Source organism: Pseudomonas sp. R9.37 (assembly GCF_963878885.1).
In the GTDB taxonomy this organism is placed as follows: Bacteria; Pseudomonadota; Gammaproteobacteria; order Pseudomonadales; family Pseudomonadaceae; genus Aquipseudomonas.
The window spans coordinates 1-115,343 of sequence record NZ_CAWNZA010000011.1 but is presented as its reverse complement, the minus strand read 5'-3'; the positions used below and the strand labels follow the sequence as shown (position 1 = coordinate 115,343).

General features: G+C 60.8%; 101 protein-coding genes and 1 tRNA gene. 44 read left to right on the top strand and 58 right to left on the bottom strand.

Annotation, left to right across the window (positions count from 1 at the left end; translation table 11 throughout):
• Positions 1-19: 19 nt before the first annotated feature.
• Positions 20-697, bottom strand: a complete 678-nt coding sequence (locus AACU78_RS07175) for an anti-sigma factor (RefSeq protein WP_106575578.1) — start codon at positions 695-697, stop codon at positions 20-22.
• Positions 694-1,320 (bottom strand): sigma-70 family RNA polymerase sigma factor, encoded by a 627-nt coding sequence (locus AACU78_RS07170; RefSeq protein WP_106575577.1) that lies wholly within the window; start codon positions 1,318-1,320, stop codon positions 694-696. Before AACU78_RS07170 ends, AACU78_RS07175 begins: the two co-directional genes overlap by 4 nt.
• Positions 1,321-1,471: 151 nt before the next feature.
• Here AACU78_RS07170 and AACU78_RS07165 point away from each other — a divergent pair, with 151 nt between their 5' ends.
• Positions 1,472-2,044 carry a DUF2780 domain-containing protein gene (locus tag AACU78_RS07165; RefSeq protein WP_106575576.1) on the top strand — a complete coding sequence of 191 codons (573 nt, stop codon included), beginning with the start codon at positions 1,472-1,474 and terminating at the stop codon, positions 2,042-2,044.
• On the opposite strand, the gene AACU78_RS07160 is transcribed toward AACU78_RS07165, so the two are convergent.
• Positions 2,041-2,928, bottom strand: coding sequence for an acyltransferase (locus tag AACU78_RS07160; RefSeq protein WP_106575575.1), 888 nt, complete (start codon positions 2,926-2,928; stop codon positions 2,041-2,043). The two genes, AACU78_RS07165 and AACU78_RS07160, sit on opposite strands and share 4 nt — an antisense overlap.
• Before the next feature lie 170 nt (positions 2,929-3,098).
• On the opposite strand from AACU78_RS07160, the gene rloA2 reads away from it, so the two are divergent.
• From rloA2 to creD, 4 genes are read left to right on the top strand one after another with little or no spacing between them, the layout of a single operon-like run.
• Complete coding sequence (gene rloA2, locus AACU78_RS07155) at positions 3,099-3,614, top strand: retropepsin-like aspartic peptidase RloA2 (protein WP_106575574.1); 516 nt, start codon at positions 3,099-3,101, stop codon at positions 3,612-3,614.
• A gap of 9 nt (positions 3,615-3,623) precedes the next feature.
• Positions 3,624-4,292 (top strand): two-component system response regulator CreB, encoded by a 669-nt coding sequence (gene creB, locus AACU78_RS07150; RefSeq protein ID WP_106575573.1) that lies wholly within the window; start codon positions 3,624-3,626, stop codon positions 4,290-4,292.
• On the top strand, positions 4,292-5,731 hold the full coding sequence (creC, locus tag AACU78_RS07145) for a two-component system sensor histidine kinase CreC (protein WP_106575572.1): 1,440 nt from the start codon (positions 4,292-4,294) through the stop codon (positions 5,729-5,731). The genes creB and creC overlap by 1 nt, the downstream gene beginning before the upstream one ends.
• Positions 5,732-5,782: 51 nt before the next feature.
• Complete coding sequence (gene creD, locus AACU78_RS07140) at positions 5,783-7,144, top strand: cell envelope integrity protein CreD (RefSeq protein WP_106575571.1); 1,362 nt, start codon at positions 5,783-5,785, stop codon at positions 7,142-7,144.
• Positions 7,145-7,331: 187 nt separating this feature from the next.
• On the opposite strand, the gene AACU78_RS07135 is transcribed toward creD, so the two are convergent.
• The 9 genes from AACU78_RS07135 to AACU78_RS07095 form a co-directional block, all read right to left on the bottom strand.
• Positions 7,332-7,961 carry a glutathione S-transferase gene (locus tag AACU78_RS07135; protein ID WP_106575570.1) on the bottom strand — a complete coding sequence of 210 codons (630 nt, stop codon included), beginning with the start codon at positions 7,959-7,961 and terminating at the stop codon, positions 7,332-7,334.
• A 158-nt stretch (positions 7,962-8,119) separates the two neighbouring features.
• Positions 8,120-8,302, bottom strand: a complete 183-nt coding sequence (locus AACU78_RS07130; protein ID WP_106575569.1) for a hypothetical protein — start codon at positions 8,300-8,302, stop codon at positions 8,120-8,122.
• On the bottom strand, positions 8,299-9,402 hold the full coding sequence (locus tag AACU78_RS07125; protein ID WP_106575568.1) for a PepSY-associated TM helix domain-containing protein: 1,104 nt from the start codon (positions 9,400-9,402) through the stop codon (positions 8,299-8,301). The genes AACU78_RS07130 and AACU78_RS07125 overlap by 4 nt, the downstream gene beginning before the upstream one ends.
• Before the next feature lie 62 nt (positions 9,403-9,464).
• Positions 9,465-11,894 (bottom strand): TonB-dependent siderophore receptor, encoded by a 2,430-nt coding sequence (locus AACU78_RS07120; RefSeq protein ID WP_106575567.1) that lies wholly within the window; start codon positions 11,892-11,894, stop codon positions 9,465-9,467.
• A gap of 146 nt (positions 11,895-12,040) precedes the next feature.
• Positions 12,041-14,866: an acyltransferase domain-containing protein gene (locus AACU78_RS07115; RefSeq protein WP_106575566.1), complete on the bottom strand. Its 2,826-nt coding sequence runs from the start codon at positions 14,864-14,866 to the stop codon at positions 12,041-12,043.
• Between the two features lie 140 nt (positions 14,867-15,006).
• Positions 15,007-16,002: a FecR domain-containing protein gene (locus tag AACU78_RS07110; RefSeq protein ID WP_106575565.1), complete on the bottom strand. Its 996-nt coding sequence runs from the start codon at positions 16,000-16,002 to the stop codon at positions 15,007-15,009.
• Positions 15,999-16,517 carry an RNA polymerase sigma factor gene (locus AACU78_RS07105; RefSeq protein ID WP_106575564.1) on the bottom strand — a complete coding sequence of 173 codons (519 nt, stop codon included), beginning with the start codon at positions 16,515-16,517 and terminating at the stop codon, positions 15,999-16,001. Before AACU78_RS07105 ends, AACU78_RS07110 begins: the two co-directional genes overlap by 4 nt.
• Positions 16,518-16,617: 100 nt before the next feature.
• Positions 16,618-17,325, bottom strand: a complete 708-nt coding sequence (locus AACU78_RS07100; RefSeq protein WP_106575563.1) for a 3'-5' exonuclease — start codon at positions 17,323-17,325, stop codon at positions 16,618-16,620.
• A complete protein-coding gene (locus tag AACU78_RS07095) occupies positions 17,322-19,256 on the bottom strand; it encodes a putative nucleotidyltransferase substrate binding domain-containing protein (protein ID WP_106575562.1) in 1,935 nt (644 codons plus the stop codon). The genes AACU78_RS07100 and AACU78_RS07095 overlap by 4 nt, the downstream gene beginning before the upstream one ends.
• A gap of 246 nt (positions 19,257-19,502) precedes the next feature.
• Between AACU78_RS07095 and AACU78_RS07090 the strand changes: the two genes are divergently transcribed.
• Positions 19,503-19,949, top strand: a complete 447-nt coding sequence (locus AACU78_RS07090) for a response regulator (protein WP_106575561.1) — start codon at positions 19,503-19,505, stop codon at positions 19,947-19,949.
• A gap of 131 nt (positions 19,950-20,080) precedes the next feature.
• Positions 20,081-20,449 carry a hypothetical protein gene (locus tag AACU78_RS07085; RefSeq protein WP_106575560.1) on the top strand — a complete coding sequence of 123 codons (369 nt, stop codon included), beginning with the start codon at positions 20,081-20,083 and terminating at the stop codon, positions 20,447-20,449.
• Between the two features lie 61 nt (positions 20,450-20,510).
• On the opposite strand, the gene AACU78_RS07080 is transcribed toward AACU78_RS07085, so the two are convergent.
• Positions 20,511-22,688, bottom strand: a complete 2,178-nt coding sequence (locus tag AACU78_RS07080) for a malate synthase G (RefSeq protein WP_106575559.1) — start codon at positions 22,686-22,688, stop codon at positions 20,511-20,513.
• A 388-nt stretch (positions 22,689-23,076) separates the two neighbouring features.
• Between AACU78_RS07080 and AACU78_RS07075 the strand changes: the two genes are divergently transcribed.
• Positions 23,077-23,589 carry a glycine cleavage system protein R gene (locus tag AACU78_RS07075; protein WP_106575558.1) on the top strand — a complete coding sequence of 171 codons (513 nt, stop codon included), beginning with the start codon at positions 23,077-23,079 and terminating at the stop codon, positions 23,587-23,589.
• Between the two features lie 226 nt (positions 23,590-23,815).
• Here AACU78_RS07075 and rarD read toward each other — a convergent pair whose 3' ends face one another.
• The 5 genes from rarD to AACU78_RS07050 all read right to left on the bottom strand — a co-directional run bounded on the left by rarD (position 23,816) and on the right by AACU78_RS07050 (position 29,518).
• Positions 23,816-24,700 (bottom strand): EamA family transporter RarD, encoded by an 885-nt coding sequence (gene rarD / locus AACU78_RS07070; RefSeq protein WP_106575557.1) that lies wholly within the window; start codon positions 24,698-24,700, stop codon positions 23,816-23,818.
• Positions 24,701-24,828: 128 nt separating this feature from the next.
• A complete protein-coding gene (locus tag AACU78_RS07065) occupies positions 24,829-25,803 on the bottom strand; it encodes a serine/threonine protein kinase (RefSeq protein WP_106575556.1) in 975 nt (324 codons plus the stop codon).
• A 177-nt stretch (positions 25,804-25,980) separates the two neighbouring features.
• Entirely contained in the window at positions 25,981-27,879 is a 1,899-nt protein-coding gene (locus AACU78_RS07060) for a PhoX family protein (protein WP_106575555.1), read from the bottom strand.
• Positions 27,880-27,958: 79 nt separating this feature from the next.
• Positions 27,959-28,723, bottom strand: coding sequence for a TOBE domain-containing protein (locus AACU78_RS07055; RefSeq protein ID WP_106575554.1), 765 nt, complete (start codon positions 28,721-28,723; stop codon positions 27,959-27,961).
• 57 nt (positions 28,724-28,780) lie between these two features.
• The gene (locus AACU78_RS07050) at positions 28,781-29,518 is read right to left on the bottom strand and encodes a ComF family protein (RefSeq protein ID WP_106575553.1); all 738 of its coding nucleotides are present in this window, start codon (positions 29,516-29,518) and stop codon (positions 28,781-28,783) included.
• Between the two features lie 92 nt (positions 29,519-29,610).
• Here AACU78_RS07050 and bioB point away from each other — a divergent pair, with 92 nt between their 5' ends.
• From bioB to AACU78_RS07015, 7 genes are all read left to right on the top strand, one after another.
• A complete protein-coding gene (bioB, locus tag AACU78_RS07045) occupies positions 29,611-30,666 on the top strand; it encodes a biotin synthase BioB (protein WP_106575552.1) in 1,056 nt (351 codons plus the stop codon).
• Between the two features lie 157 nt (positions 30,667-30,823).
• Entirely contained in the window at positions 30,824-32,005 is a 1,182-nt protein-coding gene (gene bioF / locus AACU78_RS07040) for an 8-amino-7-oxononanoate synthase (protein ID WP_106575551.1), read from the top strand.
• Entirely contained in the window at positions 31,998-32,729 is a 732-nt protein-coding gene (locus AACU78_RS07035) for an alpha/beta fold hydrolase (RefSeq protein ID WP_106575550.1), read from the top strand. Before bioF ends, AACU78_RS07035 begins: the two co-directional genes overlap by 8 nt.
• Entirely contained in the window at positions 32,722-33,534 is an 813-nt protein-coding gene (gene bioC, locus AACU78_RS07030; protein ID WP_106575549.1) for a malonyl-ACP O-methyltransferase BioC, read from the top strand. The genes AACU78_RS07035 and bioC overlap by 8 nt, the downstream gene beginning before the upstream one ends.
• On the top strand, positions 33,531-34,211 hold the full coding sequence (gene bioD / locus AACU78_RS07025; RefSeq protein WP_106575548.1) for a dethiobiotin synthase: 681 nt from the start codon (positions 33,531-33,533) through the stop codon (positions 34,209-34,211). The genes bioC and bioD overlap by 4 nt, the downstream gene beginning before the upstream one ends.
• A 106-nt stretch (positions 34,212-34,317) precedes the next feature.
• Positions 34,318-34,599, top strand: coding sequence for a pyrroloquinoline quinone biosynthesis protein PqqE (locus AACU78_RS07020; protein WP_106575547.1), 282 nt, complete (start codon positions 34,318-34,320; stop codon positions 34,597-34,599).
• A 351-nt stretch (positions 34,600-34,950) separates the two neighbouring features.
• A complete protein-coding gene (locus AACU78_RS07015; RefSeq protein WP_106575546.1) occupies positions 34,951-36,756 on the top strand; it encodes a phenylacyl-CoA dehydrogenase in 1,806 nt (601 codons plus the stop codon).
• A 76-nt stretch (positions 36,757-36,832) separates the two neighbouring features.
• On the opposite strand, the gene AACU78_RS07010 is transcribed toward AACU78_RS07015, so the two are convergent.
• Positions 36,833-38,428: a hypothetical protein gene (locus AACU78_RS07010; protein WP_106575545.1), complete on the bottom strand. Its 1,596-nt coding sequence runs from the start codon at positions 38,426-38,428 to the stop codon at positions 36,833-36,835.
• A gap of 318 nt (positions 38,429-38,746) precedes the next feature.
• On the opposite strand from AACU78_RS07010, the gene AACU78_RS07005 reads away from it, so the two are divergent.
• From AACU78_RS07005 to AACU78_RS06995, 3 genes are all read left to right on the top strand, one after another.
• Positions 38,747-40,036 (top strand): GGDEF domain-containing protein, encoded by a 1,290-nt coding sequence (locus AACU78_RS07005; protein WP_106575544.1) that lies wholly within the window; start codon positions 38,747-38,749, stop codon positions 40,034-40,036.
• A 90-nt stretch (positions 40,037-40,126) separates the two neighbouring features.
• Entirely contained in the window at positions 40,127-41,896 is a 1,770-nt protein-coding gene (locus tag AACU78_RS07000; RefSeq protein WP_106575543.1) for an acyl-CoA dehydrogenase C-terminal domain-containing protein, read from the top strand.
• 260 nt (positions 41,897-42,156) lie between these two features.
• On the top strand, positions 42,157-43,935 hold the full coding sequence (locus AACU78_RS06995) for an acyl-CoA dehydrogenase C-terminal domain-containing protein (RefSeq protein ID WP_106575542.1): 1,779 nt from the start codon (positions 42,157-42,159) through the stop codon (positions 43,933-43,935).
• Between the two features lie 226 nt (positions 43,936-44,161).
• Here the strand turns inward: AACU78_RS06995 and AACU78_RS06990 are convergent, their stop codons facing one another.
• Positions 44,162-45,061, bottom strand: a complete 900-nt coding sequence (locus AACU78_RS06990) for a LysR family transcriptional regulator (RefSeq protein WP_106575541.1) — start codon at positions 45,059-45,061, stop codon at positions 44,162-44,164.
• 209 nt (positions 45,062-45,270) lie between these two features.
• On the opposite strand from AACU78_RS06990, the gene AACU78_RS06985 reads away from it, so the two are divergent.
• Both AACU78_RS06985 and AACU78_RS06980 read left to right on the top strand, forming a co-directional pair.
• A complete protein-coding gene (locus tag AACU78_RS06985) occupies positions 45,271-46,533 on the top strand; it encodes an aspartate aminotransferase family protein (protein ID WP_106575540.1) in 1,263 nt (420 codons plus the stop codon).
• Positions 46,534-46,713: 180 nt separating this feature from the next.
• On the top strand, positions 46,714-46,872 hold the full coding sequence (locus AACU78_RS06980; RefSeq protein WP_010207008.1) for a YqaE/Pmp3 family membrane protein: 159 nt from the start codon (positions 46,714-46,716) through the stop codon (positions 46,870-46,872).
• A 5-nt stretch (positions 46,873-46,877) separates the two neighbouring features.
• On the opposite strand, the gene pqqE is transcribed toward AACU78_RS06980, so the two are convergent.
• The 15 genes from pqqE to rpsU form a co-directional block, all read right to left on the bottom strand.
• Positions 46,878-48,029, bottom strand: a complete 1,152-nt coding sequence (gene pqqE, locus AACU78_RS06975; RefSeq protein ID WP_106575539.1) for a pyrroloquinoline quinone biosynthesis protein PqqE — start codon at positions 48,027-48,029, stop codon at positions 46,878-46,880.
• Positions 48,001-48,276 carry a pyrroloquinoline quinone biosynthesis peptide chaperone PqqD gene (gene pqqD / locus AACU78_RS06970; protein WP_017138041.1) on the bottom strand — a complete coding sequence of 92 codons (276 nt, stop codon included), beginning with the start codon at positions 48,274-48,276 and terminating at the stop codon, positions 48,001-48,003. The genes pqqE and pqqD overlap by 29 nt, the downstream gene beginning before the upstream one ends.
• Positions 48,273-49,025 (bottom strand): pyrroloquinoline-quinone synthase PqqC, encoded by a 753-nt coding sequence (gene pqqC, locus AACU78_RS06965; protein WP_106575538.1) that lies wholly within the window; start codon positions 49,023-49,025, stop codon positions 48,273-48,275. The genes pqqD and pqqC overlap by 4 nt, the downstream gene beginning before the upstream one ends.
• Before the next feature lie 11 nt (positions 49,026-49,036).
• Positions 49,037-49,948, bottom strand: coding sequence for a pyrroloquinoline quinone biosynthesis protein PqqB (gene pqqB / locus AACU78_RS06960; RefSeq protein ID WP_106575537.1), 912 nt, complete (start codon positions 49,946-49,948; stop codon positions 49,037-49,039).
• Between the two features lie 71 nt (positions 49,949-50,019).
• Positions 50,020-50,094, bottom strand: coding sequence for a pyrroloquinoline quinone precursor peptide PqqA (gene pqqA / locus AACU78_RS06955; protein ID WP_003194766.1), 75 nt, complete (start codon positions 50,092-50,094; stop codon positions 50,020-50,022).
• A gap of 155 nt (positions 50,095-50,249) precedes the next feature.
• Positions 50,250-52,625 carry a pyrroloquinoline quinone biosynthesis protein PqqF gene (pqqF, locus tag AACU78_RS06950; RefSeq protein ID WP_106575536.1) on the bottom strand — a complete coding sequence of 792 codons (2,376 nt, stop codon included), beginning with the start codon at positions 52,623-52,625 and terminating at the stop codon, positions 50,250-50,252.
• A gap of 59 nt (positions 52,626-52,684) precedes the next feature.
• Positions 52,685-53,479: a carbon-nitrogen hydrolase family protein gene (locus AACU78_RS06945; RefSeq protein WP_106575535.1), complete on the bottom strand. Its 795-nt coding sequence runs from the start codon at positions 53,477-53,479 to the stop codon at positions 52,685-52,687.
• Between the two features lie 10 nt (positions 53,480-53,489).
• The gene (locus tag AACU78_RS06940; protein ID WP_106576069.1) at positions 53,490-55,172 is read right to left on the bottom strand and encodes a flavin monoamine oxidase family protein; all 1,683 of its coding nucleotides are present in this window, start codon (positions 55,170-55,172) and stop codon (positions 53,490-53,492) included.
• Between the two features lie 167 nt (positions 55,173-55,339).
• Positions 55,340-55,786, bottom strand: a complete 447-nt coding sequence (locus AACU78_RS06935) for an Lrp/AsnC family transcriptional regulator (protein ID WP_106575534.1) — start codon at positions 55,784-55,786, stop codon at positions 55,340-55,342.
• A gap of 79 nt (positions 55,787-55,865) precedes the next feature.
• Entirely contained in the window at positions 55,866-56,387 is a 522-nt protein-coding gene (locus tag AACU78_RS06930; protein WP_106576068.1) for a cupin domain-containing protein, read from the bottom strand.
• A gap of 163 nt (positions 56,388-56,550) precedes the next feature.
• Positions 56,551-56,627, bottom strand: a tRNA-Ile gene (locus AACU78_RS06925).
• Between the two features lie 17 nt (positions 56,628-56,644).
• On the bottom strand, positions 56,645-60,388 hold the full coding sequence (locus tag AACU78_RS06920) for an EAL domain-containing protein (RefSeq protein ID WP_106575533.1): 3,744 nt from the start codon (positions 60,386-60,388) through the stop codon (positions 56,645-56,647).
• Between the two features lie 135 nt (positions 60,389-60,523).
• Entirely contained in the window at positions 60,524-62,374 is a 1,851-nt protein-coding gene (gene rpoD, locus AACU78_RS06915) for an RNA polymerase sigma factor RpoD (RefSeq protein WP_106575532.1), read from the bottom strand.
• A gap of 67 nt (positions 62,375-62,441) precedes the next feature.
• Complete coding sequence (dnaG, locus tag AACU78_RS06910) at positions 62,442-64,412, bottom strand: DNA primase (protein ID WP_106575531.1); 1,971 nt, start codon at positions 64,410-64,412, stop codon at positions 62,442-62,444.
• A 443-nt stretch (positions 64,413-64,855) separates the two neighbouring features.
• On the bottom strand, positions 64,856-65,071 hold the full coding sequence (gene rpsU / locus AACU78_RS06905) for a 30S ribosomal protein S21 (RefSeq protein ID WP_002551877.1): 216 nt from the start codon (positions 65,069-65,071) through the stop codon (positions 64,856-64,858).
• Positions 65,072-65,274: 203 nt separating this feature from the next.
• Between rpsU and tsaD the strand changes: the two genes are divergently transcribed.
• On the top strand, positions 65,275-66,300 hold the full coding sequence (gene tsaD / locus AACU78_RS06900; RefSeq protein ID WP_106575530.1) for a tRNA (adenosine(37)-N6)-threonylcarbamoyltransferase complex transferase subunit TsaD: 1,026 nt from the start codon (positions 65,275-65,277) through the stop codon (positions 66,298-66,300).
• A gap of 32 nt (positions 66,301-66,332) precedes the next feature.
• Here tsaD and plsY read toward each other — a convergent pair whose 3' ends face one another.
• Positions 66,333-66,902 carry a glycerol-3-phosphate 1-O-acyltransferase PlsY gene (gene plsY, locus AACU78_RS06895; RefSeq protein ID WP_106575529.1) on the bottom strand — a complete coding sequence of 190 codons (570 nt, stop codon included), beginning with the start codon at positions 66,900-66,902 and terminating at the stop codon, positions 66,333-66,335.
• Positions 66,903-66,974: 72 nt separating this feature from the next.
• On the opposite strand from plsY, the gene folB reads away from it, so the two are divergent.
• Together folB and folK are read left to right on the top strand one after the other, a co-directional pair.
• Complete coding sequence (folB, locus tag AACU78_RS06890; RefSeq protein WP_106575528.1) at positions 66,975-67,328, top strand: dihydroneopterin aldolase; 354 nt, start codon at positions 66,975-66,977, stop codon at positions 67,326-67,328.
• The gene (folK, locus tag AACU78_RS06885) at positions 67,319-67,837 is read left to right on the top strand and encodes a 2-amino-4-hydroxy-6-hydroxymethyldihydropteridine diphosphokinase (protein ID WP_106575527.1); all 519 of its coding nucleotides are present in this window, start codon (positions 67,319-67,321) and stop codon (positions 67,835-67,837) included. The genes folB and folK overlap by 10 nt, the downstream gene beginning before the upstream one ends.
• Before the next feature lie 187 nt (positions 67,838-68,024).
• On the opposite strand, the gene AACU78_RS06880 is transcribed toward folK, so the two are convergent.
• The 11 genes from AACU78_RS06880 to AACU78_RS06830 all read right to left on the bottom strand — a co-directional run bounded on the left by AACU78_RS06880 (position 68,025) and on the right by AACU78_RS06830 (position 82,206).
• On the bottom strand, positions 68,025-69,254 hold the full coding sequence (locus AACU78_RS06880) for a multifunctional CCA addition/repair protein (RefSeq protein WP_106575526.1): 1,230 nt from the start codon (positions 69,252-69,254) through the stop codon (positions 68,025-68,027).
• Between the two features lie 62 nt (positions 69,255-69,316).
• On the bottom strand, positions 69,317-70,882 hold the full coding sequence (locus AACU78_RS06875; RefSeq protein WP_106575525.1) for a SpoVR family protein: 1,566 nt from the start codon (positions 70,880-70,882) through the stop codon (positions 69,317-69,319).
• Positions 70,879-72,150 (bottom strand): YeaH/YhbH family protein, encoded by a 1,272-nt coding sequence (locus AACU78_RS06870; protein ID WP_106575524.1) that lies wholly within the window; start codon positions 72,148-72,150, stop codon positions 70,879-70,881. The genes AACU78_RS06875 and AACU78_RS06870 overlap by 4 nt, the downstream gene beginning before the upstream one ends.
• A gap of 113 nt (positions 72,151-72,263) precedes the next feature.
• Positions 72,264-74,186: a PrkA family serine protein kinase gene (locus AACU78_RS06865; RefSeq protein ID WP_003194732.1), complete on the bottom strand. Its 1,923-nt coding sequence runs from the start codon at positions 74,184-74,186 to the stop codon at positions 72,264-72,266.
• Between the two features lie 285 nt (positions 74,187-74,471).
• Positions 74,472-74,801 (bottom strand): thiosulfate sulfurtransferase GlpE, encoded by a 330-nt coding sequence (gene glpE / locus AACU78_RS06860; RefSeq protein ID WP_106575523.1) that lies wholly within the window; start codon positions 74,799-74,801, stop codon positions 74,472-74,474.
• 9 nt (positions 74,802-74,810) lie between these two features.
• Positions 74,811-75,659: a symmetrical bis(5'-nucleosyl)-tetraphosphatase gene (locus AACU78_RS06855; RefSeq protein ID WP_106575522.1), complete on the bottom strand. Its 849-nt coding sequence runs from the start codon at positions 75,657-75,659 to the stop codon at positions 74,811-74,813.
• Positions 75,659-76,039, bottom strand: a complete 381-nt coding sequence (gene apaG / locus AACU78_RS06850; RefSeq protein WP_106575521.1) for a Co2+/Mg2+ efflux protein ApaG — start codon at positions 76,037-76,039, stop codon at positions 75,659-75,661. The genes AACU78_RS06855 and apaG overlap by 1 nt, the downstream gene beginning before the upstream one ends.
• Before the next feature lie 231 nt (positions 76,040-76,270).
• The gene (gene rsmA / locus AACU78_RS06845; RefSeq protein ID WP_106575520.1) at positions 76,271-77,083 is read right to left on the bottom strand and encodes a 16S rRNA (adenine(1518)-N(6)/adenine(1519)-N(6))-dimethyltransferase RsmA; all 813 of its coding nucleotides are present in this window, start codon (positions 77,081-77,083) and stop codon (positions 76,271-76,273) included.
• On the bottom strand, positions 77,080-78,069 hold the full coding sequence (pdxA, locus tag AACU78_RS06840) for a 4-hydroxythreonine-4-phosphate dehydrogenase PdxA (RefSeq protein ID WP_106575519.1): 990 nt from the start codon (positions 78,067-78,069) through the stop codon (positions 77,080-77,082). The genes rsmA and pdxA overlap by 4 nt, the downstream gene beginning before the upstream one ends.
• A complete protein-coding gene (locus tag AACU78_RS06835) occupies positions 78,066-79,406 on the bottom strand; it encodes a peptidylprolyl isomerase (RefSeq protein ID WP_106575518.1) in 1,341 nt (446 codons plus the stop codon). The genes pdxA and AACU78_RS06835 overlap by 4 nt, the downstream gene beginning before the upstream one ends.
• Entirely contained in the window at positions 79,381-82,206 is a 2,826-nt protein-coding gene (locus AACU78_RS06830) for an LPS-assembly protein LptD (RefSeq protein ID WP_106575517.1), read from the bottom strand. The genes AACU78_RS06835 and AACU78_RS06830 overlap by 26 nt, the downstream gene beginning before the upstream one ends.
• Before the next feature lie 130 nt (positions 82,207-82,336).
• Here AACU78_RS06830 and AACU78_RS06825 point away from each other — a divergent pair, with 130 nt between their 5' ends.
• The 3 genes from AACU78_RS06825 to AACU78_RS06815 are packed head-to-tail and all read left to right on the top strand — an operon-like array spanning position 82,337 to position 84,802.
• Positions 82,337-83,362 carry an aminoglycoside phosphotransferase family protein gene (locus AACU78_RS06825; protein WP_106575516.1) on the top strand — a complete coding sequence of 342 codons (1,026 nt, stop codon included), beginning with the start codon at positions 82,337-82,339 and terminating at the stop codon, positions 83,360-83,362.
• Positions 83,359-84,033 carry an N-acetylmuramate alpha-1-phosphate uridylyltransferase MurU gene (gene murU, locus AACU78_RS06820; protein ID WP_106575515.1) on the top strand — a complete coding sequence of 225 codons (675 nt, stop codon included), beginning with the start codon at positions 83,359-83,361 and terminating at the stop codon, positions 84,031-84,033. Before AACU78_RS06825 ends, murU begins: the two co-directional genes overlap by 4 nt.
• A gap of 1 nt (position 84,034) precedes the next feature.
• On the top strand, positions 84,035-84,802 hold the full coding sequence (locus AACU78_RS06815; protein WP_106575514.1) for a TerB family tellurite resistance protein: 768 nt from the start codon (positions 84,035-84,037) through the stop codon (positions 84,800-84,802).
• A gap of 146 nt (positions 84,803-84,948) precedes the next feature.
• On the opposite strand, the gene AACU78_RS06810 is transcribed toward AACU78_RS06815, so the two are convergent.
• The gene (locus tag AACU78_RS06810) at positions 84,949-85,923 is read right to left on the bottom strand and encodes an alpha/beta hydrolase family protein (protein WP_106575513.1); all 975 of its coding nucleotides are present in this window, start codon (positions 85,921-85,923) and stop codon (positions 84,949-84,951) included.
• Positions 85,924-86,000: 77 nt separating this feature from the next.
• Between AACU78_RS06810 and AACU78_RS06805 the strand changes: the two genes are divergently transcribed.
• The 10 genes from AACU78_RS06805 to trpE all read left to right on the top strand — a co-directional run bounded on the left by AACU78_RS06805 (position 86,001) and on the right by trpE (position 97,862).
• Entirely contained in the window at positions 86,001-87,995 is a 1,995-nt protein-coding gene (locus tag AACU78_RS06805) for a PAS domain-containing sensor histidine kinase (protein ID WP_106575512.1), read from the top strand.
• Between the two features lie 18 nt (positions 87,996-88,013).
• Entirely contained in the window at positions 88,014-88,643 is a 630-nt protein-coding gene (locus tag AACU78_RS06800) for a response regulator (protein ID WP_106575511.1), read from the top strand.
• Between the two features lie 269 nt (positions 88,644-88,912).
• Positions 88,913-90,025: an ABC transporter ATP-binding protein gene (locus tag AACU78_RS06795; RefSeq protein WP_106575510.1), complete on the top strand. Its 1,113-nt coding sequence runs from the start codon at positions 88,913-88,915 to the stop codon at positions 90,023-90,025.
• Between the two features lie 43 nt (positions 90,026-90,068).
• A complete protein-coding gene (locus AACU78_RS06790) occupies positions 90,069-91,109 on the top strand; it encodes an ABC transporter substrate-binding protein (protein ID WP_106575509.1) in 1,041 nt (346 codons plus the stop codon).
• 195 nt (positions 91,110-91,304) lie between these two features.
• A complete protein-coding gene (locus tag AACU78_RS06785; RefSeq protein WP_106575508.1) occupies positions 91,305-92,537 on the top strand; it encodes an ABC transporter permease in 1,233 nt (410 codons plus the stop codon).
• A gap of 12 nt (positions 92,538-92,549) precedes the next feature.
• The gene (locus AACU78_RS06780; protein ID WP_028618151.1) at positions 92,550-93,374 is read left to right on the top strand and encodes an ABC transporter permease; all 825 of its coding nucleotides are present in this window, start codon (positions 92,550-92,552) and stop codon (positions 93,372-93,374) included.
• A 215-nt stretch (positions 93,375-93,589) separates the two neighbouring features.
• Positions 93,590-94,738, top strand: a complete 1,149-nt coding sequence (locus AACU78_RS06775) for an iron-containing alcohol dehydrogenase (RefSeq protein ID WP_106575507.1) — start codon at positions 93,590-93,592, stop codon at positions 94,736-94,738.
• Positions 94,739-94,822: 84 nt separating this feature from the next.
• Positions 94,823-95,497, top strand: coding sequence for a ribulose-phosphate 3-epimerase (gene rpe / locus AACU78_RS06770; RefSeq protein WP_106575506.1), 675 nt, complete (start codon positions 94,823-94,825; stop codon positions 95,495-95,497).
• Entirely contained in the window at positions 95,494-96,312 is an 819-nt protein-coding gene (locus AACU78_RS06765; protein ID WP_106575505.1) for a phosphoglycolate phosphatase, read from the top strand. The genes rpe and AACU78_RS06765 overlap by 4 nt, the downstream gene beginning before the upstream one ends.
• 68 nt (positions 96,313-96,380) lie before the next feature.
• Positions 96,381-97,862 (top strand): anthranilate synthase component I, encoded by a 1,482-nt coding sequence (gene trpE, locus AACU78_RS06760; RefSeq protein WP_106575504.1) that lies wholly within the window; start codon positions 96,381-96,383, stop codon positions 97,860-97,862.
• 136 nt (positions 97,863-97,998) lie between these two features.
• Here trpE and estP read toward each other — a convergent pair whose 3' ends face one another.
• Entirely contained in the window at positions 97,999-99,921 is a 1,923-nt protein-coding gene (gene estP, locus AACU78_RS06755; protein ID WP_106575503.1) for an esterase EstP, read from the bottom strand.
• 422 nt (positions 99,922-100,343) lie between these two features.
• On the opposite strand from estP, the gene AACU78_RS06750 reads away from it, so the two are divergent.
• From AACU78_RS06750 to AACU78_RS06735, 4 genes are all read left to right on the top strand, one after another.
• Positions 100,344-100,937 carry an aminodeoxychorismate/anthranilate synthase component II gene (locus AACU78_RS06750; RefSeq protein WP_094951420.1) on the top strand — a complete coding sequence of 198 codons (594 nt, stop codon included), beginning with the start codon at positions 100,344-100,346 and terminating at the stop codon, positions 100,935-100,937.
• A gap of 9 nt (positions 100,938-100,946) precedes the next feature.
• The gene (trpD, locus tag AACU78_RS06745; protein ID WP_106575502.1) at positions 100,947-101,996 is read left to right on the top strand and encodes an anthranilate phosphoribosyltransferase; all 1,050 of its coding nucleotides are present in this window, start codon (positions 100,947-100,949) and stop codon (positions 101,994-101,996) included.
• A complete protein-coding gene (gene trpC, locus AACU78_RS06740; RefSeq protein ID WP_106575501.1) occupies positions 101,993-102,829 on the top strand; it encodes an indole-3-glycerol phosphate synthase TrpC in 837 nt (278 codons plus the stop codon). The genes trpD and trpC overlap by 4 nt, the downstream gene beginning before the upstream one ends.
• Before the next feature lie 157 nt (positions 102,830-102,986).
• Positions 102,987-103,682 carry a lipoate--protein ligase family protein gene (locus AACU78_RS06735; protein ID WP_106575499.1) on the top strand — a complete coding sequence of 232 codons (696 nt, stop codon included), beginning with the start codon at positions 102,987-102,989 and terminating at the stop codon, positions 103,680-103,682.
• Here AACU78_RS06735 and crp read toward each other — a convergent pair.
• Positions 103,679-104,323, bottom strand: coding sequence for a cAMP-activated global transcriptional regulator CRP (gene crp / locus AACU78_RS06730; RefSeq protein WP_106575498.1), 645 nt, complete (start codon positions 104,321-104,323; stop codon positions 103,679-103,681). The genes AACU78_RS06735 and crp overlap by 4 nt on opposite strands.
• Positions 104,324-104,573: 250 nt before the next feature.
• Here crp and AACU78_RS06725 point away from each other — a divergent pair, with 250 nt between their 5' ends.
• Complete coding sequence (locus AACU78_RS06725; RefSeq protein ID WP_005792019.1) at positions 104,574-104,996, top strand: OsmC family protein; 423 nt, start codon at positions 104,574-104,576, stop codon at positions 104,994-104,996.
• A 65-nt stretch (positions 104,997-105,061) separates the two neighbouring features.
• Here AACU78_RS06725 and coq7 read toward each other — a convergent pair whose 3' ends face one another.
• From coq7 to hemJ, 6 genes are all read right to left on the bottom strand, one after another.
• Positions 105,062-105,709, bottom strand: a complete 648-nt coding sequence (gene coq7 / locus AACU78_RS06720) for a 2-polyprenyl-3-methyl-6-methoxy-1,4-benzoquinone monooxygenase (protein WP_106575497.1) — start codon at positions 105,707-105,709, stop codon at positions 105,062-105,064.
• Between the two features lie 117 nt (positions 105,710-105,826).
• Positions 105,827-106,165: a histidine triad nucleotide-binding protein gene (locus AACU78_RS06715; RefSeq protein WP_106575496.1), complete on the bottom strand. Its 339-nt coding sequence runs from the start codon at positions 106,163-106,165 to the stop codon at positions 105,827-105,829.
• 45 nt (positions 106,166-106,210) lie between these two features.
• Positions 106,211-106,999: an SDR family NAD(P)-dependent oxidoreductase gene (locus AACU78_RS06710; RefSeq protein WP_106575495.1), complete on the bottom strand. Its 789-nt coding sequence runs from the start codon at positions 106,997-106,999 to the stop codon at positions 106,211-106,213.
• A 62-nt stretch (positions 107,000-107,061) separates the two neighbouring features.
• Entirely contained in the window at positions 107,062-108,027 is a 966-nt protein-coding gene (locus AACU78_RS06705) for a DUF805 domain-containing protein (protein ID WP_106575494.1), read from the bottom strand.
• 71 nt (positions 108,028-108,098) lie between these two features.
• Positions 108,099-109,061 carry an NAD(P)H-dependent flavin oxidoreductase gene (locus AACU78_RS06700; RefSeq protein WP_106575493.1) on the bottom strand — a complete coding sequence of 321 codons (963 nt, stop codon included), beginning with the start codon at positions 109,059-109,061 and terminating at the stop codon, positions 108,099-108,101.
• Between the two features lie 24 nt (positions 109,062-109,085).
• Positions 109,086-109,514 carry a protoporphyrinogen oxidase HemJ gene (hemJ, locus tag AACU78_RS06695; protein WP_106575492.1) on the bottom strand — a complete coding sequence of 143 codons (429 nt, stop codon included), beginning with the start codon at positions 109,512-109,514 and terminating at the stop codon, positions 109,086-109,088.
• 136 nt (positions 109,515-109,650) lie between these two features.
• On the opposite strand from hemJ, the gene argC reads away from it, so the two are divergent.
• Positions 109,651-110,685, top strand: coding sequence for an N-acetyl-gamma-glutamyl-phosphate reductase (gene argC, locus AACU78_RS06690; protein WP_106575491.1), 1,035 nt, complete (start codon positions 109,651-109,653; stop codon positions 110,683-110,685).
• A 165-nt stretch (positions 110,686-110,850) separates the two neighbouring features.
• Positions 110,851-111,201 (top strand): iron-sulfur cluster insertion protein ErpA, encoded by a 351-nt coding sequence (erpA, locus tag AACU78_RS06685; RefSeq protein WP_003176443.1) that lies wholly within the window; start codon positions 110,851-110,853, stop codon positions 111,199-111,201.
• A 64-nt stretch (positions 111,202-111,265) separates the two neighbouring features.
• Here erpA and AACU78_RS06680 read toward each other — a convergent pair whose 3' ends face one another.
• Both AACU78_RS06680 and AACU78_RS06675 read right to left on the bottom strand, forming a co-directional pair.
• A complete protein-coding gene (locus tag AACU78_RS06680) occupies positions 111,266-112,357 on the bottom strand; it encodes an anhydro-N-acetylmuramic acid kinase (RefSeq protein ID WP_106575490.1) in 1,092 nt (363 codons plus the stop codon).
• 3 nt (positions 112,358-112,360) lie between these two features.
• The gene (locus AACU78_RS06675; protein ID WP_106575489.1) at positions 112,361-113,773 is read right to left on the bottom strand and encodes a peptidoglycan DD-metalloendopeptidase family protein; all 1,413 of its coding nucleotides are present in this window, start codon (positions 113,771-113,773) and stop codon (positions 112,361-112,363) included.
• A gap of 209 nt (positions 113,774-113,982) precedes the next feature.
• Between AACU78_RS06675 and tyrS the strand changes: the two genes are divergently transcribed.
• Entirely contained in the window at positions 113,983-115,182 is a 1,200-nt protein-coding gene (gene tyrS, locus AACU78_RS06670; protein WP_106575488.1) for a tyrosine--tRNA ligase, read from the top strand.
• Positions 115,183-115,343: the final 161 nt, after the last annotated feature.

Genomic DNA, 115,343 nt, shown 5'->3' with positions numbered 1-115,343 from the left:
CCACAGGTATCGAATGGTGTCAGCGAGAGGCCAGTGCGCCTTGGTACAGGACCGGTCCGGTTGGCTGCCCGGTCGGCGAGCCGCCTTGCGGCTCAAGGCTGACGGCGAGGGTCACGGGTGCAGCCAGCAGCGCTTGCTGTTCCTTGCTCAGCTGGATTCGGCCTTTACCCGAGCTGGGCACCAACCCCAGAGAAACCGGTTTGCCACCGGGCGCAATGACCCACAGTTCCAGCGCGCGCGTCGGCTCTACCGCCGCCAACGTCAGCGGCTCCACTTGCAGGTGATCGCCAAACGCCTGGATTTGCATTGCCGGTTGCTGGTTAGCCGCGACCAGCGTGGCGTTGTACTCGGCGCCGATATCACGCTGATAAAGCACTCCGACCAACACGGCGACCACGACTGCGCAGGCGGCCGCCAGCAGACGCACGTTCATCCAGAACGGTTTCTTCGCCGGCACATGCAGCACTTGCGGCTCGATCCGTGCCTTGATGCCTGCCCACACATGATCCGGCACCGGCCGTTCGGGCAGCGCGCCGGTCAGGCTGGCGAGGGCATCCTGCCAATGGCCGAGTTCGACGCGCAGCGCAGCGTCTTCCAATAACAGGGCGTCGAAGCGCCGACGGGCGGTAGCCGGCATCAGGCCGATCGCGTAGTCGGCGGCGAGGGCGCGGCGCAGGGCGGTGGTTTGGTAGTTCATGATTCAAGGCACCTGCGCAGGCGCTCCATGCCGCGGCGAATCCAGGATTTGACCGAGCCCAGGGGCGCCGCCAAGTGGTCGGCCAGTTCCGAGCACGACAGGCCCTGGAAGTAAGCCACGGTGATCGATTGGCGCTGCATGCCATCGAGCGTGTCGAGGCAGCGGTTCAGGGCGCGGGCCTCGCGCTCGCTGTCGAGTTGCTCGTGGGCGCTGGGGCTGTCGTCAAGCATTGCGTCCTGCTGGCCATCGGCCAAGGGCTGTTCACGGTGCTTGCGCAACTGGTCGATGGCCAGGTTACGGGTGATATTCACCATCCAGGTCATCGGCGCCGCCAGGTGCGCCTCGTAGCGCGAAGCGTTGTACCAGATGCGCACAAAGGCTTCCTGCAGGACTTCTTCAGCCAGGTCCTTGCGGCCCATGAACCGGAACGCAACACCGTGCAGGCGTGGCGAAACACTGCGGTAGAGGGTCTCGAACGCTTGGCGGTTGCCCAGGGCGCACTGCGCCAGCAGGGGCTGCAACGGGTCAGCATCGTTGATCGAAATAGGGCTTCTCCAGGCTCTCGAACGAGGGCGACGGGACTGCGCACGGTAGGCAGAGGGTAGTCCAGCTTGAGCATTCATTCCATCCGACTCCGAGCGGTGCATGCTGGGTATACGCGCGGGCGGGTAATTTGGATGCAGCTTTTTCTGAACTAATCTTCAGGTGGGAACAATCCTTCGGGACTGTCAGTCCAACGCCTGCTTTTAGCTCCTACATTCAGAGGTTGTCTTGATGAAGATTTCACGCGGTTTTGCCCTGTCCTGCCTGATGACCGTGGCCGCCAGCCCGGTGTTTGCCGCAGGTTTCAGCCTCGGTGACGTGGCCAACGCCGTTTCCGGCGCCCAGGGCAGCAACAACAAGGCGGCTGCTGCAGCGCCAAGTTCCCAGACCGCAGGCCTGCTGAGCGCCCTGACTTCGCAACTGAACGTCACCCCTGAACAAGCCGTCGGCGGCACTGGCGCCATGTTGGGCCTGGCCAAGAACCAATTGAGCAGCACCGACTATTCGCAATTGGGCAAAAGCGTGCCCGGCCTGGACAAACTCTCGGGGAGCAACTCTCTGGGCAGCCTCGGCGCCTTGAGCGGGATGCTCGGCCAGAGCGGCGGCAGCAAAACCAGCGGCCTGGACAGCGTGCTGGGTAACGTGAAGAACACCAACGACCTGAACACCGCCTTCAGTGCGCTGGGCATGGATAACAGCATGATCGGCAAGTTTGCGCCGGTGATCCTGCAATACCTGGGTGGCCAGGGCGCCAACGAGTCGGTGCTGGGCAAACTCGCCTCGGCCTGGGGCACTGGCAGCTAAATAGACTCCGCGCGCAGTTGTGTGATGCGCGCGTCCTTCTCCCTCCAGAGCTGGTTCACCCAGTTCTGGACGGTCTGGCGAAAGGCCGGATCATTCTCGTAATCGCCCTGCCATAGCGCCGGGTCGAGTTCACGGGTGCGAATGTCGATGATCACTTTGGGCACCGCGCCGCTGATCAAATCCCAAAACCCCGGAATTTTTTGCTGCGGATAGACCACGGTCACGTCGAGCACCGCATCCAGCTGTTCACCCAGCGCTGCCAGCACAAACGCCACACCGCCCGCCTTGGGTTTGAGCAACCGGGCATACGGTGAGTCCTGCTGCTTGTGTTTGGCCGCGTTGAACCGCGTGCCTTCCAGGTAATTCACCACGGTCACCGGCTGGCGCTTGAACAGCTCGCAGGCTTGTTTGGTGATTTTCAGGTCCTGGCCTGCCAGCTCCGGGTGCTTGGCCAGGAATGCCTTGGTGTAGCGCTTCATGAATGGGTAATCCAGCGCCCACCAGGCCAGGCCGAGGAAGGGCACCCAGATCAGCTCTTTTTTCAGGAAGAATTTGAAGAACGGCGTGCGCCGGTTGAGCGCCTGGATCAGCGCCGGAATGTCGACCCACGACTGATGGTTGCTGATCACCAGGTAAGAGGTGTCGCCACGTAGCTGCGCGCCACCGCGGATGTCCCACTGGGTGGGGATGCACAGCGAAAAAATCAGCTTGTCGATTTCAGCCCAGGTCTCGGCGATCCACATCACCGCCCACGAGGCATAGTCGCGATAGCGCCCGGGCGCCACCAGCTTGAGCAGGGCAAACAGCATCAACGGCCCGAACAGCACCAGGGTGTTGAGCAATAGCAGCAGTGTGACGAAACAGCCGGTGAGCAGGCGGCGCATAAGTAACTCTTGCAATCCTGTGGGCGGGCCATGATAAGCAAGCTGAGTCTAGAGGCCAAATCGCAAATCGCTGGACGAATGTTTCACAATATTCCGGGTATGGTTGAGAACTAACTAAGTGCTGCCTTTGCGGTCTAGAATCCGCCTACTTCTTTCGAGGAAATCACTTCGTGAAACTGCTCCTTGCCGCGTTCGCCCTCGTTCTTCCTGTTGTGGCTGCCCAGCCTGTCCTGGCCGCCGAACCGACCCTCTACGGTCGCTACGAATACATCCAGTTGCCGGAGATCGGCGAAACCTTCAAGGCCAAGATGGACACCGGTGCGCTGACCGCCTCGCTGTCGGCCCGAGACATCGAGACCTTCACCCGTGATGGCGACGATTGGGTGCGCTTCCGCCTTGGCGGCAAGGACGCGACCAACAAGGTCTACGAACATAAAGTCTCGCGCATCAGCAAAATCAAAAGCCGCGCCGACGAAGATGATGACAAGGACGAAGCCACCGTGGCCAAGCGCCCTGTGATCGATCTGGAAATGTGCCTGGGCAACGTCAAGCGCACCGTTGAGGTCAACCTCACCGACCGCAGCAGCTTCAACTACCCGCTGCTGATCGGCGCCAAGGCACTGCGTGAATTCGGCGCAGCGGTGAACCCGGCGCGTCGTTACACTGCTGACAAACCGGACTGCTGACGGACCCACATGCCGCATATCCTGATTGTCGAAGACGAAGCGGCGATAGCCGATACGCTGATTTTCGCCCTGCAAAACGAGGGCTTCACCACCACCTGGCTGAGCCTTGGCCAGGAGGCGCTGGCCCATCAGCGCCAGTCGCCCGCTGACTTGATCATCCTCGACATCGGCCTGCCGGACATCAGCGGCTTTGAAACCTGCAAGCAATTGCGCCGTTTCAGTGAAGTGCCAGTGATGTTCCTCAGCGCGCGGGATGCCGAGATTGATCGGGTGGTGGGCCTGGAGATCGGTGCCGACGATTATGTGGTCAAGCCGTTCAGCCCGAGGGAAGTGGCGGCGCGGGTGCGGGCCATCCTCAAGCGTGTCAGTCCAGGCGCCGCGCCTGCCGTGTTCCAGGTTGACCTGGAACGCATGCAAATCCATTACCGCGGTCAGCCTCTGAGCCTGACGCGTCATGAGTTCCGCTTGCTGCAAAGCCTGCTCGAGCAACCCGAACGCGTGTTCAGCCGCGAGCAATTGCTCGACGCGGTGGGCGTGCCTGCCGACGCTGGCTACGAACGCAATATCGACAGCCATATCAAAAGCCTGCGCAGCAAACTGCGAAGCGTGGCCGCCGACGCCGAGCCGATCCAGACCCACCGTGGCCTGGGTTACAGCTACAGCCCGAGCCATAGCTGATGCGCCTGGGGCTGCGGATTTTTCTGGTGTACGCGCTGTTTATCGGCCTGACCGGCTATTTCGTGCTTAACACCGTGATGAAAGAGATCCGCCCCGGCGTGCGCCAGTCCACCGAAGAAACCCTGGTGGACACGGCCAACCTGCTGGCCGAAATCCTGCGGCTGGACGTGAAGAACGGCACCCTCGGCCAAAGCCACTGGCCGGAGCTGCTCAAGGCCTACGGCAGCCGCCAGCCGGGCGCGACCATTTGGGGCCTGCCGAAAAACCAGGTCAACCACCGTATCTACGTGACGGACGCCAAGGGCATTGTGTTGCTCGATTCCACAGGCGAGGCGGTCGGCCAGGACTATTCCAAATGGAACGATGTGTACCTGACCTTGCGCGGCGAATATGGCGCGCGGTCGACCAAAAGCGAACTGGATGACCCCAACTCGTCGGTAATGCACGTGGGTGCGCCGATCCGCGATAACGGCCAGATCATCGGCGTGGTCACCGTGGCCAAGCCCAACAGCTCGTTGCAGCCCTATGTCGACCGTACCGAGCACCGGCTGCTGTGGTACGGCGCCGGGTTGGTGATCCTCGGCCTGCTGCTCGGCGCAGTATTGTCGTGGTGGCTGAGCGTGGCGCTGCATCGGCTGACGGCGTATGCCCAGGCTGTGAGCGAAGGCCGGCGCGCCGAGTTGCCGCATTACCGTGGCGGCGAGCTCAAGCAGCTGTCCACCGCCGTCGAGCACATGCGCACGCAGCTGGAGGGCAAGGCCTACGTCGAGCGTTACGTGCACACATTGACCCACGAGCTGAAAAGCCCACTGGCGGCAATTCGTGGCGCGGCTGAGCTGTTGCAGGGCGACATGACCCGTGAGCAACAGCAGCGTTTCGTCGGCAATATCGACAATGAAAGCGCGCGCTTGCAACAGTTGATCGAGCGCCTGCTGAACCTCGCCCAAGTGGAGCAGCGCCAAGGTCTGGAAGAGCAAGTCAGCATGCCGTTGGCGGCCTTGGTCGACGAGGTACTCAAGGCCCAATGCGCGCGCATTGAAGGCGCCGGCTTGCACGTCGAACAGGCGATTGCTGCGGATGTGAAGGTATTTGGCGAGCCGTTCCTGCTGCGCCAGGCCTTGGGTAATCTGCTCGATAACGCCCTGGACTTCACGCCGCCCGGTGGCGCCTTGAGGTTCAGCGCACACACGCAGCACAACGACGTGCAGGTCAGTCTGTTCAACCAGGCCGCCGCCATTCCCGACTATGCCTTGCCGCGCCTGAGTGAGCGTTTTTACTCGCTGCCACGCCCGGCCAGCGGGCGCAAAAGCACCGGCCTTGGCCTTAATTTCGTGGAAGAAGTGGTGAAGTTGCACGGCGGCGCGTTGCAGATCGGCAATGTGCAAGGCGGCGTGCAAGTGGTGCTGCATCTCCACACAGTCTCCACATTGCCCACATAAATCTCCCATCTGCGCGGTTCACGCTCTGCCCATCAAAACAGGGAGAGACCCATGAACCGCAGCCTGCTTTTCAAACTTGGCGCGATTGCGCTACTGATTCTGCTGTTGCTGATTCCGTTGCTGATGATCAACGGCATTATCAGCGACCGCCAGCAACTGCGCGATGGCGTACTGATGGACATCGCCCGCAGCTCCAGTTACAGCCAGCGCCTCACCGGCCCGGTGATGGTGGTGCCGTATCGCAAGACGGTCCGGGAGTGGAAGCTCAATGAAAAACTCAACGAGCGCTACGAGCAAGTCAGCGAAGTGCGTGGTCGTCTGTATTTCCTGCCGGAGCAGTTTGAACTCGACGGCAAGGTGCAAACCGAGCTGCGCTCGCGGGGCATCTACCAGGCGCGGCTGTTCCATGCCGACAACCGCATCAACGGGCGCTTTGTGCTACCGGAGCAACTGGGTATCAAGGAAAACTTTGCCGATTACCGCTTTGACCCGGCGTATCTGGCGGTGGGTATCAGTGACATTCGCGGCATTGAAAATGCGCTGAAACTGGAGCTGGGCAGCCAACGCCTGGAGTTCTCGCCAGGCACTCAAGTGGCGTGGCTGGGCGAGGGCGTGCACGTGATGCTGCCCGAGCAAGACAGCAAAAAGCCGGCGCCGTTTGACTTCGCTTTTGACCTGCGCCTGCAAGGCACCGAGCAGCTGCAAGTGGTGCCGGTGGGCAAGACCAGCCAGGTCAAACTGGCATCGAATTGGCCGCACCCCAGCTTCATTGGCAACTTCCTGCCGGCCCAGCGTGAGGTCAGCGCGCAGGGCTTCAGCGCCAATTGGCAGACCACGTTTTTCTCCACCAACCTGGAAGAAACCCTGCGCGGCTGTGAGTGGGACAAAGTGTGTGACGACTTCAATAGCCGCAGCTTCGGCGTGAACTTCATCGACCCGGTGGACCAGTACCTCAAGAGCGACCGTGCGATCAAATACGCGCTGCTGTTTATCGCCCTGACGTTTGCCGGCTTCTTCCTGTTCGAAGTGCTCAAGAACCTGGCGGTGCACCCGATCCAATACGCGCTGGTGGGCGTTGCCTTGGCATTTTTCTATCTGCTGTTGTTGTCATTGTCCGAGCACATGGGCTTTGGCCCGGCGTACCTGTTGTCGGCGAGCGCCTGTGTGTTGTTGATCGGCTTCTACGTGTGCCACGTGCTGCGCAGCATTGCCCATGGGCTGGGCTTTTCGGCGGGGCTGGCGGCGTTGTATGGCCTGTTGTATGGGCTGCTCAGTGCCGAGGATTACGCGCTGCTGATGGGCTCGCTGTTGCTGTTCGGGCTATTGGGCACAGTGATGGTGCTGACGCGCAAACTGGATTGGTATGGCGTGGGCAAGCGCAAGGTGCAGTTTGACCTGGAGGCGGTGCAATGATTGGGTTACGGGAAGATCAGCAGTTGGGAGAGCAGTTGGCCGCCAGCATTGTCATTTTCCTCAACTCCACCACCTTCCAATGTGGGAGCGGGCTGGCCCGCGAAGGCGGTGGGTCAGAAACAGATGCGCTGAATGACCCGCCGCAATCGCGGGCAAGCCCGCTCCCACAGTAGGTTGGGGGTGAGTATCAGACCGGCGGCTGGGTCTGCAGCATCGACGGCCGCTGGCTGACCTTGGCGTACCAATCGGCAAGCTGGGGGTTCGCGGCGCGCCATTGCAGGTCAGGGTGGCGGAAGTCGAGGTAGCCCAAGGCGCAGGCCACGCTGATCGACGCAATGTCGAAGTGGCTGGCCAGCTCGGCAATCGCATTGGCTTCCAACTCCGCCAGGGTGCGACGGATCTTGTTGCGCTGCTCATTCAGCCATTGGTCCCAGTGCTTTTCTGCCGGGCGCATGGCGGTTTCGTAGCGCACCAGCACGGCGGCGTCCATGATGCCGTCGGCCATTGAGGCCAGGGTCAGGCGGCGCCAGCGTGCCGAGCCGTCACGAGGAATAAGGGGGTTGCCGACATGCTGGTGGTCGAGGTAATCGAGGATCACCCGGCTGTCGTGCAGGGCGCTGCCGTCGGCCAGGCGCAGGGCCGGGATCTTGCCCACGGGGTTTTCGTGCACCAGCTGCGCGTCCGGGTTGACCGGTGTCGGCATGCAGCCTTGCAGGGTCACGCGGTCCTGCTGGCCGGTTTCGATCAGCAGCACGCGGACTTTACGAACAAAGGGTGAGGCTGGGTTGTGAAACAAGGTCATGCTGGGCGCGGACATGGGCATTCCTCGAAATGGGCAGTGGCTAGCCTAGAGGGTTGCGCGGTGGCTGGCGAGGGGGTCTTGGGGGGTTTTTTGAGGGTCTCATCGCAGGCAAGCCAGCTCCCACGGGGGCAATGCATTTCAAGGTGGGAGCTGGCTTGCCTGCGATAGCGCCCTCAGCCGCGCCGCTTGAATAATGCCCAAACACCAATGACCGCAGGAATCCCCAAACCGACCCAGCTCAATGAATCCCACAGCCCGTCCCCGAGCAGCGCGGCAAACACCCCGGCCGCGCTGAGCACGCCAATCCCCAGCGGAATGCCAAACACCTTCCAGAAGTTCGACTGACGCGGCTTCATACCTTGGCCGCCTTGCGCCGCACGATCCACAGGTAAACGCCGCTGCCCAGCACGATGATGGTCAGCACATCGAGCACCGCCCAGAGAATCTTCATCGGCATGCCGCCGTAGTCACCAAAGTGCAATGGCTGGGACATGCCCATGGCGTCCATGTACCAGGGCCGCTCAGCGATGGCGGTGACGGCCAGGGTGCTGGCGTCGATCAGCACCGGCGTGAGCAGGTGCGAGGTCAGGTGCGTGCTGCCCTTCATGAACACCGCGTAATGGTGCTCACTGGAAAAACGCGTGCCGGGGAAGGCGATAAAGTCCGGCTCCATGCCGGGCGCGGCCTTGGCGGCAATGCTCAGCAGCTCGGTGGCCGGCGCGCGTTGGGTCAGTGGCGGCGCGTTTTTGTAGGGTTCGATCATCGCGCTGAGGCTGTCCTGGCGCCAGGCGGCGATGATCAGGTCGGCGCAGGCGCTGATCACACCGGTCACGCCTACCACCAGCGCCCAGGTCAGCGTGACGACGCCGATCAGGTTATGCAGGTCGAGCCAGCGCAAGCGCGTGGACTTGTCCTGGCGCACGGTGGCGAACTTCAAGCGGCGCATGAACGGCAGGTACAGCACCGTGCCCGAGACAATCGCCAGCACAAACAAAAGGCCCATGAAGGCCAGCAGCAACTTGCCCGGCAGGCCGGCGAACATGTCCACATGCAGGCGCAGCAGGAACAGTGTCAGGCCGCCATTGGCCGCTGGGGTTTCGACGGCTTCACCGGTGCGCGCATCGAGCATGAAGGTGTGCGACGAGTTGGGTTCGGTGCCGGCCGTAGCGGCCATGATTGCGATCACGCCGTTCTTGTCGTCTTCGTCCCACGCCAGGTATTGCATCGCCTCACCCGGGCGATGCGCCTGGGCTTTGGCCACCAGTTGCTCAAGGTTCAACTGCGGGGTGTCGGCGGGCATCTGCGCCAGTTCAGGCTCATTGCCCAGCAGGTGATCGATCTCATGGTGAAACACCAGCGGCAGGCCGGTAAGGGCGAGCAACAGGAGGAAGACTGTGCAGATCAGGCTGGTCCAGGTGTGGATGAAGGACCAGCGGCGGATGGTTTTGCTTTTCATTTTCTAGCCTTCAGACACACCGAAGCCGTCCCGGGGGACGGCCTGGTTATTAACTCAGCCAATTACCACTGGTAGGTAGCGCTGGCGACTACGCTGCGCTGGTCACCGAAGTAGCAGTAGTTGCCGTCGCAGGTGGAAAGGTAGTCTTTGTTGAACAGGTTGGTGGCGTTCAATTTAACCGATGCGCCTTTCAGGCTGTTATCCAGGCGGCCCAGATCGTAATGCACCGAACCATCGAACACGGTGTAGGCGTTGGCCTTGCCCAGCCAGGTGTTGGCCTGGTCGCCATACGTGTTGCCGGTGTAGCGGGCACCAAAACCGATACCGAAACCGTCAAGTACGCCGCTGTGCCAGGTGTAGTCGGTCCACAGCGAGGCTTGCTGGTTTGGCATCAATGTCAGGCGGTTACCTTTGTAGATGCCCTTTTGCACCTCGGATTTTGCCAGGGTGTAGGCGGCGATGACCTTGAGGTTCTCGTTCACGTCAGACACGGCTTCCAGTTCCAGGCCCTTGACCTTCACTTCGCCGGTCTGGCTGTTGATTTGCTGGCCGCCTGGGCCGAGGTTAGTCACCTGCACGTTCTTCTGGGTCAGGTCGTAGACCGCTGCGCTCAGCAATGTGTTGGAGCCGGGCGGCTGGTACTTCACCCCCATTTCCCATTGCTTGCCTTCGGTCGGTTTGAACGTCTTGAGCGCATTGGTATCTGCGTTGCTCGCCGGCTGGAACGACTCGGCGTAAGACAGATACGGTACGAATCCTGAATCAAACACATAGCTCAGCGCCGCGTTGCCACTGAAGTGTTTGATGCGATCGGTGTTGGTTGCATCGTTGTCGTTGAAGTAGGTGGTGCCTTGATGCACCCAGTCTTCACGCCCGCCCAGGGTCAGGCGCCACTTGTCCAGAGCCATCTGGTCCTGCACGTAGAGGCCGGTTTGCACGGTTTTCTGGTTGTAGTCGTAAAAAGGTCGGACATCCGTCGGACGCAGCGTCGGCTGGGTATTGATCGGGTTGAAAATGTTGATACCCGACGCTGTACCGTATATCGCGCGGTAAGAGGTATCGGTTCGTTGGTGATCCAGGCCCAGCAGCAGGGTGTGGGCAATGTCGCCCGTTGCGAAGTCAGCCTGGAAGTTGTTATCGATCGCCAACTGGCCGATGCTTTCGTCAACGTTGGTGGTCGACCGGCTGATATTGCCCGCCGCATCGGCCGGTGAGTAAGCAAAGGAACCCACGGTCAGTTGCTGGAAATCCAGCTCCGACTTGGTGTAACGCAGGTTCTGCTTGAACTGCCAGGTATCGTTGAAACGGTGTTCGAACGCATAGCCCATCGCGTAGTAGGTGCGGTCGTAGAACTCGTAGTCCGGATCACCGAGGTTCTTGTGGTGGGAAACGTCGCCCAGCGGCGATTTGATCTTGGTGCCCTGGATCGGCATGAACTGGCTGGTGGTGCCGGTATCGTCGCGGGTGAACTGCGAGAGCAGGGTCAGCTTGGTGTCGGTATCAATATTCCAGGTCAGGCTCGGCGCGATGTTGTAGCGCTTGTTGTCGATGTGATCGACCTGGGTGCCGGCATCGCGTACCACGCCGCTGACGCCATACAGGAACTGGCCTTCATCATCGATTTTGCCGGTGCTGTCGAAGTTGATCTGGCGGTAGTTGTCACTGCCGTATTGCAACTGGATAGCATGGCTCGATTCCTCGCTGGGACGGCGGCTGACCATGTCCAGCAGGCCGCCTGGTGGTGTCTGGCCATAGATCGACGAGGCCGGGCCACGCAGCAGGGCGAGGCGGTCGAGGTTCCAGGTTTCGGCTTTAGGGTTGGCGTAAACGCCGCGCGGCAAAGGCAGGCCGTCGAGGAATTGCGTCGGTTCGAAACCGCGCACGCGCATCCAGTCGTAACGGGTGTCGCTGCCGTAACTGGACGATACGATGCCGGGCATGTATTTGACGGCATCATCGAGGTTCTGGACGTTGCGGTCCTGCATCTGCTCGCGGGTCGCCACAGAGATCGAGCGCGGTGCTTCAACCAGTGCGGTGTCGGTCTTGGTGCCGGCCGCAGTGCGCGTCGCCAGGTAGCCAGTGACCGGGCCCCATGCACTTTCAGTGTCGCCTTGAGCAGTGATACTGGTCTCAGCCAACGCCACGACGCCTTCCGGAATGGCCACCAGCGTAAACGTCCCCGCGCTGCTTTGCTCCAGCTGCAGCCCGGTGCCACGCAACGCCTCTCGCAGCGCGCCCTGCGCATCGAACTGGCCGTTGACCGGTGCCGAGGTCTTGCCCGACGCCAACGCTGGGTTGAGGGTCAGCGCAAGGCCGGCCTGGCTGGCGATCTGGTTCAGCGTGCTGGCCAACGGTGCAGCCGGCAGGTTGTAGGCGCGCACGCTCGAAGCCTGTTCGGCGGCGATCAGCGTGGTGCTCGCCAGCGGGGCGCTGAGGGCGATGGCCACGGCTAACAGGCTGGGGCGCAACAAGGTGTCTAGCGTGCGGGACATAGGGCGGCTCCTGAATGGAAACATTTCTCAATTGCCTAGGTGCCGGACGAGAATCAAAAAGTGATAGGGCCAAGCGAAAATAAATCTGCGAAGGTGCGCAACTGATCGAACGGCATGGCCCTCAAGGCTCAGGGTAGCTGGGTTTTTCAGCCAACCGCCCACTGCAGTTTGTCGGCCAGGGCGTCGGGGTAATGATCGGTCTGGGCGATTGCCGCGCGTGTGGCTGCGCCATGACCGAAGGCTTGGATCAACACGTCAACCTGTGTGGCCAGAAAGTCGCTCAGCGAATCAAGCCGAGCCTCAAGGGCGCGGTAGCGGGCGATGTCCATGAGGCCCTCGCTGATGAACCAGGCGGCATGCTTGTTCAGGTATTCCAACACGTAGAGGCCGCACAGCGCGTTGCCCAGTTCCCTGGCCAACCCGTGGGGCAGCAAGCTGCCGGCGCGAATTGCGCTGTCGATGGCAAGACGCTGGGCGTAAGCCTCTCCTGCGCGAGCAACGACCATCAACTGCGCGTTCCAGACCTGCATGTCGTCCTCTCCCTCGCCACGGTGCCGGGCAATATGGTCGGCCACGTGCTTGAGCAAACGGTACTCCAGGGTGTGAGCCATGGCTTGCCAGTACCCGGCGTCATCCAGCCCGGCCTGGGGGTCGGGGGGTGTGGGTTCGCTCAAGGGTTGGCCGATCAGTACCTTGGCGGCGTCCAGCAGGATCATGCGGTTATTGCCACCGGCATCCTGGTAGATTTTGGCCATGCCTTCGTAGTCGGCGAAGCGATTGAGGTTGAGCGCACCGGCCACCCCGCAACGCAACCGGCACTCTGTCGCCAGCGCCTCGGCGGCGGGTGCACACAGCGCCTTGGTCAGCGCCAGGGTTTGGCTGATGGCGGCCCACGGTGTCCACGTCACGTCGCCTGTGCCGGTGGTGTGCAGTGACGCCTGACTGGCCGTGCCTTCAATCCACAGGCGGGCGGAGTCGTTGGCAAAGCACTTCATGACATACGCCGTGGCCAGGCAACCGAACAGCGCGCGGCGTTGGGTGCGAAAAGCCAACAGGCCGGTGCCGTTACCGATCCGCGCCTGGGTCGTGCGTCGGTTGGCATGGGTCAGGGCCAGGGTTGAACAGGCAAGCATCACCGAACTCAAGCCGACGCCGACCATCGCCCACACATTCTTGGGCGCAAACAGTGAGCGAATCAGGCGACGGTCCGTACTGCCCAATGGGTCGTGGAACTGGTTGGACGCGTCGATCGAAGCGCCATCGCGCAGCCACGCGTCGAAGGGCAGGCGCACGTTGTCAAAACTCGCCAGGCCGTAATCCAGCGGCACTGCGCGGATTTCCGCCGGTGACGACATGGAAACTCCCGGGCGCGGGCCGTTGGCGTCACTCAATGGCAGCATGAACGCGAAGACGCCACAGGGCTGGCCCTGAACGATCACTTGGGCAAACACCACGCCCAGCTTGTCCAGGTTGCTGATCCCGACGTTGGCGAATTTAAGCGCGGCCTTGTTGGGTGTGTTCAGCACGAAGGTGCGCGTGTCGGCGTCGAATACTGCCTCGACACACGCGCCCATGTGGGAGTTGCTGCGGCCTATCTCGGTCAGCGCGTACACCCCCAGACTCTCGCCGGCCTCCAGTTTGCGTCGCCACTGGGTGGCGCTCGGGTGATCCTGCTCGAACGCCAGCAGCGTACCGATACACAACCCCTGCTGAATCACGCAGCCCATGAACAGCGAGGGATCATTGAGCGCCGCGTGGGTGGCCTCGGCCATCAATAACTGTGGCTGCGCAAAGCCATGGATACCGTCGGGCAGCTGGCGCATCAGGTGCTGCAAGCGCTGGTAGGTGTGCCGATGGCCCTCATGAAAACTCTGGTTGGCGCGAGGATGGAGTTCGGGGTCGCTGAACATCTTCGCCATCTGCGCGTGAACCTCGGCATCGACGGGCCCGTTGGCCAGCTGGCGCAAGGCAACCACGGCCTTGTGTGCTTCGGGCGCATTGACCAGCAAATGGCGCAGGCTTTCGATAGGTTGCGCCAGCGGCGCGTAGGTCTGTGCAGGATGCAGGCTTTTGCGTATGCACACCGACAGGCCGCTGTTTACCCCAAGGTCAATAAACACGGTGTGTTTGTCCGTCGGCAGTTGCGCCAACGTGTGGGGCAGGTTGGTGGGTTGCGTGACGCCCAGGGTAAACAGGTGATGCAAATCGTCCTCGGGTTCGTAGCGACGCCCCAGCACAGTTGAGTAGATCGGTGTTTTGAAGGGTTTGGGTGTCAGCGGCTGCAGGTTTTTGTGAAGTTGCCGGGCGACCTCCGTGTGAGGCGGGTAGTGCGACGCGTAAGCGATCGAGACCGGGCGCAAGGGGTGCGCGCTGTCATCGTGGTGAGCAAGCAGGTGCTCCAGGTCTGCCGTCTCGCCGCTGATGATGCATTGGGCCGGCGCGTTGACGGAGCCCAGCACCAGGTTCGACTCGGGGTAGCGGTCCAGCAGTGCTTGCGTGTCCTGCGCTGAAAGGTTGACCAGCAGCATGCTGCCTCGCCCCTCCTCGCTGCGGTAGGCGGCGTTGAGGGCGCAGACCGCGCGGGCACCCTGGGCAATGTCGAGCACGCCACCACACACCCGGGCAGCAATTTCGCCGAAGCTTTGCGCAACGATCAGGGAGGGAACAATGCCCGTGGCCTGCAGCAACTGGTTAAGCACCACTGCAGCGCCATACAGCGCCAGTTGTGCCACACCTGAAGGCAGCGGTAGGGCGTGATCGCGGGTCAACAGAACCTGGGTGATTAACCCTGGATGGGGATCAGGCTCGTGCGCCGCTGCCTCGGTTTCGATGATTGCCAGAATCGTGTCAATTCGGTCTCTGGTTTCGGGTACATGCTGATACAGCTCCGCCAGAGCGCCGCACGGATCGCTGCCTTGGCCAGGAAAGGCGAAAACATAGTTTTGACTGTAGATGTTGAGTTGGGTTGACATGGGTCCATCCTCGTTAGCCGAACAGGATCGCTTTACCAGCAGGACGTTGGAAAAAACGAAGGCTCATTGGATGGCAAAAAACTGGGCGGCGTACCTGTGAGAAATGACAGTTTTTTGTAACGTTTCGAGATAGGCTCGATTCAATTATTGCTTACCGAACCGCTTTGCGCCGGCCTTGCGACCACCTGGGTCCACCACGGTGTGTGCTGCTCGATCTGTACCGGCAGCGTCGGCAGCAGCGCGTTCAGCGCCAGCGTTGTGTCGTGCAGCGGGAAGCTGCCGGTGATGCGCAGATCGGCCACGGTTTTATCCACACCCAGATACCCGCTGCGGTAGCGGCTGAGTTCTCCGACCACATCGCCCAGGCGGGCGTTGTCGACCACCAGCATGCCGCGCGTCCAGGCGTCGGCGGCGGGAGAGACGGCCAGCGCAGGGTCGAGGCCGTCACTGCGCATCAGCACTTGCTGGCCTTCCTTGAAAATCTGTTCCTTGTGCAGTGCCTGGGGCTGGGCAGCCACGGCGGACTGCAGCACGCTCAAGCGTGTGGCGTGGTCTTCGCGCTTGACGATAAACCGCGTCCCCAGCGCTCGCAGGTTGCCATCGCGGGTTTGTACATAAAACGGGCGCGCATCGTGGTGGCCGGTTTCGACCAGAATCTCGCCTTCCTGCAACACGAGCAGCCGGCGTGTTTCGTCGAAACGCACGTCGATGGCCGTGTGGGTATTGAGGTTGATCAGTGTGCCGTCCGCCAGTTTCAGCGTGCGTTGCTCGCCGGTGGCGGTGCGCTGGTCGGCCAGCCAATAATGGATCGGCACATATCGCTCACCGGCAAACAACGCCAGGCCGCAGAGCAGCGCAATGCTTGCCACGCCGCGTCCAAGCTTGCGCACGCGCTGGCGAATGCCTTCGCGCGAGTGCAGCAGCGCCGCGCGCGCGGGGCCCGAGGCCACGCTGAAACGCTGGTCGAGCATGCCCAGCTGGCGCCAGGCGCGTGCATGTTCTTCATCGCTGGCCAGCCATTTGGCGAACTCTTCCTGTGCAACGAAGTTGCCGTCACCTGAGTCCAGGGACAGTTGCCACGCAATCGCGGCATCCAGCACGCGCGCCGAGACCGGCTTGGCGCTGACCACGCTCACAGCGGCTCGCCATACAGTGCGATGTAACACTGGCGAATGCCTTGCGCCAGGTACTGGCGCACGCGGGGCACCGACACGCCAAGACGCTGGGCAATGTCGGCGTGGCCCAGGCCGTCGAGGCGGTTATAGAGGAAGGCGGCGCGGGCCTTGCTCGACAGTTTGCCGAGCAAGCGGTCGATGGCCTTGAGGTCTTCGAGGATCAGTTGCTGCTCTTCCGGCGACGGGTGTTCGCTTTCCGGGATCAGCATCAGTTCAGTGAGGTAGGCCTGTTCCAGGGCCGCGCGCCGGAAGTAGTCGAACAGCAGGCCCTTGGCGATAGCCACCAGAAATGCCCGTGGCTCGCGGGGTTCGCGCAACTCGTCACGGCCCAGCAGGCGCATGAACGTGTCCTGGCTCAGGTCTTCGGCGCGGCTCGGGCAGGCCACGTTGCGCCGCAGCCACGCCAACAGCCAGCCACGATGGTCGCGATACAACGCGCCAACAAGCTCAGTGTGTGGGGGCTGGACCGACGACAAGGCATCACCGAATAAACAAGGGGTTTAAACTAACGAGAATTATTCGCGATTGTGTCAGAGGCAAGGAACGCGCGCAATTGGCGTCTGTCGGGCGGTGCTATTAAAACGATGGCGCTTGTTTGCGCCGCTTCCATTGGCTCACGCGTGCTTGAAGCGCCTGCGGGGAGTCGATGTGCTGCGCACGCGCACGGCTCAACAGGATGAGCATCAACTCTGCCGTGGCCAGGGCGTCGGCGCTGGCGTGATGGCGCTCACCGACCTGCAGCTTGAAGTGGTTGATCCAGTCGTCCAGCCCGGCTTCACGGATATTCGCGTCGGGGCACAGCAGCGGGGCGATGTCGGCGACGTCGAGGAACGGGTGCACCAGGCGATAGCCCAGGCTGTCCTTGAGCGCGCGGCACAGCATGTGTTGATCGAAGGGGGCATGGAACGCCAGCAGCGGGCTGTCGCCAACAAACGCCATGAAGTCCAGCAGCGCCTCGACCGGGTCGGTGCCGGCGGCGATGGCGCTGGGCCCCAGGCCGTGAATCAGTACGCTGGGGCTCAGCTTTGTTTCGGCACGGTGCAAGGTGCGTTCGAACATTTGCGAAAAATCCACCGCACCGTCCTCAATCACCACCGCGCCAATGGACAGCACTTGGTCGCGGTTGAGGTTCAGGCCGCTGGTTTCCAGGTCGACGACTACCCAGCGCTGGTTGCGCAAGGCGCCATCCCCCAGCACGGCAGGTGCGGGCAGCTGCGCCAGGCGCATGAGCTGGGTCGCGTCGAGCCCGGGCTTTTTCGCACGCAGCCAACTGAACAAACTCACAGTTGGTACCGAAAGGTCAGGCTGCTTTGCAGGCGCTGCGCCTGACGCAGGGATTCACGCAGGATGCGCCGGTCCAAGTGGTTGAGGCTGTCAGGGTCGACGCGGTTGGAATACGGCTGGTTCTCGCGGGTTTGCAGTTGGTGCTGCTGCATGCGGGTTTGCTGGATAAAGTGGTAGGCCTCTTCATACGCGGCGCCGTCCAATCGCTCAATGACCGCCTTGTCCACCAACTGGCGCAGCCGCTCCAGGGTGTTGTTGGCGTGGATGCCGTTGGCCAGGGCCAGCAGGCGCGCGCCATCGACAAAGGGCGTAAGGCCCTGCACCTTGAGGTCGAGGGTGGCCTTTTCGCCACCTTTGCGCGTCAGCACGAAGTCGCGGAAACGCCCCACCGGCGGACGCTGACGCAAGGCGTTCTCGGCCAGCATGCGTTGGAACAGCCGGTTGTCCGCGACTTGATCGAGAATGCCCTGGCGCAATTGCTCGCAGCCCTGTTCATCGCCCCACACCACGCGTAAATCGAAATAGATGCTCGACCCCAGCAGGTTCTCCGGCGTGGCCTCACGGATAAACGCCCCGAAGCGCCGCGCCCATTCGGCCCGCGACAGGCACAGTTCGGGGTTGCCGGCCATGATATTGCCCTTGCACAGGCTGAAACCGCACAACGCCAGGCTCTGGTTGATCTGCTGTGCCAAGGGCAACAAACGGCCACGGATCTCGGCGGCTTCGGCGGCATCCTTGGCGTCGAACAGGATGCCGTTGTCCTGGTCGGTATACAGCGTCTGCTCGCGGCGGCCCTCGCTGCCGAAACACAACCAACTGAACGGCACGCCGGGGTCGCCCTTGTCGGCCAGGGTCAGTTCGATCACACGGCACACGGTGTGATCGTTGAGCAGCGTAATAATGTGAGTGATCTGGGTGGACGACGCGCCATGGGCGAGCATGCGTTCGACCAATTGGCCGATCTCACCGCGAATCGCCACCAGGTTTTCCACGCGTGGCGCATTGCGGATGGTGCGCGCCAGGTGCACCAGGTCCACCCGCTGCAGGGAAAACAGGTCGCGCTCGGACACCACGCCACACACGCGCTGGTCTTTGACCAGGCACACGTGGGCGATGTGCCGTTCGGTCATGGCAATGGCGGCGTCGAAGGCGCTGTGGTCCGGGCTCAAATAGAACGGCGCCTGGGTCATATGGGACTCGATGACCTGATTGAAGTCACTGGTGCCATCGGCCACTACCTGGCGCAGGTCGCGCAAGGTGAAAATTCCCAGGGGCGCTTTGTGCGCGTCGACGATGACGATGCTGCCCACTTGCTGCTCATGCATCAGCGTGACCGCCTCGCGCAGCGGCGTGCTCGGGCTGCAAGTGACGGGATGGCGCATGGCCAACTCGCCCAGACGCGTGTTCAACGAGTATTGGGTGCCGAGGGTTTCCACGGCTTTTTGCTGCACCTGTTGGTTCACTTGGTCCAGCAGGCTGCTGACGCCGCGCAGGGCGAAATCGCGAAACGGGCTCGAAAGCGCGAACAGCTTTATAAAGGCCGGCTTGTTCAGTTGCAGGCAGAAGGTGTCTTCGGCGGCCTTGTGCTCGGTGCGGGTCGCGCGTTCGCCCAGTAGCGCGGCCAGCGGGAAACACTCGCCGGTGGTGATTTCAAAGGTGGTTTGCGTCGCGTCTTGCTTGAGCAACGGGCGCTCGCCGACCACGCGGCCTTGCTTGACGATGAAGAAATGCTCCACCGGCCCACCCGACGGCTTGAGGATGCTGTCGCCCTGACCATAGAAGCGCAGTTGGCACTGTTCGACCAGATACGCCAGGTGTGCGTTTTCCATCTGGTTGAACGGGGGAAAGCGTTGCAGGAATTGCAGGGTGCCGTGGATGTTCTGCAACACGGCGGTTTTTCCCGCCTGCGTGAAAGCATCAGCTTTACTCATAACAGTGACCGCAGTTTCTTGTCGTTATCGTCCTTTATGGTCGGCCCCCGGGCCCTGGGTGCCCATTGGACGTAAGTCTAGGTAGCGGTCAAACCATTGGCGACTAGGGAAAAACCTTACATGGCTACCGTGCAAACCCCGTAGAACGCCCACTAGTCAAACTTTCCGACGAAGTGCACATTGTTCGCCCTTCCGCAGATGTCTGACGAGTGTGCTGCGAGATTGATGAGAACTGCTGAGAAACGTATGCCCGACCACGATATTTTGAGTGATGCAGAGCGCGAGGCACTGAGCGCTGTGATGCTGGAGCCTGATTTACCGCCACAACGTGTGTTGATCGTCGATGACGACAAAGATGCGCGCGAATTACTGGCGGAGATTCTGGGCCTGGACGGCATTCGCTGCATGACCGCCGACAGTGGAGAGGCGGCGTGGGATTTGTTGAGCTCCAGCAGCTCCATCGGTTTGCTGATCACCGACCTGCGCATGGCGCCGAGCAATGGCCTGGAATTGATTCGCCAAGTGCGCAGCTCTACTCGGGCGGCGCTGCCAATCATCATCATGTCCGGGGACGCTGAAGCGCCGGATGTCATCGATGCGATGCACTTGAGCGTGGTGGACTTTTTGCTCAAACCTATCGACAGCGTGAAGTTGGCGAAGATGGTCAAGCGCGAGCTGGGAATGGCGCAGTAACGTCCACTGGTCGGTATCAGCTAAGCACTGTCAATTCTGACAGTAGGCAAGCAATAGGTGGGGCTGTTTACTGGATGAGTGCGCGGCGATCGGGAACGGTTGCCCCCTTCATTCACCACCAGGAGTCAGTCATGAAAATAGCTGGCAAGATTAAGGCGGATATTTTCCACAACGGTAAGCTTTTGCGCACCACCAGCTCCACGAGCGTTTCGGGTGACAGTAATCACTTTCAAAGTGCAGATTCTGCGACCCGTACGTCAGTCTCGATGTCATTTGTTCCCGCCATCGAGGATGGCACCACGACGTACAAGTTCGAGGAAACTGATTCGAAATTTGGATGCAGCTTGGGCGATATCCTTCTGCCTATTGCCGGAACGGTTGAAGTGACATCCACCAACTCAACCGACAACTTGAAATATACGTTCAGTGGGAAGTTCAACGATGGAAGGCGCGACCTGGAGATCAAGGGGACGGCTGAGTTGAACTACCTCTATCCATGATCTGAATGCCCTTGCAGGATCAGTCCCTGATCTTTTGATCAGGGACGTCTCCCTTCGTTAGTTACACACCCATTTTGGCTTTGAACTCACGGCGCCGACGGTGCAACACCGGCTCGGTATAACCATTGGGTTGCTTGGTCCCTTCAATCACCAACTCCACCGCTGCCTGGAACGCGATGTTGCTGTCGAAATCCGGCGCCAAGGGGCGATACAGGGCATCCCCCGCATTTTGACGGTCTACCACCGGCGCCATGCGCTTGAGGCTTTCCATCACTTGGGCTTCGTTGACGATGCCATGGCGCAGCCAGTTGGCGATGTGCTGGCTGGAGATGCGCAGGGTGGCGCGGTCTTCCATCAGGCCCACGTCATTGATGTCCGGCACTTTCGAGCAGCCGACGCCTTGATCGATCCAGCGCACGACATAGCCAAGGATGCCTTGGGCATTGTTGTCCAGCTCGTTGCGGATTTCTTCGTCAGACCAATCGGTGTTGCTGGCCAGAGGAATGGTCAGGATATCGTCCACCGACGCGCGCTCGCGTTTGGCCAGTTCGGCCTGACGCGCGAACACATCGACTTTGTGGTAGTGCAGCGCGTGCAGTGCAGCCGCCGTGGGCGACGGTACCCAAGCGGTGTTGGCGCCGGCCAGTGGGTGAGCGATTTTCTGTTCAAGCATCGCTGCCATCAGGTCGGGCATCGCCCACATGCCTTTACCGATCTGTGCACGCCCTTGCAGGCCGGTGCTCAGGCCGATATCGACGTTCCAGTTCTCGTAAGCGCCGATCCATTTCTCGGCCTTCATGGCCGCCTTGCGCACCATCGCGCCAGCTTCCATGGAGGTGTGGATTTCGTCGCCGGTACGGTCGAGGAAGCCGGTGTTGATAAACACCACGCGCTCGCTGGCGGCCTTGATGCAGGCCTTGAGGTTGACCGTGGTGCGGCGCTCCTCGTCCATGATCCCGACTTTGAGCGTGTTGCGCGGCAGGTTCAGTACGTCTTCGATACGCCCAAACAGCTCGTTGGTGAACGCAGCTTCTTCGGGGCCATGCATTTTTGGTTTAACGATGTACACGGAGCCGGTGCGGCTGTTCTTGCGGCTGCTGGTGCCGTTAAGGCTGTGGATTGCCGCCAGGCTGGTGAGCAAACCGTCGAGAATGCCTTCCGGTACTTCGTTGCCGTCTTTGTCGAGGATCGCGTCGATGGTCATCAGGTGGCCAACGTTGCGCACGAACAGCAGCGAACGGCCGTGCAAGGTCACGTCCTGGCCATCCACGCCGGTGTAGACACGGTCGGGGTTCATGGTGCGGGTGAAGGTCTTGCCGCCCTTGGCCACTTCTTCGGCCAGGTCGCCCTTCATCAGGCCGAGCCAGTTGCGGTAGATCACCACTTTGTCATCGGCATCGACGGCGGCGACGGAGTCTTCGCAGTCCATGATGGTGGTCAGCGCGGCTTCCATCAGCACGTCTTTGACGCCGGCCGCATCGGTCTGGCCGACAGGCGTGCTGGCGTCGATCTGAATTTCGAAATGCAGGCCGTTGTGTTTCAGCAAAATGGCGATCGGCTGGTCCGCCGGTCCCTGGAAACCGATCAGTTGTGCATCGTCGCGCAGGCCGCTGTTGCTGCCGCCCTTAAGGCTGACGATGAGCTTGCCATCAGCGATCTTGTAACCGGTGGAATCGACATGGCTGCCGGCGCTGAGCGGCGCGGCTTCGTCGAGGAAAGCACGGGCGAAGGCAATCACCTTGTCGCCGCGCACTTTGTTGTAGCCCTTACCCTTTTCGGCGCCGTCGGCTTCGCTGATGGCGTCGGTGCCATACAGCGCGTCATACAGCGAGCCCCAACGTGCGTTGGAAGCGTTAAGGGCGAAACGGGCATTCATCACCGGCACAACCAGCTGAGGGCCGGCCATACGGGCGATTTCGTCATCGACGTTTTGGGTCGAGGCCTGGAAGTCTGCGGCTTCTGGCAGCAGGTATCCGATGTCTTGCAGGAAGGCTTTGTAGGCCACCGGGTCGTGGGCCTGGCCGGCGTGGGTCTGGTGCCAGGTATCGATCCGCGCCTGGAAATCGTCGCGTTTGGCGAGTAGGGCTTTGTTCTTCGGTGCCAGGTCGTGAATGACCTTGTCGGCGCCGGCCCAGAACTGGTCGGCAGTGATGCCGGTACCGGGAATGGCTTCGTTGTTCACGAAGTCGAACAGGACTTTGGCGACCTGCAGGCCACCGACTTGAACGTGTTCAGTCATTGCTTGCCTCACTCTGCGGAGCTTATGCGCTTTTCAGCTTTTCAATTTACCAATGAAGCCTCTGGCCATTTAAACCACGAACCCGATCCCCCAGTACATGCCGTTAAGGCGGCTGGGCTGGCGGGTTATCGCGATACGTTGGTGCCTTGGCAGACATCGACCTAACGTTATGTAGTGCGCGGTTTTGCATACTACATGATGAGTTGCGGTTGTGAAAATTTGACTAAATACGTCGTTTAGCGACCCACTTTGGTCATGCGGTCACAGTGGGGTATTGGATGTTCTCAAAAAACTATCAGATTGTTCCAGATAAATATAAAAATGGTACACGATTTGTTTTCGAGGGCGCCTGCGTCCACCTTGTAGATTGAATTCAGAGGGCTTCGCCATGGACCATCTTGTACTCACTATTATTGCCGCCGACAAACCCGGCCTAGTTGAACGCATTGCGCAGAATATTGCCGCCCACGGTGGCAACTGGCTGGAGAGCCGAATGGCGCACATGGCCGGGCAGTTTGCCGGGATCCTGCGGGTCAGCGTTCCCGCCGAAAGTCGTCAGGGTTTGGTGAATGCGCTGGAGGACTTATCCACACACGGCATTCGCGTGCTGGTGGGTGAGGGCAGTTCAGGGCAGACCGCGGCGTCCAAGGCCATCCTGATGACGCTGGTGGGCAACGACCGTTCGGGCATCGTGCGCGAGATCACGGCGCTGTTGAGCAAACAGGGCGTGAACCTTGAAAGCCTGAGCACGGATGTGCGCCCGGCGCCCATGAGCGGTGATCCGTTGTTTACCGCCGAGGCAGTGTTGCAGGTGCCCACCGCGTTATCCCTGGATACCTTGCAACTGTCCCTGGAAACCCTGGCGGATGACTTGATGGTGGAGTTGCACCACGAAGAATAACGGCCTGCCCACAGGGTTATGCATGGAAATCTTGCATGGGCCTGTGGATAACCTGTAGAGACCCAGCGCCAGGCCACGCCGGCCGGGCTTCTCCTTAAGTTGAGCAAAAAACGAGCAGTTTCAAGGGCTTGTGCACAAATGGCGGGGATCAGGTTGTGGATAACCTTGGGGTGGATGTCTGCAAGCCAGGCCCGCTGTGGCTTGCAGAGCTTTGTACGTTATTTGATCAGCGTTTGCGGATCGTCAGCCAGGCGTCCAGGCTGTAAACCACCAGGCCGGCCCAGATAAACGCGAACGCGATCAGCGTGCTGGTGGCCAAGTGTTCACCGAACAGGAACACCGCTTCCAACAGCACCAGGGTAGGCGCCACATACTGCAAAAATCCCAGGGCGGTGTAGGGCAAATGCCGCGCTGCAGCGTTGAAACACACCAACGGGATCAGCGTGACCGGGCCGGCCGCTACCAGCCACCAGGCTTCGCCAGTGCCCCAAAACTCAAGCTGTGCGCTGTGTGCCGACGGGTTGAACAGCAGCCAGGCGACAGCGATCGGCACCAGCATCCAGGTTTCCACCACCAACCCCGGTAGCGCCTTGACGGGCGCCTGCTTGCGGATCAGCCCGTAGAAGCCAAAGGTCAGCGCCAGCACCAGCGACACCCACGGCAAACTGCCCACCTGCCATACCTGTTGCGCCACACCCACCGCCGCCAGCCCGACGGCCATCCACTGCAAGCGCCGCAGGCGTTCGCCGAGAATCAGCATGCCCAGCAGCACATTCACCAGCGGGTTGATGTAATAACCCAGGCTCGCCTCGAGCATGCGCCCGCTGTTGACCGACCACACATACGTCAGCCAGTTGGCGGCAATCAACGCACCGCTCAGTGCCAGAATCGCCAGGCGCTTGGGGTTGTCGCGCAGTTCACGAAACCAGCCCGGGTGTTTCCACACCATCAACAGCACAGCGCCAAACAGCGCCGACCACAGCACGCGGTGCACGATGATTTCGGCGGCGGGAACGCTGGCGATGGCTTTGAAATAGATCGGGAACAGGCCCCAGATGACATAGGCGCTCAGGCCCAGGATGTAACCCTTGCGGGGGTTGGCGGGTTGCATTGCAGAATCCTTGCATAGGCAGCTAACAAAGGCGCAATTGTAAGGATTTTTGTCAGACGATGGGATGCTGCTTTTCTGTGGGAGCTGGGTTGTCGGGTCGCCAGCGCCCACAAGGCGTCGCGGCAGTGTCAGAACAGTTTCAGCGGTTCTTCATTGAGTGCCGACAGTTGCTCACGCAACGCCAACACCTGATCGCCCCAATAACGTTCGCTGCCGAACCACGGGAAGCTGTGGGGGAACGCCGGGTCATCCCAGCGGCGTGCCAGCCAGGCGCTGTAGTGCATCAGGCGCAAGGCGCGCAAAGGTTCGATCAGCGCCAGTTCGCGCGGGTCGAAGTCGTGGAATTCCTGATAACCGTCCATCAATTCCGACAGCTGGCCCAGACATTCCTGGCGATCACCGGCGAGCATCATCCACAAATCCTGTACGGCCGGGCCCATGCGGCAGTCATCCAGGTCGACGATATGAAACATCTCGTCGCGGCACATCATGTTGCCGGGGTGGCAGTCGCCGTGCATGCGGATGTTCTTGTGCGGTGTGGCTTTGTAGACCTCTTCCACGCGCTTGAGCAGGTCGCGGGCCACGGACTCGTAGGCTGGCAGCAGGCTTTTCGGAATGAAGTTACCTTCCAGCAAGGTCGTGAGGGAGTCGTGACCGAAGTTTTTCACCCCTAACGCCTCGCGGTGTTCGAACGGGCGGGTCGAGCCGACAGCGTGCAAACGGCCGAGCAGCTGACCCAGGCGATACAGCTGATCAAGATTGCCCGGCTCCGGCGCACGGCCACCCCGGCGCGGAAACAGGGTGAAGCGGAAACCCGCGTGTTCGAACAGGCTTTCGCCGTTGTGGATCAACGGGGCGACCACCGGTACTTCGCACTCCGCCAATTCGAAGGTGAAACGGTGTTCTTCAAGGATCGCTTCGTTGGTCCAGCGCTGCGGCCGATAGAACTTGGCGATCAGCGGTTCAGAGTCTTCGATACCTACTTGGTAGACGCGGTTTTCGTAGCTGTTGAGCGCCAGAATGCGAGCATCGCTGAGGAAACCGATACTTTCGACAGCGTCGAGAACCAGGTCGGGGGTGAGTGTTTCAAACGGATGGGCCATGCGAACTCCTGCGCGCAGCAGGGCGCCGCGTCCGGCCCGGTATGGTAACGCACACGGCGAAAGATAGGTGGTGTCTGTACTGGCCGCATCGGGGGCAAGCCCCTCCCACGAAGACCGCGTTTGACCTGTAGGAACGCGGTCAATTGTGGGAGGGGGCTTGCCCCCGATTGGGGCCTATCAGGCGCCGACGATCCCGCCATCATCCCGCCGAATCGCCATCACCGACGAACGCGGTTTGCCGTTCGGCAGATGCTCCGGCCAGCTCGAGCCGCCGGTTTCGCCCGGGTGCTGAATCCCCACAAACAGCGTCTTCTGATCTGGCGAAAAGCTGATCCCCGTCACCTCGCACGCCACTGGCCCGACCATGAACCGGCGGATTTCCCCGGTGCTCGGGTCGGCGCACAGCATCTGGTTGTTGCCCATGCCGGCGAAGTCACCCGCGTTGCTGTAGTCGCCATCGGTGAGAATCCACAGGCGCCCGGCCTTGTCGAAACCCAGGCCGTCGGGGCTGTTGAACATGTTTTGCGGGTTGATGTTGGACGAGCCACCCTTCGGCGTGCCGGCATGCACACCGGGGTTGCCGGCCACTACAAACAGGTCCCAGGAGAACGTGTTGGAGCCATGGTTATCGGCATCGGCTTTCCAGCGCAGGATCTGGCCGTAGACATTTTTCTCACGCGGGTTCGGGCCGCCTACCGGCTGGCCTTCCTCGCCACGCTTGGCGTTGTTGGTGAGGGTGCAATAGACCTGGCCATCCGTGGGGCTGACCACGATCCATTCCGGGCGGTCCATGCGCGTGGCCTTGACCACGCTGGCGGCCAGGCGCGCGTGGATCAGCACTTCGGCCTGGCTGGCGAAACCGGTGCTGGCGTCAATGCCGTTTTTGCCATGGGTGAGTTCGACCCATTGGCCGGTGCCCTTTGGGTGGTCGGCGTTGCCGTCGCCTGCGTCGAAGATCGCCACATACAAGGTGCCGTGGTCGAGCAGGTCTTTGTTGGCCTTGGGGTTCTTGTGGTTGATCTTGTCGCGGCTGACGAACTTGTAGATAAACTCGCCGCGCTCGTCATCGCCCATGTACACCACGGCGCGGCCATCGCGGGTTTCAGCCAGTGCGGCGTTTTCGTGCTTGAAGCGGCCCAGGGCGGTGCGTTTGGTCGGCGTGGATTGCGGGTCGAACGGGTCGATCTCTACCACCCAGCCATGGCGGTTGAGTTCATTGGGGTTCTTGGCCATGTCGAAACGCGGGTCGTGTTGATGCCAGTTGATCTCTTTGCTGGCCGCCACCACGCCGTAGCGCTTTTGCGCGGCGTCGAAGGCCTGTTGTGGGTTGCTGCTGCCAAAGCAGTCGGTGAAGTTCTCTTCGCACGTCAGATAGGTGCCCCATGGGGTCTTGCCGTTGGCGCAGTTCTGGAAGGTGCCGAGGACTTTTTTACCGGTTTTGTCGGCGCGGGTTTTCAGCCAGTCGTGACCCGCCGCCGGACCGCTCAGGCGGATCGGCGAGTTGGCATGGATGCGCCGGTTGTAGCGCGAGTCCTGCACGAACTGCCAGGTGTCGCCCTTGCGCCGCACTTCGATCACCGACACGCCTTCACTGGCCTGGGCCTTGTGCACGTCCTCGGCCGATTGCGGCGCGCCACCGTGGGCGTAGAGGTAACGGTAATTGGTGTATTCGTTGTTGATCGCCATCAGCGCGCGGTTGTCGTCACCGGGGAAGGCGAACAGGCTCATCCCGTCGTTGTTGTCACCGAACTGTTGCTCCTGGGCCTTGGCGCTGCCGTTGCCGGAGGGGTCGAACGCCGGGGCATTTTTGTGCAATGGCTGGCCCCAGCTGATCAGCACCGAAGCACTGTAGCCGGGTGGCAGGGTGATGGCGTCGCGGGTGGCGGCGGCGATGCTGGGGAACCCCAGCAACGGGCTGCTGGACGCGGCGTTGACAGCCAGGGCGCTGCGGCTCAGCAGGTTGCCGCCGAGGAACATCGCGGCGCCGCACAAAGCCCCCGCGCCGATGAAACGGCGACGGGTGAGGCCGACCATCTGTTCAAGGTCGGTGGCTTGGTTGTCTTCTAATAGGCTCATTTCAGGCTCCCTGCGGTTTTTGCAGACACCTTAAGGAGCACGCGTGACGAAATTGTTGCAGTTTGAAGTAGCCCTCGCGCTACACCGGCGTGCCGAGCAACACGTTGCTGGGCGAGAACTGCACCTGAATTGGCTGGCCCTCTGCGGCCTTCAGCGCCTTGAGCGCGGCGGGCTGCGCCAGGGCGCATAAAACCTGGCCGTTGGGCAGGGTGATGCGCACCTCGCTGGGGCCGTCGTCGGCGTCGAGAATCGTCTCGATCACGCCGCTCATGCAATTGTGTCCAGGTGTTGCTACCTGCCCCAGGGCGAGCAATTCCAGCCAGCCGGCCTTGATCAAGGCGACCACTTCCACGCCGGTCTCCAGTTCCAGGCGCAGCGTGCTGTCGTGGGTGATCTGCGCGCTCAGGCTCAAGGCGCCCGACAGTTGCAGGCGGATCATGTCATTGCGGCCATGGCTTTCAATCGCGATGACCTGGCCGTGCAGTTGGTTGCGCGCGCTGGTGCGCAGCATCAGCCGGCCGAGCAGGTTGAAGTCGCTCGCGTCTTCGTCCGAGCCCAGCACCTGGGCCTGCAACACTTGCAAACGCTGGTAAAGGCGCAGCACGCGCTCACCCTCGGCCGTCAGCTTGGCACCGCCGCCGCCTTTGCCGCCGACGCTGCGTTCCACCAGCGGTTTTTGCGCCAGGTTGTTCAGTTCGTCGATGGCATCCCAGGCGGCCTTGTAACTCAAACCGGCGCTCTTGGCCGCGCGGGTGATCGAGCCTTGCTCGGCGATGTGCGCCAGCAAGGCGATGCGCTGGGGGCGGCGGATGATGTGTTGGCTGAGCGAGGTCGGCAGAGACATGTGGATACGCTTCGATAAGGTCAGCGGACGTTGCAGGCGTGGCGCACGCGAGTCAAGTCATGCCCCGGGTTTAGGTGTGCGTGCCAGGCAGTACACGTCGACTTGCCGCGCTCCCGCGTCCATCAACAACCGCGCCAGGCTGTGGGCGGTGGCGCCGGTGGTCAGTACGTCGTCGACCAGCGCCAGGTGGCGGCCTTGCACCTGGGCGTCGGGAGCCAGTGCAAACGCGGCGAGCAGGTTGCGTTTGCGGGTTTTGGCGTCGAGGGCTTGTTGCGCGACGGTTTCATGAGGGCGTAACAACAGATGATCATCGTGCGGGATAGCAAGCTGTGCACTCAGCCAGCGTGACAACATCAGCGCCTGGTTGAAGCCGCGTTCGCGCAGGCGTTTACGCGCCAGGGGCACGGGCAGCAGGCAGTCGGGGCGCTCGAGTTCGGCGTTGTCAAAACGGTGTTGCAGGTGATGCCCCAGCAGGCGCGCGAGCAGATGGCCGAGAGGCCAGCGTGACTGATGCTTGAAGCGGCTGATCAGGGTGTCGACGGGAAAGCTGAAGGACCACGGCGCGACGACGTGTTTAAACGCAGGCGGGTTTTTCAGGCATTGGCCGCAGATCAAACCGCTGGTTGGCAGCGGCAAGGCGCACACCTCGCATTGTTCCAGCAACCATGGCAGCTCTGTTTCGCAGACGTTGCACACACAATCGGTCGATTCTGTGGCCTCATCGCAAATTAAACAGGTCTGGTTGTTTTTTAGCCAGATGTAAACCTCGTGTTTGTATCCAGGTTGACAGTGCATGAATCTTCCTTAAATATGCCGAGCATCCGTGTCGTGACTGTGGGTATTGCCCTTCCCGCAGCGAAAGCCCAAGCATAATCAAGGAATCGCCCATGAGCGCCAGCACCACTGCCAACCTGCGTCACGATTGGTCCTTAGCCGAAGTCAAAGCGCTGTTCGTGCAGCCTTTCAATGACCTGTTGTTCCAGGCGCAGACCGTGCACCGCGCGCATTTCGACGCCAACCGCGTGCAGGTGTCGACGTTGCTGTCGATCAAAACCGGCGCCTGCCCGGAAGATTGCAAATATTGTCCGCAGTCGGGCCACTACAACACTGGCCTGGAAAAAGAAAAGCTGATGGAAGTGCAGAAGGTCCTCGAAGAGGCCGCCCGCGCCAAGGCCATTGGCTCGACTCGCTTCTGCATGGGCGCTGCCTGGAAACACCCGTCGGCCAAAGACATGCCGTACGTGTTGGAAATGGTCAAAGGCGTGAAGGCCATGGGCCTGGAAACCTGCATGACGCTCGGCCGTCTCGACCAGGACCAGACCGAGGCCCTGGCCCAGGCCGGCCTCGACTACTACAACCACAACCTCGACACCTCGCCTGAGTTCTACGGTTCGATCATCACCACGCGCACTTACAGCGAGCGCCTGCAAACCCTGGCCTATGTGCGCGATTCGGGCATGAAGATCTGCTCGGGTGGCATCCTCGGCATGGGCGAGTCCCTCGACGACCGCGCCAACCTGCTGATCCAGCTGGCCAACCTGCCGGAGCATCCGGAGTCGGTGCCGATCAACATGCTGGTGAAGGTGGCCGGTACGCCGCTGGAAAACGCCGATGACATCGACCCGTTCGACTTCATCCGCATGCTGGCCGTGGCGCGCATCCTGATGCCGCAGTCGCACGTGCGCCTGTCGGCCGGCCGCGAAGCCATGAACGAGCAGATGCAGGCCCTGGCGTTCTTCGCCGGCGCCAACTCGATCTTCTACGGCGACAAGCTGCTGACCACCGCCAACCCGCAGGCTGACAAGGACATGCAGCTGTTTGCGCGCCTGGGCATCCTGCCGGAAGCCCGTGAAGAGCATGCCGATGAAGTGCATCAGGCGGCGATCGAGCAGGCGTTGGTGGAGCAGAAGAGCAGCGAGCAGTTCTATAACGCGGTTGTTTGACGCCGATCCTCCTATTTGGAATGCACTCCAAATGTGGGAGCGGGCTTGCTCGCGAATGCGGTGGATCAGTGAAAGATAGGTTGACTGACGCACCGTATTCGCGAGCAAGCCCGCTCCCACATGTTTGACCGAGTTCACCTGCTAATCCGAGGGCTGCATGTCTTTTGATCTCGCCGCGCGTCTCGCTGCCCGTCGTGCCGAACACCTTTACCGTCAACGCCCTTTGCTCCAGAGCCCGCAAGGCCCTGAAGTCGTGGTGGACGGCCAACCGTTGCTGGCGTTCTGCAACAACGATTACCTGGGCCTGGCCAATCACCCGCATGTGATCGAAGCCTGGCGCGCCGGTGCGTCCCGCTGGGGCGTGGGCGGTGGAGCGTCCCACTTGGTGGTTGGCCATACCACGCCGCACCATGAACTGGAAGAAGCCCTGGCCGACCTGACCGGGCGCCCACGCGCGTTGTTGTTCACCACCGGCTACATGGCCAACCTCGGCGCCGTCACGGCGCTGGTGGGGCAGGGCGACACGGTGCTGGAAGACCGTCTCAACCATGCCTCGTTGCTGGATGCCGGTTTGCTCAGCGGTGCGCGGTTCAACCGCTATTTACACAACGACGCCGCCAGCCTGGCCAAGCGGTTGGAGAAGGCTACCGGCAACACGCTGGTGGTCACCGACGGCGTCTTCAGCATGGACGGCGATCTGGCCGACCTGCCCGCGCTGGCCCGTGAAACCAGGGCCAAAGGCGCCTGGTTGATTGTGGATGATGCTCACGGCTTCGGCCCGCTGGGGGCCACTGGCGGCGGGATCGTCGAGCATTTCGGCTTGAGCCAGGAGGATGTGCCGGTGCTGGTCGGCACGCTGGGCAAAGCCTTTGGCACGGCCGGGGCGTTTGTGGCGGGCAGCGAAGAGCTGATCGAAAGCCTGATCCAGTTCGCCCGGCCTTACATCTACACCACCAGCCAACCGCCGGCGTTGGCCTGCGCAACCTTGAAAAGCCTGGAGCTGCTGCGCACCGAGCATTGGCGACGCGAGCATCTCAATGGCCTGATCCGCCAGTTCCGTCAGGGCGCCGAACAGCTCGGCCTGGACCTGATGGACAGCTTCACGCCGATCCAGCCGATCCTGATTGGCGACAGCGCCCGCGCCGTGCGCCTGTCGCAGCTGCTGCACGAGCGCGGCCTGATGGTCACCGCGATCCGCCCGCCCACCGTGCCTGCCGGCGGTGCGCGTTTGCGCGTGACGTTGACGGCGGCCCACAGCGCGGCGCAGGTGCAGCTATTGTTAAACGCATTGGAAGAGTGTTTCCGCTTGTTAGGCGCCACGGAGCCCGACCATGCGTGATCGACTGATATTGCTGCCCGGCTGGGGCCTTGGCGTATCGCCACTGGAGCCCTTGGCCGCAGCCTTGCGCGGCCTCGACGAACACCTGCAGGTGCAGATCGAGCCATTGCCAACGCTGCAATCGAATGACGTGAGTGAATGGCTCGACGAACTCGACGCCACGCTGCCCGACAACGCCTGGCTGGGCGGGTGGTCCCTGGGCGGCATGCTCGCGTCGGAGCTGGCGGCGCGACGCGGCGAACGTTGCTGCGGCTTGCTGACGTTGGCGAGCAACCCGTGTTTCGTCGCCCATGCCGGCTGGCCCAGCGCGATGCCGGCTGAGACATTCGATGCGTTTCTTGCCGGCTGCCATGCCGACTCCCAGGTCACCCTCAAACGCTTCGGCCTGCTGTGTGCCAAGGGTGCGCAAGACCCGCGCGGGCTCTCGCGTTTACTGGTCAGCGGCGCGCCGAATACGCCTTCCAGCGAATTGATGACCGGCCTTGAGTTGCTGGCTCAACTGGATACCCGCGAAGCTTTGCTCGGCTATCGCGGCCCACAGTTGCATCTGTTCGCAGGCTTGGATGGTCTGGTGCCCGCGCAAGCGGCTGGCGACCTGCTGGCGCTGCTCCCCGATGTAGAAATCGGCCTGATTGAACAGGCCGGTCACGCTTTTCTTCTGGAAGACCCTCACGGTGTAGCGGGGGCCATCCAGGCTTTTTTGCACGAGTGCGTTGATGACTGATTTATCCCACCCAACACTGCCGGGCGCCTTGCCGGACAAGCGCCAGGTGGCGGCGTCTTTCTCCCGTGCCGCCGCCAGTTACGACAGCGTGGCCGCGTTGCAGCGCGCCGTGGGCCACGAGCTGTTGGCTCGCCTGCCGACGGGCAGCGCGCCGCAACGCTGGCTGGACCTGGGCTCGGGCACCGGCTTTTTCAGCCGCGTGCTGGGCGAGCGGTTGCCCGCCAGCCAGGGCGTGGCGGTGGATATTGCCGAAGGCATGCTCAACCACGCGCGGCCATTGGGCGGCGCCGAGCACTTTATTGCCGGTGATGCTGAGCGCCTGCCGTTGCAGGGCAATAGTTGCGGGCTGATCTTCTCCAGCCTGGCGGTGCAGTGGTGTGCGAATTTCGACGCCGTGCTCAGCGAGGCTTATCGCGTGCTGCAACCCGGCGGGGTATTGGCGTTTGCGAGCTTGTGCGTGGGCACCCTGAGTGAGCTGCGCGAAAGCTGGCGGGCCGCGGACGGCATGGTGCACGTCAATCGCTTCCGCACTTTTGAAGCTTATCAACAGCTGTGCGCCGCCAGCGGCTTGCGGGTGTTGAGCCTGGAGCGCCGGCCGTACGTGTTGCATTACCCGGATGTGCGCAGCCTGACCCATGAACTCAAAGCATTGGGCGCGCACAACCTCAACCCGGGCCGCCCGGGAGGGTTGACGGGGCGCGCAAGGATTGTTGCACTGGTGGACGCTTACGAGCAGTTCCGTCAGGCCCAAGGTCTGCCCGCCACCTACCAAGTGGTGTATGCCGTACTGGAGAAACCTCTATGAGCGCCGCTTACTTCATCACCGGTACCGACACCGATGTTGGCAAGACCACCATCGCCGCCGGCCTGCTGCACGCCGCAAGGCTTGCGGGTAAAAGCACCGCCGCTGGCAAGCCCGTGGCTTCGGGCTGCCAGGTCACCCCCAAAGGATTACGCAATGCCGACGCCTTGGCGCTGTTGGCTGAGTGTTCGTTGCCGTTGAGCTATGCCGAGGTCAACCCGGTGGCGTTCGAACCCGCGATTGCACCGCACCTGGCGGCGCGGGAGGCGGGCGTGGCGTTGACGGTGCAATCGCTGTTGAAACCGATGCAGCAGATTCTGGCGCGGCAGGCGGATTTCACCTTGATTGAAGGCGCGGGCGGCTGGCGGGTGCCCCTGGCCGATCAGGACAACCTGTCGGACCTGGCCAAGGCGCTCAAGCTGCCGGTGATCCTGGTGGTGGGCGTGCGTCTGGGCTGTATCAGCCATGCGTTGCTCACCGCGGAAGCCATAGCGCGAGACGGTTTGCCGTTGGCAGGCTGGGTGGCGAATATCATCGATCCCAAGACCTCTCGTCTGGAAGAGAACCTCGCCACCCTGGCTGAGCGGTTACCGGCGCCTTGCCTTGGGCGCGTGCCAAAACTCAAGCAGGCCAGCGCCGAAGCCGTCGCCGAATACCTGGAACTGGACCTGCTTGACTGATTTTGGCTATCGCTAAGGCATTATGCCATTAGTGTTTTTGACGGGCGTTTTGCCGGGATGTCTGCTTCAATTCAGGTTCACGATTCTCTAAAGGCAGGCTTACGCCATGGAAATCTCTGGAAGCAGCGCGTTTTATTCGGGGCTGAGCACGATTCAGGCCGGGCAGAACCGCGTCGACCAGTCGGCCGGTAAAATCGCCGGCGCCGCGACCACCCAGCCCTCAGACGCACAAAGTGACCGTCTACAAGCCAACGACCGTGCCCAGCCATCCAACTCGGCGAGCAACATGGTTGAAATGGCCCAAGGCAAGTTTCAAGTCGAGCTGGGCGCTAAAGTCGCCAAGGCTTCGGACGAAATGCTGGGCACGCTGATCGACACCTACGCTTAATCCCTTTCTCTAGATCCGCCGGCTTTCTTTTGGGAGCTGGCTTGTGTGGGAGCTGCCTTGCCTGCGATGCATGCACCCCGGTATTACGGGTAGACCGCGGTGATGCTATCGCAGGCAAGCCAGCTCCCACATTTGTCTCGCTTCGCCCTCTCTAACTTCTAAACTCCTTTTTGCTGTGGCAACCCGCCGCAGGCCTTGCCGTGCGCGCCGTTGATCCGCGTCATGACAAATGGCGTCTGGACGATGCTTGACAACCCCAAGTCGTAAACGTATGTTTCAAACACCTGTTTGACCGCCACAACGCATCCACGCGGTTGTTCATCCCAGATACATCAGCAGAGGTTTATCGCTATGCCTGACTACAAGGCCCCCTTGCGTGATATTCGCTTCGTTCGTGACGAACTGCTCGGTTATGAAGCGCACTATCAGAGCCTGCCGGCTTGCCAGGACGCTACCCCGGACATGGTTGACGCCATCCTCGAAGAAGGCGCCAAGTTCTGTGAGCAAGTGCTGGCACCGTTGAACCGCGTGGGCGACATCGAAGGCTGTACCTGGAGCGAGTCAGGCGTTAAGACCCCGACGGGTTTCAAAGAAGCCTACAAACAGTTCGTTGAAGGCGGCTGGCCAAGCCTGGCCCACGACGTGGAGCACGGCGGCCAAGGCCTGCCGGAATCCCTGGGCCTTGCAGTCAGCGAAATGGTTGGTGCTGCCAACTGGTCGTGGGGCATGTACCCGGGCCTGTCGCACGGTGCGATGAACACCATCTCCGAGCACGGCACCCCTGAGCAGCAAAATGCCTACCTGACCAAACTGGTCTCGGGCGAGTGGACCGGCACCATGTGCCTGACCGAACCCCATTGCGGCACCGACCTGGGCATGTTGCGCACCAAGGCTGAGCCTCAGGCCGACGGTTCCTACAAAGTCTCCGGCACCAAGATCTTCATCTCGGCCGGTGAACACGACATGGCCGACAACATCGTCCACATCGTGCTGGCCCGCCTGCCGGACGCACCGGCTGGCACCAAAGGCATTTCGCTGTTTATCGTGCCTAAATTCCTGCCAAACGCAGACGGTTCGATTGGCGAGCGCAACGCGGTGTCCTGTGGTTCCCTGGAACACAAGATGGGCATCCACGGCAACGCCACCTGCGTGATGAACTTCGACGCGGCCACCGGTTTCCTGATCGGCCCGGCGAACAAAGGCCTGAACTGCATGTTCACCTTCATGAACACCGCGCGCCTGGGCACTGCGCTGCAGGGCTTGTCCCACGCCGAAATCGGTTTCCAGGGCGGCCTGAAATACGCTCGCGATCGCCTGCAAATGCGTTCGCTGACCGGCCCGAAAGCACCGGACAAAGCCGCTGACCCGATCATCGTGCACCCCGACGTGCGCCGCATGCTGCTGACCATGAAAGCCTTCGCCGAAGGCAACCGTGCGATGGTGTACTTCACCGCCAAGCAAGTGGACATCGTCAAATACGGTACCGATGACGAAGCGAAGAAGCAGGCCGATGCCCTGCTGGCCTTCATGACCCCGATCGCCAAGGCGTTCATGACCGAAGTCGGTTTTGAATCCGCCAACCACGGCGTGCAAATCTACGGCGGCCACGGCTTCATTGCCGAGTGGGGCATGGAGCAGAACGTTCGCGACAGCCGCATTTCGATGCTGTACGAAGGCACCACCGGTATTCAGGCGCTGGACCTGCTCGGCCGTAAAGTGTTGATGACTCAAGGCGAGGCGCTCAAGGGCTTCACCAAGATCGTGCACAAGTTCTGCCAGGCCAACGAAGGCAACGAAGCCGTGAAGGAATTCGTCGCACCGCTGGCCGCGCTGAACAAAGAGTGGGGCGAGTTGACCATGAAGGTCGGCATGGCCGCGATGAAAGACCGTGAAGAAGTCGGTGCTGCTTCGGTGGATTACCTGATGTATTCCGGCTACGCGTGCCTGGCTTACTTCTGGGCCGACATGGCACGCCTGGCGGCCGAGAAACTGGCTGCCGGCACCACCGAAGAGGCGTTTTACACCGCCAAGCTGCAGACCGCGCGCTTCTACTTCCAGCGCATTCTGCCGCGTACCCGCACTCACGTTGCAACCATGCTGTCGGGCGCCAACAACCTGATGGACATGAAAGAAGAGAACTTCGACCTGGGCTACTAAGCCTCGGCGGGTTCATGAAAAAGCCGCCGCTCTTCCGGGAGCGGCGGCTTTTTTGTGGGGGCCAGCAACGCGGCGCTTAAGGTGTCGGGATAAAAGGCGCGCCGTCGCAATAGGTGTTGCCCGGCAAAACGCCCCTGACTGGAATGTCCGTCGGTGGCGACTGAAGCAATTGCCCGGCTGCATTTTGCGTCGTGTAGCTGAGGTACATGATGCCCCTGCCGATCACCCGCATAGTGGCCGAATACTGCAGGTACACGGTTTGCCCGGTGGTGGAAGCCGAGGCAGCCCACACAATCGGGAACGTCAGTGGGGGCGCAATGGGGATTGAACCGTCATCCTGACGGCTCATTACGCACGTCAATGTTCCCGCCGTGTTGGCACGCAACAGCGCAGAGGGAGGGATAAATACACCGATAGACCGGTTTAGAAAGGTCAGGCTCGTAGGCTGTGGCGAGGCGCAGGTGAGATTGCCGCCGATAAGGTTAAGCACCTGCGGCTGCGCCAGCGTCATCAACGGCGAGAAGTTCAGGATGATATTCCTGGTAGGTCCCTCCACGAAGGTGGTCCCCCGGGTGATCCGGAATTTTATCTGGGTGGGCGTGTTGTTGCTGGCGGCGCCCGGAAGGATGGCCAGTAATTGCGCCGTCGTGATCACAAGGCGCAGCGGCAGTGGTTGGCCCACGTAAACCACAGGTGGCGCCAAGACGGTATTCGTGCCCACGACAACGGCCACAGCGTCGTTGATCTGCAAATTGGTGACACTGTCCAGCCAAACCTCCATCCCGCCTTGCCCGCTCAGGTCGATATCGGCCTGAGTCACCGTGTTGTCGGGCGCAATCGCCTGTGTCACGCGCGGAGCGGCAATGTTTGAAGGGGTCAGTTGCAGCGCGACCCTGAGTTCCAGAATCAACGAATCACGAGAGCGGTTGCCCAGTCGGTCCAGGAAGCGGTAGGTCAGTTGCATGAGGCCGTTGCCGCGTTCGCGAATCACGGAGGCCGGTATGGAGAGCACGCGCGGGGCCGGATAGTCGGGCAAGGTAACGGGGCCCGGAGGTGCAAACGGAAACTGCATGTGCCGGTCGGTAATGCCGTAGTAGGGAATGACCCTCAGCGCGACCTGGGTGTTGATCTCTGCGTGCTCGGGAATCCGGAAGACAACCGGGTCATTGCTGGCCAGATACTCTTCGGTAATCATGGCAGTCGCCAGGTTCAATGGCAGCAGCGGGGCTGGCGGTGTGATGGTCAGGTAACCAAAAGGTGGCGTTTTATGCACCCGCAGCGGCGTGCTGGCAGTGGCACACAGCACGTTGTCGCCGGCTTCCAGGATGTAGGTCAGCAGATAATCGCCCTCACTGCTCACGAAGCGGCGCGGCACTGGCATATCAATGTCTGCTGTGGGGTAAGACGGCAACCGGAGGTACGCGATGACTTGGTGTTCATGCGGCGGGGGCAGTTCGGCGTACACCCGGATAGTGGGCTGGGCCCCGGCAGGCCCGGGCTGCGGCAACGCTGGAATCCGAATGCGCAGGTCACGTTCTGCCGTCGTCAGAGGCACCATGCCGCCCGTCCCGGGCAGAGCATCCACCACGATCAGGGGCGGCAGCGCGGGTATTGCGTTACGAATCAGGAACTGAGAGCTGGTGCTCACGAGTTCGGATACCAAGGTTTCCATGAGGGTCACTCCCCTCGTGTTTAAGGGACACTCTCTGTCCCGAATACTCGCTGGGCGGTATTGAGTGGTACGCGCAAGTAAACATGCCAATTCCCTCGACGACTACTGTCATAACTGACAGTACGAGGTGGCCTGCGCATTGCATCCGCCTCTTTTATTGCGCAATGGCATGTAAAAAAAAACCGCAGCGCAACACTCAGGGATTAGGCCGAGCGGCCGTTAAAGTGATGGCAATGTGATACACCTCACATTGAATGTGCTTAACTGTGCGCAGTGAAGGCACTGTGCCATCTTTTTGAGTGGGTCGGAGCTTTACCCTTGTCACGCGCGTCCGCTGTACGTTTCAGTCATTTCCTACCTTCACTGCTGTTACTGCTGGCGGGGCTGTCGGCTGCGTACGTGAAGGACCTCAATGTGTTCTTCACCTCGCTCTTCAACGTGCTGCCGACCTTGGTGCTGCTGCTGGGCGGCTCGTATTGCGCGGTGTATCGGCGCCAGCGTGAACTGTTTCTGATGATCACGGTGTACGTCGTTTATTTCCTGTTGGACACCCAGACCGATTACTACCGCGACAATGGCCGAGTCCGGGAAGACGCGGCGGTGGTGTTTCATCTGTGCTGCCTGTTGCTGCCGTTATTGTTCAGTATCTACGCGATGTGGCAGGAGAAAACCCACCTGTTTCGCGATTTCGTGGCCCGTTGCGCCGTGCTCATCGCAGTCGGCAGCGTGGCCCTGGCGCTTGAGCAAAGCTTCCCGCAAGCCCTGTTGAGCTGGCTGGCGGAGATTCGCTGGCCGGCCTTGCACGGCAGCTGGATGAGCCTGATCCAGCTGTCGTACCCCATGTTCCTGATCGGATTTGTCACCCTGGCGGCGCAGTACTGGTATCAGCCGCGCCCGTTGCATGCCGCGCAACTGGTTGGCTTGCTCGGGCTGTTCTGGATGTTGCCGCAGACCTTTATCCTGCCCTTTACCCTGAACATCATGTGCAGCCAGGTGATGCTGATGATCGCCGCGGGCGTGGCGCATGAGGCGTATCAAATGGCCTTCCGTGACGAACTGACCGGCTTGCCGGGCCGCCGTGCGCTCAATGAACGCATGCAGCGTCTGGGGCGCAACTATGTGTTGGCGATGAGTGACGTCGATCACTTCAAGCGTTTCAACGACACCCACGGTCATGACGTCGGCGACCAGGTATTGCGCCTGGTCGCCAGCAAACTCTCCAAGGTCAATGGCGGCGGGCGTGCCTACCGCTACGGCGGTGAAGAGTTTGCGGTGGTCTTCGCCGGCAAGACGCTGGATGAGTGCATGCCGCACCTCGAAGAAATTCGCGAGATCATCGCCCACTACGACATCAAGCTGCGCAACCCCGACCGCCCTCATGACGACCAGCAGGGCCGCCAACGCCGCGCGGGCAGCGGCGCGTCGAGTGTGTCGGTAACCGTCAGCATCGGTGTGGCCGAGCGCCAGGCCGAACAGCGCACCCCGGAAGAAGTGCTCAAATCCGCCGACGAGGCGCTTTATGCCGCCAAGGGCGCCGGACGTAACTGCGTGGTCGCGGCCGGGCAAACCCGGCGTGGCGCGGTGCGCATGGCGAGTGCTGCCGGTTGAGTGATGGCGACGTATTCAGCGGTTCTACAGTGATTGTCCGAGACCGTGGCCGGCAGTAGGTTTAAACCATCTGCTGCCGGAGACATCGCCATGCCTGACTACAAAGCTCCCCTGCGCGACATGCGCTTTCTGATCGACAACGTGTTTGATTTCCACGGCCACTACGCGGCCCTCGGCGCCACAGACGCCAGCCCGGATATGGTCAGTGCGATCCTCGAAGAAGGCGCCAAATTCTGCGAAAACGTGCTTGCGCCGCTTAATCGCAGCGGCGATGAGGAAGGCTGCCATTTCGACAATGGCGTGGTCACCACACCCAAGGGCTTCAAGCAAGCTTTCGCCCAGTACGTGGAAGGCGGCTGGCACGGCGTGGCAGCGGACCCCGCCTACGGTGGGCAAGGCTTGCCGCACTCGCTGGGGCTGGTGTTGAGCGAAATGATCGGCTCCAGCAACACGTCCTGGGGCATGTACCCGGGGCTGACCCATGGCGCAATGTCGGCGATCCACGCCCATGGCACCGAGGAGCAGAAAGCCACCTACCTGACCAAACTCACCGCTGGCGAATGGACCGGCACCATGTGCCTGACCGAAGCCCACTGCGGCACCGACCTGGGGCTGATCAAGACCCGCGCCGTGCCCCAGGCCGACGGTAGTTATGCGGTCACCGGCAGTAAGATCTTCATCTCGGCCGGCGAGCATGACCTGAGTGCGAACATCATCCACTTGGTGCTGGCCAAACTGCCGGATGCGCCGGCGGGCACCAAAGGTATCTCGCTGTTTATCGTGCCCAAGTTCCATGCCGACTCGGGTGAGCGCAACGCGGTGCACTGCGGCTCCATCGAGCACAAGATGGGCATCAAGGCCTCGGCCACGTGCGTGCTCAACTTCGACGGTGCCAAGGGGTTTCTGATTGGTGAGGCGAATAAAGGCCTCAACTGCATGTTCACCATGATGAACCACGCACGGCTGGGGACCGGCATGCAGGGCCTGTGCAATGGCGAGGCGAGCTTCCAGGGCGCGGTCAAATACGCCAGTGATCGCCTGCAAATGCGCTCGCTGACCGGCGCCAAAGCCCCGGAAAAGGCCGCCGACCCCATCATCGTGCACGCTGATGTACGCCGCATGTTGCTGACCATGAAAGCCTTCAACGAAGGCAACCGCGCGCTGGCGTATTTCACCGCGCAATTGCTCGACACCGCGCACCTGAGCAACGACGCGGGCCAGCGCCAGGAGGCTGAAGACCTGTTGGCGTTTCTCACGCCGATCTGCAAAGCCTTTATGACCGACACGGGCCTGGAGGTGACCAACCACGGCATGCAGGTATTCGGCGGTCACGGCTATATTCGCGAATGGGGCATGGAACAGCTGGCACGCGATGCGCGGATCGCGCCGATCTATGAAGGCACCAATGGCATCCAGGCGCTCGACCTGCTGGGGCGCAAGGTGCTGGGTAGCCAGGGCAAGCTGCTGCGTGGTTTTACCAAAATCGTGCATAAATTCTGCGCGGCAAATGCCGAGCACCCGCAGCTCATGGCCCATGTGGCGCAACTCGATCAACTGAACCAGCAATGGGGCGAGCTGACAATGAAGGTCGGCATGGCCGCCATGAAAAACCCCGACGAAGTGGGCGCGGCGGCTGTGGATTACTTGATGTACAGCGGTTACGTGATCCTGGCCTACCTGTGGTTGCGGATGGCGATAGCGGCTCAAGCCCAGGACGACACCGAGTTTGCCCAGGCTAAGTTGGCGACCTGCGACTTCTACTTTAAGCGTTTGCTGCCGCGCACGGCCATGCACCGGGCCGCGGTGGAGGCGGGCAGCGAGTGCCTGATGAGCCTGCCTGCTCAGTTGTTTGCACTGTAGGCGGCTGATTGTTCTGCAGGTAACTGTGTGCGGGCTTGTGTGGGAGCTGGCTTGCCTGAGATGCAGTCACCTCGGTAGGTCAGTGAAACGGCGGTGATGCCATCGCAGGCAAGCCAGCTCCTGCATTAGATCTGTGCGTGACTTATAAATACTTAATAGTCACGAACGGACCCTATGTGTCTGAAAAGTTGTTCGGGTACACTCGGAGCCTGTAAAACCGATCCTACCGACTTACTTTTCACGTTCTCACGAGGTTTGCCATGGCTGATTACAAAGCGCCGCTGCGTGATATGCGCTTCGTCCTCAACGAAGTCTTTGAGGTCGCCACGACTTGGGCCCAATTGCCGGCATTGGCAGACACCGTGGATGCCGAAACCGTCGAGGCGATCCTTGAGGAGGCCGGCAAGGTCACTGCCAAATCCATCGCCCCGCTGAGCCGCAATGGCGACGAGCAAGGCTGCCGTTGGGCCGATACCGTGGTCAGCACGCCGGATGGTTTCCCCCAGGCCTACAAAACCTACGCCGAAGGTGGCTGGGTGGGTGTAGGCGGCGACCCTGTATTTGGCGGCATGGGCATGCCCAAGGCGGTGTCGGCCCAGGTCGAGGAAATGATCAACTCGTCGAGCCTGGCGTTTGGCCTGTATCCGATGCTGACCTCTGGCGCCTGCGTGTCGATCAACACTCACGCCAGTGAAGCACTCAAGGCCACCTACTTGCCGAAGATGTATTCCGGCGAGTGGGCCGGCTCCATGTGCCTGACTGAAGCACACGCGGGCACCGACCTGGGAATTATCCGCACCAAGGCTGAGCCGCAGGCGGACGGTTCCTACACCATCAGCGGCACCAAGATCTTCATCACTGGTGGCGAACACGACCTCACCGAAAACATTATCCATCTGGTGCTTGCCAAGCTGCCCGATGCGCCGGCCGGTCCCAAAGGCATCTCGCTGTTCCTGGTGCCCAAATTCATGGTCAATGCCGACGGCAGCCTGGGCGCGCGTAACCCGGTGAGCTGTGGCTCGATCGAACACAAGATGGGCATTCAGGCGTCTGCGACCTGCGTGATGAACTTCGACGAAGCCGTGGGTTACCTGGTGGGCGAGCCGAACCGTGGGTTGGCGGCGATGTTCACCATGATGAATTACGAGCGTCTGGGGGTGGGTATCCAGGGGCTGGCATCCGGCGAGCGCTCTTATCAGAACGCGATCGAATATGCGCGTGATCGCCTGCAAAGCCGCGCACCGACCGGCGCCCAGGCTAAAGACAAAGTGGCCGACCCGATCATCGTGCATCCGGACGTGCGCCGTATGCTGCTGACCATGAAGGCTGCGAATGAAGGCGGCCGCGCGTTCTCCACGTACGTGGCAACGCAATTGGACATCGCCAAGTTCAGCGAGGACGCCGCCGCCCGTGAGCGTGCGGACAATCTGGTGGCACTGTTGACGCCCGTCGCCAAGGCGTTCCTCAGCGACCTGGGCCTGGAAACCACCGTGCTCGGTCAGCAAGTGTTTGGCGGCCACGGCTACATTCGCGAGTGGGGCCAGGAGCAACTGGTGCGTGATGTGCGCATCACTCAGATCTACGAAGGCACCAACGGCATTCAGGCGCTGGACTTGATGGGCCGCAAGATTGTCGGCAGCAACGGCGCGTTCTATACCTTGTTCGCTGACGAGATCCGTCAGTTCATTGCCACCGCGGGCGCCCAACTGGGTGAGTTCACCCGTCCGCTGAGCGCGGCGGTGGACAACCTGGATGAGTTGACCGCCTGGGTGCTGGACCGCGCCAAGACCAACCCGAATGAAATCGGTGCAGCGTCGGTGGAATACCTGCACGCCTTTGGCTACATGGCGTACGCCTATATGTGGGCCCGCATAGCGAAGGCTGCGTGGGGCAAAGAGTCGGAGGAAGACTTCTACGCGAGCAAGCTGGGCACGGCGCGTTTCTACTTTGCGCGCCTGCTGCCGCGTATCCATTCGCTGAGTGCGTCGGTAAAAGCCGGTAGCGAATCACTGTTTTTGCTGGATGAGGCACTGTTCTAAGGGCTTGGAGGGCGTGTAAGCATTCTCTTACATGACGTGCTGCTATTCGTCCTCTATCGCCAAATTGGATCCACGGATAATCTACTTCACATGGACGTCGCGCAGGAAGCGCAAAGCAACAACACGGACACGTAGGATTCTGCCAGGACGGCGGAGTGAAATGGATGTCAGGGAAACAGTCTGCAAAACCCCGCTTCGGCGGGGTTTTCTTTTGCCCGCGAAAAAGTTAGGCAGGCGCCTCCGGGGCATTCATCACGTCTTCCAGCAGCGTGCGCAATAACGCCACCGTTGCTTGCTGGCGCTGTACGTCGCGGCACACCAGGCCCACTTTCAGCGCCACCCTGGGCTCGCTCAAGGGTTTCCACAGCAGCGCCTTGCTGTTGTGCTCATCCTGGGAGCGCCCGGGCAGTACCGTGGCCAGTTTGGTATGGGGCAGGCTGTCGAGAATCCCGACCATGGTATTCAGTTCGGCCTGCACCTGTGGGCGGCGCCCGAGGTTGGCGAGCTGGCCCTGCCAGATCTGCCGCACCTGAAACTCCTCTCCCAGTAGCAGCATCGGTAATTCGGCCGCCTGTTTCAGCGAAACCTTCTTGAATTCGCGCAGGGGATGGTCTTCGGGGATTACCACCTTCAATTCGTCTTCATACAACAGCACGCCGTGCAGCCCTGGCTGGCGCGGCGGCAGGTAGCTGATGCCGATGTCCAGCGAGCCATTGAGCAAGCGCCGTTCAATCTCCAGGCCGGTCAATTCGTAGATCTGCACCACCAGATGCGGCTGGGCCTTGCGCACGCGCTCAAGCATTTGCGGGACCAGGCTGGTGTGCACTGTTTGCAGCACGCCGATGGCCAGAGTGCGCATGGCCTGGCCCTTGAAGTTGCGCAAGGCTTCGACGGCTTGTTGCATACCGTCGAGCAGCGGCAATGCGTGGTTGTACAAGGTATGCGCGGCCAGCGTCGGCAGCAGGCGCTTGCTGCTGCGCTCGAACAGGCTCACATCCAGGTTCTGCTCCAATTGGCGAATCTGTTGCGACAGGGCTGGTTGTGAGATCGACAGACGCTCCGCAGCGCGGCCCACATGGCCTTCCTCATACACCGCGACGAAATAACGCAGTTGCTTGAAATCCATAAGACTTACTTATCGAAAAAGCTGGAAAATCGAAATGGCCGGTGGGCCCCGAGACGCCTAGTCTAGCGCCTATTCGCAAGGCTTACAGGGCCGGATCTGGCAATGAATAGCGTTTATGTTGATGGCGTTTACATAGGCAAGACAAAAAACCTCAAGGCAGTCTTTGTAGAGGATTGCGACCAAGGTCAGGTTGCCATTGGGGGTGAGGTGTGAATCTGTTTCGCCGCCCTGCACCAAGTCTGGACGATCTGATCCTCGACGCGCCGCACGAGGATCTGCCCAGCGATGCCCTGATGCCCACCGTTGCAAGGCCTGCGCAGGTCTTCGTGCGCGGCCAGGGCTCCTGGCTCTGGGACAGCGACGACCGTGCGTACCTTGATTTCAGTCAGGGCAGCGCCGCCAACAGCCTGGGCCACAGCCCGCAGGTGCTGGTCAAGGCCCTCGCCGATCAGACTCAGGCGCTGATCAACCCCGGCAATGGCTTGCACAATCGCCCCCAACTGAACCTCGTCGACCGGTTGTGCCATCACACGGGCAGTGATCAGGGATACCTGCTTAATAGCGGCGCTGAAGCCTGCGAAGCCGCGATCAAGCTGGCGCGTAAATGGGGCCAACAGCACCGCGGCGGCGCGTACCACATCATCAGCGCCAGCACCGGTTGCCATGGCCGCAGTTTCGCGGCGATGGCGGCTTCGACGGGGGCGGGTGGCAACCGTTTTGAACCGCAATTGCCGGGTTTCAGCCATGTGCCTTTCAACGACCTGCCCGCGTTGCACGCGGCGGTGGATGCGCAGACCGTGGCCATCATGCTGGAGCCGATTCAGGGCGCAGCCGGCGTTATCCCCGCCACCGAGCACTACCTCAAAGGTGTTGAACGCCTGTGTCGCGAGCTGGGAATCCTGCTGATTCTCGATGAAGTGCACACCGGGATCGGCCGTTGCGGCACCTTGCTCGTCGAACAACAGTACGGCGTGCGCGCCGACATCATCACCCTTGGCAAAGGCCTGGGCGGCGGCGTGCCGTTGGCGGCCCTGCTGGCGCGCGGCAAGGCTTGTTGCTTCGAGGTGGGCGAGCTGGATGGCACCCACCATGGCAACGCGTTGATGGCAGCGGCCGGGGAGGCGGTACTGAAGACGGTGGTGGAGGAGGGCTTTCTGGAGCAAGTGCGCGAGTTCGGCCTTTACCTTGGCGAAGGCCTTGCCCGCCTGGCTTATCGCTACGACCACGGCCAATTGCGCGGCCATGGGCTGATGTGGGGCCTGACGTTGTCGGATGATTCTGCAGATGCCGTCGTAAAAGCAGCATTGCACGAAGGATTGATCCTTAACGCCCCGCAACCCAACTGCCTGCGCTTCACCCCAGCCTTGACGGTCAGCAAAAGCAATATCGACGAAATGCTTCTACGCCTGGCTCGCGCCTTCTCCCGAGTGCGCACCGCGCAGTTGCAATGCCGCAAGGGCATCGCCGTTTAACCCACATTCCAGAACCGTCTCGCGGCCTACGCGGCGCCCTCAGCCTGATTCTTTTGGCTGGGGGCGTTTTTTTGTCTGCGCACTTCAAGGTGGCCCAGTGCCAGATCCACTGAACCCTCACGAATGCTCAAGGTCGATTAGCTACACGGCTCACACGAGCCGACTTTCTGGAGCTGACCCATGGACATCATTCGCATCATCATCGCCATTCTGCTGCCGCCACTGGGTGTGTTCCTGCAAGTGGGTTTCGCCGGCGCGTTCTGGCTGAACATCCTGCTGACCCTGTGCGGTTACTTCCCGGGCATCATCCACGCCGTGTACATCATCGCCAAACGCTAAAACTGTCAGCCTTTTGCAATGAGCCGCGAGTTGCGCTCGTTGCGAAAGGCCAATTGCTCGATGGTTTGGGTGGCGTGCTCGGCTTCTTCCCGCGCTTGCAGGATGATGCCGTGCTGCTCGGACTTGCTGCACACCGGGTCGGCGTTGCTCGCGTCGCCGGTGAGCATGAACGCCTGGCAGCGGCAGCCGCCGAAGTCCTTTTCCTTTTCATCGCATGAACGGCATGGCTCGGGCATCCAGTCGTAGCCGCGAAAGCGGTTGAAGCCAAACGAGTCGTACCAGATGTGCTGCATGCTGTGGTCGCGCACGTTGGGAAATTGCACCGGCATTTGTCGGGCACCGTGGCAGGGCAGGGCAGTGCCGTCCGGCGTTACTGTAAGAAAGATACTGCCCCAGCCGTTCATGCAGGCTTTTGGGCGTTCTTCGTAGTAGTCCGGTGTAACGAAGATCAGCTTGCACGGGTGACCTTCGGCTTCGAGCTTGGCCCGGTATTCGTTGGTGATGCGTTCGGCGCGCACCAGCTGTTCTTTGGTCGGCAACAACCCCACACGATTGAGCTGCGCCCAACCGTAGAACTGGCAGGTAGCGAGCTCGACGAAGTCTGCTTCCAGTGCGATGCACAGTTCGATGATGCGGTCGATCTTGTCGATATTGTGCCGATGCGTGACGAAGTTCAGCACCATCGGATAGCCATGCGCCTTTACCGCGCGGGCCATTTCCAGCTTTTGCGCGAAGGCTTTTTTCGACCCGGCCAGCAGGTTGTTCACTTGCTCGTCGCTGGCTTGGAAGCTGATCTGGATATGGTCCAGGCCGGCTTTCTTGAAGTCGCTGATTTTCTGCTCGGTGAGGCCGATGCCGGAGGTGATCAGGTTGGTGTAGAAGCCCAGCTTGCGCGCTTCGGCAATCAGTTCGGCGAGGTCCTGGCGTACCAGCGGTTCACCGCCGGAGAACCCCAGTTGTGCCGCGCCCATCTCCCGGGCTTCGCGAAACACTTTGATCCATTGCTCAGTGCTCAGCTCCTTGCCCTGCTCGGCGAAATCCAGCGGATTTGAGCAGTACGGGCATTGCAACGGGCAACGGTAAGTCAGCTCGGCGAGCAGCCACAGCGGCAGGCCAACAGGTGGCTTTTCAGGCAAGTTCGATCCAGTGCTCAGCACGGGCGACCTCCATGAAATCCTCGATGTCTTGACCGAGTTCAGGTACGCCGGGGAATTGTTTATCCAGCTCAGCGATGATGGCAGCCACGTCGCGTTCACCATCGATCAGACCACCGATCAACGCTGCGCTGTCGTTGAGCTTGATCATGCCTTCGGGGTAGAGCAATACGTGGCCTTTTTGCGCGGGCTCGTACTGGTAGCGATAGCCCTGGCGCCAGGTCGGTGTTCTGCTGCGATCAAAGCTCATAGGGTGATCCCTTTATGCCATACACGCTGATCAGTCACGCTGTGATACGGCGGGCGGTTCAGTTCGTAGGCCATGCTCATGGCATCCAGCATGCTCCACAAAATGTCGAGTTTGAACTGGAGAATCTCCAGCATGCGCTCCTGACCTTCGCGAGTGGTGTAGTGCTGCAACGTGATCGCCAAACCGTGCTCCACATCGCGACGGGCCTGGCCCAGGCGAGTGCGGAAATACTCATAACCGGTTGGGTCGATCCACGGATAGTGCTGCGGCCAGCTGTCGAGGCGCGACTGGTGGATCTGCGGCGCGAACAGCTCGGTCAACGAGCTGCTGGCGGCTTCCTGCCAACTGGCACGGCGGGCAAAGTTGACGTAGGCATCCACGGCAAAACGCACGCCGGGCAGCACCAGTTCCTGGGACCGCAGCTGGTCCGGGTCCAGACCAACGGCCTGGCCCAGACGCAACCAGGCTTCAATGCCGCCGTCTTCGCCGGGAGCACCGTCGTGGTCGAGCAGGCGCTGGATCCATTCGCGACGGATTTCACGGTCCGGGCAATTGGCCAGGATCGCGGCGTCTTTCAGCGGGATATTCACCTGATAGTAGAAACGGTTGGCGACCCAACCCTGGATCTGCTCGCGGGTGGCGCGGCCTTCATACATCGCCACGTGGTACGGGTGATGGATATGGTAAAAGGCGCCCTTGGCACGCAAGGCATGCTCGAACTCGGCGGGCGTCAGCGGTGTGTCAGTCATGTGGTCTGCTCCTACAATTCAATGCTCATGCCGTCGTAAGCCACTTCGACGTTACGCCGTGCCAGCTCGGCGCGTTCGGGGGAGTCTTCATCGAGGATCGGGTTGGTGTTGTTGATGTGGATCAGCACCTTGCGCTGCTCGGGCAACTGCTCCAGCACTTCGAGCATGCCGCCGGGGCCGTTCTGAGCCAGGTGGCCCATCTCGCGACCGGTGCGGGTGCCGACGCCACGGCGCTGCATTTCATCGTCGTCCCACATCGTGCCATCCACCAGCAAGCAATCGCTGCCGGCCATGATCTCCAGCAACGGCGCGTCGACCTTGCCCAGCCCAGGGGCGTAAAACAGTTTGCCGCCGGTGCGCAGGTCTTCGACGATCAGGCCGATGTTGTCGCCTGGGTGCGGGTCGAAGCGGTGCGGCGAGTAGGGCGGCGCGGCGCTGCGCAACGGCAGCGGCGTGAAACGCAGGTTGGGGCAGGCCGGGATGGTGAAGCTGGCGTCCAGCTCGATGCGGTTCCAGGCCAGGCCGCCGTTCCAGTGCGTGAGCATGGTGAACAGCGGGAAACCGGTACTCAAATCTTCATGGACCATGTCGGTGCACCACACCTGGTGCGGGCAGCCTTCGCGCAGGCTCAACAGGCCGGTGGTGTGGTCGATCTGGCTGTCCATCAGGATGATCGCGCTGATACCGGTATCGCGCAGCGCGCGGCCGGGTTGCATCGGGGCGAAGCCTTGCAGTTGCGCGCGGATATCCGGCGAAGCGTTGCACAGTACCCAATTCACGCCATCGTCGGAGATCGCGATGGACGACTGAGTGCGCGCCTGGGCCCGCAGGCTGCCGTCACGAAAACCTGCGCAGTTCACGCAGTTGCAGTTCCACTGCGGGAAGCCACCGCCGGCGGCGGAACCTAGAATCTGGACAAACATGATTGCTCCATCACGCAAAGCTCAAAACAAAAACGCCCCGGGCGAACCGAGGCGTTGTATTACTCAGCCAATCAACGGCTGGCGAAGTACATGGTGACTTCGAAACCGATACGCAGATCAGTGTAAGCAGGCTTGGACCAGGTCATATTCATACTCCTACGAAGGGATGGGACGTTCACTACTCATACATATAGTCCACCTCCAATCGGAGATGTTCAGAGGTGTGCGTATGAATGTTACGCAATTCTTTTCAAGTTAGCGCTGTCTTGATGGCAAAAGCCTTTTGCAGGGCCAGCAATGATCAGCCTGCCGTTTGCCAGGAACCGTCGATGGGCGGGCCGTTGGCCACACAGCGCCAACCGCCTGCAGCGTCATTGAGCTGCCCTGCGGCACGTTGCAGATCCTCGCGCGTGCAGGTTTGGATCAGCTGCTGAAGCGGCGTCAGATAACCCGACGAATGGCCAGCCAACTGCGCCTGCCAGAGCAGCTCGGCGGCTTGGGCGAGCGGTAATGCCTGGGCCGTGAATTGCTCTGCCAGGGTTTGGTTGCCCAGTTCGGCGCTGTTGTCGATCAACGTCGGAAGCTGCGCCAGGAAGGTCTTCACGTGCTCGAAGATCCCGGCCAAGGAAACGCTTGGGGATTGCACGCCAAACAGCAGGCCGGTTTGCCCGTTGATCTGTCGGATGCCGCTGAAAACGGCGTAGCCGACTTGCAGTTCGACCCGCAGTTTTTGGTAAAACGGCCCCTCAAGCAGATGCCCGAGCAGTCGCCATGCCGCTTCATCGGCCAGGGATTGGCTTGGCGTTGGGCAAAACAGCAGCAACGCGGCTTCGCGGGCATCGGTGTTCACTTCGTGCCAGAGTCGCTGGCCGTCGAGGGTTTTCGGCGTGTGTTCGAAGCTTGCCGGCTGGCCTGGCAATCGCGTGGCTGCGGTTTTGATCGCCGCTTCACTGGCGGCGGGCAAACCTGTTCCCAGGCCCTGCCAGCGTGCGGTGGTCCATGACGCTGGCGTCTCGCCGGCCCCGGAAGCGATGCCGGCACAGCAGGCAGGCAACGCCTTGAGCAGTTCCCGAATGGCAATCATCGGTGTTTGTGCGGGTGACAACAGCGGCCCACCGAACTGGCTCAGGTTAAGCGCCAGCGCCTCGACCACAGCCGCGATTGGTTGGTGAAGGCCGACTATTTTCACCCGCCAGTCATTGGCGAGGGTTTCGAAGGCCAATTCGACGCCCGCCTGACGCGCCTGCTCACGCAACGGCTGCAACGCATTTTCCAGGCCTGCGGGTACCAACGAATCAAAGCGCCATTGCAGGTACAGCGCGCCTTCATCGGTGCTATCCGCCAAGGCCTGACTGAAAGTCAGCGCCGCCACTTCCCGTCGTCCCCGCGAGCGATCCTGGGCGAACGTGCGCAAGCCACGGTGGGCGCTGGTCTGGCCGCGAATCAGGCCGGCGCGCTCTTGCTTGACCGCTGGGCGCAGAAAGGGGTTATTGGGCGGCAACTGCCAAGCGTGCTCGGAGGGCGGCAGGTGCAGTGACTCGAGCAGGTTCTTCAGGGCCGCCACGCCCTGTTCCGATAGAGCCTCGCTGTCGTTCCGAGCCAGGGCCAGGGCGCCCTGGATTTGCTGCTGGCGAGCGTTCAGCAAGGCGAACTCTTCTCGCAACGGCGTCCAGTCGCTCTGTGCGAAAAAGCTCAGCCAGTCGTGCAATAGCGTTTCGATCTGAGTAGCCGACCCGTCTTGAGCGATGAGGAAAAAGTCGATATCCAGCAGCGCTTGCCCGGCGAAGTGATACAGCACGGACGCGCGCAGTGCATGGGCCAGGTTTCGCGTCTGCAGCTCGGCCAGTAACCCGCCGGGCGCTGAGGCGTTCAGCCAGGTGCAGAGAAAATCCAACGCTTCGCGGGGCACGTCACAGGCAATGACGTGGTGCCGATGATTATCGGCGGTGTATTGGTAACTCACGGCTTGATCGGGCAACAGCGCAGGCGGCTCGGCCTGTGGGTGCAAAGGTCCGCAGGCCAATACCTCGCTGAATCGCTGCGCCAAGGCTTGCAGCTCGTCCAGCGGCTGCGGGCCGGCCAGGCTCAACGTCATCTGCCCGCTCTGATAGAAGTGCGTGTGAAATGCGCGCAGTGCTTGCTGAAAAGCCTCACGCTCCACCGGCAGGCTGTCTCGGTTGCCGGCGTGAAAGCCGCGCAGTGGGTGATTGGCGGCCAAGCCCTCCAGCAGCGCGACCTGTTGCTGCGCCTGGGTATCCTGGGACCATGCAACAAACTCTGCGTGCAACACTTCGCGCTCACGCAACTGGTCTTCAATTGCCAGGCGCGGGTGGGCCAACATGTCTGCCAGGCGCTCCAGCCCGTCGGCAAAGGTCGCCAGCGGCAATTCAAAGAAAAAGTCCGTCGTACGCTCCTGGGTACTCGCGTTGACCTGCCCGCCATGGCGCTGCACGTAGGCCATCAGCCCTTCATGTGCAGGAAAACGCTGTGTGCCGAGAAACAACAAATGCTCAAGAAAGTGCGCCAGACCCGGCCAGGCCAAGGGCACGTCATGGCTGCCGGCAGCCACGCGCAGCACCGCAGCGCAACGCTTCAGACGTGACGCATGGCGCAGGGAAACCCGCAGGCCATTGGCCAGGGTCAGGTGAAGGTGATGAGGGTGGGCCGGCGCAGGCATGGGCACTTCCGAAACGTAGGAGGTGGCCATGTTATCAAACCGCTGACGAACCGGCTGGGTCAGGGCTTGTGCAGTGCGCCGTACAGCTCCGGGCGGCGGTCTTGCAGGTAGTGGTTGGCGGCGCGGGCGTCGAGGATGGACTGGCGGTCCAGCGCACCGACGATCAACGTCTCATCCAGCCCGGCCTGGGCGATGCGCTGGCCATTCGGCGCGGCGATGCTGCTTTGTCCGCAATACTGAATCTCGCCTTCCTGCCCGCAGTAGTTGGCGTAGGCCACATAACACTGGTTTTCAAAGGCCCGCGCCCGCACGGTGACGTCGGCGATAAAGTCGAATGGCACCATATTGGCAGTCGGCACCAGGATCAGCTCGGCACCGGCCAGCGCCAGGCGACGGGTATTTTCCGGAAACTCCAGGTCGTAGCAGATCAAGAAGCCAAGCTTCCAGCCGTTCAATTCCACCACCGGGAAATCATCTTCCCCGGCACTGAACATCGAGTGGTCCAGGTCGCCAAACAAGTGGGTCTTGCGGTAGTTGCACAGGCGCTGGCCGTGGGCGTCGATCAACTGCACGGCGTTGTAGATCTGCCCGTCCTCGGCCCGCTCCGGGTAGCCGTACAAAATCGCCAGCCCGGCGCTTTTGGCCAGTGTGGCAATCGCTTGCGCGGATGGCCCATCCTGAGGTTCGGCAAGGGCGCCGACCGCTTCGGCGCCGATGTTGTAGCCGCTGAGAAACATCTCCGGCAGCACCAGCACATCGGCATCCGAGGCCTCATGCGCCAGTTGGTGCAGGCGCTTGAGGTTACCGGCCACATCCAGTGGCAGCGGCGGGCATTGGTACAGGGCAATGCGCATGCTCAACTCCTTAATCGGCCAGGGCGATCGGGCCGATTTCGTCAAAGACATCACCTGGCCCTGGGTTCTCGGGATGCGTGCTGCCGCCGAAGTGGGTCATGATGCCCCACACCGCGTTGAGCGAGGTTTGCACCGCGCCTTCGACCCAGGCAGGCGTCCAGGACACGTCGTCACCGGCGATGAAAATCCCGCGTTGTTCGGCGGGCATGTCCTTCTGCATGAAGTGCGCATACATCCGCTGGTTGTAGCGATAGTGGCCGGGCAACGCGCCCTTGAAAGCCCCGAGGAAATGCGGGTCGGCTTCCCACGACACAGTGATCGGGTCGCCGATGATGCGCGCCTTGATGTCGACTTTCGGGTAGATCTTTTTCAGTGCGTCGAGGGCCAGTTTCACCCGCTTGTCGATGGGCTGCGGGAGCATTTTCAGCGCGTCGCTCATCCACGAATACGACAGGCAAATCACGCCGGGCTTGTCGTCGCCGTTGTCGAACAGGTAGGTGCCACGGGTCAGGCGATCGGTGAGCGTCATGCTCATCAGGTCGCGACCGGTTTCCGGGTCTTTGTCTTTCCAGAACGGGCGGTCGACCATCACGAAGGTTTTCGACGATTGCATGTAGCGCGTGCGGTCCAGGGCCATCCACATTTTCTGCGAGAACAGGGTTTCGTCGCATTCGATCTGGGTGGTTAACAGCCAGCTTTGGCAGGTGGTCAGCACGGCGGCGTATTCACGGGTATCGCCGTAGTTGTCGGTCACGGCGAAGCGGCCATCGGCGGCGTGGGCTATGCGGCTCACACCGGCCCGCGGCGCGCCGCGATGCAACGAGCTGAGGCTGGTGCCGGCCGGCCAGTGCGCACAACGCTGTGGCACATGGCGCCAGATGCCCATGGGCACTTGCGCCACGCCGCCGACCACCAGGTGCTGGTGGTCGTCGCAATTGGTCATCACCACGCGGAAGATTTCCAGCATCGAGTTGGGGAAATCCGAGTCCCAGCCACCCGTGCCGAAACCTACCTGGCCAAACACTTCGCGGTGCGCGAACGAGAGTTTGGCAAAGGCCTTGGATGTGGCGACGAAGTCATAGAAGGTGCGGTCGTCCCACAGCGGCACGAGCTTGTTCCACAGCGCTTTGAGGCGCGGCACGTCGCGGTCGCGGATGGCTTGCTGGATGTCACCGAACTGCGAACCGGCTTCCAATGCATCGGCCCAGGCGTCGGCAACTTCCTGGAACAGCACCGGCAAGTCCGAGAGTTTTTGTGCGTAGTGGGTCTGGCCTTCCAGGTCGATCACCGTGCTACCGGAGGCCGGCGTCAGCGGGTTGGGGAAGGGTTTGGTCTCCAGGCCCAGCTTGTCCACATAGTGGTAGAACGCGGTCGACGACACCGGAAAACGCATGCCGCCCAACTCGGCGATGATGCCCTCCGCCCCTTCAAACGCCTGGGAGCGCAAGCGACCGCCCATCTTCGAGGCTTCGTACACCACCGGCTTGAGGCCCAGCTTCATCAGCTCGTAAGCGGCCACAAGACCCGCGATCCCCGCACCGACAATCGCCACCTCAGCGCCATGGTTGGCGGCCGGAATACTGCCCAGGCCGGCCGGATGCTCAATCCAGTCATCAAAGGCAAACGGAAAGTCCGGGCCGAAGATGGTGATGGGTTTTTTACCGTCGGCGGGGTGGCGATGGGTCTTGCTGATGGTGCTGGACGGAATGCTCATGGCTGACCTTACTGGCGACTCGGCGGGATGTGGCCCGTTGAGTATAGGAAAAGATGGCAGCCAGTTTAGGGAGCGTAGCGTTCGTTAATAAGACGCAAAGTGTCGTCGTATTGGATTGTTTTCAGTCAGAGTGACGAAGAAGGTGGTCAGACTGGCTGGCCACGGTCCAATTTGTTACTGAGGATGATCGACGTGGTGGTTTTTTCCACGCCATCGACACTGCCGATCTGGTCCAGCAATTGATCCAGTTGCTCCGGTGAGTCGGTGCGCAGCCAGGCCACGTAATCAAATTCGCCACTCACCGCACACAGCTGCTGCACCTGCGCCATTGCACTCAACCGACGCAACACTTCCTTGCCCGAGCGCGCTTGCACGGTGATCCCGACATACGCCTGCAAGCCACCATCGACCACACGTTGCCCGAGGCGCACGCCATAACCGGTAATCACCTGGGTTTTCTCCAGGCGCGCCAGGCGCGACGTCACCGTGGTGCGCGCGATGCCCAACTGCCGGGCGAGCATGGCCACGCTTTCACGGGCGTTGATCTGCAAGGCGGCGATCAGTTGGCGATCGATTTCATCGAGGACGGGCAAGGGCAGGGCTCCAGTGCGGGCGGCAATGGGTGGCCATGTTACAGGCTTGTGCCCGTCTGGAGCGCTGTGATCTGCGAGATCAAGGCGCCTTGCAGACTTTCGCGGCGGCGGGATCGTTCGGGATAAACGAGTCCGGCGCGCCAGGCTTGAGCACTGCGTAGCCACGGCGCCAGGGCTGGTCGTCGATCAGGTTCCAACGATGGCCGGTGCCGGTGTTGTCTTCGGCAACCAGCACTTCACCAGGATGCAGAGTGAACGTCTCGCCGCCTCGGGTGGCGAAGGCCAGGGTGCCGGAGAGGGTCATGACGTACTGCGGCTCGGGATCGTTATGCCAATCGTAAGAAGCGTGCGCCGGGGTGGTCTTGAAATGAATGGCAGTGACGTCGTTGCGCATGCTCTGGTCGATGGTGCCCTCCAGCACGTGCGATGCGTTATCTGCGCCGGTGCAGAGTTTGTACGCCTTGATGGTGGCCGGAGCGGGCGATGCTGCCTGTGCGTTGCCCAGGGTTGCGAGGGTGATGGCGAGAGCGCCTGCGGTGCGCAGGCTGAGGGTAAAAATAGACTGGACTAAGGCGCGGGGTGAACGGTTGGCGTGTGGCATGGAGCCGGGTTCCTCGTGCTTGTTGAGTGGCCGGCCATGGTCTGTGCCGCAGCAGTTGAGGACAATTAACAAATCTTTCATTGCAGACAATTGCGTGAGAGCCAGCGTCGCCTTTTCCAGACGCCAGACACGCGAAAGCCGCGCATTGCGCGGCTTTTTTGTTTGGTGGGCCCACACGGACTTGAACCGTGGACCAAAGGATTATGAGTCCTCTGCTCTGACCAACTGAGCTATAGGCCCTTGTAACAGGTCGCGGATTATAACGATGGTTTCCCTGCTGTGCCATCCGAAAAGTCTGAAACGCTCAGATGAAGAAAAGCCTCGGCAAAAAGCTCGGGCGGCAGGGGCAGGCTGACGATGTAGCCTTGCATCTGTTCACAGCCCTCGGCGGCAAGGAAGGCTTGTTGCGCGGGGTTTTCCACGCCTTCGGCGATGATGGTGAATTGCATGCTGTGGCCCAGGGCGATGATGGCGCGCACGATGGCGGCGTCGTGTGGATCGTCGGGCAAGCCGCGCACGAAGGACTGGTCGATCTTGAGGAAATCCAGCGGCAGGCGCTTGAGGTAGCTGAGGGATGAATAGCCGGTGCCGAAATCGTCAATCGCCAGCTGCACGCCCAGGCGTTTGAGTTGGTGCAGCACTTCCAGGGCTTCCTCGGCCTGGCTCATGATGAAGTTTTCGGTGATCTCCAATTGCAGGCAGCCGGGCTCCAGGCGGTAGTCGCGCAGCAGCTGTTCGATGCGCGCGAGCAGGTTTGGGTGGCGCAGTTGTGCGCCGGCAAGGTTGACCGACAGGGGGCCGAAGCCCTCATAAACCGTTTGCCAGGCGTGCAGCTGTTGGCAGGCCTGTTCCAGTACCCAATCGCCGATCTGCAGGATCATGCCGTTTTCTTCGGCGAGGGCGATGAAATGCTCAGGCGGCACGTCGCCAAAGGTTGGATGGCGCCAGCGGATCAGGGCTTCGGCGCCGATCAATTCCTGGGTGATCAGGCTCAGCTTGGGTTGGTAATACAAAAATAACTCTTCACGCTCGATGGCGCGGCGCAGTTCGTGTTCCAGGGCCACGCGCTCGTTGGCTTGGGCGGTGAGGTCACGGGTGTAGCTTTCGACGCGGTTGCGGCCCTTGGCCTTGGAGCGGTACATCGCCGCGTCGGCGTTTTTCACCAGAGTGGCGACGTCAGTGCCGTCCTGCGGGTACAGGCTGGTGCCGATACTCGCGCTGATAAAGAATTCATGCTCGCCGGCCTGGAACGGCGGCGTGAAGCAGGCCAGCAGCTTATTGGCCAGGTGCCCGGCATCGCTGGCGTGTTGCAGGCCGGGCAGCAGGATGATGAACTCATCGCCGCCCAGGCGTGCCACGGTGTCGACATCGCGCAGTTGCTCCTTGAGGCGCACGGCGATGTCCTTGAGCAGCAGGTCGCCGACGGGGTGGCCGAGGCTGTCATTGATGTGTTTGAAACGGTCCAGGTCGAGAAACAGCACGGCGCCTTGGTTGCCGCTTTCCTGCTGGCCATTCAGTGCGGCCTGCAACCGGCTTTCGAACAGGGTGCGGTTGGGCAATCCGGTCAGTGGGTCATGGTGTGCCTGGTAGTCGAGGCGCGCCTGGGCGTGCTTGAGGCTGGAGATGTCGGCAAACACGGCGACAAAGTGGGTGATCAATTGCTCACGGTTGCGCACGGCACTGATGGTCAGCCAACTGGGGTACAGCTCGCCGTTCTTGCGGCGGTTGGAAATCTCGCCCTGCCAGTGCCCTTGGGCGGTCAACTGGTGCCACATGGCCGCATAGAAGGCGCTGTCGTGCAGGCCGGAGGCGAGCAGACGCGGCGTGCTGCCGAGGGCTTCGGCTTCGCTGTAGCCGGTGATTTCGCTGAACGCGCGGTTGACGGCACTGATGTTCTGCCGTGTGTCGGTGATCAACACACCCTCGGCAGTGCTCTCGAATACCGTGGCGGCCTGTTGCAGTTTTTCCTGCATGAACTGGCGTTCGGTGATGTCTCGCGCAATGGTCAGCATGCAATCTTCATCGCCGATGGGCAGCGGCCGACTGGACACTTCGCAGAGGCGAATCTGCCCGTCGTTGCGGCGTATATGGCAGACGAAATCGCGCACAAAACCATCGCGACGCATCAGTTCCAGCATGTGCTTGCGCTCGTTCAAGTCGACCCAGATGCCCAGGTCCAGGGTTGACTGGTCGAGCGAGGTCACACTGGTGAAACCGGTAAGTCGGCTGAAGCCCTCATTCACTTCAATCAGCAGCCCGTCACGTTGACGGCTCAGCAGCAGGCCATCGGGTGAGGCGTGGAAGGCCTTGGCGAATTTCTCTTCCGAGGTTTGCAGTTGTTGCTGGGTTTCCTTGAGTTGGGTGATGTCGCGCACCACCACCACCAAGGCCTCGGTGGTGTCGAGTTGGAACGGTTCCGCCGAGATCAGCCCGGTAAACGCCTGGCCATTGCTGCGTCGGAACGACATCTCGAGGTTGCGGATGCTGGTGGTCTGCACGCGTTGCAGCAGGTCGGGCCCGACGCCCGGAATGCCCCAGATATTCAATTCTGTGGCGGTCTTGCCCACCACGTCCTCGGCGCTCAGGCCGATCTGGTCTTCGAACGCCTTGTTGACCTCCAGCAGGCAGCCATCGGACATCCGCGCAATCACCAGGATGTCCGGACATTGCTGGAACACCGAGGCAAATTTCTGCTCGGAAAGCTGCAGGGCTTCTTCGGTGCGCTTGGCTTCGCTGATATCGATCATCAAGCCGCGCAGCACCGGCTCGTGGCCGTGCTCGATAAGGCTGACAATGTCGCGTACCCACAGGCAGCGCCCGTCGGCGGTGATGACTCGGTAATCGAGGCTGTGGTCGCGGTTGGCACGGGTTTCCCGGTAGCAGTAGGCCTCGGCGCGGGTCAGGTCGGCGGGGTGGATAATGTTGCGCCAGAACCCTGGAATCAGCCAATGCGCGCGGGGGTAGCCGAGCAGGTCCTCGGCATGCGGCGACACGTAGCTGTAGGTGAAGTCTGTAATGCTGGCTTCCCAGGCGATGGCGGACAGGCTCTCCACCAGGCCGCGGTAGTGGTATTCGCTGCTGCGCAGTTCTTGCTCAAGGGCAACCCGCCGGGATATTTCCGAACTGAGCCGACGATTGATCCGAATCACGATGGCCAGCACGGTACTCAACAGCAGCACGGCTGGCAGGCCGTACATCAGCAGGTCGGCCCAGAATGTGCGGTGATCGGTGAAGCTGCCTACCCAGTGTTGCTGGATGGCGTCGGTTTCGTCCGAGCTGAGGTCGGCGAGTACCTTGTCGAGGATACCCACCAGCATTTTCTCATCGCGCGGTACGGCCATTGCCAGTTGATAGCGGTAGGGCGTTTCTCCGCTGACGTATAACCCATCGAGTTTGAGTTGGCGCAGGCTCCAGACGCTGGAGGCGAGGTCACCGACGACCGCATCCACTTCATCAGTGGCCAGGGCTTGCAGCGTCGAGCTGACGTTGGGCATGGCCACCAGGTTGAGGTCGGGATGATGGGTGCGCAGCAGTTCGTGAGGTGCGTAGTTTTCCACCACGGCGATCTTCAGCCCGTAAAGGTCCTTGAGGTTGCGCGGTTTGGCGCCGCCTTCGTGGGCGAGGATGACAATGGGAAAGTCCAGATAAGGCCGTGTGAAGGCCAGGAAACCCTGGCGCTCCGGGGTGGACATGATGCCGGGCAGCAGGTCGAGCTGGTTGTTTTTGGCCTGTTCGAGCACGGCGGTCCAGTTGGCGGGCTCGATCAGTTTGATCCTGACGCCCAAGCGGTCCTGGATCAGGCGTACATAGTCGGCGGCAAGGCCCTGATAACGACCATTTTCGTCACGGTATTCGAAGGGTGGCCAAGAGGTGTCCACTCCCAGTCGCAGCTCCTGATGGTCCGCCAGCCAGCCACGCTCTTCATCGGTGAGAGTCAACGCGCCAGCCGTTGCGGTCCAGGTGAGCAGCGACAGCAGTATCACGGTCGGCAGTCTGGGCATAACGGTCTCGTTATGGCACGGGGAATGTTTCGAGTGTAGACGGGCATTGCGGGGGAGGGGTGTTGCGCGGCAGTTAATCTGTAGAAAGTGATCTGCACAAAGCAAAACCCCCGGCCTGGGCCGGGGGTTCTGGTATCACTCGTCGAGGAAGGAGCGCAGATGCTCGCTTCGCGTCGGGTGGCGCAGCTTGCGCAGTGCCTTGGCTTCGATCTGACGGATCCGCTCACGGGTCACGTCAAACTGCTTACCGACTTCCTCAAGGGTGTGGTCGGTATTCATGTCGATGCCGAAACGCATGCGCAGTACCTTGGCTTCACGGGCAGTGAGGCCGGACAGTACGTCGCGAGTCGCTTCTTTCAGGCTCTCAACAGTGGCGACATCGATTGGCGACTGCATGGTCGAGTCTTCGATGAAGTCACCCAGATGGGAGTCTTCGTCATCACCAATCGGCGTTTCCATGGAGATCGGCTCTTTAGCGATCTTCAATACCTTGCGGATTTTATCCTCAGGCATTTCCATGCGTTCGCCCAGCTCTTCCGGGGTCGGTTCGCGACCCATTTCCTGCAACATCTGCCGGGAAATACGGTTGAGCTTGTTGATCGTCTCGATCATGTGCACCGGAATACGGATGGTGCGGGCCTGGTCGGCGATCGAGCGAGTGATCGCCTGACGGATCCACCAGGTGGCATAAGTCGAGAACTTGTAGCCGCGACGGTATTCGAACTTGTCCACAGCCTTCATCAAGCCGATGTTGCCTTCCTGGATCAGATCGAGGAATTGCAGGCCACGGTTGGTGTACTTTTTGGCGATGGAGATCACCAGACGCAAGTTCGCTTCAACCATCTCTTTCTTCGCGCGGCGGGCTTTGGCCTCACCGATCGACATGCGACGGTTGATGTCCTTGATTTCGGCAATCGTCAGACCGGTTTCAGTCTCAAGCGCAGTCAGCTTCTGCTGGCAACGGATGATATCGGGCTGCAGACGACCAATGGCTTCGGCGTATTTCGCCTTGCCTTTGGCCAGTGCGTCGGTCCAGCTTTCGTCAACTTCGTTGCCCGGGAACTGGCGCAGGAAGTCAGCACGCGGCATGCGCGCATCACGTACGCACAGCTGCATGATTGCGCGCTCTTGGGCACGCAGACGCTCAAGGGCACTGCGAACACGCTCAACCAGGCCTTCGAATTGCTTCGGCACCAGCTTGATCGGCATGAACAGCTCAGCCAGGGCGATCAGCTCGGCAATGGCCTGCTTGTTGCCACGACCGTGCTTTTTCAGGGCCTTGCGGGTGATTTCCATTTGATCGGAAACCGCACCGAAACGCTGGGCAGCGATGATCGGGTCCGGACCGCTTTCAACTTCATCTTCGTCGTCGCTGCTGGCTTCAGCATCGTCGTCTTCGGAATCGTCGTCGGCTTTCGCGGCTTTCGCATCGACAGGCGGCGGTACTTCGGCAGCAGGCGGCGCAATGCCATCGTCCGGGTCGATATAACCGCTCAGAACGTCGGACAGGCGGCCACCTTCGGTGGTAACGCGGGTGTACTCGGAGAGAATGTGGTCAACCGTGCCAGGGAAGTGCGCAATTGCGCCCATCACTTCACGGATGCCCTCTTCGATACGCTTGGCGATTTCAATTTCGCCTTCGCGTGTCAGCAACTCGACCGTACCCATTTCACGCATGTACATGCGCACAGGGTCCGTCGTGCGACCGATATCGGTCTCCACTGCTGCCAACGCTGCTGCTGCCTCTTCGGCCGCGGCCTCGTCAGTATCGGCGTCGGCCAGCATAAGGGAATCCTTATCTGGCGCAGTTTCGAATACGTTGATCCCCATGTCGTTAATCATGCGGATGATGTCTTCCACCTGCTCTGGATCTGAAATATCCTCAGGCAGGTGGTCGTTGACCTCGGCGTAAGTCAGGTAACCCTGCTCACGACCCAGTGTGATCAACTCTTTGATACGAGACTGCTGTTGCGCTTTTCCGGACATAACACCCTATCCACTGAAGGTCTTGGCGGGCAAAAAACAAGCCGAGGATTATACCCGAGCTATGACCTCACACGCCAGCTGAGGTCGGGTTTGATGCGGAAACATTCTGTTTTAAGAGGTCGCGCATCTGTTTTGCTATCTGAATCTGCTCTTCAGCCGATAATCCCGGCTGCCTTGCTCTCTTGATGAGTTCATCGAGGGTCTGCGTGTGCTGACCCGCGGATAACCTAGTAATGGTGTCTAAAAACTGTTGTTCAAGGTTATCGCCGTCAATAAGCCACTCCTTTTCTGCGAGTGCTTTCAAGAGGCGGCCTTGTTCGGTGCCATGCCAGCGAGCCATCAACTGAATTGAGTTTAGCTTAGGATTTTTCTGTACCGCCTCGATCAAGGCGATCAGTACCTGAGCGTACGTGTTGCTCTCGTTGGCAAAATGATCGGCGCTCTCAACTTTCTTCGCCAATTGCGGGTAGTGGATCAGCGTGCGCAACGCAATAAGCGTCGGGGCTTCCACCGCCACCGGCGTGCGTGGCGCGTAGGCCTCATCGCGATCACCGCGCTTACCGTTCTTGCTCCAGGGTTTCTTGTCCCATTTCTTGCCGCCGGCGCCGGGTTTCTTCGGTGTCCACTCCTGCTGGGGCGCGTAGCCCTCCTGCGGTTGGTGAAAGTCCGAGTAATCCGGCATGGCGTCGTAATCCATGCCTGGGTCGTAAGCCGGCGGCGCGTCTTGCGGTGCGTTGTGCACCAGCTGGCTGACGGCCTCGCCACTCAAGCCGGTGATTTCCAGCAGGCGCATGCGCATCAGTGATTTCAGGTTGGCGCCCGGCACTTTGTCGATCAACGGCGCCGCGAGCGTGGCCATGTGGGCCTTGCCTTCAAGGGAGCGCGGGTCGGCTTCTTCGGTCAACTGCTGGAAGAAATAGTCCGCCAGTGGCTGCGCATGTTGATTGATGCGCGCGCGGAACGCGTCGGTGCCTTCGGAGCGCACCAGGGTGTCCGGGTCTTCACCTTCCGGCAGAAACAGAAAGCGCGCACGGCGGCCATCCTGCAGGCTCGACAGCGTGGCCTCGAGCGCGCGCCAGGCGGCGTTGCGGCCGGCCTGGTCGCCGTCGAAGCAGAACAGCACGCTGGGCACCACGCGAAACAGGCGCTTCATGTGTTCTTCGCTGGTGGCGGTGCCCAGGGTGGCCACGGCATTGCGCAGTCCTTGCTGGGCGAGGGCGATCACGTCCATGTAGCCCTCAACCACGATGATTTCATCGAGGTTGCGGTTGTTTTTACGCGCTTCGAACAGGCCGTAGAGTTCCTGGCCCTTGTGAAACACCGGGGTTTCCGGGGAGTTCAGGTACTTGGGTTTGTCGTCGCCGAGCACGCGGCCGCCGAACGCGATGATCCGGCCACGGCTGTCGCGGATCGGAAACATCACGCGGTCGCGGAAGCGGTCATAGCGCTTGCCGGTCTCGGCGTTTTCCACCAGCAGGCCGGCGTCGATCATGGCTTTCTGCTGCAGGGTGTCGCTGCTCAGGTGCTTATAGAGGTTGTCCCAGCCTGGCGGCGCGAAACCGAGGCCGAAGTCTCGGGCAATTTCACCGGTGAGGCCGCGCCCCTTGAGGTATTCGACAGCGGCCTTGCGCTGCGGATGGCTTTTGAGCGCCTGACGGTAGAAGTCGGCAGCGGCCGTCAGCAGCGGGTACAGCGGCGAGTCGGTGGGTTGCCGCGGTTTGTGCGGGCGGCCACTTTCTTCGCGGGGGATTTCCATGCCGGCGGCTTTGGCCAGGTCCTCGATAGCCTGGGGGAAGTCCAGGTTGTCGTGGTCCATGAGAAAGCCGAGGGCATTGCCGCCCGCGCCGCAGCCGAAGCAGTAGTAGAACTGCTTGTCGGGGCTGACGCTGAACGAGGGGGTCTTTTCTTTGTGGAACGGGCAGCAGGCGGTGTAGTTTTTGCCGGCCTTTTTCAGTTGCACGCGCGAGCTGACAACATCGACGATGTCGGTGCGGTTCAGAAGGTCGTCAATAAAGCTCTGGGGAATTAGCCCGGCCATGGCGTTCTCGTCATCACTGCGTATCAATGAGGCCCGCGAAGTGCTCAGGCGCACACATTGTGCGGCTCGATCAACTGTCGTCTGGTTGGGCTGTCAGGGAGTGTATCTGCCGAACATTCACTGACGTTAATTTCTATCAGTGTTCGGCCTGGAAATGTTGCCCGGGCGTCCGGTGTTGGCCAATGGCGGGCCTCGGAAACGCATCGTTGGGCACAGCCGACACAGTTGATCGTCTGTTTGAAGAATGAGTGTGCTCGTCAGTAGCCTTGTTAGGCTCGTCAGAAGAGACGCGCACCGCTGGCAAAAGAGCCAGTCCTGACGTGTGAAGCAGTGTCTCGGTCGCGTGTGCGGCGTCGACGGTGAAGCATCAAGCGATATCCGCAAATGCCAATAGCCCGGCTGAGGGCCGGGCTTGGCAGAAGCTTGCTACGTAAGTCTGTGTATTAGTACAGACGAACGGCGCGGCGCTGCTCGCGCTGAACTTTCTTAGCGTGACGCTTAACAGCGGCTGCTGCTTTGCGCTTACGCTCAGAAGTTGGCTTCTCATAAAATTCGCGGCTACGAACTTCAGCCAGAACACCGGCTTTTTCGCAGGAGCGCTTGAAACGACGCAGAGCTACGTCGAAGGGTTCGTTCTCTTTTACTTTGACGGCTGGCATCCAGAGCTACCTTCTTTCATTACCGGGAATCAACGTTCTCGTCGCAAAAAATTCGCGGCTGAGGTCGTCGGTTTTTAAGGGTTGCGGATGTTAACCCCTCATTGCCCGGAATGCAAAGCCTCTGATCGAAAACCGCTAGTCGGGAGGGGGAGTGGCGACTATTATGCGCGCCTTCGAATTCAGCCTCTACAAGGCGCAAACCCATGCTAGTACTGGGACTTGAAACCTCCTGCGACGAAACCGGTGTCGCACTTTACGACAGTGAACGCGGGCTTTTGGCCGATGCACTGTTCAGCCAGATCGACCTGCACCGCGCCTATGGCGGGGTGGTGCCGGAGCTCGCCAGCCGCGATCACGTCAAGCGCATGCTGCCGTTGATTCGCCAGGTGCTGGACGAGGCCGGCTGCGTGCCGACCGAGATCGACGCGATTGCCTACACCGCCGGCCCCGGATTGGTCGGAGCCCTGCTGGTTGGGGCTTCTTGCGCCCAGGCGCTGGCGTTCGCCTGGGGCATTCCGGCCCTCGGCGTGCACCACATGGAAGGCCATTTACTGGCGCCCATGCTGGAAAAAACACCGCCACAGTTCCCGTTCGTCGCTTTGTTGGTTTCGGGTGGGCATACGCAGCTGGTTCAGGTCGATGCGATTGGCCAATACACGCTGCTGGGTGAGTCTCTGGACGATGCCGCCGGTGAAGCGTTCGACAAGACGGCGAAGATGATGGGCCTCAATTATCCCGGCGGTCCGGAAATCGCGCGTCTTGCCGAAAAAGGCGTGCCGGGCCGTTACACCTTCCCGCGTCCGATGTGCGATCGCCCGGGCTTGATGTTCAGCTTCAGCGGCTTGAAAACCTCCGCACTGAACACCTGGCAGCAAAGCGTCAGCGCCGGGGACGACAGTGAGCAAGCCCGTTGCGACATCGCACTGGCGTTCCAGCAGGCCGTGGTGGAGACTTTGACCATCAAGTGCAAGCGCGCCCTGAAACAGGCGGGCATGAAGCGCCTGGTGATCGCAGGCGGCGTCAGCGCCAACAAAGCGCTGCGCACCTCGTTGGAAAAAATGCTCGGCGACATGCAGGGCGACGTGTTTTATGCGCGCCCTGAGTTCTGCACCGACAACGGTGCAATGATCGCCTATGCCGGCTGCCAGCGTCTGCAGGCCGGCCAGCATGAAAGCCTGGCGATCAGCGTGCAGGCACGCTGGCCGATGGAGCAACTTTCACCGCTGTAAGGGCTCACGTGAGCCGGGCTCATCGAACGTATTTAAAAATGCCGTTCGCGCCCGGCAAACAGGTCGCGTAAATTGCCGCGGTGGCGCCAGACGATCAGCAGCGTCAGCACGCTCATCGGCAACAGCGCTGCAGGCGCCTGCCAGGCCAGCAATGGCAGGGTGAGCGGCGTGGCGATCAGTGCGGCCAGCGAGCTGGTGCGGGTCAGGTAGAACGTCAACAGCCAGGCCAGCACCGCCAGCAGCGCCGCTGGAGGGTAAACCCCCAGCAGCATGCCGGCCGCCGTGGCGACACCCTTGCCGCCGCGAAAGCGGAAGTACAGCGGAAACAGATGGCCGAGGACAGCGCACACGCCCACCCAGGCCTGCTGTTGCAGGGTGAGGCCGGCGAGGCTGGCGATGAGTACGGGCAACAGGCCCTTGCAGATATCGCCCAGCAGCGTCAGCACGGCGAGTTTTTTGCCGGCCAGGCGCAACATGTTGGTGGCACCGGCATTGCCTGAGCCACTCATTCGCGGATCGGGATTTCCCGTCAGGCGGCTGAGCAAAATGGCGAAGGACAGCGAGCCGAGCAGGTAGGCGAGAATCGCCAGTGACCAAAACATGCTAACTATTCCGGGCGAGGACGCCCTGATTCTAACGGGGCAACGCGCCCTTGTCGTGCTGCGGAGAAGAGCTTGGACAGAGTGTTTATCGAAGGCCTGGAAGTCGACACCGTGATCGGGGCCTACGACTGGGAGCGCGGCATCAAGCAATGCCTGCGCCTGGACCTGAGTTTCGCCTGGGACAATCGCCCTGCCGCCGCGGGCGACGACCTGACCCTGGCGCTCGATTACGCCAGCGTGTCCGCGCGTATTCAGGCCTTTGCCGAGCAGTCCCAGTACCAGCTGGTAGAAACCTTCGCCGAACGCCTGGCTGAAGTGTTGATGAGCGAATTCCAGATTCCCTGGTTGCGCCTCAAGCTGACCAAGCCGGGTGCCGTGCCGGCAGCCAAAGGCGTGGGCGTGGAGATCGAGCGCGGATGTCGCTAACTCAGGTTTACCTTGGTCTTGGCAGCAATATCGAGCGCGAGCGCCATCTGCGCGCCGGCCTGGATGCATTGGCGAGCTTCTTGACGGATGTGCGCTGCTCACCTGTGTTCGAAAGCCAGCCGGTGGGGATCAAAAGCGGACCGTTTTTCAACCTGGTGGTGTCGGCCTATACCGACTTGCCGTTGATGGAGCTGGATCGCCGGTTGAAATTCATCGAGGCTGACAATGGCCGCTATGCACCGGACCGCAAAGGGCTACCGTTGGACATCGACGTGCTGTTGTACGGCGAATTAGCCGGGAATTTCGACGGCTTGATCCTGCCGCGCGCAGAAATCCTCAAAAACGCTTTTGTGTTATGGCCGCTGTCGTTGATGGCGCCGGAGCGCGTGCATCCTGAGGTGGGCAAGACATTGGCCGAGCTGTGGCGCGATGCGCAGATCGACCAGGTGCTGGCACCTGTCGCGTTCGAATGGCAAAACCAGCCACTCACCCCGAAAAATCTCCTGTAACGCCCGTCTGCCCGGATTCAAAGGTAGACGCTCTCGCAAATCCCAGTGGCGAGCGGGCTTGCCCCGCGTCGGGCTGCGTAGCAGCCCCACAACAGGCGCTGAGTTTTACCAGCAAATTTCAACGCCTTTACTGGGGCTGCTGTGCAACCCAGTGCGGGGCAAGCCCGCTCGCCACAAGGCTTGCTCGTTAAACGTTGTGGTGTTCCTTGTAGGCTTTCAGCGCCGTGAGCCGCTCGCGCTTGAGCGCCTCGCCCAGCGCAGGTCCCTTGAAGCCTTTCTCCAGCAGGGGCGCCACCGCGACTTCGCGCGCAACCTTGGCCGCGCCGCGCAAATAATCCGCCTGTGGATAACTTCGTTGCTCAAGGCCCTTGCGGCCGCGTGCATCCATTTCACAGCTCACCACGAACTCCTCAAACCGCTGAGGCCGGCGATACACGTCAAAACTCTGCAGCAGCTCCAGCAATGTCGAGGCCTTGAGTTCCAGAGCGCGGTGGCCATGAGTGTGATATTGGCCCACCAGCAGCGCCAGCTCCTGGCAATCCTTTGGCACCTTGAAGCGTTCGTTGACCGCCTTGATCAGCTTCAAGCCTGTCTGTTCATGAGCAATATGCTGCGGCAACTTATCCACAGCCGTCAGGCCCTTTCCCACGTCATGCAGCAGGCAGGCCCAGCGCACGGTGAGGGGTTGTTTGTGCAGGGCGGCCTGTTCCAGCACGCTCAAGGTGTGCAGGCCAGTGTCGATCTCGGGGTGATGGGCCTCAGGCTGCGGCACGCCGAACAACGCGTCCACTTCCGGCATCAGGGTTTTCAGCGCATGGCAGTCGCGCAGCACCTGGATGAACACCTGAGGTTGATCTTCCATCAAGGCCCGGGAAATTTCCTTCCAGCTACGCTCGGGCGTCAGGGCTTCCAATTCGCCGGACTCGCTGAGTTGGCGCATCAGGCCAAGCGTCTCAGGCGCTACCGTGAAACCCAGATGGGCATAACGCGCTGCGAAGCGCGCAACACGCAGTACACGCAGTGGATCTTCGGCGAACGCCGGGGAAACGTGACGCAGAATGCGCGCCTGCAGGTCGCGCTGGCCGTGGTACGGATCGGTCAGGTTGCCGTCACCGTCCTCCGCCATGGCGTTGATGGTCAGGTCGCGACGAATCAGGTCTTCTTCCAGCGTGACCTCGGGGCTGGCATGAAACACAAAGCCGCCATAACCCCGGCCACTCTTGCGCTCGGTGCGGGCCAGGGCATACTCGTCGCCGTTTTTCGGGTCCAGGAATACCGGGAAGTCAGCACCCACCGGCTTGTAGCCCTTGGCGAGCATTTCTTCAGTGGTTGCGCCGACGACCACGCGGTCGATGTCGGTGACCTCGATGCCGAGCAGACGATCACGCACCGCGCCGCCGACTGTGTAGATTTTCATGAAAAAGCCTCCATTAGCGGCACAGGATACCGCCTGTGCCTGACCAATGGAGGCTTTGCTGTTCAGAGATGAACGACGGCCAGGTCCAGGCGGCCGTAGTCGTTGTCGCTGTGATCGCTGCGCGGTGGCACATGGTGAGTCTTCATCACCTGGTCGCCCTGCAGGGTTTCCAGGTGAATATCGAAGCCCCACAACCGATGCAGGTGCTTGAGTACCTCCTCAGTGGATTCGCCCAAGGGTTTGCGGTCGTGCTGCTGATGACGCAGGGTCAGCGAGCGGTCGCCGCGCACATCGATGCTGTAGATCTGCACGTTAGGCTCGCGGTTGCCCAGGTTGTATTGCGCCGCCAATGTCTCGCGGATGGTGCGGTAGCCGGGCTCGTCGTGAATGGCCGGCACCAGCAGGTCGTCCTTGAGGTCGTCGTCCATGATGCTGAACAGTTTGAGGTCGCGAATCACCTGGGGGGACAGGTACTGCAGGATGAAGCTCTCGTCCTTGAAGCTGCTCATGGCGAACTTGATGGTCGACAACCAATCGCTGCCGGCGATTTCCGGGAACCAGCGGCGATCCTCTTCGGTGGGGTGCTCGCACATGCGCCGGATGTCGCGGTACATGGCAAAGCCCAGCGCATAGGGGTTGATGCCGCTGTAGTACGGGCTGTCGAAGCCGGGTTGGAACACCACGCTGGTATGGGAAGTGAGGAACTCCATCATGAAGCCGTCAGTGACCAGGCCTTCGTCGTACAGGTCATTCATCAAGGTGTAGTGCCAGAACGTCGCCCAGCCTTCGTTCATCACCTGGGTCTGGCGCTGTGGATAAAAATATTGGGCGATTTTGCGCACAATACGCACGATTTCGCGCTGCCACGGCTCCAGCAGCGGCGCGTGTTTTTCCAGGAAATACAGGATGTTTTCCTGAGGTTCGGCGGGGAAGCGTGCATTGTCTTTATCGCTGTTTTTCCCGGTTTTCTTCGGAATGGTGCGCCACAAGTCGTTGATCTGCTTCTGCAGGTGCTCCTCGCGCTCCTTCTGGCGCAGGCGCTCTTCCTCGGCAGAAATCGGGTACGGGCGTTTGTAGCGGTCAACGCCGTAGTTCATCAGCGCATGGCAGGAGTCGAGCAGGTCCTCAACCGCGTCGATGCCGTGGCGCTCCTCGCATTGCATGATGTACTGCTTGGCAAACACCAGGTAATCGATGATCGAACTGGCATCGGTCCAGGTGCGGAACAGGTAATTGCCCTTGAAAAAGCTGTTGTGCCCGTAGCACGCATGGGCAACTACCAACGCCTGCATGCAGATGGTGTTTTCTTCCATCAGGTAGGCGATGCACGGGTCGGAGTTGATGACGATCTCGTAGGCCAGGCCCATCTGGCCGCGTGTGTAGGACTTCTCCGTACTCAGGAAGTGTTTGCCGTAGGACCAATGGTGATAACCCAAGGGCATGCCGACTGAGGCGTAGGCATCCATCATCTGTTCGGCGGTAATCACTTCGATCTGGTTGGGGTAGGTGTCCAGGGCATAACCCGCCGCGATACGGCTGATTTCCCGGTCATAGGCCTGGATCAGTTCAAAGGTCCACTCGGAGCCGGTGGAAATGGGTTGGCGCTTATGCTCTTTTTTGGCGGTCATGTCACTAACCTGCGCTGGAAGAGTTCACGGAAGACCGGGTAGATATCGCCGGCCGAGACCAATTGCTGCTGGGCGAAAGTGTCGGCAAAGGCTTCACCGATACGCTCATATTCGAACCACAGGGCTTGGTGCTCACGGGGAGTAATTTCGACGTACGTGTAGTACTGCACAAACGGCATGATCTGGTTGATCAAAATATCGCGGCAGATCGGCGAGTCGTCGTTCCAGTTGTCGCCGTCGGACGCCTGAGCCGCGTAGATATTCCATTCATTGGCCGGATAGCGCTCTGCCATGATCTCCTGCATCAACTTCAACGCACTGGACACGATGGTGCCGCCGGTTTCCCGCGAGTAGAAAAACTCTTCTTCATCCACTTCCCGGGCGCTGGTGTGATGGCGGATGAACACCACGTCGATCTTGTCGTAGTTCCGCTTGAGAAACAGGTACAGCAGGATGAAAAAGCGCTTGGCGATGTCCTTGGTCGCCTGGGTCATCGAACCGGACACGTCCATCAGGCAAAACATCACGGCCTTGGAGCTGGGGTTGGGTTGTTTGACCAGCAGGTTGTATTTCAAGTCGAAGGTGTCGAGGAACGGCACGCGGTGAATGCGCGCGCTGAGTTTCTCTATTTCTGCCTCGATGGCCTGGATATCGCCGAAGTTGTCCGGTTCTTCACGTTTTAAGCGCGCCAACTCTTCCTTCGCTTGTTTCAATTTGGCGCGGCTGCTGCCTGACAGCGCGATACGCCGGGCATGGGCCGAGCGCAAGGTGCGGATGATGTTGATCCTGGACGGGTTGCCTTCGTTGCTGATGCCGGCGCGAACGGTCTTGAAGGTGTCGGTGCCAGTCAGGTTGCGTTTGACCAGGTTGGGCAGCTCCAAGTCTTCGAACATGAACTCCAGGAATTCCTCCTGGGTGATCTGGAACACAAACTCGTCCATGCCTTCGCCGGAATTGCCCGCCTTGCCTGGGCCTTTACCGCCGCCACCGCCTTGGGGGCGCTGGATATGTTCGCCGGTGGTGAACTCCTTGTTGCCCGGGTGCACGACGGTCTGTTTGCCGCCGCGACCGTGGTGCAGCACCGGTTCGTCAATGTCGCGTCCGGGAATACTGATTTGCTCGCCATGCTCCATGTCGGTGATGGAGCGGCGGCTGACGGCCTCTTCAACGGCCTTTTTGATGTGGTCACGGTAACGCCGCAGGAAACGCTGGCGGTTTACCGTGCTCTTGTTCTTGCCATTGAGGCGTCGGTCGATCACATAGCTCATGGGGAGCCCTCCGGGCAGCTTCACGTTACAAGCTTCAAGCCGCGAGCTGGAAGCTTAGAGACAAGCGGTCAGCTGCCAGGCCAAAGGCCCGGCAGTACACGCCTGTCGCTGCCTTACTGTGATTTACGAACCCGCAGGTACCACTCGGAGAGCAGCCGTACCTGTTTGTCGGTGTAGCCACGCTCGACCATTCGAGTGACGAAGTCGTTGTGTTTTTGCTGGTCCTCCTTGCTGGCCTTGGCGTTGAAGCTGATGACCGGCAGCAGATCCTCGGTGTTCGAGAACATTTTCTTCTCGATGACCACCCGCAGCTTCTCGTAGCTGAGCCAGGTTGGGTTCTTGCCGTTGTTGTTGGCGCGGGCGCGCAGCACGAAGTTGACGATTTCGTTGCGGAAATCCTTCGGATTGCTGATGCCGGCGGGTTTTTCGATCTTCTCCAGCTCCTCGTTAAGGGCAACGCGATTGAGGATTTCGCCGGTTTCCGGATCGCGGTATTCCTGGTCCTGAATCCAGAAGTCCGCATACAGCACGTAGCGGTCGAAGATGTTCTGGCCGTATTCGCTGTAGGACTCCAGGTAGGCGGTCTGGATTTCCTTGCCGATGAACTCGATATAGCGCGGCGCCAGGTATTCCTTGAGGAAGCGCAGGTAGCGCTCGCGGGTTTCGGCCTGGAATTGCTCCTGTTCGATCTGCTGTTCCAGCACGTAGAGCAGGTGCACCGGGTTGGCGGCGATCTCGTGCGGGTCGAAGTTGAAGACTTTGGACAGGATCTTGAACGCAAAACGTGTCGACAGGCCGTTCATGCCCTCGTCCACGCCTGCGGTGTCGCGGTATTCCTGAATCGACTTGGCCTTGGGGTCGGTGTCCTTGAGGTTTTCGCCGTCATAGACGCGCATCTTCGAGTAGATATTCGAGTTCTCGGGCTCCTTGAGGCGCGACAGCACGGTGAACTGGGCGAGCATCTTCAAGGTATCGGGCGCGCAATGCGCCTTGGCCAGCGAGCTGTTGAACAACAGCTTGTCGTAGATCTTGATCTCATCGCTGACGCGCAGGCAGTAGGGCACCTTGACGATGTAGATCCGGTCGATGAAGGCTTCGTTGTTCTTGTTGTTGCGGAAGGTATGCCATTCCGATTCGTTGGAGTGGGCCAGCAGAATCCCGGTGAACGGAATCGCGCCCAAGCCTTCGGTACTGTTGTAGTTGCCTTCCTGGGTGGCGGTCAGCAGTGGGTGCAGCACCTTGATCGGCGCCTTGAACATCTCCACGAATTCCATCAGGCCCTGGTTGGCCCGGCACAGCGCGCCCGAGTAGCTATAGGCGTCGGCATCGTTCTGCGGGAATTCTTCGAGTTTGCGGATATCGACCTTACCCACCAGCGCCGAGATGTCCTGGTTGTTCTCATCGCCCGGTTCGGTTTTTGCCACGCCGATCTGGTTGAGGATCGACGGGTAGAGTTTCACCACGCGGAACTGGCTGATGTCACCGCCAAACTCGGCCAGGCGCTTGGTGGCCCAGGGCGACATGATGGTGTTGAGGTAGCGCCGTGGAATGCCAAAGTCTTCTTCGAGGATCGCGCCATCTTCCGTGGCGTTGAACAGGCCCAGAGGCGACTCGAAGACCGGCGAACCCTTGATCGCGTAGAAGGGCACCTTCTCGATCAGCTGTTTGAGCTTTTCAGCCAGAGACGACTTACCGCCGCCGACGGGGCCGAGCAGGTAGAGGATTTGTTTCTTCTCTTCCAGCCCTTGGGCGGCGTGGCGGAAGTAGGAGACGATCTGGTCGATGCATTCTTCCATGCCGTGGAAGTCTTCAAAGGCCGGATAGCGGCGGATCACCTTGTTGGAAAATATTCGCGACAGGCGCGAATTATTCGCGGTTTCCACCAGCTCCGGCTCACCAATCGCCAATAGCAGACGTTCTGCGGCAGACGCGTAGGTACTGCGGTCCTGTTTGCACAGCTCGAGATACTCTTGCAGCGTGAGTTCTTCCTGCTGTGTGGACGCGAAGCGTTGTTGGAAGTGGCTAAAGATACTCATGACGTCGTCACCTCGCTCGATACGTGGAGCCGACGCCGGGTCAATCAGTCGATGCTGGCAGCCATTGGTGATCAACCAATGGCCGTTTTCCCCCCAAACACCCTGAAACGCTACCGATGACCCGCACGCCGGTGTACCGGCTCTCCCCTGATTCGGATGGCCTGCGCTTAAGGATAGTTCGGAATCCGGGAGGTCAAGGTGGGATACGTAATTAGTTTGGCTGCGCCGTTCGTCAGAAACGGCGCGAGCCCAAGCGTCACGCGGGGTAGCGGGGTGTGAAAAAAATTATTGCGAATCGCCTGAGGCAATTTCTGCAGGATAGGTCGCACGCCACAGCTCAAAGCCCCCGTCCAGGCTATACACGTCAGAGAACCCCTGGCTGATCAGGTAGGCGGCCGCGCTCTGGCTGGAGTTGCCGTGGTAGCAGGCGACGATCACCGGCGCGTCGAGGTCGGCGGCACGGATGAAGTCGGCAATGTTGGTGTTATCCAAATGTTGCGCACCGCTGATGTGCGCGGCGGCATACGTCGGCTGATCGCGGATGTCGACCACCACCGCGCCTTGCTCGCGCAGCGCCTGGGCTTGTTCGGGAGGGATACGTTTGAATTCGCTCATGGCGGGCTCCTATGGCTTGGCGGCCGGCTGTGTCACAGAAAGGGGGGATTCGCACTGGCAGCTCAGGCGCTGGCCGGTGTCGATGTTCATCAGGGTCATGGCGCCGCCCCACACGCAGCCGGTGTCGAGGGCGAACACGCCGGGTTCATCGCATTTGCCTTCCAGGGCCGCCCAGTGGCCGAAGATGATCTTCGTGTCACGGGTCTTGCGCTCCTTGTGGGCGAACCAGGGTTTGTAGCCGGGCAGGGCGGTGTCGGCGCCTTCCTTGCTCTTGAGGTCCAGCTTGCCTTCGGCGGTGCAAAAGCGCATGCGGGTGAAGTAGTTGGTGATCACGCGCAGGCGGGCCACGCCGGTAAGGTCGTTGTCCCACTTGACCGGCTCATTGCCGTACATGCCGTCAAGAAAGGCGGTGTAGAGGTTGTCATCGGCCAGGGCGTTCTCGACTTCGGCGGCGCACTTGAGGGCTTTTTTCACCGTCCACTGGGGCGGGATGCCCGCATGGACCAAAGCCATGTTGCGGCCTTCGTCGTAATGCATGAGCTTTTGCCGACGCAGCCACTCCAGCAGCTCTGTGCGATCCGGCGCTTCGAGGATCTCGCGCAGCGTGTCGCCTTTTTTCAAGCGCTCGATGTTATTGCCGGCCGCCAGCAGGTGCAGGTCGTGGTTGCCCAGGACGCAGACCAGGGAATCACGCAGGCTATATAAGTAGCGCAGGGTTTGCAGGGATTCGGGCCCACGATTGACCAGGTCACCCACTAACCACAGGCGGTCGCTCGCCGGGTTGAAGGCAACTCGCTCCAGCAAGCACTTGAGGGGTTCCAGGCAGCCTTGCAGGTCGCCGACCGCGTACGTCGTCATCAGTGCAGGGCTCCCGGCACGGCGAGGCGGAAGGGCGCGATGACAGCGTCGAACAGTTTGCCGTCAGTGGCTTTCATCTGATAAGTGCCCTGCATGGTGCCGACTTTGGAGGTCATCACCGTGCCACTGCTATACGTATGGCTGGCGCCGATGTCGATCAACGGTTGCTGGCCAACCACGCCGGCGCCGCGCACTTCCTCGACCTGGCCGTCACCGTCGGTGATCACCCAGTGGCGCGACAGCAGCTTGGCCGGCACCTGCCCGTTGTTCTTCACCGTGATGGTGTAGGCAAAGGCGAAACGGTTGTGTTCGGGTTGCGATTGGTCCGCCAGGAAGCGGGTGACGACGCTGACGTCGATCTGGTAGCGAGGATCGGACATGCAAGAGGCCTTAAAAGCAAAAGCGGAGGACAGCAGATGCGGATCAGTCTAGGCCATGAGGAGGGCACTAGGCCAGACATGAGTCGGGCAGCCGGCAAGCGTTATCGGTATAACGCTGAGCAAATGTGGGAACGGGCTTGCCCGCGAATGCGCAGTGTCAGTCACTGAATGTGTAACTGATGCACCGCCATCGCGGACAAGCCCGCTCCCACATTTGTATCGAGTTACAGCTTATTCCACGGTCGGCGCGGGCTGGATCGCAAGCTGATCAGCCAGGCGCACAAACGCGGCCAGGTCCAGTTGCTCGGGGCGCAGGCTGCCATCGACGCCGGCGGCTTCGATTTCGGCGTTGCTGAGCAGGGCCTTGAGCGTGTTGCGCAGGGTTTTGCGGCGTTGGTTGAACGCCTCGCGTACCACGCGCTCCAGCAGTTTGTGATCCTTGGCCGGGTGCGGCAGCACGGCGTGAGGCACCAGGCGCACGATGGCCGAGTCGACCTTCGGCGGCGGGTTGAACGCGCCAGGGCCAACGTTGAACAGGTGCTCTACGCGGCAGTGGTACTGAACCATGATCGACAGACGGCCCCAATCACCACCACCAGGGCCCGCCGCCAAACGCTCAACCACTTCTTTTTGCAGCATGAAGTGCATGTCGCGGATGATCCCTGCGTTGTTCAGCAGGTGAAAAATCAGCGGCGTGGAAATGTTGTACGGCAGGTTGCCCACCACCCGCAGGCTGCTGGGCGCAGCGTTGAGGCTGTTGAAGTCGAACTTCAGCGCATCGCCCTGGTGCAGGTTGAAATTGGGTTTGTCGGCAAACTGCTGGTTGAGGATCGGGATCAAGTCCTTGTCCAGTTCCACCACGTCCAGTTGCCCGCCACTGGCCAACAGGCCTTGGGTCAAGGCGCCCTGGCCCGGGCCGATTTCCAGCAGGCGGTCTTCCGGCTTGGCATGGATGGAGCGCAGGATGCGGTCGATTACGCCAGCGTCGTGCAGGAAGTTTTGCCCGAAGCGCTTGCGCGCCCGGTGTTGGTAATGCTCAGTCATATACGGGTCTCGGCCATCTGATAGGCGGTTTCCAGGGCCACGTGCAGGCTGCCGGTATCGATCTTGCCGCTGCCCGCCAGGTCCAGGGCAGTGCCATGGTCGACGGAGGTACGGATGATCGGCAGGCCCAGTGTCACGTTGACTGCGGCGCCGAAGCCTTTGTATTTCAGCACGGGCAGCCCCTGGTCATGGTACATCGCCAGCACTGCGTCGCAGTGCTCCAGATACTTGGGGGTAAACAGAGTGTCTGCAGGCAGTGGGCCACGCAGGTCCATGCCTTCTTGGCGCAGACGCTCTAATGTCGGTTCAATGATGTCGATTTCTTCATGGCCCAAATGGCCGCCTTCACCGGCGTGCGGGTTGAGCCCACAGACCAGGATGCGCGGCTGAGCAATGCCGAATTTCTGTTGCAGGTCGGTGTGCAGGATGCGCGTGACGCGCTCCAGGCGCTCGGCGGTGATCGCATCGGCGATATCACGCAACGGCAAATGCGTCGTCACCAGTGCAACGCGCAGGCCGCGTGTGGCCAGCAGCATCACCACTTGAGCGGTATGGGTCAGCTCGGCGAGGAATTCGGTGTGGCCGGAAAAGGCGATGCCGGATTCGTTGATCACGCCTTTGTGTACCGGCGCGGTGATCATGCCGGCGAAGTCGCCGTCGATGCAGCCTTGACCGGCGCGCGTCAGGGTTTCCAGTACAAAGGCCGCATTGGCCTTGTTCAGTTGCCCGGCAACCACCTTGGCGGCAAGCGGAGTGTCCCAAACGTACAGGCTGCCCGCAGGTGCCGGCAGGTCGGGCCAGTTGCCCGGTGACACGTCCAGCAGGTTAACGGCCACACCCAGCTGCGTGGCCCGCTCAAGGAGCAGGTCACGGCTGGTAATGGCAATCAGGGGGTGTGGCTGAGGGTGCGAGGCGAGCAGCAGGCACAGGTCAGGACCAATGCCGGCCGGCTCGCCGGGTGTTACTGCGAAACGCTGGGGTTTCACTGTGCTGCCTGGTCGGTGCCTGTTTGCTCGGCGCCTGGCAGCTTGTTTTCCACGTAGGCTTCGTCACGGATCTGACGCAACCAGGTTTGCAGCTCTTCATCGTATTTGCGGTTACGCAACACGGTCAGTGCTTGCTGCTCGCGGGCCTGCGTGGTGTTGTCAGTGGCGCGACGGCCAAGGACTTCCAGTACATGCCAGCCATATTGAGTCTTGAACGGCTTGGACAGAACGCCTTGCGGGGTCTTGGCCATCACGTCCTGGAACTCAGGCACCAGCGCTTTCGGGTCGATCCAGTTCAGGTCGCCACCGTTGAGGGCCGAACCCGGGTCTTCCGAGAAGCTCTTGGCCAGCGTGGCGAAGTCTTCACCGCCTTCGATGCGGTCATAGATCTTCTGGGCCAGTTCCTTGGTTTGCGCTTCAGTGCGGATCTCGCTTGGTTTGACCAGGATGTGACGAACATGTACTTCGTCTTTCAGCGAGGTCTCGCCGCCGCGCTTGCCGAGCAACTTGAGGATGATAAAGCCGCCTGGCGTACGTGCTGGCTGGGTAATGTCACCCACGTTCATCGCACTCAGCTCACGGTCGAACGGAGGTGGCAGTTGAGCAGCTTTACGCCAGCCCATGTCACCGCCGTCCAGAGCGTTGTCACTGCCGGACACGGCAATTGCCGTCTGGGCAAAGTCAGCACCGGCTTTCAGGCGGTCATAAACAGCCTGGGTTTTTGCGGCGGCAGCATTGAGCTGTTCGGCGTTGGCGCTGTCTGGCGTCGGGATCAGGATGTTGGCCAGGTGCAGTTCTTCGGAGAGCTGCATCTTGCCCAGGTCCGATGCCAGGAAGTTCTTCACTTCCTGCTCGGACACCTGCACACGCTCGGCCACGCGGCGCTGACGTACACGGCTGATGATCATTTCACGGCGGATCTGGTCACGGGCGTCCTCATAGGACAAACCGTCGTGAGCCAGTGCCGCGCGGAACTGGTCAACGCTCATGTTGTTGCGTTGAGCGATAGTACCGACCGCCTGGTTCAGCTCTTCGTCCGAAATACGGATGCCGGAACGATCGCCGATCTGCAGTTGCAGGTTTTCGACAATCAGGCGCTCCAGAACCTGTGGGTCCAGCACGCTGGTAGGTGGTACGCCGCCGCCACGCTTGGCGATGGTTTGCTGAACTTCCTTGACCCGTTGGTCGAGTTGGCTCTGCATGATCACGTCGTTATCGACGATGGCCACAACCTTGTCCAGCGGTTGGACCGCGGCGTGTGCCGAAGCGGTCCCCAGGAACAGTGCGCCCAGTACTAGCGGGCGCAGACAATCAGAAAGCTTGGTCTTCACGTTCACGATAACCTTCAATGCCTTTGTCGAGGAAGCTCTCTACCTTGGCGCCGGTCAGGCCGCCGAGTCCTTTAAGGACGATCTGGAAGAAGAGCCCGTGGTCACCCTTTTCGTTCAGCGGGGCGATCTGGCTGTATTCGTCGTTGGAAACCCAGTAACGGTTGATGACGCGCAGTTTCCAGCAGCAGTTGTCGTACTCGAAACCACCGAATGCTTCCAGGGTACGGTTGCGCGCATAGTCATACTGCCAGCGGGTGATCAGGTTCCACTGAGGAATGATCGGCCACATCATCGAGAAATCGTGTTGCTGGATTTTGTAGTAATCCTTGATGAAGTTTGGCTGCCCCTCGGTGCCGTAGTCGCCACCAAACTGCCATTTTCCGGTCAGCTGGTTGTAGACCACTTGGTCGTTGCGGTAGCGGTAACCGAGGTTGATGATCTTGTTCGGGTTGTCTTCCGGCTGGTAGTGGAACATCGCGCTGCCGGAGCGAGGGGTGTGGCTCTCGGTGTCCCAGTTGTAGTCGGCAGTGGCGCGCCAGTCACGGTTGAAGCGGAACTCGTATTCCAACGCGATTGGCGAGACTTTCGAATGAGCGTCGTCACGTGTATTGGCATCGATGCCAGGCAGTTGAACTTCGCGATCCTTGAAGTAAACGGCCTGACCGATGGATGCACGCTGGCGTTCAAAGCCGTTGTCTTGAATCCAACGGCTGGTCAAGCCAAACGACAGTTTGTTTTCGTCGCCTATACGGTCCGAGCCGGAGAAGCGGTTGTCCCGGAACAGCGATGAGTAGCTGAACACGCTCTCGCTGGTATCAAATACCGGGATGTCTTTCTGATCCTTCTCTGGAACGTAGAGATAGAACATGCGCGGTTCAAGGGTCTGACGATAGTTTTCGCCGAACCATTGAGTGTTGCGGTCGAAGTAGAGGCCGCTGTCGATGCTGGCGATTGGAACAGCGCGATCCTGTGAGCTGCTGAAACTCTCACCCAACGCCGAGGCGCCACCTCTATTGGTCACCAGGTCAGCCTTGCCAGTGTTGTCCAGGTCAAGGTCGTACTTGGTGTAAACGTACTTGAGCTTCGGCGTGATGTACCCGTAGCTCGCAGTCATCGGCAGGGAAATGCTGGGTGCCAGGTTCAGACGCGTACCGTTGGCACGGTTTAAACCAAATACGTTGGTATCCAGCCGAGGTGTACCTGTAATTCCCGTCACTGGATCAAACGGCCCACCGTCTTTATCCGTGTAGTTACCGGTTTGAAGATCCCGATCGAACCTTACAGCCTCGGTCTCATAGGCAAAGTCCACGCCGCCTGGATGGTAAGGCAACGTACCATTGAAGGTCAGCTGCGGCAGCCGGTCATACGGGGTGATCTGCGAAACGGTCGCCAGTTGATAAGACTGGAGATTCAAGCGCGCCTGATAGGAATCGCCGCGATAAGTCACGGAACCCTGTTGGTTTACGAAGTCCTGCGCCTGAATACCTTCCTGGTAGGTTTTCAGGTCCTGGAAGAAGTAAGGGTCGCTGATCTTGGTGTAGTCGACCTGGGTCGTCAGACGCGAATCCAGCCCGCCCTTATGCTGCCAGTTGAGCATGTAGCGGGTGCTTTCGTAGTCGGTCTGCTTTTTCCGCTCGTCGCTGTCATCGTTCAGGTACGCGCCGCCGAACTGACCTTCGCTGGACTTGGTGAGGTAGCGGAATTCGCCTTCCACCATCATGCCGCGCTTGGTCATGTACTGCGGATACAACGTGGCATCGTAGTTCGGTGCCAGGTTGAAGTAGTACGGCGTAACCAGGGTAAAGCCGGTTTCGCTGCCGGTGCTGAAGCTTGGCGGCAGGAAGCCGGATTGACGACGGTCGTCGATCGGGAAGTAGATATACGGGGTGTACAGGATCGGAATGTTCTTGACCCGCAACGTCGCGTTGGTCGCCGTACCGAAACCGGTGGCCGGGTTCAACGTGATGTTGTTGCCTTTGAGCTGCCAGGCGTTGCTGTCCGGCTCGCAGGTGGTGTACGTACCGTCCTTGAGACGGATGATCGCGTTCTCGGCACGCTTGGCGTACAGCGCGTTACCGCGGATACGCGATTTGTGCAGCACGTATTCGGCGTTGTCGATCTGGGCGGCACCGGTGTCGAGCTGGACCTGGGCATGGTCGCCCACGATCAGGGCGCCGTTGTCGCGCAGACGCACGTTGCCGTTCAGCTCGCCACGGTTCTCGGCCTGATACAGGCTGGCTTCCTGAGCCTCCAGCTGCATGCTGCCCTGACGCATGACAACGTCACCGGCCAGGGTCGCGACCTGTTGTTCCTGCTCATAACGCGAGGCCTTGGCACCGATGAAGGTCGGCGCATCGCTCTTGTTCGTCTTGTCGTTCATGCCAGGACGAACCGGTTCGATGTACGCGCCGGAGCAATAAGGACCGGTTTCAGCCAGTTGGGCTGCGGTCAGCTTCTCGCGAGGCACCCAGTCCAGGTGGCTGTAGTCGGCGCTGCGCGAACGCAGGCCACGGCCCTTGGCTTCGGTGACCAGAGCGGTCTTCGGTTCGGCCTCGGCGCTGCCGTCAGCATTGGCTTGCGCCGTGCTGCCGGCCGAGCTGACGGCTGCGCCGTCATGCACCGGGCGTGGTGGCAACGGGGCTGCGGCGGTTTTCGGCGCGCAATCCCAGGCACCCGAAGCAGAGACTGAGCAGTCATACTGTTCCGCGGCGACCACGAATGAGGTGGCGAAAGGTTGCATGGCCAGCAGACTGCCGGTTACCAGCAACGGAAATTTTCTACGAAACGCGGGGGATTTCAATGCCATCTTATTAGTCCGGGCTTCCTGCGTGCCATCTGCCCGCGGTGTGGGCCGCACGCCTCTCGATGGTCTGAAAAAGATGCGTGATAATAAAGCATGACCCGCTTGACGGCTAGCGCCGTCGGAGACCCTTGTAATGCCCGAGCAAGATCTACGTTTACAACAGCTGAAAGTCTGGCTGGATGAGCAGTTGCCGATCCTTTTCAACGCTCAGGACTGGGGCGCCGTACCCCCGGCCACATTGACCGCGGCCAGCAGCGACGCGAGTTTCAGGCGTTACTTCCGGTGGGAAGGCGGTGGGCAAAGTTTCGTCGTAATGGACGCGCCACCCCCCCAGGAAAACTGCAAACCTTTCGTCGATATCGCTGATTTGCTGGCGAAATCAGGAATAAATGTGCCAAAAATTTATGCAGAAGATTTGCCGCGCGGCTTTCTTTTGCTTAATGACCTGGGCAAAAAAACCTATCTGGACGTGATTGACGAGCAAAACGCCGATCCATTGTTCGCCGATGCCATCGATGCGTTGCTGGCTTTTCAGCAATTGCCGATGGACGCGCCGCTGCCCAGCTATGACGTCGCCTTGTTGCGCCGCGAGCTGGAACTGTTTCCGGAATGGTACGTTCGCCGGCACTTGGGTATCGAGTTGGATACCCAGCAACAGGCCTTGTGGCAGCGCGTCAGCGATCACTTGATCGACAGCGCCCTGGCCCAGCCTAAAGTGCTGGTGCATCGCGACTATATGCCGCGCAACCTGATGATCAGCGAACCGAACCCCGGTGTGCTGGATTTCCAGGACGCCGTCTACGGCCCGGTCACCTACGACATCACGTGCCTGTTCAAGGATGCCTTCCTCAGTTGGCCGAAAGCGCGCGTACGCGCGTGGCAACGGGGCTATTGGGAGCGTGCCGGGCAACTGGGCATTCCGGTACAGGCCGATTTCGAAGAATTCCAGCGTGCCAGTGACTTGATGGGCGTGCAGCGTCACCTCAAGGTGATCGGTATCTTCGCGCGTATCTGCCATCGCGACGGCAAGCCACGCTACCTGGCGGACGTGCCGCGCTTCTTTGCTTATATAGAAGCGGTGCTGGCAGACCGTCCTGAGCTGGCCGAGTTGGGCGAACTGCTTGCCAGCCTGCGCCAACCTGTCGAGGCGAGCGTATGAAAGCCATGATCCTGGCGGCCGGCAAGGGTGAGCGCATGCGCCCGTTGACCTTGCACACGCCCAAACCCCTGGTGCAGGCGGGCGGCAAGCGGCTGATCGAGTATCACCTTGAGGCGCTGGCCAAGGCCGGCTTCAGCGAAATCGTGATCAACCATGCGTGGCTCGGCCAGCAGATCGAAAGCTACTTGGGCGACGGTGCGCAGTTTGGCCTGCGCATCCAGTATTCGGCCGAAGGCGAGCCGCTGGAAACCGGCGGCGGGATTTTCCAGGCATTGCCGTTGCTGGGTGACGAGCCCTTCCTGGTGGTCAATGGCGATATCTGGACCGACTACGACTTCACCCAATTGCGCCGGCCACTTCAGGGCCTGGCGCATCTGGTGATGGTGGATAACCCGGCGCATCACCCCTCCGGCGGCGATTTCTACCTGGATCAAGGGGTGCTTCATGATGCGGCGCCCGGTGCCGATAACCTGACCTTCAGTGGCATTTCAGTGCTCGACCCTCAATTGTTCGCGGGTTGCAGTGCCGGTGCCTTCAAGCTGGCGCCGCTGCTGCGCACGGCCATGGCCAAAGGTCTGGTAACGGGGGAACACATGACGGGACGCTGGATTGATGTCGGCACGCTGGAGCGTCTGGCGCAGGTTGAAACCTTGCTGACTGCGGGGCAATAAGATGTTGTGGCCAGGGACACTGATCGGTGCCGGGGCTGGCTTTGCCATTGCCAGTATTCCGGGGGCCTTGTTGGGAGCATTGCTGGGGCAGGCGCTGGATCGCCGCCTTCAGCTGCAAAGTTGGGCGCAACTGCGCGAGCGCCTGGGCGGGCGCCCGGCGTTGCGCAATGACGAACTGCTGTTCGTGCTGTTGGGGCGCCTGGCCAAGAGCAATGGCCGCGTGGTGGATGGGCATATCCAGCAGGCGCGCCAGGAGATGCGTGCGCTGGACATGACCGAGTCGGCCCAGCGCCGGGCGATCAGCGCGTTCAATCGAGGCAAGTCCGGTTCCGACCGAGTGCGCCATTACCTGCGCGTGCTCAAGGCCCAGCCCCATGCCGCAGAGGGTTTACTGCGCGCCTGTTGGCGCATGGCCTGGGCGGACGGCAAGGCGGATAACGCCGAGCGCGACTTGATCGACCTGTGGGGCAAATGGCTCGGCTGGACGCCTCAGCAGCTGCAGGCGCTGGCTGCCGATTACGTGCAGGAGCGCAAGCCGTTGGCCAATCGTGCGGGCGCCTATCAGGACGCGATGCGAATTTTGGGGGTCACGTCCACCAGCGAACCGAGTGTGATCAAACGCGCCTATCGCCGCCTGCTCAGTCGCCACCACCCGGACAAGATTGCCGGCACTGGCGCCAGCGCCGCACAGGTGCGCGAAGCGACCGAGCGAACCCGTGAGCTGCATAACGCTTATGCGTTGATTCGCGAGCGCCGGGATTTTCGCTAACCAGCACAAATCCCGAGTTGCCAACTCCATTCGTGTGGGCGCTGGCTTGCCGGCGATAGCGGTGTGTCAGCTAAACAGTTGTCACTGACAGCCCGCTATCGCAGGCAAGCCAGTTCCCCACAGTTGATTGGGTTATCAGATCAAGGTTACTCAGCAGCAGTCTGCGGGCTCAACCACCCGCGAACCCGCCGATACAACTGTTCCTGCTCAGCCGAACTGTTGCCGGGCAAGGTCTTGAGTGACACCTGTTTATAGCCGGCATTCTTCCCACGCTTGGCGGCCTGGATGCGGGCCAGTGCATTTTTACGCTCCTGAGCGCCGTCCTGGTAGAAAACATCCGCCGTTGGCACTTTCAACGCCGGGGCCAATTGTTGCAGGTCTGGCTGCCTGGCCGCCGGCGTCTTGCCTGCCACCATCACCAGCTTTTGCACCTGGGACGGTTGTTTCTCGCTCAAGTAACGCGCCGCCCACCAGGCGCCCGTGCCGTGGCCGAGCAGCACCACGCTGCGTGCGCTCTGGGTCTGGGCAAAGGCAACGGCGGCATCGATGCGGTCGAAGATGCGTTTGGCGTCGGTCTTGTCTTGTTCATCGGCGCCCGGCACTACCGCAGGGTCGGTGCCTTCGGCTTCGGCGCTGGCGGCTTGTTCGATGGGTTTGGCCGCGGTGCTGCCGTCTTTGCTGCTGGTATCGACGGCGGCCTTGGGCGATTCCAGGACGCGCGGCGGCAAGGTGTCGACGTTCACGTCCGGCAGCGACAGGCTCAGCGTGGCCCAATTGGCGTCGGGTAATTTGCGCCGCAACGGTGCGATTGCTTGCGGCCAGTCAGCGCTTTCCCCGGCGCCCGGTACGATAATCACCACGCCTTCGGGCTCGGCGCTGTTGGCCGGCTTCCACAGGGCCAGGAATGAATCGCTGCCGGCCTGCAATTGTTGCTGTTCCTGTTGCGGAACCTGACGCTCCAGGGCGCTGGCTTCTTCCTGGCTGCGCTCGGGCAGGGGTTGGCGTTCAGCCGGTTTTTCGGCGGCGGGTGCAGGCGCGTCGGCGGCCTGCACAGAAAAGGCGCTGGTAAATAGCAGCGACAGGCACAATGCTGGCAGTGCCGAACGGTGGATAAAGGGCATCGTTAATTCCCGGCCAGAAGTGATTCCAGCAGCCTAATGGGTTGGTCAGTATTTGTCAGTGATGTGAGACGTGGATCATGGGTTTTCGCTGTCTGCTGGTTATCGGCGGTTTGTGCTTTGCCTTGATGACGAAGGCTGCGCCCGCGCCTGCCATACCGCAGGCGCCGCTCAATGCGCAGCAGCGTGAGTGGCTGGCCCAGCATCCGGAGCTGCGCGTGGGCCTGGTATTGCAGGCGCCGTACGCGCAATACGATCGGCGCCTGCAGCGCTTGTCCGGGGCCAATGTCGAGCTGATGCAATGGTTGGCCAAGGCGCTGAACATCGAGCTGACCTGGCGCAACTTCCCCAGCCAGGAGCAATTGGACGCTGCTGTGCGCGACGGCGAGGTGGATATCGCCCCCGGCCTGCAGCAAACACCGGCCGGCTTGCGCCTGTGGTTATTCAGCGACCCTTATATGCGCGTGCCCCAGCATATCGTCGGCATCCGCGAAGGCGGCGGCGCGGTAGAGCTGGAAAAACTCGACGAGCTTTCTCGCGTTGCCATACGCATGCCCAGCACGGTGGCCGATTACCTGCGCAGCAACTATCCCAACCTCAACCTGCAAGGCGTGCCCATGGAGCGCCAGGCCCTGCAATTGCTGGTGAGCCAGCAGGCGCGTTATGCCGTGGTGGATGAGGCGCAATTGAGCCGCTTGTCCGGTGAGGCCGAGTTTGCCGGGCTGACGGTGGTCGGCGACATCGGCCTGCCGCAATTGCTGCGCGTGGCCACCCGCCGCGAATGGCCGGAACTGGCGGGCATCATGCAAAGCGCGTTGCGCGCGATACCGGCCCGCGACCTCGACCAATTGCACAGCCGCTGGCTGCAACCTAAATACCCGCAACTGACACAATCGCCGGGCCTGTGGCAAAACCTCAGCCTGCTGTTGGCGATGTTCTTGCTCGCCAGCCTCGCGGTGGTGTTCTGGCAACGCCGCCACCAGCGCGTGCTCGAACACCACCTGCTGGCTGCCCGTGAAGAAAGTGCCGCACGCGCTGCCGGCGCCGAGGCCTTGCGGCTGACGCAGTTCTCCATCGATCAAAGCACCGTCGGCATCCTGTGGGTCAATTGGGACAGCCATGTGCGTTACGCCAACCGCGCCGCCGAAACCATGCTGGGCTATGGGCCGGGCGCGCTGATCGAGCGACCGCTGATCGATTTCGACCCGACCCTGAACATGGACCGCTGGCTCAATGTGTGGAAGCGCGCGCGTGCCAGCGAGGAAGGCCCGCAAACCTTCGCGACCGATTGCGTGCGCGCCGACGGCAGCATCCTGCCGGCCGACGTGTCGTTGAGTTTCCTGCGCTTTGCCGATGCCGAATACCTGGTGGTCTACCTGAATGACGTCACCGAGCGCCGCCGTTATGTGGCCGCCTTGCAGCAAAGCGAAACACAACTGCGCGAGCTGTCGGCCCACCTGGAAACCGTGCGCGAAGAAGAAAAGGCGCGTATCGCCCGTGAGGTGCACGACGAACTCGGGCAGATGCTCACGGTACTCAAGCTGGAAACCTCGATGTGCGAGCTGGCCTATGCCCAACTGGACCCAGGCCTGAACGAGCGCTTGAACAGCATGAAGCGCCTGATCGCGCAGTTGTTCCAGCTCGTACGCGATGTGGCGACCGCGCTGCGCCCGCCGATTCTTGACGCCGGCATCGCTTCGGCCATCGAATGGCAAGCCCGGCGCTTCGAGGCCCGCACCCACATCCCCTGCCTGGTACAAGTCCCGGAAAACCTGCCGGCCCTGAGTGATGCCAAGGCCATCGGCCTGTTCCGCATCCTGCAGGAGGCGCTGACCAATGTGATGCGCCATGCCCAGGCGCATACTGTCGAGCTGACGTTGAGCGTGGAGGGCGCCGACCTGCGGCTGACCATCAGCGATGACGGCGTCGGGTTCGTCGAAACCCAGGGTCGCCCGGTGTCCTTTGGCGTCGTCGGCATGCGCGAGCGCGTGCTGATGATGGGCGGGCAACTGAGCCTGCACAGCGAACCGGGGGAGGGCACCACCTTGAGTGTCACGGTGCCGTTGGATGCATAACCACAAGAGGAAGCCCCTGTGATTCGCGTATTGGTAGCCGAAGACCACACCATCGTCCGTGAAGGCATCAAGCAATTGATCGGCCTGGCCAAAGACCTGCTGGTGGTCGGCGAGGCCAGCAATGGCGAGCAATTGCTGGAGACCTTGCGCCATGTCGCGTGCGAGGTGGTGTTGCTGGATATCTCGATGCCTGGCGTGAATGGCCTGGAAGCGATTGCGCGTATCCGCGCGCTGCACAATCCGCCGGCGATTCTGGTGCTGTCGATGCACGATGAAGCGCAGATGGCCGCCCGCGCCTTGAAAGTCGGCGCGGCCGGGTACGCCACCAAGGACAGTGATCCGGCGCTGCTGCTGACGGCGATTCGCAAAGTCGCGGCGGGCGGGCGTTACATCGACCCGGACCTGGCCGACCGCATGGTCTTTGAGGTCGGACTCACCGATGCGCGGCCGCTGCATTCGCTGCTGTCGGAGCGTGAGTTTTCGGTGTTCGAGCGCCTGGCCCAGGGTGCTAATGTCAATGACATCGCCCAGCAGTTGGCGCTGAGCAGCAAGACCATCAGCACGCACAAGGCGCGTTTGATGCAAAAGCTCAACATCACTTCATTGGCTGAGTTGGTGAAGTACGCCATGGAACACAAACTGTTGTGACCCATGATGATTTCCACGCGCAGCGTGAGAATGATCGGTGGCAGGCGGCATGCCCAATAACGACACCGCGAAAATACCGCCGCGCCCATTCTTGCCGCTTGTAGCCAGCCCTTTGTAGCGGCCCTGTCCCATCCCCGCCATCGGTGTAGGGCAATCCCTACCCCGAACCTTCCATCCTGCTGATGCAAATCTCTCCTGGCCCCCGATTTCCGGGGCCTCGCGCCTGGACTACGCTTGTGCCACAGCCGTCCAAAACAAAAGGTGTGGGTATGAGCGAGGTGGATTCAAATGATGTGCTGGTCAGCTTTCGTGGCGTGCAGAAGAGCTACGACGGCGAGAACCTGATCGTCAAAGACCTCAACCTGGAGATTCGCAAGGGCGAGTTCCTCACCTTGCTCGGGCCGTCCGGTTCAGGCAAGACCACCAGCCTGATGATGCTCGCCGGGTTCGAGACCCCGACTGCAGGGGAAATCCTGCTGGCCGGGCGCTCCATCAACAACGTGCCGCCGCACAAACGCGACATCGGCATGGTGTTCCAGAACTACGCGCTGTTCCCGCACATGACCGTCGCCGAGAACCTGGCCTTTCCACTGTCGGTGCGTGGCTTGAGCAAGACCGACGTCAGCGAGCGGGTCAAACGGGTGCTGAGCATGGTTCAGCTCGATGCCTTCGCCCAGCGTTACCCGGCGCAACTCTCCGGCGGCCAGCAACAGCGCGTGGCCTTGGCGCGAGCGCTGGTGTTCGAACCCCAGCTGGTGCTGATGGACGAACCCCTCGGCGCCCTCGACAAGCAACTGCGCGAACACATGCAGATGGAGATCAAGCACCTGCACCAGCGCCTGGGCGTCACCGTGGTGTACGTGACCCACGACCAGGGCGAAGCGCTGACCATGTCCGACCGCGTGGCGGTGTTCCACCAGGGCGAGATCCAGCAGATTGCCGCGCCGCGCACCTTGTACGAAGAACCGAAAAACACCTTTGTGGCCAACTTCATTGGCGAGAACAATCGCCTCAATGGCCGCCTGCACAGCCACACAGGCGAGCGTTGCGTGGTGGAGCTGGCGCGCGGTGAAAAGGTCGAGGCGCTGGCGGTGAATGTCGGCCAGCTCGGCGGGCCGGTGACGTTGTCGGTACGCCCGGAGCGCGTCAGCCTCAATGGCTCCAGCGAATCCTGCGTGAACCGCTTCTCCGGGCGCGTGGCCGAGTTCATCTACCTGGGCGACCACGTGCGTGTGCGCCTGGAAGTCTGCGGCAAGACCGATTTTTTTGTGAAACAACCGATTGCCGAGCTGGACCCAGCCCTGGCGGTCGGCGACGTGGTACCGATTGGCTGGCAAGTCGAGCACGTTCGCGCACTCGACCCACTTCTAGAGGCGAATTAATCGCCCCATGGCTTCACCAACCCTGCACGTGGAGAGAACAACAATGTTGAGATCCCTTAAATATTCCGCCCTGGTCATCGGCTTGATGGGCGCGACACAGGCCATGGCAGGCCCGGACCTGACGGTCGTGTCCTTTGGCGGCGCGAACAAGGCGGCCCAGGTCAAAGCCTTCTACGCACCGTGGGAAAGCGCGGGCAACGGCAAGATCGTCGCCGGTGAGTACAACGGTGAAATGGCCAAGGTCAAAGCCATGGTCGACACCAAGAGCGTGTCCTGGGACTTGGTGGAAGTGGAATCGCCGGAACTGTCCCGTGGCTGCGACGAAGACATGTTCGAGCCCCTCGACCCCAAGCTGTTCGGCAATAGCGCGGACTACGTGAAGGGCGCGATCCAGCCGTGCGGTGTGGGCTTCTTTGTGTGGTCCACCGTGCTGGCCTACAACGCCGACAAACTGGCCACCGCTCCAACCAGCTGGGCGGATTTCTGGGACACCAAGAAATTCCCGGGCAAGCGCGGCCTGCGCAAGGGCGCCAAATACACCCTGGAATTTGCCTTGATGGCCGACGGCGTGGCGCCGAAGGACGTGTACAAAGTGCTGGCCGGCAAAGACGGCCAGGACCGCGCGTTCAAGAAGCTCGACGAGCTCAAGCCGTCGATCCAGTGGTGGGAGGCCGGCGCACAACCGCCGCAGTACCTCGCCTCGGGTGACGTGGTGATGAGCTCGGCCTACAACGGCCGCATTGCTGCCGTGCAAAAAGAAAGCAACCTGAAAGTGGTGTGGAACGGCGGCATCTACGACTTCGATGCCTGGGCCATTCCCAAGGGGCTGGCCAAGGACCGCGCCGAAGCGGCGAAGAAGTTCATCGCTTTCTCGGTACAGCCGCAGCAGCAGAAGACCTACTCGGAAAACATCGCCTACGGCCCGGCCAACACCCAGGCCGTGCCGTTGCTGGCCAAAGATGTGCTCAAAGACATGCCGACCACGCCGGAGAACATTGCCAACCAGGTGCAGATCGACGTGAGCTTCTGGGCGGATAACGGCGAGCAGCTCGAGCAGCGCTTCAATTCGTGGGCGGCCAAGTAACCAGCAACACCGCTAAATCCTGTGGGAACCAGTAAGTGTGGGAGCGGGCTTGCTCGCGAATGCAGTGTGACAGTCAACACTTGAGGCGACTGATGCACCGCATTCGCGAGCAAGCCCGCTCCCACACAAGCCCGTTCCCATGTGAGATTCGCTGTGTTGGGCAGAGTGCTTTCATTTCAAGTTCCGGAGTTTGCCATGGTTATCGCCATTCCCAGCCCCACCCTCAAGCAGCGCCTGGCGCGTGCCGAGCGGCTCAACCGCTGGAAGGCCCAGGCCTTGATTGCGCCGCTGGTGCTGTTTTTGCTGCTGGTGTTTCTGGTGCCGATTGTTGCGCTGCTCTACAAAAGCGTCGGCAACCCGGAAGTGGTAGGCGGTTTGCCGCGTACCGTGGTGGCGGTCAAGACCTGGGACGGTCGTGGTCTGCCGGGTGAGCCGGTCTACCAGGCGCTCAGCGAAGACCTGGGCGAAGCGCGCAAAAACCAGACCTTGGGCGACCTGTCCAAACGCTTGAACATGGAACTGGCCGGCTACCGTAGCCTGCTGACCAAAACCGCGCGGGCGCTGCCGTTTACCGAAGCGCCTGGCTCTTATAAAGAAGCGCTGGAAGGCCTCGACGAACGCTGGGGCGATCCGGCGTACTGGCAGGCGATCCGGCGCAACACCAGCAGCCTTACGCCGTACTACCTGCTGGCGGCGGTCGATCACCGCATCGACGACCTCGGCGAAGTGGCCCCGGCCACGCCTGATCAGGCGATCTACCTGGACATCTTTGCCCGCACGTTCTGGATGGGCCTGGTGATCACCTTTGTCTGCCTGCTGCTGGCGTATCCATTGGCCTACCTGCTGGCCAACCTGCCGGCCCGTAAAAGCAACCTGCTGATGATCCTGGTGCTGCTGCCGTTCTGGACCTCGATTCTGGTGCGGGTGGCGGCGTGGATCGTGTTGCTGCAGTCCGGCGGGCTGATCAACAGCGCACTCATGGGCATGGGCCTGATCGATCAGCCTTTGGAGTTGGTGTTCAACCGCACCGGGGTGTACATCTCGATGGTGCACATCCTGTTGCCGTTCATGATTCTGCCGATCTACAGCGTGATGAAAGGCATCTCGCCCACCTACATGCGCGCGGCGATTTCCCTGGGTTGCCACCCGTTCGCGAGCTTCTGGCGCGTGTACTTCCCGCAGACCTACGCCGGGGTGGGCGCCGGTTGCCTGCTGGTGTTCATCCTGGCGATTGGTTACTACATCACCCCGGCGCTGCTCGGCAGCCCGAACGACCAAATGGTCAGCTACTTCGTCGCGTTCTACACCAACACCAGCATCAACTGGGGCATGGCCACGGCCTTGGGCGGTTTGTTGCTGCTGGCGACCGTGGTGCTGTACCTGATCTATAACCGGTTGGTGGGCGCCAGTCGCCTGCGCCTGAGCTGAGGAGACCTTGCGATGCTGAGCCCTTATATGTCACCGGTGGAGCGGGTGTGGTTCTACAGCTTGCGGATCCTGTGCGGCTTGATCCTGCTGTTCCTGATTTTGCCGGTGTTGGTGATTATCCCGCTGTCGTTCAACAGCGGCAGTTTCCTGGTGTACCCGCTGCAAGGCTTCTCGCTGCATTGGTATCAGGATTTTTTTGCCTCGGCCGAATGGATGCGCGCGCTGAAGAACAGCATCATCGTCGCCCCGGCCGCCACGGTGCTGGCCATGGTCTTCGGCACGCTGGCGGCGATTGGCCTGACGCGCGGCAATTTCCCCGGCAAGGCGCTGGTGATGGCCCTGGTGATTTCGCCGATGGTGGTGCCGGTGGTGATCATCGGTGTGGCCAGTTACTTGTTCTTTGCGCCGTTGGGGCTGGGCAACAGCTTCTTCTCGTTGATTGTGGTGCACGCGGTGCTGGGCGTGCCGTTTGTGATCATCACCGTGTCGGCGACGTTGCAGGGCTTTAACCATAACCTGGTGCGGGCGGCGGCCAGCCTGGGCGCTTCACCGCTGACCGCGTTTCGCCGGGTCACCTTGCCGCTGATCGCGCCGGGGGTGATTTCCGGGGCGCTGTTTGCCTTTTCCACCTCGTTTGACGAGGTCGTAGTGACGCTGTTTCTTGCCGGCCCTGAGCAAGCGACCTTGCCGCGGCAGATGTTCAGCGGCATCCGCGAAAACCTCAGCCCGACGATTGCCGCAGCGGCCACGCTGTTGATTGCCTTCTCGGTGCTGCTGTTGCTGACGCTTGAATGGCTGCGCGGCCGTAGCGAAAAACTGCGTACCGCCCAGGTCTAAAGCCCAGAGGAGATCAAAATGTGGGAGCGGGCTTGCTCGCGAATGCGGTCTATCAGTAACACATACACTGACTGACCTACCGCATTCGCGAGCAAGCCCGCTCCCACATTGGTTATGTGTTGAGTCGGGAATAACCATTCAGACCCTGAATGCTAGGCAACCCAAAATACCCAGCTACTCTTGTGCCAGCCCATCATTAATAAGAGGCCGCGCACATGAGTACTTCCTCATTCAAGATCGCCCACAAACTGCTGACCGGCGCTGGCGCCATCGAACAACTGGCCTTTGAGCTCACGCGCCTGGATGTGGATAACCCGCTGATTGTCACCGACGCCGCGCTGGTCAAGTCCGGCACCGTGGCGCTGGCGCTCGAACACGTGGGCGAGCGTACCTATGAAATCTTCGACCGCGTGCTGCCCGACCCGGAAATCGCCATCGTCGAAGACTGCATGCGCGTGTACCGCGAAGGTGGGCATGACGGCTTGATCGGCGTGGGCGGTGGCAGTGCCATCGACATTGCCAAGAGCGTCGCGGCCTATGCCGGTTACCACGGCGCGCTGGCGGATTTGTTCGGCGTCGACCAGGTGCCGCGCAAAGGCCCGCCGCTGATTGCCATCCCGACCACGGCCGGCACCGGCTCGGAGGTGACCAATGTGGCGATCCTCTCCGACAAGGCGGCACAGTTGAAAAAGGGCATTGTCAGCGATTACTTGCTGCCGGATGTCGCGCTGATCAGCCCGCAAATGACCCTCACGTGCCCGCGCAGTGTCACCGCCGCCAGTGGCGTGGACGCGTTGGTGCATGCCATCGAATCCTACCTGTCGCTGAATGCCTCGCCGATCACCGACGCCCTGGCGATTGGCGCGATCAAGCTGATCGCCAACGCGCTGCCCAAAGCCTACGCCAACCCGGCCAATCTGCAGGCCCGCGACGACATGGCCACCGCCAGCCTGATGGCCGGCATGGCCTTCGGCAATGCCGGGGTCGGCGCCGTGCACGCCTTGGCGTACCCGCTGGGCGGGCGTTTCAATATCGCCCACGGCGTGAGCAACGCACTGTTGCTGCCCTATGTGATGCACTGGAACAAGTTGGCGTGTGTGGAGCGCATGCAGGACATTGCCCAGGCCATGGGCGTGAATGTCAGCAGCTTGAGTGTCAACGATGCCGCCGACCAGGCCGTCGAGGCGATGACGCGACTGTGCGCTGCAGTGGAGATCCCGGCGGGCCTGCGCAGCTTCGGGGTTCCCGAGGACGCGATCCCTGCCATGGCCACGGAAGCAGCGGGCATTGAACGCTTGATGCGCAACAACCCGCGCAAGCTCAGCGCGGCGGATATCGAGAAAATCTACCGGGCGGCTTACTAACCGTTGAGTTAGGTCACGGTGCGCGCAGCAAAGCATGAGGTATACAATGCGCGCCATCGTGATTTAGCTCAAAAAAGGTGCGTCATGCAGCCCTTCGTTATCGCTCCATCGATTCTCTCCGCCGATTTCGCCCGCCTGGGTGAAGAAGTGGACAAGGTGTTGGCCGCCGGCGCCGACTTCGTGCACTTCGATGTCATGGACAATCACTACGTGCCCAACCTGACCATCGGCCCGATGGTCTGCGCGGCGCTGCGCAAGTACGGCATCACCGCGCCAATCGATGCGCACCTGATGGTCAGCCCGGTGGACCGTATTGTCGGCGACTTCATCGAGGCCGGCGCGACTTACATCACCTTCCACCCGGAAGCCACACTGCATGTCGATCGCACCCTGCAACTGATCCGCGAAGGCGGCTGCAAGGCAGGCCTGGTGTTCAACCCTGCCACTCCGCTGAGCGTGCTCGAGTACGTGATGGACAAGGTCGACATGGTCTTGCTGATGAGCGTCAACCCAGGCTTTGGCGGGCAGAAATTCATTCCCGGCACCCTGAACAAACTGCGTGAAGCCCGCGCGCTGATCGATGCGTCGGGCCGTGACATCCGCCTGGAAATCGACGGTGGGGTCAACGTCAACAATATCCGTGAAATCGCTGCCGCCGGCGCCGACACCTTTGTGGCCGGTTCGGCGATCTTCAATGCGCCGGACTACCAGGCCGTCATCGACACGATGCGTGCCGAACTGGCGCTGGCGCGTCCATGAGCGGCTTTGAGCAGCTGTTCCCCGGCAAGCTGCCACGGCTGGTGATGTTCGATCTGGACGGTACCTTGATCGACTCGGTGCCGGACCTGGCAGCGGCGGTGGACCAGATGCTGCTCAAGCTGGGGCGCAAGCCTGCAGGGATCGAGTCGGTACGCATGTGGGTCGGCAACGGCGCGCAGATGCTGGTGCGCCGGGCCTTGGCCAACAACATCGATGCCGAAGGTGTCGATGATGTGGAGGCTGAGCACGCCCTGGAGTTGTTCAACGCGGCCTATGAAAACGGCCACGAGCTGAGCGTGGTTTACCCCGGCGTACGCGACACGCTCAAGTGGCTGCACAAGCAGGGCGTGGAAATGGCCCTGATCACCAACAAACCGGAGCGTTTTGTCGCGCCGTTGTTGGATCACATGAAGATCGGCCGTTACTTCCGCTGGATCATCGGTGGCGATACGTTGCCGCAGAAGAAACCCGACCCGGCGGCGCTGTTCTTCGTGATGAAAATGGCCAATATCCCGGCCTCCCAGTCGTTGTTTGTCGGTGACTCGCGCAGTGATGTGCTGGCCGCCAAAGCTGCGGGCGTGCAGTGTGTGGCGCTCAGTTACGGCTATAACCATGGCCGACCGATTGCCGAAGAAGCGCCGGCGCTGGTGATTGATGACCTGCGTCTGTTAATCCCCGGTTGCTTGGGAGCGGGCGCTGAGATAACGTTGCCCGACATCGAATCAACCCCTTCTGGAAACCCCATCGTGGTGGTCACTCGCAAACTCTGGATGAAAGTCATCAAGGCCCTGGCCCGCTGGCGTTGGCGCGCCTGACTGATCCTGGCCGCGCTGCGGCACGTTTGCACACCTGACCGTTTGACCCTCAAGCCACGAGGCACCTCATGATCCGCGAAGAATTCCTGCGTTTGGCCGCTGCCGGCTATAACCGTATCCCGTTGGCCTGCGAAACCCTGGCCGACTTCGATACGCCGCTGTCGATCTACCTGAAACTGGCCGACGAGCCCAACTCCTACCTGCTGGAATCGGTACAAGGCGGGGAGAAGTGGGGCCGTTACTCGATCATCGGCCTGCCGTGCCGCACGGTGCTGCGGGTGCACGACCATCATGTGAGCATCACGCTCGATGGCGTCGAGATCGAAAGCCACGACGTTGAAGACCCGCTGGCCTTCGTCGAAGCCTTCAAGGCGCGCTACAACGTGCCGACCATCGCCGGCCTGCCACGCTTCAACGGCGGCCTGGTGGGCTACTTCGGCTACGACTGCGTGCGCTACGTGGAAAAACGCCTGGGCAAATGCCCGAACCCGGACCCGCTGGGCGTGCCGGACATTCTGCTGATGGTCTCCGACGCGGTGGTGGTGTTCGACAACCTCGCCGGCAAAATGCACGCGATTGTGCTGGCGGATCCTTCCCAGGCCGATGCCTTCGAGCAAGGCCAGGCCAGCCTTGAAGCCTTGCTGGAAAAACTGCGCCAGCCGATCACCCCGCGCCGTGGCCTGGACCTCAGCCGTCCACCGGCTGCCGACCCGGTGTTCCGCTCCAGCTTTACTCAGGATGACTATGAGCGCGCGGTGGATACCATCAAGGAATACATCCTCGCCGGTGACTGCATGCAGGTAGTGCCGTCGCAACGCATGTCCATCGACTTCAAGGCCGCACCGATTGACCTGTACCGCGCGCTGCGTTGCTTCAACCCGACGCCGTACATGTACTTCTTCAACTTCGGCGACTTCCACGTGGTGGGCAGTTCGCCGGAAGTGCTGGTGCGCGTCGAAGACAACCTGATCACCGTGCGCCCAATCGCCGGCACTCGCCCACGCGGCGCGACCGAAGAGGCCGACCTGGCGCTGGAAGAAGACCTGCTGAGCGACGACAAGGAAATCGCCGAGCACTTGATGCTCATCGACCTGGGCCGCAATGACACCGGCCGCGTCTCGGAAATCGGCTCGGTAAAGCTCACCGAGAAGATGGTCATCGAGCGCTATTCCAACGTGATGCACATTGTCTCCAACGTTACCGGCGAGCTGAAGGAAGGCCTGACCGCCATGGACGCGCTGCGCGCGATTCTGCCGGCGGGCACCTTGTCGGGCGCGCCGAAGATTCGCGCGATGGAGATCATCGACGAACTCGAACCGGTCAAACGTGGTGTGTACGGCGGTGCCGTGGGGTATTTCGCCTGGAACGGCAACATGGACACCGCGATTGCGATTCGTACGGCGGTGATCAAGGACGGTGAGCTGCATGTGCAGGCGGGTGGCGGGATTGTGGCCGACTCGGTGCCGGCGCTGGAATGGGAAGAAACCCTGAACAAGCGCCGTGCGATGTTCCGGGCGGTGGCGTTGGCTGAGCAAACCCCGCAAAACTAAAGCCAAATGTAGATCCAACTGTGGGAGCGGGCTTGCTCGCGAAGGCAGAGTGTCAGTCACTGGATGTGTCGCTGATACACCGCCTTCGCGAGCAAGCCCGCTCCCACATTGGTTTTTCGCTGATCTTATAAGCAGTTTAGAAATCCAGACTCACCCCCACACTCACCCCTTGCTGGGTCAAATTGTCATCCTTGCTCACGTTATACGCCGCCCGTAACGCCAGCTCCTGGGTCAGCTTGTGGCTGACGCCCAGACTCAAGCGATCCGAATTGCTGCGTGGCGTGTAGCCGTCCAGCTTGAAATCGATCCCTGGCACGCTGTTGAGCGACATCTTCACTCTCTGTGTGTCGTTTTCGAACTCATGCTCGTGGGCCACTTCGCCAAACACCTGGGTTTGCGGCGTGACGCGATAGCTGCCCTGCAAGCCGACGCCCAGGCGCTTGGAGTCGCGTTGTTGATCGTCAAAGGTCAGTGCGGTGGAGCGGCTGTCCTTTTCCGAATAGCCATCGACCTCGACCCGTGCATAGTCGGCGCTGATGAACGGTGACAGGTGCCAGTCGCTGCCGGCGCCGGCAATGTCGTAACCCACGCGGCCGCTGAGGGCCCAGAGCCAGCCGTCGGTGTCGCCTTTTTCGGAGCCTTCGCTGACGCCCAGGGCGAACTTGCGCTTGAGGCTGTCGAAGTCCAGTTTGCCGCCGGTCAACGCCGCGTCCGCCCACCAATGGTTTTGCTGGTATTGGGCGAAAGCGGTGCCCATGTAGCTGTTGAGCTTGTAGTCCGAATCGCTGGCGCCGGCTTCAAGCGTCTGCCGATACAGGCCGGCTGCCACGCCTACGCGCCAGTTTTCGTCGAGCCGGTAGCTGCCCCCGACATTCAGGTTGTAGCCACTGCCGTCGCCGCTGGCCGAGCTGTTTTGATCATCGAAGTTCAGGCGTTGGCCGCCACCGGCCACGATGGCACGCCATTGGCCAACGGCTTGCCAATTGCCGTTGTCCGCTTGCCATTGGTTGCGCAGTTCGTCCTGATGGGCGCGCAACGTGCCTTGGGCCATCTCCGGCAGCAAGGTCAGTTCCCACGGCGCCGCAAGCAGTGAATAGGCGTAGTCGGCGATCAAGCGTTGCCCGGCGATGGTGGGGTGGACCGAGTCGTTGTAGATCAGCTTGGTCGGGTCCGGGCTGGTGCCGCCAATGCCGTAGGTCGGGTTGGCGGTGCAGCTGTTGCCGCTGAAACAGGTACCGGTGAGGTTTTGTCCGGTCGCCAGGCCAAAGCGGGCCGGGTTGGCGAAGGCTTCATTGAGCAGCAGCGGAATATTCAACGGGATGATCTGCGCATCGATCTGAGACAGGCGCTGCACCAGTGACTGGTTGAAGAGGTTGCTCAGGGCCGAACTCGACGCCTGCAGCGGCGTGCCGTTGATGGCTGGAGTCAGGCCCAGGTCGGGCAGCATCCACACCATGATGTAGCGCGCGCCGGCCTGTTGCAGCACTTGGGCACTGTCGGCCAGGCGCCCGCCGGCGGCAACAGCCTGGCCTGGGCTGAGGACGCGGCCTTGCAGGAAGTCATTGCCGCCACCGGACAGGAAATACAGCGCGTTGGGGTCGGCTCGCCCGCCGTTTGCCGGCAGATAACCCTGGCGACTGCGCAACACCGTACCGCCACCGGGGTTGCCAGGCGGAATCGCCGCGTTGGAGACCGAGGTAATGGAATCCAGGATGTTGTCGGTACGGTAGCCCCCGACTGCCCAGTTGTTGCCGTCGGGCAAACCTTGCGCCGCGCGAACCGGCGAGGTGGAGGCATTCAGGTCGTTTGGCGCAACACCCAGCCGGGAACCGAGCAAAGTCGACGAAACCAGGCCGTAATCGCCCTGGAAGGTCGGGCCGGTGCGGTTGGTAAAGCGTAGCGTGGCGCCATTGGAGCCATCCGGGAACTGACCGGCATCGGCCAGGCTGTCGCCGAAAACGACCATGGTTGAATACGGTGAGGAGGCTGCGAACGCCTGCGCGCAGGCCAGTGATAAGAGGCAGCCGGCAAGCGGTGCGAAAAACGGAGGTCTGAACATGCAAAATTCCATTTAGTTGTTTTTGTATCGGAAGCGAAACACTAGCAATGTAGTGAGGGTTCTCTGTGAAGAAAACAGTTTTTTCCTATAAAGATTTCGTCGTGATTACCCCGTATTCGCGGCTCCATATTGCACCGCTGGCGAGGCTACGTTACTGTGCCTGAACGTATGAATGAGACCCTCCCCGTGTTGATCATCAGCAAACTCTTGATGCGAGTAGTCAAGGCACACGCCCGTTGGCGTTGGCGCGCCTGACATTTTTCTCTGCCGGCTTGGCCGGACCTGTACCGATTTGCCTTCTTCACCCGTTGTTTTGACGCCCCTTGCCGGCTAACCCTGGCAACCGGAACGTGCGTCTGGCAGCGGGTCACTCTCGGAAGGCGGTCATTCGAAATCAGTGAATTCAAGAGGTTTGAACCCACATGTTGCTGATGATTGATAACTACGACTCCTTTACCTACAACGTTGTGCAGTACCTGGGCGAGCTCGGTGCCGAGGTCAAGGTCGTGCGCAATGACGAACTGACGGTCGCCGAAATCGCCGCCCTGAACCCGGAGCGCATCGTGGTTTCGCCAGGCCCTTGCACGCCGACCGAAGCCGGTGTGTCCCTGGAGGCGATCAAATATTTCGCTGGCAAGTTGCCGATCCTGGGCGTGTGCCTGGGCCACCAGTCCATTGGCCAGGCCTTTGGCGGTGATGTAGTTCGCGCGCGCCAGGTGATGCATGGCAAGACCAGCCCGGTGTTCCATAAAGACCTGGGCGTATTCCACGGTCTGAACCTGCCGGTAACGGTCACGCGCTACCACTCGCTGGTGGTCAAGCGTGAGACCCTGCCCGAGTGTCTGGAGCTGACCGCCTGGACCCAGCTGGAAGACGGTTCGGTCGATGAGATCATGGGCCTGCGCCACAAGACACTGAATATCGAAGGGGTGCAATTTCACCCCGAGTCGATCCTGACCGAGCAGGGCTACGAGCTGTTCGCTAACTTTCTCAAGCAGAGCGGCGGCACGCGCTAAGGACTTTCCATGGATATCAAGACTGCCCTGAGCCGTATCGTCGGCCATCTGGACCTGAGCACCGCTGAAATGAGCGATGTGATGCGCGAGATCATGACCGGCCAATGCACTGACGCGCAGATCGGCGCGTTCATGATGGCGATGCGCATGAAGAGCGAAAGCATCGACGAAATCGTCGGCGCTGTGTCGGTGATGCGTGAGCTGGCCGACAAGGTCGAACTCAAGACCCTCGACGGCGTGGTCGATGTGGTCGGCACCGGCGGTGACGGTGCGAATATCTTCAACGTGTCGACGGCTTCCTCCTTTGTGGTCGCGGCGGCCGGTTGCACCGTGGCCAAGCACGGTAACCGCGCGGTGTCTGGCAAGAGCGGCAGCGCCGACTTGCTGGAAGCGGCCGGGATCTACCTGAACCTGACGCCGGTACAAGTGGCGCGCTGCATCGACAGCGTCGGCATTGGCTTCATGTTTGCTCAATCCCACCACGGTGCGATGAAACACGCCGCCGGCCCGCGCAAGGACCTTGGCCTGCGCACCCTGTTCAACATGCTCGGCCCGCTTACGAATCCGGCCGGTGTGAAACATCAGGTGGTGGGTGTGTTCAGTCAGGCGCTGTGCCGCCCCTTGGCCGAGGTGTTGCAACGCCTGGGCAGCAAGCATGTGCTGGTGGTGCATTCCAAAGACGGTTTGGACGAGTTCAGCCTGGCAGCCCCGACCTTTGTGGCGGAACTGAAGAATGACCAAGTCACCGAGTACTGGGTCGAGCCCGAAGACCTCGGCATGAAAAGCCAGAGCCTGCATGGCCTGTCGGTGGAAAGCCCGGCCGCCTCGCTTGAATTGATTCGGGATGCCCTGGGGCGTCGCAAAACGGAAAACGGCCAGAAAGCTGCCGAAATGATCGTGCTCAATGCCGGCGCGGCACTGTATGCCGCCGATCACGCCTACAGTCTCAAAGAGGGCGTGGCCCTCGCACATGATGCATTGCACACCGGGCTCGCTCGCGAGAAGCTCGAAGAACTGGGTGCCTTTACTGCGGTGTTCAAGATGGAGAATGAAGGATGAGTGTTCCGACCGTTCTGGAAAAAATCCTGGCCCGCAAGGCTGAAGAAGTCGCCGAGCGTCGCGCCCGCGTCAGCCTGGCCGAGTTGGAAGCTCAAGCGAAGATCGCCGACGCGCCGCGTGGTTTTGCCAATGCCCTGATAAAGCAGGCCAAGGACAAGCAGCCCGCGGTCATTGCCGAGATCAAAAAAGCCTCACCCAGCAAGGGCGTGATTCGCGAGCTCTTTATTCCTGAAGAGATTGCCAAGAGCTACGAGAAGGGCGGCGCGACCTGCCTGTCGGTCCTGACCGACATCGACTACTTCCAGGGCTGCGACCTGTTCCTGCAACAGGCCCGCGCGGCGTGCAAGTTGCCGGTGATCCGCAAAGACTTCATGGTCGACCCATACCAAATCGTCGAAGCCCGTGCCTTGGGCGCCGACTGCGTGCTGCTGATCGTCTCTGCACTGGATGACGTGAAGATGGCCGAGTTGGCAGCCGTGGCCAAAAGTGTTGGCCTGGATGTGCTGGTGGAAGTCCACGATGGCGATGAGCTGGAGCGTGCACTGAAAACCCTCGATACACCGTTGGTGGGGGTCAATAACCGCAACCTGCACACTTTTGAAGTCAGCCTGGAAAACACGCTGGACCTGTTGCCGCGAATTCCGCGCGACCGTCTGGTGATCACCGAGAGTGGCATCGTTAACCGCGCCGATGTGGAACTGATGGAAATCAGCGGTGTGTACTCGTTCCTGGTGGGCGAAACCTTTATGCGCGCCGAGAACCCGGGGGCGGAACTGCAGCGTTTGTTCTTCCCTGAGCGTGGCGTGGCGGTCAGCGGCTCCACATTAGACTGATTTGGATTGCGGTCAACAATGTGGGAGCGGGCTTGTGTGGGAGCTGGCTTGCCTGCGATAGCATCACCAGGGTGTAACTGATACACCGAGGTGCCTGTATCGCAGGCAAGCCAGCTCCCACATTGGTTTTGTGTCTATTCAGAGAAGTAGGTGTTTGATGATTCAACCCCTATCGATGACCGTAGAAGCAGGCCTCGCTGCCGAACAAGACCTGTTGGCGGCCGTTTGCGCTGGCGAGCGAGCGTTCGGGCTGCTGTTCTGGCAGCCCAGCGACCAAGCGCTGGTCATGCCGCGTCGCTTGAGCCGCTTGCCCGCGTTTGAAGCCGCGAGCCACGTATCAGCCGATGCCGGTTGGCCGGTATTGCTGCGTGAAACCGGCGGTGAGCCGGTGCCGCAGTCTGGCGCTACCGTCAATATCGCCCTGGTGTACGCGCCGCCACGCAGCGAAGGCGATCAAGGGCGCATCGAAACCGGTTACCAGCGTTTGTGCCAGCCGATCTGCGACTTATTGATTGAGTTGGGCGGTGATGCGTCCGTCGGTGAAATCGACGGTGCGTTTTGCGACGGTCGTTACAACGTCAACCTCAACGGTCGCAAGATGGTGGGTACCGCCCAGCGCTGGCGACAGAGCGGCGGCCGCCCGGTGGGGTTGGTGCACGGTGCCCTGTTGCTGGATGACGATCGCGAGGAATTGATTGCAGCGGTCAACCGTTTCAATGAAGCCTGCGGCCTCGACCAGCGTGTACGTGCCGACAGCCATATCGCACTGCATGAAGCCTTTCCCGCGCCGGATGCGATCAGCCGGCTGGATACCTTGTACCGTCAAATGCTGGCCGGCTTCCTGGCGGGTTAACGCGTACCGAACACCACCATGGTCTTGCCTTTGACGTGCACCAGGTTGCGCTCTTCCAGGTCCTTGAGTACGCGACCGACCATTTCCCGTGAGCAGCCGACAATGCGCCCGATTTCCTGACGCGTGACTTTGATCTGCATGCCGTCCGGATGGGTCATGGCATCCGGTTGCTTGCACAGCTCCAGCAGGCAACGGGCCACGCGGCCGGTGACGTCAAAGAACGCCAGGTCACCGACTTTGCGCGTGGTGTCGCGCAGGCGCTGGGCAATCTGGCCGCTCAGGGCGTAAAGGATGTCGGGATCATGCTGGGCCAATTCGCGGAATTTCGCGTAACTGATTTCGGCAACGTCGCATTCAATCTTGGCGCGCACCCAGGCGCTGCGTTCCTGCTCTTTGCCGGCTTGCTCGAACAGCCCCAGCTCCCCGAAGAAATCGCCGGTATTGAGGTAGGCGATGATCATCTCGCGACCGTCTTCATCCTCGATCAGGATAGTGACCGAGCCTTTGATGATGAAGAACAGCGTTTCGGAACGTTCGCCCGCGCAGATGATGTTGTGCTTGGCCGGATAACGCCGGCGCTGGCAATGCATCAGCAGCTTGTCGAGATTCTTGATCTTGGGTGTGGGAGTAAGAGCAACCATGGTTGTATCCCGGAAAGACTGCACGGTGTGGTTGGATTTATTTTTTTATCCAGCGATGTCGGCATTGATACACGCTGTACAAAGGATGGCAATGCGCCATTGAATTGGCGCCAGCTTACCAGACACATTCTGCCTCGATTAAGGAATTTACCGAGCAAACGCTGTCATTGATCGCTTTGAAGGCAGGACGCTGCGGTTCCAAGGCCCTGTGCTAAGCTGGCGACCCTTTTTTAGCAGTGGAGTCTGGGCGATGAAGGCACGCATCCAATGGGCGGGCGAAGCCATGTTCCTCGGTGAGTCGGGCAGTGGCCATGTGGTGGTCATGGATGGCCCGCCGGAAGCCGGTGGCCGTAACCTGGGCGTACGTCCGATGGAAATGCTCCTGCTGGGTGTCGGCGGTTGCAGCAATTTCGACGTGGTCAGCATCCTGAAGAAGTCCCGCCAGGCCGTGGAAAGCTGCGAAGCCTTCCTGGAAGCCGAGCGCGCCACTGAAGACCCGAAGGTGTTCACCAAGATCCACATGCATTTCGTGGTGAAGGGCCGGGCGCTGAAAGAAGCCCAAGTCAAGCGTGCCATCGAGCTGTCGGCCGAGAAGTATTGCTCGGCGTCGATCATGCTGGGCGCGGCCGGTGTGGCAATCACTCATGATTATGAAATCATCGAGTTGGGTTGATCGCCAAGCGGCAAAAGAAAGGGCGCCTGTGTGGCGCCCTTTTTTGTGGGTCAGATTCAATGCACTTAGATGCGATAGGTGCTCTTGGTCATGACTTTGGCCAACAGGCTCATGCCAAACCGCACCGGCGCCGGGAAGCGAAAGCCGCCCGCATCCAGTGCGCTGTCTGCGTGGTGTTCTTCATCAATGCGCATCTGCTCGAGAATGGCCCGGGACTTTTCGTCTTCGGCCGGCAGCTGTTCCAGGTGTTCATCCAGATGTTTGCACACCTGATGTTCCGTCGCTGCGACAAAGCCAAGGCTGACCTTGTCACTGATCAGGCCGGCAGCAGCGCCGATACCAAACGACAAACCATAAAACAGTGGGTTCAGCACGCTCGTATGGCTGCCCAACTGACGAATGCGCTGCTCACACCAGGCCAGGTGGTCGATTTCTTCCTCGGCGGCATGTTCCATCGCCGCGCGCACCTGCGGCAGCTTGGCGGTCAGCGCCTGGCCCTGGTACAGCGCCTGGGCACAGACTTCGCCGGTATGGTTGATGCGCATCAGACCGACGACGTGGCGGGTGTCGGTCTCGCTCATCTGCGAATCCGGCTGCACGATTGCGGGCGATGGGCGGTACGGTTGGCCGCTGAACGGCAACAGCGTGCGCATGGCCATGTCGGCTTGCAGCAACAGACGGTCAATCGGCGAGTAGTGACGTTGGGTAGTCATGCTGACCTCCGGGAAGAATCTCGGCGGCCAGTTTACCGCAAGAGAGGGCGAAGCGTTTGCGTTGAGTCAAGGGCATGAAGTCGCAGCACTGGGCCGCGACATCTGCAGGAAGGCTGATCAGCCCGGTGGCCAGTTCATCTGGCGCTGCCCCAGCACGTGCATATGAATGTGATAAACGGTCTGCCCGCCTTCTTCATTGCAGTTCATCACCACGCGAAAGCCTTTCTCGCAGCCCTGTTCCACAGCCAGACGCTGAGCGGTAAACAGAATATGGCCGGCCAGGGCTTTATCGTCTTCGGTGAGGTCATTGAGGGTGCGGATCGGCTTTTTTGGAATGACCAGAAAATGCACGGGCGCCATCGGGGCAATATCGTGGAAAGCGAGGACCTGGTCATCTTCATAGATGATCTTCGCCGGTATTTCCCTGTTGATGATCTTGGTGAACAGAGTATCCACAGCTGTTTCTCCATTGTGAAAGTGCAGGGGAGTGTACCCAGGCCGTCAACGTGGGCAATAGGCCTTGTTGATCGCGCCGGCAATCTTGCGGGTCAGCCAGCGGGGGCTCAGGCGCGGGCTGAACGCCAGCCAACGGTTGCGCAGCCCGGGAATGATGATGGCTTTGTTTCTTTCCAAGGCTCGCACGGTATAAAGCGCGACTTCTTCCGGGCTCATCAGTTGTTGGCTGCGGTCGAGTTTGGCGGTGTCCATTTGCGCGGTACCAAAAAAGGCTGTGCGTGTGGGGCCGGGGCACAGCACCGAGACCTTGATGCCACAGCTCTTCAACTCTTCGCGCAGCCCTTCGGAGAAGTGCAGTACATACGCCTTGCTGGCGTAATAGCTGCTCATCCATGGGCCCGGCTGAAACGCGGCGACCGAAGCAACGTTAAGAATCTGCCCGCCGCCATGCAGCGCCATGGCATTGCCCAGGGCATGGCACATACGGGTCAGGGCCAGGATGTTGACTTCGATCAGGTCTTGTTCGGTCATCCAGTCCTGGGCCAGGAACGGTCCGCTGGTGCCGATGCCGGCGCAGTTGACCAGCAGGTCGATCTGCCGCTCGCCCTCTTCAAGCTCCAGCAGGAACCCGGACAGGCGCAGCGGCTCGCCCAGATCGCAGGCGCGAAACAACACCTCGACGCCAAAGCGTTGAGTCAATTCGATTGCAATGCTTTCCAACTGATCACGCTGGCGGGCCACCAGAATCAAGCTGCGGCCGCGACGGGCCAATGCTTCGGCCAAGGCCAGGCCGATGCCGCTGGAGGCACCGGTGATCAGAGCGTAACGGGTCATGCCTTTCTCCATCGCAACGCCGCCGGGCCTGTGACAGAGGCATCACAGGCGCCGGGCGTTTCTCACTGTTCTGGAGAGTCTACAGGTTCGGCTGCGTCGTCAGCACTTTGCGCGCCGTCTTCTTCATCGACGATGACGCTTTGATCAGTGTCGTCATCGGCATTGATGGAGCTGCTTTCGTAGCTATTGCTCATATTGGCTTCGAATTGATTCAGGTAACCGTTCATGCCCAGCGTGACCAGGATGGCGAGCATCACCGGAATGAACGCCAGCCACATGGCAGCCAGCACCTTCACCGCAGTAGAGTTGCGCGGTGGCGGAGGGCCGTATTGGTTGGCACCTGGATTACCGGGCAGCACCAGCAGCAACAGCGGGAAAACGCTGTTCACCAAGGGCACCAGGTTCAGGAAGTACAGCCAGCCAGACCAGCCCAGATCGTGCAGGCGTTGCACGCCGATTTGCACGCTGACCCAGACCAGTGCAACAAACAGCGCGAAACCCAGCAGCGAGCCGAGAATAGCGCCGGCTATTGGCGAGGCGGTGGCGACGGCGAAACTGGCGGTGCTGATAATGCCCGCGGCGACCAGCATGGCGACGGTCAATACCAACGTCCAGGCCAGGTAGCGCAGGCGACCGATACGCCCGTGAATGGTGAAAACCTTGAGCGTTGCGAATTCCTCGGTGTTATCCCCCACGGCTGCACGGGGTGGCGCGTAAGGCGAGGCGGCGGCGCGCGAAAAATCAGCGGCGCTGGTCTGCGTTTCGTGGGTTTCGGCAAGGCTGAACGCCACGGGCTGCTCATCTTCGATGCGGGCATCAACACCGGCGTTTTTCAGCGCAGTCAGGTAGGTCTCGGCATCCGCGCGCGACAGGTCACGCTTGAGCGCAACGGGGCGTCCGGTGAAGAGCTTTTCGATCGACTCGACATCGCTCTTGAACAACTCGGCGAGGTTGAGTTTGGCCGTGGTGCTTTCGACACCCGGGAGCAAGGCTCCGTCAAACACGATCTTGAAACGGTTGTCGCTCATGCGGGCATCCTTGTCACTGGTAAAGGAGGGGAGTTGCCGGCCCGCTTCAATCGGCAGGCCTGGCGAGTGTATCAGCGTGGCCAGCGCAGTTGTGTCGCCTGTTCGCGGGCCTTGCGGTATTCGGCATCCAGGCGGGCAATCAGTTCATCGACGCCGGGCAGATCATCAATCTCACCGACGCCCTGGCCCGCAGACCACACCGTTTTCCATGCCTTGGCCTCGTCGCTCAACGGCTTGAGCTTGGAGCCGAAGTTGACTTCGCCTTTGCCCTGTAAGGCTGCGAGGTCGAAACCGGCGTTTTCCAGGCTCTGGCGCATAAAGCTGGCGGGCACGCCGGACACTGCGGGAGTGTGCACGATGTCGGCGGCACGCGATGTGAGCAGCATCTCTTTATACGCATCCGGGGCATGGCTTTCAGTGGTGCCGATAAAGCGTGTGCCGAAGTAGGCGAGGTCTGCGCCCAACAGCTGGGCGGCGAGGATCTCGTGGCCATGGTTGAGGCAGCCTGCCAACAGCAGGGTTTTGTCGAAGAACTGCCGAATTTCGGCGATCAGCGCGAACGGACTCCAGGTGCCGGCATGGCCCCCGGCGCCTGCAGCCACGGCGATCAGGCCATCAACACCAGCCTCTGCGGCTTTCTCGGCGTGGCGCCGGGTGGTGACGTCGTGAAACACCAGACCGCCGTAGCTGTGCACGGCATCGACCAGTTCTTTCACCGCACCCAGGCTGGTGATGACGATCGGCACTTTGTGCGCCACACAGATCGCCAGATCGGCCTCCAGGCGGGGGTTGCTGTTGTGCACGATCAGGTTGACGGCATACGGCGCGGGGTTATCCAGCTGCGCCAGGCCCGCTTCGATTTCTTCCAGCCAGGCCTCGAAGCCGCTGCTTTCACGTTGGTTCAGTGCCGGGAAACTCCCGACCACGCCATTGCGACAGCAGGCCAGTACCAGTTGCGGGTTGGAAATCAGGAACATCGGCGCAGCCACCACGGGCAGGCGCAGACGTTGTTCAAGCAAAGCGGGCAGCGACATTGGAGGTACCCCGAGTGATTGAAGTTAGAACGGTTTGACCACGACCAAAATTACGACAGCCAGCAATATCAGAACCGGTACTTCATTGAACCAGCGATAAAAGACATGGCTGCGGGTGTTTTCGCCACGGGCAAAGCGTTTTACCTGTGCGCCGCATATATGGTGGTAACCGATGAGCAGCACGACCAGGGTCAGTTTGGCGTGGATCCAGGCACCGGATTGAAAGATGGCAGGGTTGAGGTAGATCAGCCAGCCGCCGAATATCAGCGTGGCGATCATCGCCGGGCCCATGATGCCGCGGTAGAGCTTGCGCTCCATGACGCTGAAGCGTTCTTTGCTGACGGTGTCTTCACTTTGGGCGTGATAGACGAACAGGCGGGGCAGGTAGAACAGCCCGGCAAACCAGCAGACGATAGCGACGATGTGGAAGGCTTTGATCCATAGATAGAGCATTTCTAGTTATTCCCAGGTTTACGGTAACTGAAGATAGTAGTGGCTCATGCGCCCGTACGTCACGTTGACGGTTGTCGCAGGGCGATGTGGCCCCTATTATCGACGGCTTTCCAGTGGGTTCGTTGAGGGCAGGTTTATGGTCAAGGTCGGTATCGTCGGCGGCACGGGTTACACCGGTGTCGAATTGCTGCGTCTGTTGGCTCAGCATCCGCAAGCTGAGGTGGTGGTTATCACTTCCCGATCCGAGGCCGGACTGGCCGTGGCCGATATGTACCCCAACCTGCGAGGCCACTACGACGGCCTGGCGTTCAGCGTGCCGGACATCAAGACCCTTGGCGCCTGTGACGTGGTGTTTTTCGCAACGCCTCACGGGGTGGCGCATGCACTGGCCGGTGAACTGCTGGCGGCGGGGACCAAGGTCATCGATCTGTCGGCCGATTTCCGTCTGCAGGATGCTGACGAATGGGCCAAATGGTACGGCCAGCCGCACGGCGCGCCTCAATTGCTGGAAGAGGCGGTATACGGCCTGCCTGAAGTCAATCGCGAGCAGATCAGGCAAGCACGCCTGATCGCGGTGCCGGGTTGCTACCCGACTGCCACGCAGTTGGGTTTCCTGCCATTGCTCGAAGCCGGGCTGGCGGACACTTCGCGCCTGATCGCAGACTGCAAGTCGGGTGTGAGCGGCGCCGGTCGTGGGGCAGCTGTGGGTTCGCTGTACTCCGAAACGTCCGAAAGCATGAAAGCCTATGCGGTAAAAGGGCACCGCCACTTGCCGGAAATTCGTCAAGGGCTGCGGCGTGCCGCTGGCAAAGAGGTCGGTCTGACGTTCGTGCCGCACCTGACGCCGATGATTCGTGGCATTCACTCCACGCTGTACGCAACCGTGGTCGATCGTTCGGTAGATCTGCAGGCGCTGTTTGAAAAGCGTTATGCCAACGAACCGTTCGTCGATGTAATGCCAGCTGGCAGCCATCCGGAAACCCGCAGCGTGCGTGGTGCCAACGTCTGCCGTATTGCCGTGCACCGTCCGCAGGATGGCGACCTGGTGGTGGTGTTGTCGGTCATCGACAACCTGGTCAAGGGCGCCTCGGGCCAGGCGGTGCAGAACCTGAACATCCTGTTTGGCCTGGATGAAAAGCTGGGCCTGTCCCACGCGGGCATGCTGCCGTAAGGCTTGCCTGCTGCTGTGCAAAAGGCCCGTTGATCGGGCCTTTTGTGTTTTTAATGGCGGCAACGCAGATTGATATACCGTAACAATAGTTGACCGCTTTTCTAGGAGAAGCGGATAATGCCCGCCATTACGCATATGGCGGCGGTACGCCGGGAGATTATCAGCATGAGCGTTGAGTCCTTCACCCCCACGGCTTTGCAATTCACCCACGGTGCTGCGCACAAGGTGAAGAGCCTGGTCGATGAAGAGGGTAATGATCGCTTGAAGCTGCGCGTATTTGTTACGGGCGGCGGTTGTTCAGGGTTTCAGTACGGTTTTACCTTCGATGAAGATGTGGCCGATGATGACACTATTGTCGAGCGCGAAGGCGTCAGCCTGGTCGTGGACCCGATGAGCTTCCAATACCTGGCAGGTGCCGAGGTGGATTACCAGGAAGGTCTGGAAGGTTCGCGTTTCGTGATCAAGAACCCGAATGCCACCACGACGTGTGGGTGCGGGTCTTCGTTCTCGATCTGATCCATAGCAGATAAAAAACGCCGCTTGGCTTTGAAAGGCCAAGCGGCGTTTTGCTGTCTGGGAGTCAGGCCGGGTAAATCGCGCCCAGTACCCGCAGCCCACGTGCGCCGGTGACGCTGGGGCGGTTGGCGGCAATGCCTTCAAGGCAGCAATGGGCCAGCCAGGCGAAGGCCATGGCTTCGACCCAGTCGGGATCGACGCCATAAGTGGCGGTGCTGCTGACTTGGGTGGACGGCAGCAGCGCCGCCAGACGGTTCATCAGCGTGGCGTTATGCGCGCCGCCGCCACAGACCAGCAGCGTTTCAGTCGCGGACTGTGCGGTTTGCAGGGATTCAACGATGGTCAGTGCCGTCAGTTCAAGCAGGGTTGCCTGTACGTCCTGAGGCTTAAACGCGGGTAATGTGCCGAGGTGTTGCTGCAGCCAGCTCAGGTTGAAGACTTCACGTCCGGTACTTTTCGGGCCTTTGGTGAGGAAGAAGGGGTCGCTGAGTAGGCGGCTGAGCAACTGAGGCTCAACCTTGCCACTGGCGGCCCACTGCCCGTCGCGGTCAAAGTGCTCGCCGCGCTGTTGGTGAATCCAGGCATCCAGCAAGACGTTTCCGGGGCCGCAGTCGAAGCCGGCGACCGGCTTGCCGGTCTCGATCAGGCTGAGGTTGCTGAACCCGCCTACGTTTAATACGACACGGTTGCCGGCACGCTCACCGAACAACGCCTCATGAAACGCCGGCACGAGCGGCGCGCCCTGGCCGCCGGCAGCGACGTCGCGGCTGCGGAAGTCGCTGACCACGGTGATGCCTGTCAGCTCGGTTAGCAGCGCAGGGTTACCGATCTGAACGGTAAAGCCACGGGCCGGCTCATGGCGGATCGTCTGCCCGTGGCTGCCAATGGCGCGAATGTCTTCCGGCTTGAGGTTCTGCTGTTGCAGCAAGGCGTGGATGCCCTGGGCGGCGAGCGTTACCCAGTGTTGCTGGGCAATCGCTGAACGTGCGATCTCATCCGGGCCGCTGGCGCACAGGCTTAGCAACTCGGCGCGCAGGGTCTCGGGCATCGGGATGTAGTGCGTGGCGATCAACTTGATCGCCGGGTCTTGTTCGATCAGGGCGATATCCAGGCCATCAAGGCTGGTCCCGGACATCACACCTATATAGCGCGGCATACCTTAACGCTTCGCCGAGGCCAGCAGGGTAGAGCGCTCCTGGTCCATGCGGGCCATTAGCGGCTGGCTTTGCTGCAGGAAGCGTGCGCGCTCGGCTTTGGCGATCGGGTCGGCCATCGGCAGCTTCTGGCCCAATGGGTCGACGTGAACGCCATTCACCTGGAATTCATAGTGCAAGTGCGGGCCAGTGGACAGGCCAGTGGTGCCGATGTAGCCGATCACCTGGCCTTGCTTGACGTTACTGCCTGTGGACACGCCTTTGGCGAACCCTTGCATGTGGCCATACAGCGTGCGGTAGGTGTTGCCGTGCTGGATGATCACGGTATTGCCGTAGCCACCGCGACGCCCGGCCAGCAACACCTTGCCATCGCCGGCTGCTTTGATCGGCGTGCCACGCGGGGCGGCATAGTCGACGCCTTTGTGAGCGCGGATCTTGTTCAGGATCGGGTGTTTGCGGCCCATGGAGAAACGTGAGCTGATGCGGGCGAAATCTACCGGCGTGCGGATGAACGCCTTGCGCATGCTGTTGCCATCAGCCGTGTAGTAGCTGGTATTGCCTTGTTTGTTGGTATAGCGAACGGCGGTGTAGGTCTTGCCACGGTTGGTGAAACGCGCCGAAAGGATGGCGCCGGTGCCGACCACTTTGCCGTTGGCGACTTTCTGCTCGTAGATCACGTCGAATTCGTCGCCTTGGCGAATGTCCTGAGCGAAGTCGATGTCGTAGCCAAACACACTGGCCATGTCCATGGTCATGCTGTGGGACAAGCCGGCGCGGGCGGCCGATTGCGACAGCGAGCTGTTGATCACGCCATGTATGTAGGCGGAGCGCATCACCGGTTTGGTGGTGATGCGGTTGAAGGCAAAGCCTTTGGCGCCTTTGGTCAGCGAGATGCTTTCGAGGTCGCTGACATTGCTGTGCAGGTTGTTCAGCTGGCCGTTGGGTGCCAGCTCGAACTGAAGCTTCTGCCCGTGCTTGAGCTGAGTGAATTGTTTGGCTTGTTTATCGCTCGCCAACACCTCATTAACAGTAGAGGCGGGCAGGCCCACTTTCTCAAACAGCGTTGAGAGAGTGTCGCCTTTGGCCACGATCACTTCGCGGTGCAGGGAATTCTTGTCCGCAACGGCCGCAGGCGGCTCTTGAGTGGCTTGTTGAGTGTCTTCGGGAGTGCTTTCTATCTGCGCAAAGGGTGATTCGGTTGGTGCATTTGTGGCTTGTTGCGCTTCAGCAGCGTCTTGATCTTGTGTCAGTTGTTCAACTGGACTTTCCAGGTCAAGGCTCAGGGATGTTCGTTTGGCTTCTACGTCACTGGAAGGGAATACCAGGAGTGCCAGGCTGAGAAGAGCGGCGATACCACTTGCGGCGAGCAGGTGGGTCTTCGGGTAAAGCGGCGGCGCTTTAGACGGTTCTGTGGTCATAAGTAATTTTGACTTTGAAGATGAAATGGAAAAGATGAATGACATGATGAAGATGAAATAACTGTATAAAATATAACCAAATCATCTGTGGCGCAAGCTTGCGAACGCTGGGCTTGCTGAACGGTGTCCGTGCGCAGGGCAAAACTTGTAATTAGTCCCTGATCTTGTATGGTTGGTTCCCTTTTGAATCTGAGCCTTGCGGGTCTGTTATGAAGTCGGTTGAAGAGCAGCTAGCGCTGATAAAACGTGGTGCGGAAGAACTGTTGGTCGAGGCCGAGCTGATCGAAAAGCTCAAGCGTGGCCAACCCCTGCGTATTAAGGCTGGCTTCGATCCAACGGCGCCGGATCTGCACCTGGGTCACACCGTGCTTATTAATAAGCTGCGTCAGTTCCAGGAGCTGGGGCATCAAGTCATCTTCCTTATAGGTGACTTCACCGGGATGATCGGTGATCCAAGCGGCAAGAGCGCAACGCGACCGCCGCTGACCCGTGAGCAGGTTCTCGACAATGCCGAGACCTATAAGACTCAAGTGTTCAAGATTCTCGATCCGGCCAAGACCGAGGTGGCCTTCAACTCCACCTGGATGGACAAGATGGGGCCGGCTGACTTTATCCGCCTGACATCTCAGTACACCGTGGCGCGCATGCTTGAGCGCGATGACTTCGACAAGCGCTACTCCACTAATCAGCCGATCGCGATTCACGAGTTCCTGTACCCGCTGGTTCAAGGGTATGACTCGGTGGCGTTGCGCGCGGACGTTGAATTGGGGGGCACCGATCAGAAGTTCAACCTGCTGATGGGTCGTGAGCTTCAGCGTGCGTATGGGCAAGAGGCGCAGTGCATTCTGACCATGCCGTTGCTGGAGGGGTTGGATGGCGTCAAGAAGATGTCCAAGTCCTTGGGTAACTATGTAGGTATTCAGGAAGCGCCGGGTGTGATGTACGGCAAGCTGGTTTCAATTCCGGACGCGTTGATGTGGCGTTACTTTGAGCTGTTGAGTTTCCGCTCGATGGATGAGATCAATGCGCTGCGTGCTGACGTCGAGGCGGGTGCCAATCCGCGTGACGTCAAGATCAAGTTGGCCGAAGAGATTGTGGCGCGCTTTCATGGTGAAGAGGCTGCGGCAAGTGCTCACCGTGCGGCAGGCAATCGTATGAAGGATGGCGAGTTGCCGGATGATCTGCCGGAGATCGAGCTGACTGCTGCTGAAGCGATGCCGATCGCTGCAGTGCTTAACAAAGCTGGCTTGGTGAAGAACTCGGCGGTTGCGCGTGACCTGTTGGGTTCCGGCGGCGTGCGTATAGATGGTGAGGTTGTTGATCGCACCTTTATATACCAGCTGGGCGCTACCCACGTTTGCCAGGCCGGTAAGAAGGCATTTGCGCGTATTACGCTTAAATCCGAATAAACCTGAAATTAAGTGTTGACGGCGTTTTATATCTGTCTATAATTCGCCCCACTTCCGGCGCAGTCGAAACGGAAAACTCCTTGGTAAACAAAGAGTTACGCAGAATTCGACAGCGAGTTGCTTCAGTTCATCGAAGCCCAGAAGGAGTTGGTAGAGCAGTG

Coding starts and splice junctions, on each gene's coding strand:
- AACU78_RS07175 (WP_106575578.1), bottom strand. CDS start 697: ATGAACTACCAAACCACCGCCCTGCGCCGCGCCCTCGCCGCCGACTAC.
- AACU78_RS07170 (WP_106575577.1), bottom strand. CDS start 1,320: ATGAATGCTCAAGCTGGACTACCCTCTGCCTACCGTGCGCAGTCCCGT.
- AACU78_RS07165 (WP_106575576.1), top strand. CDS start 1,472: ATGAAGATTTCACGCGGTTTTGCCCTGTCCTGCCTGATGACCGTGGCC.
- AACU78_RS07160 (WP_106575575.1), bottom strand. CDS start 2,928: ATGCGCCGCCTGCTCACCGGCTGTTTCGTCACACTGCTGCTATTGCTC.
- creB (WP_106575573.1), top strand. CDS start 3,624: ATGCCGCATATCCTGATTGTCGAAGACGAAGCGGCGATAGCCGATACG.
- creC (WP_106575572.1), top strand. CDS start 4,292: ATGCGCCTGGGGCTGCGGATTTTTCTGGTGTACGCGCTGTTTATCGGC.
- creD (WP_106575571.1), top strand. CDS start 5,783: ATGAACCGCAGCCTGCTTTTCAAACTTGGCGCGATTGCGCTACTGATT.
- AACU78_RS07135 (WP_106575570.1), bottom strand. CDS start 7,961: ATGTCCGCGCCCAGCATGACCTTGTTTCACAACCCAGCCTCACCCTTT.
- AACU78_RS07130 (WP_106575569.1), bottom strand. CDS start 8,302: ATGAAGCCGCGTCAGTCGAACTTCTGGAAGGTGTTTGGCATTCCGCTG.
- AACU78_RS07125 (WP_106575568.1), bottom strand. CDS start 9,402: ATGAAAAGCAAAACCATCCGCCGCTGGTCCTTCATCCACACCTGGACC.
- AACU78_RS07120 (WP_106575567.1), bottom strand. CDS start 11,894: ATGTCCCGCACGCTAGACACCTTGTTGCGCCCCAGCCTGTTAGCCGTG.
- AACU78_RS07115 (WP_106575566.1), bottom strand. CDS start 14,866: ATGTCAACCCAACTCAACATCTACAGTCAAAACTATGTTTTCGCCTTT.
- AACU78_RS07095 (WP_106575562.1), bottom strand. CDS start 19,256: ATGAGTAAAGCTGATGCTTTCACGCAGGCGGGAAAAACCGCCGTGTTG.
- AACU78_RS07090 (WP_106575561.1), top strand. CDS start 19,503: ATGCCCGACCACGATATTTTGAGTGATGCAGAGCGCGAGGCACTGAGC.
- AACU78_RS07085 (WP_106575560.1), top strand. CDS start 20,081: ATGAAAATAGCTGGCAAGATTAAGGCGGATATTTTCCACAACGGTAAG.
- AACU78_RS07080 (WP_106575559.1), bottom strand. CDS start 22,688: ATGACTGAACACGTTCAAGTCGGTGGCCTGCAGGTCGCCAAAGTCCTG.
- AACU78_RS07075 (WP_106575558.1), top strand. CDS start 23,077: ATGGACCATCTTGTACTCACTATTATTGCCGCCGACAAACCCGGCCTA.
- rarD (WP_106575557.1), bottom strand. CDS start 24,700: ATGCAACCCGCCAACCCCCGCAAGGGTTACATCCTGGGCCTGAGCGCC.
- AACU78_RS07065 (WP_106575556.1), bottom strand. CDS start 25,803: ATGGCCCATCCGTTTGAAACACTCACCCCCGACCTGGTTCTCGACGCT.
- AACU78_RS07060 (WP_106575555.1), bottom strand. CDS start 27,879: ATGAGCCTATTAGAAGACAACCAAGCCACCGACCTTGAACAGATGGTC.
- AACU78_RS07055 (WP_106575554.1), bottom strand. CDS start 28,723: ATGTCTCTGCCGACCTCGCTCAGCCAACACATCATCCGCCGCCCCCAG.
- AACU78_RS07050 (WP_106575553.1), bottom strand. CDS start 29,518: ATGCACTGTCAACCTGGATACAAACACGAGGTTTACATCTGGCTAAAA.
- bioB (WP_106575552.1), top strand. CDS start 29,611: ATGAGCGCCAGCACCACTGCCAACCTGCGTCACGATTGGTCCTTAGCC.
- bioF (WP_106575551.1), top strand. CDS start 30,824: ATGTCTTTTGATCTCGCCGCGCGTCTCGCTGCCCGTCGTGCCGAACAC.
- AACU78_RS07035 (WP_106575550.1), top strand. CDS start 31,998: ATGCGTGATCGACTGATATTGCTGCCCGGCTGGGGCCTTGGCGTATCG.
- bioC (WP_106575549.1), top strand. CDS start 32,722: ATGACTGATTTATCCCACCCAACACTGCCGGGCGCCTTGCCGGACAAG.
- bioD (WP_106575548.1), top strand. CDS start 33,531: ATGAGCGCCGCTTACTTCATCACCGGTACCGACACCGATGTTGGCAAG.
- AACU78_RS07020 (WP_106575547.1), top strand. CDS start 34,318: ATGGAAATCTCTGGAAGCAGCGCGTTTTATTCGGGGCTGAGCACGATT.
- AACU78_RS07015 (WP_106575546.1), top strand. CDS start 34,951: ATGCCTGACTACAAGGCCCCCTTGCGTGATATTCGCTTCGTTCGTGAC.
- AACU78_RS07010 (WP_106575545.1), bottom strand. CDS start 38,428: ATGGAAACCTTGGTATCCGAACTCGTGAGCACCAGCTCTCAGTTCCTG.
- AACU78_RS07000 (WP_106575543.1), top strand. CDS start 40,127: ATGCCTGACTACAAAGCTCCCCTGCGCGACATGCGCTTTCTGATCGAC.
- AACU78_RS06995 (WP_106575542.1), top strand. CDS start 42,157: ATGGCTGATTACAAAGCGCCGCTGCGTGATATGCGCTTCGTCCTCAAC.
- AACU78_RS06990 (WP_106575541.1), bottom strand. CDS start 45,061: ATGGATTTCAAGCAACTGCGTTATTTCGTCGCGGTGTATGAGGAAGGC.
- AACU78_RS06980 (WP_010207008.1), top strand. CDS start 46,714: ATGGACATCATTCGCATCATCATCGCCATTCTGCTGCCGCCACTGGGT.
- pqqD (WP_017138041.1), bottom strand. CDS start 48,276: ATGAGCTTTGATCGCAGCAGAACACCGACCTGGCGCCAGGGCTATCGC.
- pqqC (WP_106575538.1), bottom strand. CDS start 49,025: ATGACTGACACACCGCTGACGCCCGCCGAGTTCGAGCATGCCTTGCGT.
- pqqB (WP_106575537.1), bottom strand. CDS start 49,948: ATGTTTGTCCAGATTCTAGGTTCCGCCGCCGGCGGTGGCTTCCCGCAG.
- pqqF (WP_106575536.1), bottom strand. CDS start 52,625: ATGCCTGCGCCGGCCCACCCTCATCACCTTCACCTGACCCTGGCCAAT.
- AACU78_RS06945 (WP_106575535.1), bottom strand. CDS start 53,479: ATGCGCATTGCCCTGTACCAATGCCCGCCGCTGCCACTGGATGTGGCC.
- AACU78_RS06930 (WP_106576068.1), bottom strand. CDS start 56,387: ATGCCACACGCCAACCGTTCACCCCGCGCCTTAGTCCAGTCTATTTTT.
- AACU78_RS06920 (WP_106575533.1), bottom strand. CDS start 60,388: ATGCCCAGACTGCCGACCGTGATACTGCTGTCGCTGCTCACCTGGACC.
- rpoD (WP_106575532.1), bottom strand. CDS start 62,374: ATGTCCGGAAAAGCGCAACAGCAGTCTCGTATCAAAGAGTTGATCACA.
- dnaG (WP_106575531.1), bottom strand. CDS start 64,412: ATGGCCGGGCTAATTCCCCAGAGCTTTATTGACGACCTTCTGAACCGC.
- rpsU (WP_002551877.1), bottom strand. CDS start 65,071: ATGCCAGCCGTCAAAGTAAAAGAGAACGAACCCTTCGACGTAGCTCTG.
- tsaD (WP_106575530.1), top strand. CDS start 65,275: ATGCTAGTACTGGGACTTGAAACCTCCTGCGACGAAACCGGTGTCGCA.
- plsY (WP_106575529.1), bottom strand. CDS start 66,902: ATGTTTTGGTCACTGGCGATTCTCGCCTACCTGCTCGGCTCGCTGTCC.
- folK (WP_106575527.1), top strand. CDS start 67,319: ATGTCGCTAACTCAGGTTTACCTTGGTCTTGGCAGCAATATCGAGCGC.
- AACU78_RS06880 (WP_106575526.1), bottom strand. CDS start 69,254: ATGAAAATCTACACAGTCGGCGGCGCGGTGCGTGATCGTCTGCTCGGC.
- AACU78_RS06875 (WP_106575525.1), bottom strand. CDS start 70,882: ATGACCGCCAAAAAAGAGCATAAGCGCCAACCCATTTCCACCGGCTCC.
- AACU78_RS06870 (WP_106575524.1), bottom strand. CDS start 72,150: ATGAGCTATGTGATCGACCGACGCCTCAATGGCAAGAACAAGAGCACG.
- AACU78_RS06865 (WP_003194732.1), bottom strand. CDS start 74,186: ATGAGTATCTTTAGCCACTTCCAACAACGCTTCGCGTCCACACAGCAG.
- glpE (WP_106575523.1), bottom strand. CDS start 74,801: ATGAGCGAATTCAAACGTATCCCTCCCGAACAAGCCCAGGCGCTGCGC.
- AACU78_RS06855 (WP_106575522.1), bottom strand. CDS start 75,659: ATGACGACGTACGCGGTCGGCGACCTGCAAGGCTGCCTGGAACCCCTC.
- apaG (WP_106575521.1), bottom strand. CDS start 76,039: ATGTCCGATCCTCGCTACCAGATCGACGTCAGCGTCGTCACCCGCTTC.
- rsmA (WP_106575520.1), bottom strand. CDS start 77,083: ATGACTGAGCATTACCAACACCGGGCGCGCAAGCGCTTCGGGCAAAAC.
- AACU78_RS06830 (WP_106575517.1), bottom strand. CDS start 82,206: ATGGCATTGAAATCCCCCGCGTTTCGTAGAAAATTTCCGTTGCTGGTA.
- AACU78_RS06825 (WP_106575516.1), top strand. CDS start 82,337: ATGCCCGAGCAAGATCTACGTTTACAACAGCTGAAAGTCTGGCTGGAT.
- murU (WP_106575515.1), top strand. CDS start 83,359: ATGAAAGCCATGATCCTGGCGGCCGGCAAGGGTGAGCGCATGCGCCCG.
- AACU78_RS06815 (WP_106575514.1), top strand. CDS start 84,035: ATGTTGTGGCCAGGGACACTGATCGGTGCCGGGGCTGGCTTTGCCATT.
- AACU78_RS06810 (WP_106575513.1), bottom strand. CDS start 85,923: ATGCCCTTTATCCACCGTTCGGCACTGCCAGCATTGTGCCTGTCGCTG.
- AACU78_RS06805 (WP_106575512.1), top strand. CDS start 86,001: ATGGGTTTTCGCTGTCTGCTGGTTATCGGCGGTTTGTGCTTTGCCTTG.
- AACU78_RS06795 (WP_106575510.1), top strand. CDS start 88,913: ATGAGCGAGGTGGATTCAAATGATGTGCTGGTCAGCTTTCGTGGCGTG.
- AACU78_RS06790 (WP_106575509.1), top strand. CDS start 90,069: ATGTTGAGATCCCTTAAATATTCCGCCCTGGTCATCGGCTTGATGGGC.
- AACU78_RS06785 (WP_106575508.1), top strand. CDS start 91,305: ATGGTTATCGCCATTCCCAGCCCCACCCTCAAGCAGCGCCTGGCGCGT.
- AACU78_RS06780 (WP_028618151.1), top strand. CDS start 92,550: ATGCTGAGCCCTTATATGTCACCGGTGGAGCGGGTGTGGTTCTACAGC.
- AACU78_RS06775 (WP_106575507.1), top strand. CDS start 93,590: ATGAGTACTTCCTCATTCAAGATCGCCCACAAACTGCTGACCGGCGCT.
- rpe (WP_106575506.1), top strand. CDS start 94,823: ATGCAGCCCTTCGTTATCGCTCCATCGATTCTCTCCGCCGATTTCGCC.
- AACU78_RS06765 (WP_106575505.1), top strand. CDS start 95,494: ATGAGCGGCTTTGAGCAGCTGTTCCCCGGCAAGCTGCCACGGCTGGTG.
- trpE (WP_106575504.1), top strand. CDS start 96,381: ATGATCCGCGAAGAATTCCTGCGTTTGGCCGCTGCCGGCTATAACCGT.
- estP (WP_106575503.1), bottom strand. CDS start 99,921: ATGTTCAGACCTCCGTTTTTCGCACCGCTTGCCGGCTGCCTCTTATCA.
- AACU78_RS06750 (WP_094951420.1), top strand. CDS start 100,344: ATGTTGCTGATGATTGATAACTACGACTCCTTTACCTACAACGTTGTG.
- trpD (WP_106575502.1), top strand. CDS start 100,947: ATGGATATCAAGACTGCCCTGAGCCGTATCGTCGGCCATCTGGACCTG.
- trpC (WP_106575501.1), top strand. CDS start 101,993: ATGAGTGTTCCGACCGTTCTGGAAAAAATCCTGGCCCGCAAGGCTGAA.
- AACU78_RS06735 (WP_106575499.1), top strand. CDS start 102,987: ATGATTCAACCCCTATCGATGACCGTAGAAGCAGGCCTCGCTGCCGAA.
- crp (WP_106575498.1), bottom strand. CDS start 104,323: ATGGTTGCTCTTACTCCCACACCCAAGATCAAGAATCTCGACAAGCTG.
- AACU78_RS06725 (WP_005792019.1), top strand. CDS start 104,574: ATGAAGGCACGCATCCAATGGGCGGGCGAAGCCATGTTCCTCGGTGAG.
- coq7 (WP_106575497.1), bottom strand. CDS start 105,709: ATGACTACCCAACGTCACTACTCGCCGATTGACCGTCTGTTGCTGCAA.
- AACU78_RS06710 (WP_106575495.1), bottom strand. CDS start 106,999: ATGACCCGTTACGCTCTGATCACCGGTGCCTCCAGCGGCATCGGCCTG.
- AACU78_RS06705 (WP_106575494.1), bottom strand. CDS start 108,027: ATGAGCGACAACCGTTTCAAGATCGTGTTTGACGGAGCCTTGCTCCCG.
- AACU78_RS06700 (WP_106575493.1), bottom strand. CDS start 109,061: ATGTCGCTGCCCGCTTTGCTTGAACAACGTCTGCGCCTGCCCGTGGTG.
- hemJ (WP_106575492.1), bottom strand. CDS start 109,514: ATGCTCTATCTATGGATCAAAGCCTTCCACATCGTCGCTATCGTCTGC.
- argC (WP_106575491.1), top strand. CDS start 109,651: ATGGTCAAGGTCGGTATCGTCGGCGGCACGGGTTACACCGGTGTCGAA.
- erpA (WP_003176443.1), top strand. CDS start 110,851: ATGAGCGTTGAGTCCTTCACCCCCACGGCTTTGCAATTCACCCACGGT.
- AACU78_RS06680 (WP_106575490.1), bottom strand. CDS start 112,357: ATGCCGCGCTATATAGGTGTGATGTCCGGGACCAGCCTTGATGGCCTG.
- AACU78_RS06675 (WP_106575489.1), bottom strand. CDS start 113,773: ATGACCACAGAACCGTCTAAAGCGCCGCCGCTTTACCCGAAGACCCAC.
- tyrS (WP_106575488.1), top strand. CDS start 113,983: ATGAAGTCGGTTGAAGAGCAGCTAGCGCTGATAAAACGTGGTGCGGAA.